The organism is Kumtagia sp. (assembly GCF_059502445.1).
The window spans coordinates 1-110,372 of record NZ_JCACER010000101.1; the positions used below are offsets into that span (position 1 = coordinate 1).

Below are 110,372 nucleotides of genomic sequence, written 5' to 3' on the forward strand. Positions count from 1 at the left end.
ACCCGTAGCTCAGCTGGATAGAGCGCTGCCCTCCGAAGGCAGAGGTCGTGAGTTCGAATCTCGCCGGGTGCGCCATTTTCTCTCATATTTCCGGGCACTTAGCAAGATCGTTTTTTGTTCTCGCCGCGCCCGAATTCGTCGCGGAAGCACCACGGAAGCAGCGTGAGACGTAGTCTGGCGTGCTGCGGCGTAGCGCGCGTGAGACGTGCGAGCGAAACGCGCAAGCTCAGACATTCGCTTCTGTGCGATGCTTGTCTGCTGTCGGCATTCCTTCGCGCGATGGCATGCCGTTCGAGCAAGAGTTAAGCGCGTGATGGTTTTGCGGTGAGAATGGGGATCTCGAGAATGGGGATCTCGGTTGCGCGTGATCGATCGAACTGGGATAATGTCTGGTCTAGTCGATTGACCGACGCGAGGTCGCCGCGTTAGTAGCGCACTTGATGCACCCGTAGCTCAGCTGGATAGAGCGCCACCCTCCGAAGGTGGAGGCCGCACGTTCGAATCGTGCCGGGTGCGCCACCTACGCCAGGCTGCGACCGCTAACCCTACGATGCGATGCCATACGCATGTGCATCCGATCATCCTCCCACGAGGTACCGCCCCAGCGTAGATGAAAGTGATAACTACGTTTCCGCTGGAGCGCTCGCCTAGAGGGGCGGTTTAGTTCGCCAAAAACACCTTTCGCCGCCGTTTCGCTCACCTCTCTGCTACGACCTGGAACGGTCGGCTTTGCTACCTTTGGCCGGCAACCGCTTTGTTCCAGCCATCGACCTATTCGTCTATCGGATCGGCCGGTCGATCGGCTCCCTGGCGGCGGATGGGCGGGCTGGATACTTTGGTTTTCACAGCAGGAATCGGCGAGAACGCTCCGAGGATTCGCCAGCGTGTCTGCCAGGCAGCAGCTGGGCGTCGGCGCCGACCCGCAATGAGCGCGGCGAGATGAATATCGGCTCCGCCGGGTCAGGCGTCGATGTGCTCATGATACCGGCCGATGAAGAACACGCCGTTGCGGAAGGCGCCTTGGCGTGCCTCGAAACGGCCGAAACAGCGCCGCGAAGCCACGCTTGACGTTGCTCGAATCGCCGGCTGCCCGTGCATGGTCCGACGAGACTGCGCGGTGTGCTGAAGTCGTCCTTGAACACACCTCCTGCTGAGCGACCCTCATGTTCAGGTAGCGTATACCGCATTCCTTGCCCGTTTGATGGCGAGGCGGATTTGCTTTTCGGTCTTGAGAAGAGCGAAAACCGCCACGCCCACGCCGACAATCAGCGCACCGTCCAGAAACGATATCGACTCCGTGGTGAAGATGGCTTGCAGTGGCGGCAGGTAGGTGATGGCGAACTGTGCCAAGGTGACAGTGATCACGGTCGCCCACACGACCTTCGTGCCGCGCACGGCTTTCCATGTCAGCGAGGCACCGTAAATATTGCGGATGAAGAAGAGATGGAAAATTTCCATCACCACCAGCGTGTTGAGCGCCATGGTGCGGGCCAGTTCCACCGAGTAGCCGCGATCCACCGCATAAGTGAAGATGCCGAACGTGCCGCAAAGAAACAGCACCGATACCAGCACGATATGCCACACCAGTTCACCACCGATCAGAGATTCGTTTCGGGGGCGCGGCGGGCGGCGCATTGTGTTTTCCTCGGTCGGCTCGAAGGCGAGCGCGAGGCCCAGCGTCACGGCGGTAATCAGGTTAATCCAGAGAATCTGAAGCGGCGTCAACGGCAGCGTCATGCCAAGGAGCAGCGCCACGATAATCGTCATGCTCTCGCCCGCGTTGGTGGGCAGCGTCCAGCTGATGACTTTCTTGATGTTGTCATAGACGGTGCGGCCCTCGCGCACGGCGGCGGCAATGGAAGCGAAATTATCGTCCGACAAGACCAACTCCGATGCTTCCTTGGCCGCTTCGCTTCCTTTTCGGCCCATCGCAATCCCGGCATCGGCGCGTTTCAGCGCGGGCGCGTCGTTCACGCCGTCGCCGGTCATGGCCACAGTCATGCCGTGCGACTGCAACGCCGTGACGAGGCGCAGTTTATGCTCCGGGCTGGTGCGGGCGAAGATGTCGCAATCCAGTACCGCTCCTTTGAGCGCCGCATCGCCCATGCCGTCGAGATCGGCGCCCGTCAGCACCGTATCGGGATTTTGCAGCCCGATCTGTCTCCCGATGGCGGCGGCGGTCTTGGCATGATCGCCTGTGATCATTTTCACGCGGATACCCGCGCCCCGGCACTCCCCAACGGCCGCAATGGCTTCAGGTCTCGGCGGATCGATCATTCCCACCATACCCAGCAAGGTGAGCCTGCCCTCCACATCGCTATGCTCCAGCACCGTGTGCTCCGGCTTCACCGATCTCACGGCGAAGGCGAGCACACGCTGGCCAAGGGCCGCGATCCTGTCGGATTCTTCGTTCCAATAGGCGCCGTTCAGCGGTTCGACGCCGCCCGTAGTCGTGCGTTGATCACTGCACATGGAAATAATCCGCTCGGGCGCGCCTTTCACGAAGACAAAGGCATGGCGTTCATGATCGTGAACCAAGGTCGCCATGAAACGGTGCTGGGAATCGAAGGCGATGGCTTCCGTGCGTGTCCATTCCGCCTGTTGCTTGCGGACGTCCGTTCCGATCTTGCCGGAGAAGGCCAGGAGCGCCCCTTCCATCGGGTCGCCTTCCACCACCCAAACGCCTTCATGTTCCCGCAACGCGGCGTCGTTGCAAAGGGCGCTCGCACGGGCGAGTTCATCCAGAACAGCGTGCTCGTTTGCATCGATTTCCGTATCCTCCAGCCGGATGACGCCCTTCGGCTCATAGCCGGTGCCGTCCAGCGTGAAGAGATGCTGACGCGTCAGGACCGAAGCGACCATCATCTCGTTGCGCGTCAGGGTGCCGGTTTTATCGGTGCAGATGACCGAGACGGCGCCGAGCGTCTCGATCGCCGGCAGGCGGCGCACGATGGCGTGGCGTTTGGCCATGGCCTGCACACCGATGGCGAGCGTAATGGTCAGAACCGCGGGCAGTCCCTCCGGTATGGCCGCCACCGACAGGCCCACCACCACCATGAATATTTCTGAGAATTCGTAATGGCCGACGAAATAGCCGTAGATAAGCAGCAGCGCGGCAATCAGCAGAATGAGGAGAGTCAGCCATTTGGCGAACACGTCCATCTGCTTCACCAGCGGCGTGGTGAGCGTTTCCACCGTCGACAGCAATCCACTGATGCGCCCGATTTCCGTTGCGCCGCCCGTAGCCACGACGACGCCCTTGCCCCGACCGGAGGCCACCAGCGTGCCGCTAAACGCCATGCCGGAGCGGTCACCCAGCGGGGCGGCGGCGGCGACCGGTTCAATGTGCTTTTCCACCGGAACGGATTCGCCGGTCAGGATGGCTTCCTGCACGGACAGGCCATGCGCCGAAAGCAGCCGCAGATCGGCAGGAACCTTATCGCCTGCTTCCAGCAGCACGATATCGCCCGGCACCAGCGCCTCGCCCTCGATGCTACGGCGCTCGCCGTCACGCAGCACATTTGCGCGGGGCGCCAGCATCTGGCGGATGGCGTCCATCGCCTTCTCTGCCTTGCCCTCCTGAATGAAGCCGATGGTGGCATTGGCAAACACCACCGCCAGAATAACCAGCGTATCGACGACATGATTCAGAAGCGCCGTGACGACGGCGGCCCCGATCAAGACGTAAATCAGAATATTATGAAATTGCAGCAGGAAGCGCACGAACACGCTGCGCTTCCTGGTCTCCGGAAGACGGTTCGCGCCGTAAGTCTTGAGCCGCGCCTCGGCTTCCGCCCGACTCAAGCCCGCAGGCGTCGCCTTCAGTCCCTGAAGCGTCGTCTCAACTGACCAGTGGTGCCATGCTGCATGATCGTCAACCATACCTTAATACGCCTTCACCGTCGGACGGCTCCCCTCAGCACTATTTAGCCGCGCACTAGCTTGGCTGACGGCCCGGCGGGTTCGGCGATGCTATCGCGCTCCGCGGGGCCAGTCATCCGGTCGGGTCGGAATGCCGCGAGTGCGACATGCAGACGGAGCACGGGCGCGAAGACGAGCGCCAGAAGACCTAATAGGATGAACGTGACGCTGCGGTCGTGGAGCGGGGTAATGCCCACGCGGGCACGCAGTGAGGACGGATAGAAGGTCATGGCTCACCTCTCTTTCGACTGGCTGCCACGGCCCAATCGTAGGTGAACCGAATCAAGCAATCAGGCGTTCACGCGGACCGACGGTCGCATCCTTACGGAACTTGATGTACGCGATCAAATGGTTACCGTGCCGGGACGATGCTGCCTCTGATAATTACGCGCAATAGGCTCGTAACCGCAAAGTGGCCCCTCAGGTTGTGATTTTGGCAAAGGCGAGCTTGGGATCCCCGATCCAACCACCAAATCTGTATCTTCCTGAGCAGGACAGAAATTGGTGAAGCATAATGGTCCAAGTCGACGCTATTCTTGCGCGCCTGCTCGCGCTCCATCCCAAGCGGATCGATCTCTCGCTCGACCGCATGTGGCGCATTCTCGACAGGCTTGGCCATCCCGAGCGACGCTTGCCGCCGGTGATCCACGTCGCTGGCACCAATGGCAAGGGTTCGACCGTCGCCTTTCTGCGTGCGATCCTGGAAGCGGCCGGGCTCGGCGTTCACGTCTACACCTCGCCCCACCTCGTGCGCTTCAACGAGCGCATCCGTCTTGCGCGACCGGGCGGCGGCGCGCTGGTCGAGGACGACGAGCTCGCGGATGCATTTTCGACCTGCGAGCGGTTGAATGCCGGAGTTCAAATCACGTTCTTTGAAATAACCACCGCTGCAGCGTTCCTGCTGTTCGCGCGCCATCCCGCCGATGTGCTGCTGCTCGAGGTCGGCCTGGGTGGCCGGCTCGATGCTACCAACGTGATCGAACGCTTGCTTGCGAGCGTGATCACTCCAATCTCGCTCGACCATCAAGACTTCCTCGGCAACACCATCGAGCTGATCGCGGCAGAGAGGGCGGGTATCCTCAAGCGCAATGTGCTGGCAGTAACCGCGCCGCAGTCGCGGGAGGCGCTCACGGTGATCGAGCGGCAGGCCGCGCGTATGTGCGCGCCGCTTCGGATTGCTGGCAAGCACTGGGCCGTGACGCCCGAGCGCGGCCGCATGGTTTTCCGGGACGAGCACGGGCTCATCGACCTGCCGGCGCCTCGTCTGTCTGGCCGTCATCAGTTCGACAACGCGGGTGCCGCAATCGCCACCTTGCGCAGCATTCCTGAACTGCAGATTCCGCATGCAGCCTTCAAGCAAGGCGTCGCCAAGGCCGAATGGCCAGCGCGCATGCAGCGTCTCGCTCACGGCCGGCTGGTGGAACTGGCGCCGCAAGGCAGCGAGCTGTGGCTCGATGGCGGACACAATCCAGACTGCGGCCGTGCGGTCGTCAGCGCGGTTGCGGATCTTGAGAAGCGCGATCCGCGGCCGCTCGTGCTCATCGTCGGCATGCTCACGAGCAAGGACTGCGAAGGCTTCCTCATGAACTTCGGCGGGCTCATCTGCCGTGTCATCGCCGTGCCGATCCAGCATGACACGGCTCTGCCATCCGAGAAGATCGCACAGGTCGCCGGCCGCGTCGGCATTCCGGCCGAGACCAGCGACAGCGTCAGCGAAGCGCTTGCCACCATCTCCGCGCTTGGCCTCCATCCGGCCCCCCGAATCCTCATTACCGGCTCGCTATATCTCGCCGGAGAGGTGCTTGCCGCAAACCGTACGCTGCCAACCTAATCTGATACGTGCGGTCCTAATGGCATACCTTACCGACACCCATGAGAATTGGCTGCTTTTCCCGTAAAGCGTGATTTGTTCACGCCGGTTATGAAGAAACGCAGCAACGTAATTCAGATGCGTAACAAGCACGCGGACGGTAAGAGAAAAGTATATGGCACCGTCCGGGCGTGGTTAGAAATGCTCATCACGAATGACCTCGACGTCGGAAACCACCACGATCCCGGCGTAGTTTTCGAGAAGTGGCTGGGATTGTTCCACAATGCGACGCACGATCTCCTCCGCGGCAACCACGATGATCATGACGTTGCGAAACACATCGGAGAGGTGAGCCTCGTCACGTATGCCGCGATTGCCTTTGCCAGAGACATTGGGCACGATGGTGTAGCCCTTGGCGCCTACCGCCTCGATCATCTCAATGATGGCGCGGGCGCGCGCCGCTTCCACGATGATCTCGATCCTCTTCTTCCGATAGAGTTGCGTCACGGGACAGTCCTTTCGATCACAGTGCGACGAGCCATTGCGCGCCAGCGTAATAAAGCGGGATGCCTACAATCAAATTGAACGGGAAGGTGACGGCCAAAGACAAGGGAATGTAGATCGCCGGATTGGCCTGCGGCAGCGACAGGCGCATTGCCGCCGGAACCACGATATAGGAGGCGCTTGCGGCGAGTACGGCGACGAGCGTCATGCCGCCCAAAGACAGGCCGATGGCATGGGCTGCGAGCAGCCCGATCATGGCTCCGCTCAGGGGCATGTAGAGGCCGAACGCCACCACCGGCCAGCCCACCGCTCTGAAGTCGTGCAGGCGGCGGCCGACAAGCAAGCCCATGTCGAGAAGGAAGACGGCAAGCACGGCCTTGAACGGATCGACAATTGCCGGCGCCATTACCGCCATGCCCTTGTCGCCTGTGACCCAGCCAATCGCGAAACTGCCACCGAGCAGCACCACACCGCCGCTCAGGAACACCTCGCGGGCGACTTCTCTCGAAAGGAAAGGCGCGCGCGACGCGGTCGGTCCGGCAGCGTTAGAGCGACGGGCGAGAAGAAGGCCGGTCACGATGGCCGGCGTCTCCATGAGGGCGAGCATCGCCACCACGTAACCTTCATACGGTATGGCTCGGTATCCCAGAAAGCCGGTCGCCGCAACGAAGGTTACGATGCTGACGGAACCGTAGTGCGCCGCTACGGCGGCTGCGTTTGGAATATCGAGCCGTGTGGCCGCGCGGAGTAAGGCATAGGCAAGGAGAGGCAGGCAAAAACTGAGCGCGAGCGCCAGGACCAAGGCGACTGCGACTGCGCCGGCAACGCCGTTCGAGGCGAGCTCGACGCCGCCCTTGAATCCGATCGCCAGCATCAGATAGAGCGACAAACCCTTGCTGATTGCCTCGGGGATGGCGAGATCGGATTTGAGCCAGCCGGCTGTGACGCCCAAGGCAAAGAACAGGACCATCGGTGACAGTAGGTTGCCGATGGCAAGCTGGAGCAGCGTATCCACAAGGAATTGTCCTGCTGTTATGAAAGCTAGGGTTGAGCGAGGAGATCGAAGTGATTAGTTGCGTCGGCGGCCTCCAATGAGGTTCGTCAACGTTCCGGTAGAACTGTCCCACGACATGGGTTCACCGATCAGGCCCGGGAACACCTTTTGCAACTGCTCGGTGTGAAGCAGAATAGAATTGCTGTCGTCATCCGCATCGAAGACGGGATGAAACTGGCGTGCGCTTGGGTATTGGCGTGATGGCTGCTGCTTGATCAGGGCTGATACCAGTGTTTCGCGGAAAGTGATGGGGTCAGACGATGCTCCTCCATGGTCGGCATCGAGCCAGCACAGACACCATATTCCACTCACGCCGACGCTTTCGCGAATCTGGAAGTGGCACAGGCGAGACGCCAAGCCGAAGCCGCATATTTCAGGCGGCGCGTCCACCATCACGGGATCTATCCATATTCCGACGAATCTCCGGTCCTGTTGCGCACGCACTGTCGGGAGCCGCGCGCGCTGAAATGCCAGAAACTCCCCAGCCTCCCGGCAAGTGCGGGGAACATCGTCTCTGGACCGCACTAGGAGTAAAAGGCAGGTGGCTAATTGTGACACTGGCAACACCCCTTCATTAGCCCCAGCCGGGCGAGCTCGTACGCGTCCTGCGCCCCCAAGTTGCCGCGTCCGCGTCTGAACACGGGTGGCCAGCGCACAATCAACCCCGCATCCGCTGTGGATGCGAACTCTATATCACGATATAAGAAACGCGACACTTATTTCGTATTTCCATATAGGAGCTCTCGTTCATGCTGGCAACAGCAAGGTCCCAATCTGACGCGTCACCATCCGCCAGCTGGACGTTCCTGACCAACCACGCCCACGTGCTGTTATGCTTGGTCGAGAACCCGGAGGCGAGAATGCGCGAGGTTGCCGTTCGGGTCGGGATCACGGAGCGCGCCGTGCAGCGCATCGTCGCCGAACTGGAGGAGGCAGGCTATCTCAGCCGCATGCGTGAAGGGCGTGCGAATCGCTACCTCGTCCATGAGGACTTGTTCCTTCGGCATCCCGTCGAAGGTCATTGCACGATCGCCGGACTGATCGGCATGGTGCTCGGAAATCCAAGACGCCCGCAATCCTCCCGCAAAAGCGCTCGTAACGCCTGAGGGCCCTGTCTTACTTTATCTTTATCTGACGGGTTTGGCAGAACCCGCTCAAGTCGAGGCGGATGCTCTTTCCTCGACGAACAGGTCCGTCTTCGCTGCTTCGCTAATCGCCACGACGGCAGGATGGGTCAGTTTGCGTTCCACGGAGATGGCGTAATATTTTGCTGCGACGCTGTCGGCGCGGCCGATGATTTCAGCTTCGTATTGGCTGCGAATCTCGTGGGCCAGTACTGTCGGTGCTGGGAAAATACCAGCGCCCGCCTTGCCAAAAGCCTTCATCAGCGCGGTGTCGTCGAACTCGCCGACAATGCGTGGCTCGATTTCATGTTCGCTGAACCACCGTGTAAGCGCCCCCCGCATGGTTGCGCCATCGCTTGGGATCAGCATGGGGGCTCCGTTCAGGGATCGCGGAAAGCCCTCCTGGTAGCGCGCGGCAAGTCCGGGTACGGCATAGAAGGCGATCGGTGTGCGCCCGAGAGCGTGGCTGTAGCCTTTCACCCCCAATTCAGAAGGCAGCGGACGGTCGGCGATCACGAGATCCATTTTGTGGATGGCGAGTTCTGCGAACAACCGCTCCAGCTTGTCCTCCCGGCAGATCAGGCGTACGCGCCCGCCACTGCCAAGCGCCGGAGCGAGCAGATGGTAAGCGATCGACTTCGGCACGACGTCCGCCACCCCCACCCGAAACAGCATGTCGCTGCGGCCGGGGCGGTTGCGTACCGTCTCCTCTAGCTCTCTTCCAATCTGGAAGATCTCGTCGGCGTAGGAAAGGGTCAGCTGCCCCGCCGCGGTCAGCTCCAGCCGTCGCCCGACGCGGCGGAACAGCTCCGTTCCGAGCGCTTCCTCCAGCGTGCCGATCTGGGCGCTGATGGTCTGCGGCGCGAGACGCAACTGCTCGGCGGCTCGCGCAATGCTGCCGACCTTCGCGACCTTCCAGAAATAGTGCAGCTGCTTGTAATTCAACACGGCCGGCCAATCCAATTAGCAGTTTTTTTCGACTGATGCACACCGGATTATCTGCTTTTTGTGATGACAGATCAAGCCTACATACTGCACGAACTTGGGTGGTGGATGGAGGAATGATGAGAACCGCGATTCAAGTGCGTAACTCGGACCTCACAGATGAGCTGCGTGAGTATGTGGAACATCGGTTAGCATTCGCACTGTCGCAATTTCCAGAGCACATTCGGGGCGTTGTCGTAGTCTTGTCCGATATCAACGGACCGAAGGGCGGCATAGACAAGCGCTGCAGTCTGCGCGTTCGGCTGAACGGGCGGTCAGATATCGTCATCGAGGAAACAGAGGCGGACTTTCATGTCGCGGTGGATCGCGCCGCGGATCGGGCCAAGCGGACTCTGGGCCGCCGTCTGCGTCGCGTGCGCGATACCTTCAGTGAACGGGCTTCGTGAGGCGGTGATGCGCAGCCCCCTCCATGAGCATCGGTTTTCGGCGCTGGCAGTCTCGGCTCTGCGCAAGGTGCGGGCGCGCACCTGGCTGATCCTTGGCGCCGCCGTTGTCGGGATCCTCGGTCTGGTGACTTGGGCCGGGATCGCGCTCCTATCCTGGTTGTGGGGGCAGTTTCCGGTGGCGACCGAGGCGGGCAAGCGCCTTGCCGGCGAGGCCGTGACGCAGATCGAACAGGTGGCGCCCGGCGTGAAAGAACAGGTCGGCCAGTGGGTGCCGGGTCTCGTCGGAGAATCGCCGGCGAGCGACGTGAGTGGCACCGATGTCGGGCCGGTACCGCGCTTTCCCGGTTTGGTGCGCAGCCATTTTGCGCGGGGGGAAAAGACGGTGGAGGTCCGCTACGCGGGGCGCGGGGCGTTCGACTCCGTGCGCGCGCATTACGTTCAAGGCTTCGCTGCGGCGGGATACGCCCAAGAGGTAACGGATGCAACGCTGGAAGCTGAACATCACAGCTTCAGGGCCGGCCAAGAGTCGATCGAGCTCTCGCTGCTGCGCCAAGCGGGAGGGCGCATGGAAGTTCGATTGAAGGTTCTGGCTCAGTAGGAATTTGGCGAGGAGCGCCGGGTGAAACGCACAGCGCTATTCCTAGCAACCAATTTGGCGGTTGTGCTAGTCTTGTCGGTTACCCTGCGCTTGCTGGGCGTCGAACCCTACCTCAATGAACAGGGCCTCAATCTCAACGCTTTGCTCATCTTCGCGGCCGTCTTCGGCTTCGGCGGCGCCTTCGTTTCCCTCGCCCTCTCGAAATGGACCGCCAAGAGGGCGGTCGGCGCCCAAGTCATCGCCCAGCCCAGCACACCGACGGAACAATGGCTGATGCAAACCGTGGCCCGCCAGGCCCAGGCCGCCGGCATCAAGATGCCCGAGGTTGCGGTCTACGATTCGCCGGAGGTCAACGCTTTCGCTACCGGCATGAGCAAGAACTCCTCGCTCATCGCCGTGTCCACCGGGCTGCTGCAGCGGATGAGCCGGGAAGAAGCCGAGGCGGTGCTGGGGCACGAAGTGTCGCACGCCGCCAATGGCGATATGGTGACGATGGCGCTGATCCAGGGCGTGGTGAACACCTTCGTCATGTTCCTGTCCCGGGTCATCGGCCACCTGGTGGACCGGATGGTGTTCAGGACCGAACGTGGCCAGGGACCGGCTTTTTTCGCCACCATGATTGTCGCTGAATTACTGCTTGGCGTCCTCGCATCGATCATCGTCATGTGGTTCTCGCGCCACCGGGAATTCCGCGCTGACCGAGGCGGCGCCGAGCTTGCCGGCCGGCGGCACATGATCGCCGCACTTCATCGCCTGGCGTCGCTGCACACGGCACCCCTTCCCGACAGAATGGCAGCCTTCGGCATCGCAGGCGGCGTAGGCAGCGGGTTGAAGCGCCTGTTCATGACCCACCCGCCATTGGAAGAGCGGATTGCGGCGCTGGAAAACGCAAACAAGGATCCGCATGACGCGGTCTATCTGAAGCACCAGATCAATTGAGGAGATAAGAGAATGGCTTTCAAGGATGTCCTGCTCCAATTGAGCAGTTATCCCGAACCGACCGCGGCTGCGGCGATCGAGCAAGGGGTCGGTTTCGCTGAGACGTTGGGGGCGCACATCTCGGCCCTGACTTTCAAAATAGATATCCCGAGCACCAGCAACGTGCTTGCGAATGCGCTGCTTGACATTCCGGCGATGGTCGCGTCCGAACGGCAAAGGAGTACGGCGAGCGCGCAGAAACTCATCAGTGTTTTCGAAGCCACGGCGAGGAAGCGCGGCGTTCCGCACCAACAGACCGTAGAGTCGTGCGCGACTTCGCAGCTAGCGGCCCTCGTGACCGAGCACGCCAGGATGCACGATATCACCATGATCCCGGTAGGTGAGGAGGTGGGGCTTCAGCAATATGTCGCCGAGAGCGTGATATTTGGCTCCGGTCGACCGACGATTGTCTTCCCCCAGGCGCCGAAACGCAGCGATCCTTTGTCTCTCAACGTCATTGGCGTGGCTTGGGACTTCAGCCGGCCGGCTGCCCGGGCCGTGGCGGATGCGCTGCCGATCCTGGAGCGCGCGAAAACGGTACGGGTGGTGACGATCAGACAGGAGAAGACGATTGAGACGAGGCGCTCGGCCGCTGATCTGGTGAAGCATCTTGCATTTCATGGCATTGAAGCGGTCCTGGAGGAGGAAGACGCCGCCGGACGGACAATCGGGCAGGCTCTTGAAGATTATGTGAGCGCCCGTGAAATCGACCTCCTCGTCATGGGAGCCTACGGACACTCCCGTCTGCGCGACTTCGTCCTGGGTGGCGCTACGAAGACCATCATCGCCCACCCGCCGTTGCCAGTGCTCCTGTCGCATTGAGGTGTTGCATCCACCGCTGCGCGACGGCGGGTGGGCGCTGATGGTGTGCGGGCGCGAGGCGGCGCGCTCGATGCTGGTTCGTGACCGTCCAGAGCAGCGTGACTGCTTGTACTCCGATCCGCAGCTTTTCTCGATCAAAGCACCGCTATTAATCTGCTTTTTTTGACGATCAATCAGGCCCACATTCCGCACATGCTCAGAATCTTGGTGGATGGAGGATTGATGATCGTTGTTCAGACGCCTGGCGGGGACCGACCGATGATGCTCGGGCGCAAACTGCATCACGGTGATCGGCAAGACAATCTCCGTGAATTTGGCAGATCAGTTTCCCGACCGCGGCATCGTTGGCCAAACCGCGCCGGAACCTTCGGCCATTGAAATCGAGCGCAGCGGCTCCATCCCCGCCGTCACCAAGCGGCTCTGCGCTTGGCAAAGGCACAGGCAAACGCACGGGGAGGAACAGGCGCCGTGCGGACTGACGAACAACGACGGCACAAGACGGCGATGCCGTCCCGAACCATCCGGACCAAGCTGGGATTTGAGAGAATGGCTTTCAACGACGCCCTGCTTCACGTGAGCAGCTATCCCGATCCGACCCCGGTTGCGGCGGTCGAGCAAGCGGTCGACTTCTCCGCGGCGTTAGGCGCGCGCATCTCGGCGCTGACTTTCAAAGTCGAAATCCCGCTAACCAGCAACATAGTTGCAGACATGTTGCTCGACATCCCGGGCATGATTGCGGCGGCGCGGCGGAGGAGCGTGGCGCATGCCCAGAATCTGATCGGTGCGTTCGAAAGCATGGCGACGAAGCGTGGCGTCACACACCAGCAGATCATCGTGTCATGCACCACGGTGCAGCTCCCGGACATCGTGACTGAACGCGCCAGGATGCACGATGTCACGATGGTCCCGATCGGCAAGGACGCGGACCTACAGCAGCAAGTCGCCAAGAGCGTGATACTCGGCTCGGGGCGACCGACGATTGTCTTCCCGGAAACGCCCAAAAAGCAGCAGTTCTTTTCCCTCGATATCGTTGGAGTGGCTTGGGACTTCAGCCGGCCCGCGGCACGAGCCGTGGCGGATGCTCTTCCGCTCCTTCAGCGCGCCAAGACCGTGCGGGTGGTGACGATCACACAGAAGAAGGTGCCCGATACGAGAAGCTCGGGAGGGGAACTCGCGGAGCATCTCGCCTGTCATGGCATCGAGGCTGTCCTTGAGGAGGAAGACGCCGCCGGCCGGACAATCGGCCAAGCTCTCGAAGAGTATGCAACCGCGCACGACCTCGACCTGCTCGTAATGGGTGCCTACGGGCACTCCCGCTTGCGCGACTTGATCCTGGGTGGCGCGACGAAGACCATCGTCGCGAACCCGCCGCTGCCAGTGCTCCTCTCACATTGAGATGGAGCACATACGGCTGTGCATCGGCGAGCGACAACCCAACAAGAGCCATTGGCGCTATCGCAATTGGCCCGCTCGCTAACGTCTCAAACGCTCCCGAAGGCCCCCGGGTCCCGCTGGCGGTCGAGCATGGGGCAATGGGGAGCCCGTAACGCATTCAACGGGTGTTCCCAAACACCCGAAAAGTAGGGATTACGCATGGAACTGCTCGCCGAATTACTGACCAGCGAATTCCTCGGCAAGTCGGCCTGGCTCTGGCTTGCCTTCCTAGCCATAGTCGGCGCGTTGCTCGCCTTCGACCTCGGCATTCTTCACAAGAAGGATAAAGAGCTCGGTGTCGCGGAAAGCCTGAAGCTGTCGGTGTTCTACATCGCTGTCGCGCTTGCGTTCGGCGCCTGGTTGTGGTGGTCCATGGGCGCGACCTCGGGCATGGAATACTTCACGGGCTACGCCCTCGAGAAGGCGCTTTCCATCGACAACGTCTTCGTCATCTCGCTCATCTTCGGCTACTTCGCGATTCCCGCCAAGTATCAGTACCGGGCGCTGCTGTGGGGGATAATCGCGGTGCTGGTCTTGCGCGGCATCATGATCGGGCTCGGCGCAGCGCTCGTACAGCAGTACGAGTGGGTGCTCTATATCTTCGCTGTCTTTCTTATCGCCACGGGGATCAAGATCCTCGTCGTCGGCGAGGGCGAGAAAGACGTGTCGAAGAACCCGATCGTGCGCTTCCTATCCAAGCGCATGCGGGTGTCGGCAGAGTTGCACGGTTCGCATTTCTTCGTTCGCAAACCAGACCCGAAGACAGGCAAGCTCGCGCGCTTCGCGACGCCCCTATTCCTGGCGCTGGTCATGATCAACATCGCCGATCTGGTATTCGCGGTCGACTCGGTGCCGGCGATCTTCGCTATCACGACCGACACGTACATCGTGTACACGGCCAATATCATGGCGATCCTCGGGCTTCGCGCCCTCTATTTCGCCCTCGCCGCCATGGTGCACCGCTTCGAGTATCTCAAATACGCGCTCGCCATCGTGCTTGTCTTCATTGGCGCGAAGATCTTCTGGAACCAGATCGTCGGCAAACTGGACCCCGCGATCTCGCTCAGTGTGACCTTGTCCATTATCGCGGGCGGCGTCCTGTTCTCGCTCTGGAAGACCCGTGCGGCCGTGACAGACGAAACCGCGAGCCACGGTCTAACAGCTCCGCTCCCGGATCCCATCGGAAGACGGCCCTCCACCCGCCCCGCCGGAGACGATTGATGACCATTGATGTCCCGTCTGCTCCGTCGCGCACACCATTGCATCCTCCGCCGTCCCCGCCTGATGCATCGATGCCGACACTCGCGAAACGTCATCGCCCGCCGCAGCGCGCTCGACGGTAACCCGCAGGATGCCCATAGCCAGTCCATCACAGGAGAACGATATGATCGATGTGAACAAGCTGTTGACCGCCGTGCTGGCGGGCGGCCCGTCGACAGGTCAAAGCCGTACGGAAGGTGCTCAACCGCTCGATCGCGGCGGACGAGCGGGCCTCGGCGATTTCTTCGGCGCCAATGTGGGTGCGCTCGGCACCGGCGCGCTCGCAGGCGGTTTGGCCGGCACCCTCTTGACCTCGAAGCACGCGCGGAAGTTCGCCGGCGGGGCTATGCAAATCGGCGGCGCTGCCCTGCTCGGTGGGCTCGCCTACAAGGCATATAGCAATTACCGTGCCGGCAAGCGGCTGATACCGCAAAGCGTCAGCGACATGCTTGGTGGCCTCATTCCGGGGCAGGCCGGTGCGTCGCAAGAAGCCTCGGGCGGCTTTCTCTCACCTCCGGATGCGATGCCACGGGATGGCACCGCCACCCTCTTGCTACGCGCGATGATCGCTTCGGCCATGGCCGACGGCCGCTTTGACGAAACCGAGCGTGCCCGCCTGATCGAGCGCGTCGAAGCCAGCGGCCTCTCAAGCGAAGAACGACGTTATCTTGAGTCCCTGATCGCGCGCCCCGACACACCGGACCAGCTTGCGGCGGCTGCGCGAGGTCCAGAGGCGGCCGCGCAAGTCTATCTGGCGGCTTTTATCGCCATCGATGCCGATACCCCGGCCGAGACGGCCTGGCTCGATGATCTCGCCAGCAAGCTTGAACTTGACCCGGCCCTGCGCAGGAACATCGAGGCCGCTGGCCACGGCACCGCGTGATCATGTGAGGCGCGCGATCGGAGTACCAATGACGCTGAATGCGATCCACCGTTCGAGCTCGAAACGTCCTGCTGCGGGCCGCTCCTGCGAGGCAGACCGGAAGGTGTCTGCGGAGCGCCTCCTGTCGAGGATGAATCGCATCCGAGCTGCCGTCATTCAGGAGAGCCAAGCCATTGAGGAGGACTGGACGCCCAAGGTGGCGCGGCGGAGTTTTCTGCCTGGAGCGATCAATCTCGCGCAATATCTGGCGTTCCGGCGGCATGATCTAAGCGCTGTCCAGCATCAACTCTCGGCGCTTGGACTAACTTCGCTCGGACGGAGTGAGGGCCGCGTTATGGCAACACTTGACGCCGCCTGCGCGAGGCTGACCGAAATGGCCGGTCAGCCCGCGGTGTCCCATTCCACCCCCTTAGCCTTCCGGAACGGAAGGCGGATTTTGAGGCGAGAGCAGGCCAGGATCTTTGGGAGCGATCCACACGGGCACGGCACGCGGATCATGGTGACGCTGCCGACCAGAGCCAGTCAAGATCGCGCCCTGGTCGCCGATATCATTCGTGCTGGGGCAGATTGCCTACGCATCAACTGCGCGCATGGGGGACCGGAGACCTGGGCGGCCATGATCGAAAACAGCCGCACCGCGGCGGCCGATCAAAACAAAGCCTGCCGGATTCTCATGGATATCGCCGGCCCGAAATGCCGGATTGCCGAAGTCTTCGCGCCGAAGAAGACGCGGCTCTACCGAGGCGACCTTCTCATGTTGGCTGGTCGCATGCCCGCGCAGGTAGAGGCTGGCGATATCGTCATCCGTGTGACGTTCCCTGCCGTACTTGATCAGCTTGAGGTCGGAGCACGTATCTTCATCGACGATGGCCGCATTGGAGCGAGCGTCGAAAGGATTGAGCCTGACGGCGTGATGCTTCGCGTGGAGCAGGCGCGCAGCAAGGGGGAGAAGCTCAGGCTCAATAAGGGGCTGAACTTCCCGGATACGGCGCTCGATCTTCCGCCTCTGACCGAGAAGGATCTCCGCGATCTCGATTTCGTTGCGGAGAATGCCGACCTCGTCGGGTTCTCCTTCGTTCAGCGTCCGTCGGACATCACGCTTATTCAGCGGGAATTGGCAGCACGACGCGGTGGACGTCCCGTGCAGCCTTTAGTGATCAAGATCGAAACCGCGCTCGCCGTCAGGAACCTTCCCGACCTGATCGTGCATGGCGCCGGGCAACAGCCACTGGCGGTCATGATCGCGCGTGGAGATCTGGCGGTCGAACTTGGTTTCGAACGCATCGGCGAAGTCCAAGAGAACATTTTATGGCTTTGCGAGGCGGCCCATGTGCCGGTCATCTGGGCGACCCAGGTCTTGGCCGGGATGGTGGAAGAAGGAGCACCCAGCAGGGCGGAAGTGACCGACGCGGCCATGGGGCAGCGCGCCGAATGCGTGATGCTCAACAAAGGACCATTCATCGTCGAGGCTGTGCGTTTCCTCGACAACGTGCTCCGGCGCATGGATCGCCACCAGTCGAAGAAGTCGGCGCGGCTCACGCCGCTGGAGCTCTGGATAGAACCGCAAGGTACGCGTCAGGCGCGGGAAGCGGGGCGAACGTGACCCTGGTGGAAAAGATAACCCTCCCTCGACCCGACGACTGGCATGTGCACCTTCGCGATGGCGCCATGCTGCGCATGGCGCTGCCCTGGACGGTGCGCACGTTCGGACGCGCCATCGTCATGCCGAACCTCGATCCGCCGGTGACGACGGCCGCCCAGGCGGCCGCCTATCGCGATCGGATCCGGCGCGTCTTGCCCGACGGCTCCAGGTTCGAGCCGCTGATGACGTGTTTCCTGACCGAAGAGACCGATCCCGAAGACGTCACACAAGGCTTCGTCGAAGGGATTGTCACGGCGGTCAAGATGTACCCGGCCCGCAGCACCACGAACTCCGCCGCCGGCGTGACCGACATTCGCCGGGTCCACCGGGTATTGGAGAGGATGCAGGGCGTCGGCATGCCACTTTTGATTCATGGTGAGGTGGCCGATCAGGAAACGGACGTTTTCGACAGGGAGAAGGCGTTCATAGACCGGGTGCTTGTCCGGCTGCGAGCCGATTTCCCCGCGCTGCGGATCGTCTTGGAGCACATTACGACCGCCGAAGCCGTGGACTACGTGCAGGACGCCGAGGGTCCCATCGGCGCCACCATCACGGCGCACCACCTCATGATCAACCGCAACGCGATGTTCGCGGGCGGTATCCGGCCGCACATGTTTTGCCTGCCCGTAGCCAAGCGAGAGGGGCACCGCCTGGCATTGAGGGGGGCCGCGACCTCCGGCGATCCCCGGTTCTTCCTCGGTACGGATTCGGCGCCGCACCTGATCCAGGACAAGGAATCGGCATGCGGCTGCGCCGGCATCTTCACCGCGCCCCTTGCCCTTGAGCTCTACGCCCAGGTTTTCGAGGAGCAACGAGCTCTCGATCGGCTCGAGGCCTTCGCGTCGCTCAACGGCGCACGGTTTTACGGCCTGCCGCCGAACACCGAGACAGTCACGCTCGTGCAATCGCCGTGGCAACCGCCAGAATTGCTGCCGGTCGGCGAGGCCGATCACGTGCGTGTGTTCTGCCCGGAGGGCAAAGCTCGTTGGCGCCTGCTCCAACCGGCGGACTGAAAGAGCTTGATCCCAGTTCAATGAGAGAACCCGACCCATGACACATCATTTCGACAAATCCAGACTGCCAAGCCGCCACACGACAGTCGGCCCCGAGCGGGCACCGCATCGGTCGTTCCTCTACGCCATGGGATTGACCGATGCCGAGATCGCACAGCCCTTCGTCGGTGTCGCCACGTGCTGGAACGAGGCGGCCCCGTGCAACATCACCCTCAGCCGTCAAGCACAGGCTGTCAAACTGGGCGTCAAGGCAGGTGGCGGCACCCCGCGCGAGTTCACCACCATCACCGTGACCGACGGCATCGCCATGGGCCACCAGGGCATGAAGTCGTCGCTGGTGAGCCGCGAGGTGATCGCCGATTCGGTCGAACTCACCATGCGCGGCCATTGCTACGACGCGCTGGTAGGCCTTGCCGGGTGCGACAAGTCACTGCCCGGCATGATGATGGCCATGGTCCGTCTCAACGTGCCGAGCGTGTTCATATACGGCGGTACGATCCTGCCGGGGCGCTTCCGCGGCAAGGACGTCACCGTGCAGGACGTCTATGAAGCGGTGGGAAGCTACCAGGCCGGCCAAATCTCCGAGGACGAGCTACACGCTCTCGAATGTGTCGCTTGCCCTTCCGCTGGTTCGTGCGGCGGCCAGTTTACCGCCAACACCATGGCTTGCGTCTCCGAGGCGCTCGGCCTCGCACTGCCCGGTTCGACCGGTGCGCCGGCACCCTACGAGAGCCGTGACGCCTTCGCGGAAGCGTCTGGCAAGGCCGTGATGAACCTGTTGGCTCGCGACCTCAGGCCGCGCGACATCGTCACCCGCAAGGCGCTGGAGAACGCCGCCGCCGTGGTGGCGGCCTCCGGCGGGTCGACCAATGTGGCGCTGCATCTGCCGGCGATCGCACACGAGGCGGGCATCGACTTCGACCTGCATGCGGTCGCCGAGATTTTCAAGCGCACACCCTATATCGCCGACCTCAAGCCTGGAGGGCGCTACCTCGCCAAGGATCTGTTCGAGATCGGCGGCGTGTCAGTGATCCTGAAGACGCTACTCGACGGCGGCCACTTGCACGGCGACTGCATCACGGTGACAGGCAAGATGATCGCCGAAAACCTGGCCGACGTGGTCTTCCCGACCAACCAGGACATTGTTCGCCCGATCTCCGACCCGATCACCACCACCGGCGGCGTAGTCGGTCTGCGCGGCACGCTCGCCCCGGAGGGCGCGATCGTCAAAGTGGCCGGCATGACGGACCTCAGGTTCCGCGGGCCGGCCCGGTGCTTCGACTCCGAGGAGGCGGCTTTCGACGCCGTCCAGAAGCGCGAATACCGGCCGGGGGAGGTCATCGTTATTCGCTACGAAGGGCCGAAGGGCGGCCCCGGTATGCGTGAGATGCTGGCGACCACGGCAGCCGTTTACGGCCAGGGCATGGGCGACAAGGTGGCGCTCGTCACCGACGGGCGCTTCTCCGGCGCCACGCGCGGCTTCTGCATTGGGCATGTCGATCCGGAAGCAGCCGTCGGCGGCCCGATCGCATTGCTGAAGGACGGTGACATCATCGCCATCGATGCCGAAGCGGGAGTGCTCGACGTCGAGCTCTCGGCCGAAGAGCTGGAAGTTCGGCGCAAGGACTGGAGACCGCGTCGTCACGACTTCCAGTCGGGGGCGCTCTGGAAATTTGCGCAGACTGTGGGGCCGGCCTCGAAAGGCGCGGTCACCCACCCTGGCGCCGCCGCAGAGACACACACCTATGCCGACATCTGAGGTCCGCCACGACAGAAGGCCAATCTGCCGCCTTTTCGGCTGCGCGCAAATGTCTTGCCGTCTCCGTCAAGCGCGACGCCGCGTGAGGTTCCCACAATGGCGCGCGACGACGTGGGGAAGTCGCAAGCCGCTCCGCGGCCTAACGAATTCAAGTCTCGGAGGTTCTAGTCTGGCATGACACTGGTCGACGCTCACAGCAGAAATGAACTGCACTTCTCGCACATACGCCGGCTCGAGGCCGAGTCGATCGCCATTATCCGAGAGGTTGCCGCCTGTTTTCAGCGGCCCGTGCTGCTCTACTCGATCGGCAAGGACAGCTCGGTCCTGTTGCATCTGGCGCAAAAGGCATTCGCCCCGGCGCCGCTGCCGTTCCCGGTGCTGCATGTCGATACCGGATGGAAGTTCCGGGAAATGATCGCCCACCGCGACAGCACCGCCGCGCGCCTTGGGTTCGAACTCCTGATTCACACGAACGAGGAAGCGGTGCGGGCCGGCATCACGCCGTTCACCGCCTCTTCAGCCGTCTACAACCATGCGACGAAGACCGAGGGCCTGAAGCAGGCGATGCACCGCTGGGGCTTTGATGCCGCGATCGGCGGTGCGCGCCGCGACGAGGAGAAGTCGCGCGCCAAGGAACGCATCTTCTCACACCGCAATCCGGCCCAGCGCTGGGAGCCCAAGGCCCAGCGGCCGGAGTTCTGGCATGCTTGGAACACCCACCTCGCCCCCCGCGAATCGATGCGTGTGTTTCCGCTGTCCAATTGGACCGAGCGCGACGTCTGGACCTATATCTGGATCGAAGGCATTCCCCTCGTCCCCCTTTATTTCGCGAAGCTCCGGCCCGTCGTCCGCCGCCAGGACACCTGGATCACGGTGGACGACGACCGCATGCCTCTTGAGCCCGGCGAACAGCCCGAATTGCGATCGGTCCGCTTCCGCTCCATCGGCTGCTATCCCTATACCGGGGCGATCGATAGCACCGCCGCCACGCTCGCCGACATCCTGCTCGAGATGCGGTCGACGCGCATGAGCGAGCGCCAGGGACGCTTGATCGACCACGATCAGCCCGGATCGATGGAGCGCAAGAAACAGGAAGGATATTTCTGATGCGCGACACGCCCCATCAGATGCCGGAAGAGGAAAGCCCGGACGCCATCATCGCCCGCGTCATCGCCGCCGAGCAAGCCAAGTCGCAGCTTCGGCTGTTGACGTGCGGCAGCGTCGATGACGGCAAATCCACGCTGCTCGGGCGAATCCTCTACGACGCCGACTGCGTCTACGAGGACCAGCTTGCGCGGCTGTTCGATGAGAGCAGAGGCCGCGTGCCGGAGGGCGATCTCGATTTCTCACTCTTGCTCGACGGGCTCATGTCCGAGCGCGAGCAGGGCATCACGATCGACGTCGCCTGGCGCTTCTTCGAAACCGACAAACGCAAGTTCGTCGTCGCCGATTGCCCGGGCCACGAACAGTACACGCGCAACATGGCCACCGGCGCATCGCAAGCCGATGCCGCCCTGCTGCTGGTCGACGCGCGCAAGGGCGTCCTCACCCAGACGCGGCGTCATGCTCATATCCTCGCCTTGATGGGCATCCGCCACGTCGCCGTGGCGGTGAATAAGATGGACCTGGTTGGCTTTGATCGAGCTGCGTTCGAGCGTCATGCGGCAGAGATTGCCGACCTTGCTGCAGCGCTCGGCTTCACCGACGCGGTTGCCGTCCCGGTCTCGGCGCTCAAGGGCGACAATGTGCTGACCTGCTCGGCCGCGATGCCCTGGTTTGACGGCCCCACCGTTATTGGCTGGCTGGAGTCGGTCGCCGTCGCCGCCGTCGTCGAGAGGGGTCCGTTTCGCATGCCGGTGCAATGGGTCAGTCGTGCAGGCCAGGACTTCCGCGGTTTCTCCGGGTGGATTGCGAGCGGTAGTGTTCGCCCGGGAGACTCGGTCATGGTGGCCCGCTCCGGCGCGCGTGCCGTCGTCGCTCGGATCATGCCGGAATATGATTACGGCCAGGCCGTTGCCGGGCAGTCGGTCACGCTGGTGCTTGACCGCGACGTGGACGTAAGCCGCGGCGACGTGCTGGCTGCGGCCGATAAACCGCCCATTATCGCGGATCAGTGTCAGGCGCATCTGCTGTGGTTGGGCGAGGCGCCCATGATCCCCGGCCGCCAGTACCTGATGCGGCTCGGCACCGATGAAGTCCCGGTGACCGTCACTGTGCTGAAGCATCGCATCGACGTGAACACGCGCGCGCATCTCGCTGCCCGGCAGCTCGCAATGAACGAACTCGCGGTCGTGAACCTCGCTGCCGATCGCCCAGTGGCATTCGACCCTTATGCCGAAAACCGCGACATGGGCGGCTTCGTGCTGGTCGACCGCATCACCCATGCCACGGTGGGGGCCGGGATGATCGACTTCGCGCTGCGGCGCGCCGGCAATATCCCGTGGCAAGCCTTCGATACCGCTCCCGATGCGCGTGCCGCGGCGAAGGGGCAGCGCCCGGCGATCCTGTGGTTCACCGGACTGTCGGGGGTTGGCAAGTCGACGATTGCGAACATCGTCGACCTCAAGTTGATGGCGACTGGCTTCCACACGTTTGTGCTGGACGGCGACAATGTCCGGCACGGGCTCAATCGCGATCTGGGCTTCACCGAGGCGGATCGAGTCGAGAACATCCGCCGCATGGCCGAGGTTGCGAAGCTGATGGCCGATGCCGGGCTTGTCGTGCTGGTCTGCGCGATTTCACCCTATGCGCGCGACCGGGCGCTCGCGCGTAAGATCGCCGGCAGTCATCCATTCTATGAGATCTTTGTCGATGCGCCGCTGACGGTGGCGGAAGCGCGCGATCCCAAGGGGCTTTATGCGAAGGCCCGGGCGGGAAAAATCGCAAATGTTCCAGGCATCGATGTGCCCTACGAGGCGCCGGAGGCGCCGGAATTGCGGCTCACCTCCCACGACGCGCCAGCCGAGGCGCTGGCCGATCGAGTTCTCCATCTCTTGCAACTCGGCCGCACCCTCAAAGTAACCGATAACTAGGGAGCCTTCGCCCAAAATGTACAGCACGGCGGATAGCCATTTCCGAATCGACGCGGGGTCGCGCCTCCATGCCGATCTCTGATCCCCGCGACACCCTTTCTCACGCGCTTCCCGATCAGGCCGGCGGCGACCAATTTCATCTGGCGGGCGCAAGGGCCGTGATCGCCACGATGCACGGCAAGGAGCGTGTGATCGCCCCGTTGCTCAGCGAGGCGCTTGGCCTCGATTGCGTTGTGCCCTCGGCCTTCGATACCGACCGCTTCGGGACCTTCAGCCGCGAGATCGAGCGGACCGGTTCGCAGCTCGATGCCGCACGTGCCAAGATCGTCGCGGCGTTCGAACACGTACCGCATGCACGTGTGGCAGTCGCAAGCGAAGGCAGCTTCGGGCCTCATCCCCAAATTCCCTTCGTCCCGCTCGGCCGCGAGCTCGTCGTAATGAGGGATCGCGTCAGCGGTCTCGAATTGATCGGTCATTATGCGGGCCTGTCGACGAATTTTGGCCACGCGGTCGTTACGGACCTGGCCGGCGCCAGTGCGTTCGCCGAACGCGCGCGATTTCCCGGACATGGGGTGATCGTCATGGGCTGCGTCGATCAGCAGCCGGCGCCCAGGCGCGCGCTGATCAAGGACATTGACGCTTGGGCCGAACTGCAAAGAGCGATTGAGGAGGTGATCACGATCTGCGGCGCCGCCTTCGTTGAGACCGATATGCGCGCCCATCGCAACCCCACCCGAATGCGCACCATCAAACGCGCGACGCTGGACCTTGTCCGCCGGTTTCGGAGCCTGTGCCCGATCTGCGCTCGACCCGGATTTGCCATCACCAAACGGCTATCCGGCCTGCCATGCTCATGGTGCGGAGGCCCAACACTCGCGCTGAAGGCTGATGTCTATAGCTGTGAGGGGTGCGGTTACCGGGAAGAGCGCGCGGTGAAGGCGGCGACAGCGGACCCGGGGCAATGCGGGGAGTGCAACCCGTGACCAAGGGAACGAAGGGAGATCAGAATGGCCGCTTCCCAATCGCCCGTTGAGCCTCTCCTAGAGGCCGAAAAGCAGATTGCGTGGGTGCTCGCCCATCCTGGCATGAGCGACTGGCTGAAGGACGCTCTTAGGACCGCAGTCGATCGCGATCCCGAGCACCTTCTGAATGACTTGGAGATACTATGTTTGCTTTTGAGAGCGAAGTCCCAAGCCGCCATAGATGAGCGGCTACGGTAGTCTCCAAGTCCGGTAGGTATCGGGGCGAATATTGAACTGCGTGAGGAGCGTCACAGAGATGATGAAATGCGTAGACGACGTCTACCGAGCGCTTCCGATGTATGCGGAACGCGGTGCGTTCTTCGACAGCGCTGTTTTCGCGCAGCGAAACGAGCGCTCTCGTGTCGATCGAGATTAAACATCTGCGATACGCTGAGGCGGCGGAACGCTGTGGCAGTTTTCGCAAGGCGGCAGATCTGCTCGCCCTCAAGCAGTCTAATCTCAGCCGACGAATCCGACATCTGGAGGAGCAACTCGGCGTAGCGTTGTTCGAACGAACGAATGGCGGCGTCAGGCCGACGGCGGCAGGCCGGGACTTTGTGAACGGCGTTCGCCGGGTTCTCAATGATTTGCAGATTGTCGTCGACGGAGCCAAGGCGGTCGGACGCGGCGAGGCCGGGTACTTGACGATCGGCTTCTACACGTCCCTCTCAGCCGGCAATCTCAGGGCAAGTCTTGTCGAGTACGGCCGTCGCTTTCCCCAGGTTGAGATCAAAACTATCGAAGGATCGCGAACGCGATTGTTCGACGGAATACAGAATAGCATGATCGACATCGCCATTGTCACCGGGGAGCCGGCTTCAGATTGCAATCGCTCGATGGTGCTCTGGAGCGAGCGCATCATCGTCGCTCTGCCCGAGGATCATCCGCTCGCAGCGAACGAAGTCATCTATTGGACAGACTTAAAGCATGAGCGCTTCTTGCTGAGCGAGCGCGATCCGGGACCGGAGATCCAAGACATCCTCGTTGCCAAGCTCAGTTCCCCTGGCGATCTGCCCGACGTCGTCCGGCACGATGTGAGCCCGGAAAACATCAAGAGCCTGGTTGGGGCCAACCGAGGCGTCAGCCTTATGTGTGAGGCCTGCATGGGAGCCAGCTATACCGGCGTCGTCTACCGCGAGGCGCGCGACGGCAACGGCTCGACCCGGATCGGGTATCGCGCCTATTGGCGAGACGGCAACGACAACCCAGCGCTCCGGAACTTCATTCGCCTCTTGGAGGAGCGCTACCCGCCGGTTGCGAACGGGAACGGGCCGCGTGGCGCATCTTCGCGAATCCCCGATCCGTCGCCATAAAACGCTCAATCATTGGTGCGATCAGCTTAGCGGGCTCGACGGCTTGCCCGCTTTCTCGGCCAAGGATTTCTGCATACGCGATGAGATCGCGGTGAAGGGGGGCGGGCAGTTCCACCGAGATCTTCACCGGCTTGTCGTCTTCGAGCGGCCCGAGCTTCAGCTTGGCCATCGGCTAGCCTCCGTAAGGTTCGAGCACCAAATCCCGGGTGACAATCACGCGCACGGGAAAGCCCGGCCGGATCGTCAGCGTCGGCGCGACGTTAAGCTGACGGCGCACGATCTGCTGGCCGGCATCGTTGATAGTGTCCTGCCCGCCGTTGCGGATGGCCTGAATCAAGCGGTCATCGTCGTTGGCGGCGAGTTCGGCGCCGACGCTCAGCAGCGTGGAAAGCCCCGCTGCCTTGGCCAGCTCCCACCAGTGATAATCGACGCCATCCTGAAGGCCGGCATAGCCCTCGGCATCGGCGCCGGGCTGACGCTCGAGAACGATCGAGCGTCCGTTCGGGAAGATCAGGCGATTCCAGACCAAGAGGACGCGGCTTTGGCCGAACTGAACATTGTTGTCATACTGGCCAATGATCCGCGTGCCTTGCGGCACCAGGAGGATACGTCCCGTTGGGCTGTCATAGATATTTTCCGTCACCTGCGCGGTGATCTGGCCGGGTAGGTCGGAGCGGATGCCGGTGATGAGCGCCGCCGCGATCACGGCGCCTGCCTGCAGGATGTAAGGCGACGCCGGTGCAGCGACGCGATCGGGTGCGACGGTGCGCCGATCGGCCGCCGCATTGAGAAATGCGAGCTGCCGATCCTGGGCCGATGGGGTGGCGGGTGGCGGCGCGAGGCCGAGGCCGGTGAGGTCCGGCACCGGCGGCGGCGCGATCGTCGCGGCGCCGGGGGCCGTCGAGGCCATGGACCTGTTTTCGGTGCCGCTGAAGAGCCTGCTGACGCGGGCGGTTTCGATCTCCTGCAGCCGTCGCTGCTCCTCCGCGCTGAGGCCGGGATTGGGCTGGTTCGGCAATGGCTGGCCACGATTTTGCGCGCCCAGGGTGGGGCGCCCGAGGTCGCCCGGGAGTGGTGGACCGAGCTGAGGAATGCCGCTGTAATCGCGCGGCAACCCGGCCAGACCGTCGGCGGTCGAGCGATTGTCGGTCGAATAGAGTTCGTCGGCGGGCTTACCCCCATCGCGAGTCTGGAGCGCATAGATCAACGCACCGCCGATGCCGACGCTCGCCACGAGTCCGATGCCGGCGAGCACCTTTCGCGAGAGCCGCGTGACACGCGGCGCCTCACCACGGAGCCGCATCGGGACGGCCGCGTCGCCGGCCGACCCGGTCAGCGGCGCCTCGTCTTCTTCTTTCCGGGGTTCTGGCTCGCTCACGACGCCGGCCTCCCATCGGTGCGGACGATCCGGACGCGCTTCTGGCGGTCGCCAGCGCCGAAGCGCAGCTCCGCGGCCGCGAACAGCCGGTCCACGATCATGTAGTTGACGCGGACGCGGTAGTTCACGAGCTCAGAGGTGTTGCCTTCCGGACCGACGACGAACAGCGGCGGCATTTCGCCCTGACCGATGCCGCGCGGAAACTCGATGAAGACCTGGCGGCCGTCATCGTAGGCCCGCAGCGGCCGCCACGGCGCACGATCGCCTTCGATCGCATAGCGGAAATTGATGTTGGCGAGGTCGACCCCGGTGGCGACGGGACTGCTGGCCTCGGCCTGCGCGTTCTGGCGCCGCAGCGCGATAAGCTGATCCTGCGGATACTGCCAGGATACCGACGCCATATAGGTGCGCTCGGTCGAGCGCAGCTCCATGTGGTAGGTGCGCAGATTGGTGTTGATGATGAGATTGGTCATCAGGTCGGCGCGGGTCGGCTTCACCAGGATATGAACTTGCTGGGTCGCGCCCGAGCCGCTCACCGTGTCGCCGATGATCCAGCGAACCGTGTCGCCGGCGGCGACCGGGCCGGAGCCGACCAATTGCTCGCCCGGCTGAAGAGCGATGTCGGTGATCTGGCCGACGGCGGTGTAGACCTGATAGAGCGCGCCGCCCGTATAGGGATAGACCTGCATGGCGTTGATGAAGCCATCGCGGACCGGCTGCACGCGCGCGGCGGCGTTGGCCTGATTAACGCGGGCTGTCGGATCGGTAGGCTCAGGTGTGCCGCGGGACGGCTCGACGGGCTTCATCTGACCGGGGAGTGGCAGAGGTCGCGGCAGCTCGACCACGCGCACGGGAGCCGGAGGATTGGCGCTCAGCGCCGCTGGCACGGCGTCATCATAGGAGATCTCTGGCGGCCTGTTCGCCGTGGCGCAGCCGGCGAGCGCCGACGTGCACAGCAGGAGAACCGCAGATGTAGAAGTGCGAGAAGCCGGATTGCCGGCTTTACGGAAAATCGGATTTCTCATTGCCCCAGCTCCCGTGACCAGTTGATGGCGTTGACGTAGATGCCGAGCGGGTTGGCGCGCAGCCGGTCGGCGTTGCGGGGCACCTGCACGACGATGGTGAGGATGGCGGTCCAACGGGTCGTTTCAGCGAGCTGGCCGTTTTCGTACCGGCGCTCGACCCAGGCGACGCGGAAGCTGTCGGGCGACGCCCGGATAACGCTGGAGACGTCGACAGCGATCTGCTGTCGACCGACCTTGGCGAAAGGGTCGTTCGACCGCGCGTAGTCGTTGAGCGCCATCGCGCCGCGATCGGTCGTGAAATCGTATGCGCGTAGCCAATTCTGCCGGACGATGATGGCGTCGGACGGAATCGAGCGGACCTGCTCGATGAAGCGCGCGAGATGAAAGGCGATCTGGGGATCGGTCGGGCGATAATCGGCGACCGCTGGCGCCACGGCCTGCGCCTGGCCGAGCCTGTCGACCTGCACGACCCAGGGCACGATCGTGCCGCGGGCCGATTGCCAGACGAGCGCCGCCGCGAAGCTGGCGGACAGAAGCAGCGAACCGAACGCCATGAAGCGCCAGTTCTTCGCCTGGACGCGCGCGGCGCCGATGCGCTCGTCCCAGACCTGGGCGGCGCGCTGATAAGGTGTCTCGGGTTCTGGCGCTTTGCCGTAGTGAGTAGAAGGTCGTTTGAACATCAGCGGTCGCCTCCGGAGAGATTGATGGAAGAGCCGCCGCCGTGGCTGTCGCCGCTGCGCACGGCATGGGCGGCCGCGGTCACACCGTGGCTCAAGGCCTGAGAGCGCTTCATCCGCTGGGCCCACGCCGGCGGCCCGTCAGCCGCCGCGGACGGCGCAGCCTCGGACGCGCTCGTGCCGACCGAACCCATGGTCGATGTGCCGCCGGTCGCCGCGAACGCGGATTTGGCGCCTTCCGAGAAGCTCGACTTCATGCTGTCTGCTGCCTTGGAGGCCGTGCGGCGCAGCGGTGAGGTGGCGGCCGCGCCAGCGGCGCGAGCAACGCCACCGAGTCCGGACCCGACGGCGGACGCGCCCGACTGGCCGGCAGCGCCGAGGCTGTAGGCCGTCGAGGCGCCACCGGCCAGGGCCGCTCCCCCACGAGCGGCAGCGGCAGTTCCGGAAAGCGCAGCCGCGCCGCCGCGCAGGGCCATTCCACCAGCCGCGCCGGCCGCGACCAGAGCCCCGCCCGCGGCGAGCCCGGTTCCGACCGCCGCGCCGGCGCCGAGTTGCGGACCGCCGGAGACGAGGCCGTTGGCGATGCCAGGGCCGAAGATGCCCAGGCCCAGCAGCGACAACGCGGCGAGCACGATCGCCATGGCTTGGTCAATCGTCGGTGTCTGGTTGCCGAAGCCGGCGGTGAATTGGCCGAACAACGTTGAGCCGATACCGATGATAACGGCGAGCACCAGCACCTTGATGCCCGAGGAGATGACGTTGCCGAGGACTCGCTCGGCCATGAACGCGGACTTGCCGAACAGGCCGAACGGAATGAGGACGAAGCCGGCCAAGGTCGTGAGCTTGAACTCGATCAGCGTGATGAAGAGCTGCACGGCCAGAATGAAGAAGGCGAGCAGGATCAGCGCCCAGGCGAACAGCAAGCAGGCGATCTGGATGAAGTTTTCGAAGAAGGCGATCCATCCCATCAGGTTGGAGATGGAATCGAGCAGCGGCCGGCCGGCATCGAGGCCGGTCTGCGCCACGCGGCCGGGGCGCATGAGATCTTCAACGGTGAACCCGGTACCCGACGCTTTCAGACCCAGCCCCGCGAAGCTCTCGAAGACGATGCGCGCGAGGTTGTTCCAGTTGCCAATGATGTAGGCGAAGACGCCGACGAACAGGGTCTTCTTGACCAGGCGCGCCATGATGTCGTCGTCGGCGCCCCAGCTCCAAAACAACGCTGCCAATGTCACGTCGATGACGATCAGCGTTGTGGCGATGAACGCCACCTCGCCGCCGAGCAGGCCGAAGCCGCCGTCGATATAGCGGGTGAAGACCTCAAGGAACTGGTCGATGACGCCGGTGCCGCCCATGGTTCACCGCCCGTCCTGCGGCTGGGGCGATGCTGGCGCGGGCGTAACGCCAAGGAAGCGGTCGCGGGTTTCGGCCCAGGTGCGCAAACATTCGGCATCCCGCGCGGCGGCCTCGCCGAGCAGTTGGCAGCGCCGTTGCGCCTGTCGCAGTGGATCGGCCGGGGTGACCTCAACTGGCCGCAGCACCTGGCCGGCCGGCTCTTCCTCTTTCCGGGTCATCTCGATCGCCGTCGCGGTGATGGCGACGGCGACGAAGACGATGGCGCCGAGGCGGGCTAAAAGCTTGCCGTCCATGACCTGATTCTCGCGAGGGGCCTTAGTTGCCATTCGGGAACATGCGGGCGTTGCCGGGCTGATAGCCGCTGCCGGGGGCCAAGAAGCGGCGGCGCTGCTCGCGACCCTGTTCGGCAGCCGCAGCGCGCTCCGCTTCGGACAGCGCTTGTGCCCGTCCGTTCGCGGCGACGACGGCCGTAAGATCGGCGAGCTGCTGGGCCTGGAGCGCGAGGAGCTGATTGCCGGCCTGCGACGCCTGCAAGGCGCCGGTTGCGCCTTGGCTTTGGCCGATGAGCGCCGACATCTCGGCGCGGTTGGTCTCGATGTTGCCGACGACGCCGGCCTGCACCCGCATGGCGTCCTGCAGGCCGCCGACGGTGTTCTGCCAGCGCTCGCGCGCTTGCGCGACGAGCTGCTGATCCGATGCTGAGAGCGACGCGTTGCCGTAGGTGGACGTGAACGCCTGGTCGATCTGCTGGACGTCGTAGGCGATGCGCTGCGCCTGGCCGAGGAGTTGTTGCGTCCGCTGCACGGACTGCTGCAGGCGTTGAAGCGAGGAGTAAGGCAGGCTCGCGAGGTTGCGCGCCTGGTTGACGAGCATCGTCGCTTCGTTCTGAAGCGAGGTGATCTGATTGTTGATCTGTTCCAGCGCGCGAGCGGCGGAAAGAACATTCTGCACGTAGTTCGTCGGGTCGTAGACGATCCATTGCGCGGACGCCGGCTGGACCATCAAGGGCGACATTGCCACGGGAACAGAGAGGATCGACGCGGCAAGGAGCGCCGCGCGTGTGCGACGGAAGATCATGACTGGGTCTCCAGGTTGTTGAGGTTGGGGATGAGATCGGCGGCCCAGGCGACGCCGCGCAGATGGAGCCAGGCCGACAGGAACCCTTCTCGGCCGTGCTCCGCCACAACGCGCTCGATCGCGGCCTGATCGGTCTTCGAGGAAGCGGCGCAAAGCGCCAACGCCACTTCGGACAGGCCGAGTTCGAAGAGCCGGTTGCCGCGTCGGGATTGGCAGTAGTAGTCGCGCTTCGGCATTGCGCGGGCGAGAATCTCGATCTGCCGGTCGTTGAGTCCGAAGCGACGGTAGATCGCAGCAATCTGTGGCTCGATCGCGCGTTCGTTCGGCAACAACAGTCGGGTTTGGCAGCTCTCGATGATGGCAGGCGCGATCGCGGAGCTGTCGATGTCGGAAAGCGATTGGGTGGCGAAGACGACGGACGCATTCTTCTTGCGAAGGGTCTTCAGCCACTCGCGGAGCTGGCCGGCGAAATCCTCGTCGTCGAGCGCCAGCCAGCCTTCGTCGATAATGAGCAGGGTGGGGCTGCCATCGAGGCGATCTTCGATGCGGTGGAAGAGATAGGCGAGCACGGCCGGTGCGGCGGCCGTGCCGATCAGGCCTTCGGTCTCGAACGCCTGCACAACGGCTTCGCCAAGATGCTCGCTCTCGGCGTCGAGCAGCCGGCCATAGGCGCCCCCGACACAATAGGGCCGCAGCGCCTGTTTGAGATCGTTCGATTGAAGGAGGACGGCGAGTCCGGTGAGCGTGCGTTCGCCGACGGGCGCGCTCGCCAGCGAGGTCAGCGCCGTCCAGATATATTCCTTCACCTCGGGCGCGATCGTCACGCCCTCGCGCTGCAGGATCGCGATGATCCAATCCGCCGCCCACGCGCGTTCCGGCACATGGTGGATGCCGGCAAGCGGTTGCAGTGAGACGCTGTCGGCGGCGCCTTCGGTCAGGCCGCCGCCGAGATCGTGCCAGTCTCCGCCCATCGCGAGCGCGGCCGCACGGATCGAGCCGCCGAAGTCGAAGGCGAAGACCTGTGAACCGGGATAGCGCCGGAACTGCAGCGCCATCAGCGCCAGGAGCACGGATTTTCCGGCGCCGGTCGGTCCGACGACGAGCGTGTGACCGACATCGCCGACATGAAGGGAAAACCGGAACGGGGTCGAGCCTTCGGTCCTGCCGTAAAGCAAGGGGGGTTGCCCGAAATGCTCGTCCCGTTCCGGCCCCGCCCATACCGCCGACAGCGGAATCATATGGGCGAGATTGAGCGTCGAGATCGGCGGTTGCCGGACGTTGGCGTAGACATGGCCCGGCAGCGAGCCAAGCCAGGCGTCGGCGGCGTTGATGGTCTCGGCCATCGCGGTGAAGTCGCGGCCCTGAACGATCTTCTCCACCAGGCGCAACTTCTCGGCTGCGATGCGTGGATCGGTGTCCCAGACGGCGACCGTTGCGGTGACATAGGCCTGACCGGCATAGTCGGCGCCGAGTTCCTGCAGCGCGAGGTCGGCATCGGCCGCCTTGTTCGCCGCGTCGGTGTCGACGAGCACCGAAGCCTCGTTGGTCATCACCTCCTTGAGGATCGCCATGATGCTCTTGCGCTTGGCGAACCATTGCCGTCGGATCTTGGTCAGCAGCTTGGTGGCGTCGGTCTTGTCGAGAAGGACGGCGCGCGTCGACCAGCGATACGGAAAGGCGAGGCGGTTGAGGTCGTCGAGCAGCCCGGGCGTGGTTGCGGTCGGAAAACCGACAATGGTGAGGATGCGGAGATGCGTGTCGCCCAGGCGCGGCTCCAGGCCGCCCGTGAGCGGCTGATCGGCCAGCAGCGCATCGAGATACATCGGCGTCTCGGGCACGCGCACGCGGTGGCGCTTGGTCGAGACGGTCGAATGCAGATAGGTCAGCGTCTCGCCGTCATCGAGCCATGTGCATTCCGGCATGAAGTTCTCGACGAGTTGAAGCACGCGGTCGGTGCGATCAGCGAAGCCGCGCAGCGCCTCATAAGGATCAAGACCGTTGTCGGCCTTGCCTTCATAGAGCCAGCTCTCGGCTCGGGCGGCGTCCTCGGCCGGCGGCAGGTAGACGAAGGTTAGGAAGTAGCTGGACTCGAAGTGTGAGGCGTCTTCCTCGAAATCCGCCTTGCGTTCGGCGTCGACCAGGGCGGACGCGGCCTCGGGAAAGCGGCTCGCGGGATAGGCCCCGGCGCCATGGCGCTGCGCCTCAACGAAGATCGCCCATCCCGAGCCGAGGCGGCGGAAGGCGTTGTTGAGACGGCCGGCGACGGCGACGAGTTCGGCCGGCACTGCGGAGTCGAGGTCAGGACCGCGAAAGCGAGCGGTGCGTTGGAAACTGCCGTCCTTGTTGAGGACGATGCCCTCGCCCGCGAGCGCGGCCCAGGGCAGGAAGTCCGCGAGACGGGTTGAGGTCCGGCGATATTCGGCGAGGTTCATCATTGGGACCTCACGCGCTCAGGTGGCCGGGGATGCGCAGGTGACGGCGCACCACATCGACGAATTGCGGATCGCGTTTGGCCGCCCACACGGCGGCGAAATGCCCGATCGCCCAGAGTCCGAGACCGACCAGCCATAGGCGCAGGCCGAGGCCGAGCGCCGCCGCCAGCGTGCCGTTGAGAATCGCGATGGAGCGCGGCGCGCCGCCGAGCAGGATGTGCTCGGTGAGTGCCCGATGGACCGGGACGGCGTAGCCCGGCACGTTGCCGGTGCTGTCGATCAAGCTCGCCATCAAACGAGCGCTCCGCCGCCGAAAGAGAAGAACGACAGGAAGAAGCTCGACGCAGCGAAGGCGATCGACAGGCCGAAGACGATCTGGATCAGCTTCCGCGCGCCGCCTGATGTGTCGCCGAAGGCGAGTGTCAGACCTGTGATGATGATGATCATCACGGCGATGATCTTGGCCACCGGTCCCTCGATGGATTCGAGGATGGACTGCAGCGGCGCTTCCCACGGCATCGAGGAACCGGAAGCGTAAGCGGCCGGGGCCAGCATCATGCTGACCACGGTGACGGATACGGCCGTCGCGATATGACGGCGCGTGCGCAGGGCATGGCGGATCATTCGGAATCTCCTGGAGCGGACTGGGTTGCGGGGATGACGCGGTAGTCGCCGTCTGGCTGAAGGCCTTCGACGCGGGCGAGTTCGGCGAGGCGACGGGTCGAGCCGCGGCCGCTGAGCACCGCGACGAGGTCGATGGTCTCAGCAATCAGCGCGCGCGGGACGGTGATGACGGCTTCCTGAATGAGCTGCTCGAGGCGGCGCAGCGCGCCGAGCGCGGTGCCGGCGTGGATCGTGCCGACGCCACCCGGGTGGCCCGTGCCCCAGGCCTTGAGCAAATCCAGCGCCTCGGCGCCGCGCACCTCGCCGATCGGAATGCGATCGGGGCGCAAGCGAAGCGAGGAGCGGACGAGATCGGAGAGCGATGCGACGCCATCCTTCGTCCGCATGGCGACCAGGTTGGGCGCGGCGCATTGCAGCTCGCGCGTGTCCTCGATCAGAACGACGCGGTCGAAGGTCTTCGACACTTCGGCGAGCAAGGCGTTGGTGAGTGTCGTCTTGCCGGTTGAGGTGCCGCCGGCGACGAGAATGTTGCGCCGGTCGGCGACGGCCTGACGAAGGATCTCAGCCTGTTCGGCCGACATGATCTCGGCGGCGACGTAGTCAGCGAGCGTGAAGACAGCGACGGCAGGTTTGCGGATCGCGAACGCCGGCGCGGCGACGACGGGCGGCAGAAGCCCTTCGAACCGCTCCCCCGTCTCGGGCAGTTCGGCCGAAACCCGCGGCGAACCGGAATGAACCTCGGCGCCGACGTGATGCGCGACGAGGCGAACAATGCGTTCGCCGTCGGCGGGCGAGAGCCGTTCTCCGGTGTCGGAGAGCCCCTCGGACAGGCGGTCGATCCAGAGCCGCCCGTCGGGATTGAGCATCACCTCGACGATCGACGGGTCTTCCAGGAATCCGGCGATGGCGGGGCCGAGGGCTGTGCGCAACATGCGTGCGCCTCGCAGGGTCGCCTCTGATTGCTGGTGAGAAACCGCCATGTCGTCCCCGTTCTGTGCGGGACCGCGAACACGCGGCCCTGGATCGGGGATCAGTAGAAGAGGCAGAAATCAGGGCATGACAACAAGCAGAACGGGGTCGTAGTGCTCTGGCGTACAAAGACAGGGACAGGGCGGAACTGCCGGACGCTTGCGACACGTTACGCGATGGCTATTCCGCGCCCGCGATGCCCGTGACGTCTTCGGAAATCTCCTCACGCACCTTCGGTCCCTTCGCGAGTCGCCGCCCAAGTGCGGCAACGAAGGCGTCGTACCGCTCGCCCGCCTGTGCGCGTGCGGCCGCCTGGGCTGGCTCCGGCAACGGCGGGTTGGTGGTGAGCCAGTGGCGGACGAACACCGCGAGCATTTCTACGGAAATGCCGAGGTCGCGTTCCATGCGTGTCATGCGCCGGTCGAGCTGGTCCAATCGCTTGGTGGTCGCGGCTTCCTGGCGCTCGGCGGTGTCGGGTGACAGGAAGGATGCGATCGCCGCTTCCGCGACCAGGGATCGCGATTGATCGCGACGCGCGGCATAAGCGGTGAGCGCCTTCATGATGTCCGGATCGAGATAGACCGAGAGGCGCTGCTTCTTCGGAATCTTCATGATCGCCACGCTCAGAGGTCCATCCCATCGTTGGGATCGAGCGAGACCTGCCGCGCGACGCCCTGCATCACCTGGTTCAGCCGGCATGCGCGCGCGGCGTCGTCATCGGCGTCGTCGGGACCATCGAGGTCGAACTCGTTGTTGATCGGCGCCTTCTTCTCGACGGTCCCGGCCTTGTTCAGCTCGGGCTGGTGGCGGCGTTCCGAGCCGGTCGGATCCTCGTCGTCGCCCTGGCCATCCTTTGCGGCGGCGCCCTCGATCTCCGGCCGCGGCGGCAGCGGCATCTTGCTCCAGTCGTCCGGCTTTGCCGCCGCTGTCTTTGCCAGCGCCGGCGGTGGCAGGATGCGTTCCTGAAACCGACGATCCTCGAAGTAGCGCGCCTTCTTCGCGCGGATCGGCGGCGTTCCGGAAACCATGACGATCTCGTCGGCGGGTGGGAGCTGCATCACCTCGCCCGGCGTCAGCAGCGGGCGCGCGGTCTCCGATCGCGACACCATCAGATGGCCGAGCCACGGGCTGAGCCGGTGTCCGGCATAGTTCCGCATTGCCCGCATCTCGGTCGCGGTGCCAAGCGCATCCGACACGCGCTTGGCCGTCCGCTCGTCATTGGTCGCGAAGCTGACGCGGACATGGCAGTTGTCGAGGATCGAGTTGTTCGGGCCATAGGCTTTCTCGATCTGGTTCAGCGATTGTGCGATGAGGAAGCTCTTCAGCCCATAGCCCGCCATGAACGCCAAGGCACTCTCGAAGAAGTCGAGGCGCCCGAGCGCGGGAAACTCGTCGAGCATGAGCAGCAGCCGATGCCGCCAGCCTTTGGCGTTGAGATCCTCCGTCAATCGGCGTCCGATCTGATTGAGGATCAGGCGGATCAACGGCTTGGTGCGCGCGATGTCGGATGGGGGAACAACGAGATACAGGGTCGATGGCCGCGTCCCGCCGACGATGTCGGTGATGCGCCAATCACAGCGGCGAGTCACCTCGGCCACCACCGGATCGCGATAGAGCCCGAGAAACGACATCGCGGTCGACAAGACGCCCGACCGCTCATTGTCGGATTTGTTCAGCAGCTCTCGCGCCGCCGACGCGATGACCGGGTGCGGTCCAGCTTCGCCGAGATGCGCCGTCTTCATCATGGCGGCGAGCGTCGACTCGATCGGCCGCTTGGGGTCGGACAGGAACGCGGCGACGCCGGCGAGCGTCTTGTCGGTCTCGGCGTATAGAACGTGCAGAATGGCGCCGACCAGCAGCGCGTGGGACGTCTTCTCCCAATGATTGCGGCGTTCCAAACTCCCTTCGGGATCGACCAGAATGTCGGCGATGTTCTGGACGTCGCGGACCTCCCATTCGCCGCGGCGGACCTCGAGCAGCGGGTTGTAGGCAGATGACTTCGCATTGGTGGGATCGAACAGCAGCACCCGGCCGTGTCGGGCGCGGAAGCCGGCGGTGAGCTGCCAGTTCTCGCCCTTGATGTCGTGGACGATTGCGGAGCCGGGCCAGGTCAGCAGCGACGGCACCACCAGGCCAACGCCCTTGCCGGAGCGGGTCGGTGCGAAGCACAGCACATGCTCTGGTCCGTCATGGCGAAGGTAGGCATGGTCGAATTTTCCTAGCATCACCCCGTCGGGTCCGAGCAGCCCGGCGGCTCGCACTTCATCGGGGCGCGCCCAGCGCGCCGAGCCATAGGTCTCGACATTCTTGGCCTCGCGCGCGCGCCAGACCGACATGCCGATGGCGACCGCGATGGCGATAAAGCCGCCCGACGCCGCGATATAGGCGCCCTCGACAAAAACGCGCGGTGCATACGCATCGTAGAAGTACCACCACCAGAAGAAGGCCGGCGGATAGTAGATCGGCCAGCCGAAGAGTTCGAACCATGGCCGGCCAAGCTGCGGCTGGAAGCCGAGCTGCCATGCCGTCCACTGCGTCGCTGCCCAGGTAGTGGCGAGCACAATCAGGGAGACGACAAGGATCTGGCCCCAGAGGATTTTGGTGGCCGACATGACGGAGTCCTTTCTTGATGAGGCGCGCTGTTCACAGGCCGAGCCCCCGCTTGCGGCCGAAGCTCCAATCGATGCCGCCGTCGCTTCTGGCGAGGCCGGAGACATGACGGCCGAGCTGTTTTTCGAGTGAGGGGGACCAGGGCACGAGCTGGAAGCCGAGGCCGTCATCGATCATCGCGAAGCGGCCGGAGGCGAGCGCGATGCGCCGCTGGTAGGCGCCAGCGACGTACTCCCCCGCCACGGGCTTGTTGAATGGGCGGCCGCTCTCTGCCGCGAGCTTGGCGCCCACGGCGTCCAGCTCGCGCCGGCGCAGCGTCTCGATCAGGTTGCGGCTGAAGCTGACACCGCGGTTCTGACGTTCGGCCAGGCCTTCCGCGATCAGGTGCTCGGCGCGCCGGTCCAGGGCTTCGCGCATCTCCGCGCCGAAGCCCCCGCCGCCGAGCGCAACCGGCTCGCGGGCGATCGCCTGCCGATCAAGCCAAGTCGCGCCTTTCGCCGTGATCTGCTGCTCGATGGTGAGGTCTGACCGGACTGCCAACGCGACGCGGCGCTGTCCCTTCGCGTCGTCGAACCTGCGCAGCTCGACGATCGAGCCAGGCGCGCTGTCGCCCGCGGCGTCGAGCTCGGGCAGCTTGATGTGATGGGTGCGGCCGTCCGTGCCGTCGACCACCGCATAGGCCGTACCCTTCAGCTCGTCGTCAAGACCGCGGGCGACCAGTCGGCCGACGACAGGATCGTCCACGCTTTCCCCGGCGAGCACATAGTTGGACGCACCACGCTCGATGCCGTGTTCGGTCAGGCCGCGATGGATGCGCTTGATGATGTCGCCGCGTTCTCCCAGCTCGCGCAGCGTCGTCTCGGCGTTCTCTGCAATCGCCCACTGGCCGGGACCGATCTGATCGGCAAGGCCGAGGGACTCAAGCTTTCGCAGGCGTCCGATCTTGAGCGCATGAAATTCGTCGGGCTGCTGATTGGGATGCGGCGCAAGGTCGATGACGCCCGTGCGATAGCCGTCGCGCGCGAGCTGGCGGTCGAGGTTGGTCCAGCGCTCGGCGTCGATCTGACGTTCAAGGGTGCGACGGATTTCGTTATCCGTGCGCGGCCCCAACTCCTGCGTGATCAGATCCCGTGCCCGATCGCGCATGCCTTCCTTGATATAGTCGCGGGAGATAACAAGGTTCTCGCCATCCTCGCGCACACCGCGCACGATCAGATGGACGTGGGGATGCTCCGTGTTCCAGTGATCGACGGCGACCCAATCGAGCTTGGTGCCGAGGTCTTTCTCCATCTGCCCGACGAGATCGCGCGCGAAGGTCTTGAGGTCTGACATCTCCACGGCGTCGTTCGGCGAGACGATGAACCGGAAATGATGCCTGTCATCCTCGCACCGTTCCGCGAACGCCTTCGGATCAGCATCGTCGCTGCCAGGCCCGAACAGCCGTGCCTTTTCTCCGTCCCGCGTGACGCCCTCGCGGCCCAGATAATTGAGATGGGTGGTGAGCGGCGCGCCCCGTCCGGCGTGACGAACGACGCGCGCCTTGACGACGGCGCCGCGAGAGCGTGACGTGATGAGCCGGTTGGCCTGCACCGACGCGCGCTGACCCTGGCCGAACCGAGAACGGTGGCCCGGGCCGATCGTCCCCTTGCGGGAGACCGATCCGCCAGCACGTTGGGCGGCAGCCAACGCTTGGGCGATGAACGGTCTCGCGCGCTGCGCGCTCGTCGAGCGGATGCGGCCTGGCCGGACGCGGAAATCGTTGTCGTCGCTCATGGCGGCAAGACCGCACATCGCGCGATAGCGCTGATTTGCTTATGAAATCGCCGGAGCCGCAGGCTGCGCCGAACAGGCGCACCTCGCGAATTCGCAGCGTAAGCCATTGAAAAAGCACAACCGAACCGAGGCGCACATCGCGCCCCTTTATCCTGCCATCGTGCGGTCGTGTTGCCCTGCTTCCCCGTCTGCGCCCTCCATGATGCGACGGGGCACGCCAGATTGCGAAAGAGGCCCAGGCTCATCATCGTGGGTTTCCACTGCCGGTTCGCGCGACGAACAGGTTGGCAGACTGCGGCGTGACTGCGGAAGTCTCACGCACCGGATCTGCAGCCGGGGCGTGGTTCGGAGGGTTTTCGGTCTGCGCTCGATCGACGCCAGTCACACCGCCAACGCGCGTGATGAAGAGCGGTGCGCGGGTCCATGTTTGAGGATCGGCTGCGGCGACAGTGATCGCACCGGGCAGTTCACCGCCGCCGAAGGAAGGGATCAAGGCGGCGACATAAGCGCGGGTTTCGGCCGGCAACGGGCGGCCCGCGAGATACTCTTCGTAGCGCCCCGGTCCCGCGTTATAGGCGGCGAGAAAGCCAGGTGAGCCGTAGCGATCATACATCTCGCGCAAGTACGCCGCGCCGGCCAGAATATTGTCCCGCGGATCAAACGGGTCACGCCCGAGCCCATGACGAACGCGCAGCTCCGCCCAGGTGTCTGGCATGAGCTGCATCAAGCCCATCGCGCCGGCAGAGGAGCGTGCGCGCACATCGCCAGCGCTTTCTGCGCGCATGACGGCGCGAATCCACGCAGCCGGGATGCCGAAACGCCGTTGGGCCTCTTCAATGTACGCTGCGAACGGATGTGTGGCCGTCGTGCGCGTGACCGATGCGTTCTGAGCGTTCGCCGTGGCGCTCAGCGGCGCGCCGAGGAGCAGGCCGGAAAGGAGAAGAATGGCTGTCAGTCGGGCGGCGCTTGGCCACCCGACGACAGTTTGTTGGCGCGGGCCGGACATCGTTCAGTCCCGCTCGCCGCGCTTGGGCGGGCGATTCCAGTACAGGTTCCAGGCGGAATTGTCCTCGGTCGATTGGAACAGGTTCGCGCGAATCGGCTGGGCCAGGGTGGGATCGTCGATCTGCAGCGAGACGTAGTCGCCGGCTTTTTCGCCGGTGCGTTTCCATCCGGCGCCGATCTCAGGTCCATCATCGTTGCCGTGGTGAACGCGATAGTCCGGCGCATTCTCGGCGTCGGTGTGCTCAGCGGGGATGAGCACGATCTCGGCGTCCAGCGAAAGCGTGCGGATGTGTCCGGCGTAGCCGTTCTTCGTGCGCTTGAATTCGCCGATCTGCGGCATGGGAAGACTCCTTTGCTATGCGGTGAGGTCGGATAGGCGCGTCGTTCACCGCTTCGCGGCGCGCCATTCAAAGCGGCCGCTGCCGTCTTCATCGGTCCACACGGGCGTTGCGCGGCCGATGATCGAGCGGGTGGAGATCGGACCGAAGTAGCGACCGTCGAGGCTGTCCTTGACGGACCAGTTCATGAGGAAGATCTCGCCGCCGCCGATGCGCCGGCAGCCCTGCCAGACGGGCAGATCGCGGCCGAGACGGTCGCGCGTCAGCGCTGCGCCCATCGCGATGCCGTCGACGGTGACGTGTGCGCCGGTGCGGCAGACCTGCTGCCCAGGAAGAGCGGCGACACGTTTCATGAGGGGGACGCCGCGTGGCACGTAGCCACGCTCGGCGAGGAACGATGCGAGCGGCTCCGGGGCGTCCACGGCGACGAGGTCCGTCACGTCGAGCTGCGGCGGCCGATCGAGTGAATAGAGTCCGATCGGAGTGCTGGCAGACGCGTTCCAGATCAGCCTGGGCGTGATGTGGATGAACGACAGGCCGCCGATCAGCATTATGGTGAAGTACGTCGTCAGGACGTAGCCGAAGCGGGTCATGGTTCGACCCTTCGGCGCAGCAGGATGGCCCGGTGCTGCTCGGCCGTGTAGCTGCGCGGCTCTTGGCCGGCAGCGAGACGATTGTGAACGTGCCGCCAATGATGCGGCGTGACCTCGGCGGGATTGATGCCGATCGCCTCGATGGCATCGACGATCTGAAGGACGCGTTCGACCTTTGGCCAGCTCTCTGCCTTCAGCAGAATGTCGCCGCCCGGGCGCACGAAGGGCAGCGTCTGATAGGGTTCGCCCGGCGAGATCGCGCGCACGATGTCGATGCGTGAGATGATCGTCCCGAAGTCGTTTGCCGCCCAACGGACCAAGGCGAAAACGCTATGCGGTGGGAAGCTGACGACGCGCCGACGGCGGTCGAGAATCTGTTCCTGAACGTCCTGGCCGAACCTGATCCAGTATTCGATCTTCTTCTCGATCCACGTCAGCTCGACGCGGGTCAGACCGTCGAAGAGGAGCGCCGTCGGCACGCGGCGCAAACGAGGAGCGCCGTTCATGGCGTGTCTCCTTCGGTTGGGGGAAACTCGCGGGCGAGCAGCTCGCGCAGCATGTCGGCGACGGTGACGCCGCGCTGAAACGCGGCGATCTTGATCTGGCCACGCATGTCGGGCGTGACGTCGATGGTGAGGCGCGCGGTGAAATTGGCGGTGTCGCCGCCGCGCGGGTGCCGCGGATTGGGAGCTTTCACCCAGCTCTCTGGATCGGCTGGACGTGCAGTGAAGGCGCGTTTGTGGGATCGCTCCGTCATGGTGCGATCCTCCCGACCTCAGTGCAGAGTGCGGTGATCTCGCGCGCAGCGGGGCTGCGCTCGTTGATCTCGGAGACCAGGCGGCCGGAGCGCGCCGCGTCGGCGAAGGTGACGCGCTGGCCGACGGTGCTGGTGATCACCGGCGGATCATGATCGGCGAGCGTCTCGGCCGTCTCGCGCACGATGACGGTTCGCGCTCCGCAGCGATTCAGCACGAAGCGGGCGGCGAGCTGGGGGCGGTAGATCCGCGCTTCGCCGAGCAGCGAGAGCATCTCCGCCGACGCCCAGCCATCGAAAGGCGATGGCTGCACGGGGATCAGCACCAGGTCGGCGGCAAGCAGCGCGGACCGCATCAGGCTGGCGACACGCGGTGGCCCGTCGATCACCACGTGATCGGCGCTTCGCGCCAGTTCCGGCGCTTCGCTATGAAGCGTATCTCGCGCCAGACCGACGACACCAAACAGGCGTGCCAGGCCTTCACGCGCTCGCTGCTGCGACCAGTCGAGCGCCGAGCCTTGGGGGTCGGCGTCGATGAGAACGACGCGCTTTCCTCGCCGAGCCCATTCACCGGCGAGATGCAGCGCGAGCGTCGTCTTGCCGACGCCACCCTTCTGATTGAGAAGCGCGACGATCATGACGCGCCGCCGCGCCGTACGGGCATTCCCCCGGCGGGCGTCGCCTGTCGTTTTGCAGGGTGGACAACACCGTGGCCCGGATCTGATGTCGACTGCCGTGTGCCGCGATCCGCCCAAGCCTGTAGATCGTCGAGGGCATAGACAATGCGGCCACCCAGCTTGCGATAGACCGGTCCCGTGCCATAGGTGCGATGCTTCTCCAGGGTGCGGCCGGACAGACCGAGGAAGCGCGCCGCCTCGGGTGTGCGGAGATAGCGTGGCGGGGGGTCGAGTCGGGCTGCTGACATTGGGGCCTCCGGTGGATCGGCTGCCCCGCCGGCGTGCAGTGGCGAAGCGGTGACCACGATGGCGAACCACCGGCGTCAGGGTGGATGACGGAGTGAGGACCCTTCGATTGCGTACCCCCTTTGAAGATGGTCGAGGCGGTTTGCGCGTAGGTCAGCGGCCGGCGAGCAAGCGGAGATAGCCGCCGTGCATCATTGTCTGCGCATCCTTGACCAAGCGGATCGTCTGGGCGCGGATAGACGACGTTTTCCATTCGGTAGCGGACTGCCAGGGCGTGTCGAAAAGCACTTCGGCGATTTCGCGATAGCTTGCACCCGAGAATCGGCCATCGAGCGCGCGCACCATGCGCACGAGCCTCAGGCGGCGCCGCGGCGTGAGTGTGAGCGCGCGCGGCAGTGGACCGGCAGCACGTCCGAATAGGCGGCGCTGGAATCGCAACGCCGCTTCGGCGCGGATGTGGAAGTTGTCGTCCAGCGGCAGCAGGACGGCGAGCGGCTCGGCGGGGTCGATCGCGCCGACGACCAAATGATGATCGCCGTCCGGATCGGCCAGTACGATTGCAGCTTTGCTATCCCGCGGCGCGTGGAGTGTGGCGTGAGCGAGGTCGAACTGGTCGAGTCGCTGGGCCGTATCAAAGACGGCTGGCGCGGCTTCCAGTATCAGAACGCTGGCGGCAAGCTCGGGCTGCCAGAAGATCGCGGTCTCGTGAGCGGAGCGATCGGGGTCGAGCAGGAAATCGCAACCCCCATTGCGAGGTGGCGCTCGTTGGGGGCAATGAAGCGCCAAGTGCGCTAGTCGGCGTGCTGCGCAGGCGGTCATAGTCGCTGCGATAGTCGGGATTCCGGCGTAGGAATTCCCACGCGAACCCTTGCCGCTCCAGCCGGTTCAGCGCGCGTTCGGTGGTCTGCAATCGCCAATCGGGCGGCTCGGCCATGCGCGTCTCCTCGTCCGCGTTTCTATGGCCCCCTGCACGTCTAAGCCTCGCCACCGAAAGGGCGCGGCGGAAGTCCCCAAAACTGGGCGGCGCGATGCCTTGTACAACCGGGAGGAGTGTCCCGCTCTAGGACACGCGGGGACGGAGGAGTTCGCGATAGCCCCTGGTGGTCATCCAGCGGGCGCGGGCGAGATGGCTGTCATGAACCATCCGAGCGCGGCCGGGATCGCGGTCGGGATCGAGCGCGAAAAGAATCCGGACCGCCTCACGCCAATCGGCGCCTTCGGCGGCGGCGTCGAGGAGCCGAATATAGAGAGCAAGATGGCTTTCATCGTAGCCTGTCAGGCGGTCGCCATCGGGCGGACGGTCCTGGAAGGTAATGACGGTCATCGGCGCGCTCATCTTCTTTGGTTAACTGATCGTATCCGCATCGCAACTGCAAACCAGACCGATAGCTGAAATTTCCCGATGCTTTTCACGCATCGCGTCTGACCACCTGCGGCATCGCGAGCAGGCTTCCCGGCCCGTGTATTATAACACGTAGCGCTATAATGCACGATTGCCTTCTAACCTGCGGATGGACATTCGCAGAATTTTTGGAGCCAACGTCAGGAGGTATCGCGTCGCTGCCGGTCTGAGCCAGGAAGCGGTCGCCGTGAAAATGGGCGTGGACCGCGCCTATGTGAGCGGCATGGAGCGGGGCCAGCAGAACGTCACGCTGTTGACGATGTGGCATTTGTCGGAAGCGTTGGGAGTGAGACCCGCCGATCTCCTGGATGAGACGGTTGAGGACGCTGAAACCTGACTCTACGCCCGTCGCATGACAGTCCGCGTCCTAGGTCCGCACCCGGGTTGTTGGAGAAGCGCAAAGTCGGCCAACTGCCGATCCGTAAAACCGACAAGGTACAAAGCCGAAAGGCCAGCCTCCAGGCGGTTGCGCGTGCGTGCCTTGGCGGCGTCTTGAAGGACTGCCCCGCCCGAGGATCGGGCGGGGCGTCGCTGGCGGTTAGTCGGCGCGGCGGCCGTTGGGGCGGGACCAGATCAGGCTGTATCCCTCGCCGTCCTCGTCGTCGAAGAGGTTGGCGTAGATCGGAGCGGTGAAGCTCGGATCGTCGAGCTTGAGGCCCAGATAATCGCGGCCCTCGTTGGAGCGCTTGGCCCAGGCGGCGCCGATCTCGACGCGGCCCACGAAGACGCGGTGGCTGGGGGCGTTCTCGCCGGAGCGGTTGGCCTCGGGAACGATGCGGACGTTCTTCGCCTGGACACTGAGGGTGACGATTTGGCCGGTGAACTCGTTGCCGGTCTTCTTGAAGGTACCGATGGTCGCCATGGTAGTTCTCCTTGATCTCTGTTTCGAGCCCGCACCATGCGGCCTCGATGGCGATCGGTTGGCCGGAGGCGATCGGCGCCGCACCTGCTTGCAGGCCGAAGCGCAGCGGAGGATGGCAGCCAGGCGACTTTGTTGTTTCGCGAGGAATGCCGGCGCAGCCGGCAGGGGAAGAAAGTCGATCGGCGCCATTGCGGCATAGGCGGTCGAGGCGCAGCCGGCCTTCGGCTAGATCAGCCCATCGAAGAGGTCGCTTGGAGTGCTCGACTAGACAGAGGTGTATCGAGGAGAACGTGGCCGACCCGTCGCCTTCCCCAATGGACCGGCACGTTCAGCACGGCATTTCGTACCCGCGTCCCGGTTGATGAAAAGGGAGCGTCGTCCCGGCCGCGTCGACGAAAGACGTCGCAGGCATTCGCCATTGTGGTGCTGAGTGAGCAGCTTCGCCGGTTGGCTTGCGTTTCCCGAAGGGCTTCGATGTGGGCTCCTCAAGTCTAGTCGAGAGGCGCTCTATGGGATCGTCTCGCCAACAAACGACTAGGGCGGCGTATGCAAGCCTTGCTCGGCCGCCACTTCGGTGCAGCGCGCTTAAGCGCGCGCCATGCCGCCTTGTCCCGAGGGCGCTGTCCCAGCCAACGTCGTCACGCGAACGAACGCGGTGACGCCGACTGCAATGGCGCCGATCACAGAGAAGATGACCTGCCACGTCTCGGACGGCATGGTGTGTTTCACGATGCCGTGGGTGGCGTGGTAGCCGGCGATTGCGGCCGGCGCGACGAAAGCGATGGCGATCGCGAGCCTCAGCCAGAGCGGTTTCACGAACACGAGCAGGAGCTGGCCGACGCCGAGAGTGACCAAGCCCGCGACAAATCCAACGGCAATGGCTCCGAGCCATCCCGCGCCTGTGCCGTAAGCCCATGCGCCGACTGTGACGCCAGCGAACAAGGGCAGCGCATAGGCCGCGAGATAGAACAGCAAGCAGCAGAGAACGCCGATCGCGGCGATGCTGGCGAAGATGCCAATGAAGATCATGGCGATGGTCTCCCGTGAGAAAATGTCTGACGGTCGCGCCTTCCACCACCACCACGGCGCGAGCAGAAGTATAGCTGAAAATAGACGCCAGCGGGAGCGGAAATCCCGCTGGCGTTCTGCGGTGCAGCTTGCGTGGCACTTCGCCCCTTCATGGTTGGAAGGGGTCGAATTCGTGGATGACGGCGCTGGGATCGCCGTCATATTCGGCGGCCAGCATGACGCCGTAGTTGCCAGCGCCAGCATGAAAGACGACGACGCAGACCATGAGGGTGGTGGCGAGGTTCCAGCCGTTTGCGAGTGCGAGGGTTTGAGACATTGATCCGGCTCCTGTGCTGGGGCGGGGCCATCCCCGCGCGACAGGCGCCCGATGTGTCCGGCCGAGGGCCGCAATCACCGCGAAGGCAAAGACAGAGCGGCGGCACGCTTCAGCGTAAGCCGACCCCTTGTGGGTTGATGGCGTCAGGCCTCTCGGGCGGACCAAGGATCAGCCGATAGACGCGGGGTGGCGCCCGCCGGCAGGAGCCGCGACTCAGAGGCCGTCGCCGACAAGGCGTGAAACCTCGCTATCCTCACGGTCTGCTGACCGATCGACTAAGGTGTGCTTACGAGTCGACATGATGGTTGAGGCATGCGGCATGGTGGAATTCACGGGTCGCGACTTGCATCTGGTGAAGAAGGCGCTCTCCATTGCGGTGCTGGCGATCGAGCGGCAGCCGGGGCCGTTCCAATCGGCGTCCGACCAGAGCGATATGAAGGCGCTGCTCGATGGCTTAATCGAGAACGATACGGAGTTGGCGCACTATGCTCGTGCGGCCCGGATCGCCGTGACGGGTGAACCGGACTGAAAGGCGGTTGTGCGGAAAGCCGTTGATCCGCCGTTGCGGTTTCACGTCACTACACGGGAAAGACAAGGCGGCGCTTACGCGCCGCCGAACTTCCAGACCGGGATGCCGAGCTTCTTGGCCTTGTCAGCGAGGTTGTCCTGGATGCCGCTGCCGGGAAAGTGCATCACCCCAATCGGCAGCACTTCGAGTATTGCATCGTTGCGCTTGAAGGGCGCGGCCTTGGCGTACTTGGTCCAGTCCGGCTTGAAGGCGATCTGCGGGACCTTGCGGTTGTCGGCCCATTTGGCGGCAATCAGCTCGGCGCCCTTCGGCGATCCGCCGTGCAGCAACACCATGTCCGAATGCTTGGCGTGGACCTGGTCGAGCTTGGCCCAGATCAGCCGGTGATCGTTGAAGTCGAGCCCGCCGGTCAGAGCCACCTTCGGTCCCGCGGGCAAGAGCACCTGGTTGTCGGCGCGCTTCTTCGCCGCCAGGAAATCGCGGCTGTCGATCATCGCCGAGGTCAGGTTGCGATGGTTGACCTTCGAGCCGTTGCGCGGCCGCCAGGCCGAATGGCTGTGGTGCTCGAACTGGTCGGCGGCCTGGTCACGCATCAGCTCGAAGGCGTTGCGGCGTTCGATCAGCGTCTGGCCCTCCGCCGTCAGGCGTTCCAGCTCGACGGATTTGACCTCGCTGCCGTCCTGTTCCCGCTGCGAGCGCTGCTGGGCCAGCTCGTTGTCGTCGAGTTCGCGCTCGATCCGCTCGATGGCGCGGTGGAAGACGTTCACCGTCGACCAGAGCAGGTCCTCAAGGTCGGGTTCGAGGCGAGTGTCGGCCAGCGCCGCCACGAGGGCGTCGAAGATGTCGGAGATGCTGCCCGCGAGGATTTGCGCCTCGGGGAGTGGCCGAGGATCGGGCTCGTCCTGGAAGGGACGGTAGCCATAGAGCTGGAGTTCGTGGAGGACCTGGTCGGTCGGGGATGAGCTGTGGTGCGGCTCGAAATCGTCGTCGTGGTTGGTGGTCATCGCGGCTTTCCTTCGTCGGATCGGCCGCGCCCATCGCGGCCTTCATGGCGACGAAGGCTCACCGGCGGGACGGACTGGCAGCCCGAGCGCAGCGAGGGCCTTGATGGCTAAGGCCGGCTATTTTGCTTCGCGGTGGAAAGGCGGGCCTCGGCCCGCCGCCGGAAAATAGTCGGCCGCCGCCATTGCCCGGCCGGACCGACTGTGAGCCCGATCGCCCTCTCAGAAGGCCGTGGGCGCGGTCCTCTCCGGCGCTGATGGAAAGCATGACCGCCGGGCGCGCGGTGACGACGCGGACGTACCACCTTTCCCCCCGTTCCGGCTATGCCGCCAGCTCCATGAAGCGGGCGACGTCCTGCGCCGCGATCTGCACCCGACTTGCCGCCCGAAGCGCATGCAGGCCCAGCAGGCGGAGATCCTCATTGAAGTCGCCGAGCCGTGGCGAGATCACGATCGCGTCGATCCCGGCCTCCTGCGCCCGATCGATCAATGTCGCCATTGCGCCGTCGCCGGCCGGATCATCGTCGCGGGCGATGTAGAGTCGCCGCAGCGTGTCCGGGAACAGGATGGCGGAGAGATGCGCCGCCGAGAGGGCTGCGACCATCGGCATGGTCGGCAAGACGCATCGGAGCGACAGCATCGTCTCGATGCCCTCGCCGGCTGCCATGACCTCGTTCCCCACGCCAAAACGCACAGCGTGACCGAGGAGGTCGCCCATCGCCCGTCGCGGCGTGTCGATCGGCGCCTTTCCAAGGGTCGCCTCGGTGAAACCGCCGGGATCGAGCCAGGTGCGATGTGCGCCGGTCAGATGGCCGGAGAGATCGGTGACGGCAGCGATCATCGCCGGCCAGGTCTCGGTCGGGCTATGGTCGTCGGGTCGGTAGTAGCAGCGTGGATGGAAGCGCAGGCTTCCGGTGCCGTGCAAAGCCGAAATGCCGCGATCGCGCAAATACGCTTTTGTGAGAGTGCGTTCGATCGGCTGCGACATGGCGAACAGTCGCTGCGCGGCCCGCGGCGATCCTGCCGGTGCGCTGGGCTTGCGCGAGCGGGCGCGATCAGGCTCGGGCTCGGGATGCGGCAGGCTGAGGAACGAACGTGCCTCATCGGCGACATCCTTGAAGCCGACCAGGCCGCAGCTTTCGCGGATGACATCGAGCAAGTCGCCATGTTCGCCCGTGGCGGCGTCGGTCCATTTGCCGGCAGGCCCTTTCGGCGAGTCCTTGAGCCGGACGAACATCGAGCGGCCCGGAGTATTGCGCACGTCGCCCACCAGCCAGTAGCCGCCTTCGCGGCGGCCGGCGGAGAGGTAGTGACGGCACACCGTCTCGGCGTCGCGCGCGAGACGGTGTGCCAGTTCAGACGCGTCATGGCGGCCCATCACGCGGCCTCCCGTTCGCCGATGCGCTCAACCGGATAGTGGTCGAGGACTTTGGTTAGCACTCCTGCGCCGGCGGCGTCGGTCGGCACGAACATGCGCAGCTTCCACGAGATGATCTCGCCGAAGAGGCCGTAGGCACGCAGGCGGTCGCGCATCGTGTCGGAGAAGCCCGACAGCTCGATGCGGTGAGCGCCCATCACGCGCACGCGGTGGAGCTGCAAGCCCTCGGCGAGGTCGAGAACGGTGCGGCCTTCCATCAGCGCCGCGAAGGCGGCATCCGGCGTCAGGGCGGTGGTCCCGGTCACGGACGCGTTCGCCGCCCAGGCGGGCGAGACTCTGCGGCCGATGATGCGCTCGCCCGCGTCGGTCTGAAGCCGATAAACGCGGGTCGACTCGTTCGGCAGCCGCTTCCAGATCGGCAGCAGCAAGCCGGCAACGATATGGATCGTGCTGTCGGCGAATTTGGGGACCTCGGCCACTTCACGAGTCCAGGCGGCCGCAAAGGCCTCCCGCTCCGCCGCCTGCCAGTGGCTCTCGTCCATCATCTTCAGCGAAGCATGATGGTGCTCCATCGGCCGGATCAGCCGGACGCGGCGTTCGATCTCGCCATCGTCGAGCATCAGGCTCGGCGCCGGGATCTGCACGGCGGCGCGGGCCGAGCGCTCGTTGACGAGTAGCACAGTGCGAGGATCGGCGAGATGGTCCAGCGCCTGATCGAGCGTCACCGGGCGATTGCGCCGGCGCTCGGTGATGGTGAGCAACCGGGTCTCCGCGCCCGTCGCAGGATGCGTGTAGATCGCGCGGCGATCGGTGACGACGAAGCTCTCGGCGCGCAGCGTCTCCAAGCCGACGTCATAGACGCCGCTGGCGATTGCGCCCTCGACTTTGGCGTTCAGCAACTGCTCGAACGCCGCGAACAGCACGCCTTGCAGATCGATGGTGAGAGCGAGCAAGCGGTTGAGGAAGGTCGTGATCGGCGGCAACTCGTCCTTGATGCCGTTGGCGTCCATGAGCTTGAGGCCCGTGGCGGCCTCGAACATCTGCAGCGAGCATCCTTCGATCTTGCCGCGCACGAGCAGCATGTAGAGCTGGCGCAGCGCATCGCGGGCGTAGTGGGATTCGAGGTTGTCCTCCGGCCGGAATAGGCCCTGGCCGCCGGTCTGGCGCTGGCCGCGCGTGATCGCGCCCAGCGTGTCGAGGCGGCGAGCGATGGTCGAGAGGAAGCGCTTCTCGGCCTTCACGTCGGTCGCGATCGGCCGGAAGAGCGGCGGCTGCGCCTGGTTGGTGCGGTTGGTGCGTCCGAGGCCTTGGATCGCGGCGTCGGCCTTCCAGCCAGGTTCGAGAAGATAGTGGACGCGCAGGCGGCGGTTCCGCGCCGACAGTTCGGCGTGGTAACTGCGGCCCGTCCCACCCGCCTCCGAGAACACCAGGATGCGCTTCAGGTCATCCATGAAGGCAGCGGTCTCGGCGAGATTGGCGGAGGCCGCGCGGTTCTCCACGGCGAGGCGGTCGCCCTTGCGCACGACGCGGCGCGAGCGCCCGGTCACTTCGGCGACGAGATCCGTGCCGAAGCGCTGGACGATCTGGTCGAGGGCGCCGGGCACCGGCGGGAGCGAAGCCAGCCGCTCGATCAGCTCATTGCGGCGGGTGACGGCCTCATGACTCTCGACGGGCTGGCCGTCCCGAAAGACGGGCCGCGACGAGAGATTGCCCTCGCTGTCGGTGAACGGCTCGTAGAGCTGCACCGGGAAGGAATGGGCGAGGTAGTCGAGAACATATTCGCGCGGCGTGATGTCGACGCGGACGTCGTTCCAGTCCTCCGTGGGAATCTCCGCGAGCCGTCGCTCCATCAGCGCCTCGCCGGTCGAGACGATCTGGATAACTGCCGCATGGCCGTCGGCCAGGTCCTGGTCGATCCGGTGGATCAAGGTCGGCGTCTTCATCGACGTGAGCAGATGGCCGAAGAAGCGCTGCTTGGCGGATTCGAAGGCCGAGCGGGCGGCCGACTTCGCCTGGGCGTTGAGCGTGCCGGTTTCGCCGGTGATGTTGGCGGCCTGCATCGCCGCGTCGAGGTGATTGTGGATGATCGAGAACGCACCGGCGTAGGCGTCGTAAATGCGCCGCTGCTCGTCGGTGAGCGCGTGCTCGACCAGCTCGTATTCGACGCCGTCATAGGAGAGCGAGCGGGCGGTGTAGAGTCCGAGCGAACGTAGGTCGCGGGCCAGCACCTCCATGGCGGCGACACCGCCATCCTCGATCGCTTCGACGAATTCGGGGCGCGTAGCGAAGGGGAAGTCCTCGCCGCCCCAGAGGCCGAGGCGCTGGGCGTAAGCGAGATTGTGGACCGTGGTGGCGCCGGTCGCCGAGACATAGACCACGCGCGCATTCGGCAGGGCGTGCTGCAGGCGCAAGCCCGCACGGCCTTGCTGCGAGGGCGCAACATCGCCCCGTTCTCCCTTGCCGCCACCGGCGTTTTGCATCGCGTGGCTCTCGTCGAATATGATCACTCCGTCGAAGTCGGAGCCCAACCATTCGACGATCTGCCGGACGCGCGAAAGCTTCTCGCCGCGGTCGTCGGACCGCAGCGTGGCGTAGGTTAAAAATAGGACCCCTTCGGCCAGCCAGATCGGCTTGCCCTGCGCGAAGCGCGAGAGCGGCGTGATGAGCAGGCGCTCCATGCCGAGGGCGGACCAGTCGCGCTGGGCGTCCTCCAGCAGCTTGTCGGACTTGGAGATCCAGACCGCCTTGCGCCGGCCCTTCAGCCAGTTGTCGAGGATGATGCCCGCAGACTGGCGGCCCTTGCCCGCGCCGGTGCCGTCGCCCAGCATGAAGCCGCGGCGAAAACGGACGGCGCTCGGCGCATCGTCGCGGGCGGCGGTGACGAGATCGAAGGTCTCGTCCACCGTCCAGGCGCCGGCGAGATAGTCGCCATGCGCTTCGCCGGCATAGATCACCGTCTCGAGCTGGGCGTCGGACAGGAGGCTGTCGCTGACGAAGTCGACCGGCAACCGCGGCCGATAGCTCGGCTTCGGCGGCGCGACCGAGGCCATGGCGGCGGACTGCACCAGCTTGGTCGGGTGCGCCTGGGCTCCGGGAATCCGGATCGATTGGAGCCGGTACTCCTCATAGATCGCATCGCTGAGACGCGCGCCCTCGGGCGGCGTCCAGTCGATCGCCCGGTAGTCGAGATCGACCGCCTCCGGATCGACGACGGACGGCTTGGCCGGCTGCGCCATGGCAGCGCGGGCGAGATAGCCGCGTACAGTCCGCGGTGCAGCGGTGGCCGACACGGGGATGGCGAGGCTCGGCGCGAGCGCCAGACGCGCCGGGACATGCTCCTCAATCCAGCCCAGCAAGGTCGCGACGTCGGGGGCCACGCCCTGGGATTGCGGCAGCGCAGCCGGGTCCTCGGCGGGCGCCTTGTCGATGACGATCAGCCGGGTGTCGATAGTCGTGCCGTGCTTGGCATAAACCGCGCCATTGATAGCGGCGGTGAACACGATGCGGCCACGCTCCTGCAGCCGGACGAAGGCGTCGCGCCAGGCCGGGGTGTCCGGCCCGAAGTTCGCGCCAGTGATCGCCACCAGCCGCCCGCCGTCGGCGAGGCGCGCGAGCGCCGAGGCGATGTGGCGGTAGGCGGTGTCGGCCATGCGGCCGGCGACGTTCGCCATCGCCGAGAAGGGCGGATTCATCAGCACGACGCTCGGGAGCACGGCCGGATCGAGGTGATCGTCGATCTGGGCGGCGTCGAAGCGCGTGACGGGGATGGCCGGAAAGAGGGAGGCGAGCAGCGCCGTCCGGGTCTCGGCCAGCTCGTTCAATACAAGCGCGCTGCCTGCAATCTCGGCCAGGATAGCGAGCAGGCCGGTTCCGGCTGAAGGCTCCAGCACGCGATCCGTCGACACGATGTCGGCGGCGGTCAACGCCGCCAGGCCCAACGGGGTCGGCGTGGAGAACTGCTGGAGGGCCTCGCTCTCGGAGGAGCGGCGGGTATGGGTGGGGAGAAGGCCGGCGATCTTGGCCAAGGCTGAAAGCCGGGAAGCCGGAGAGTCGGCTTTGCGGAACAGCGCCTTTCCGTATTTGCGCAGAAAGAGGACGGTCGCGGCCTCGCCGGCGTCATAGGCCGTCTTCCAGTCCCAGGCGCCCGTGGCGTCGGAAGAGCCGAAAGCCACTTCCATGGCGGCGCGCAGGATCGCAGCGTCGACCCGCTGGCCGCGCTCGAGATGCGGGAGGAGTTGCTGGGCGGCGACGACGATCGCGCCGGCGGCGTCAAGATGAGGGACAGGCGACAGCGGCGCGGCCTGGTCGGCCGTGATCGGAGAAAGGTCGTTCATGAAGGGAGCCTCGGGAGAGCGGAAACGGGCGAGCCGGCCGGCGCTCTCTCTCGGACCGCACCGGCTCAAACCCGTTCCGGCAGCCCTCTCCCTCTCTTCACGCCGCCGCCTTCACAGCCCGCCACCACGCAACCCGCTCGTCGCGGGTCGCGTTCGCCAATCGACGCAGGAGATCGCCATGGCAGGGAAGCGGCGCGCAGAAGCAGACGAGATCGCGGCCGCGCAGCTCGTCGAGCGCGCGCAGCAGATTGTGCTGATTCGCCAGCCAGCGTTCGTGCTTCGCGATGACGGCGGCCCGATCACCGTCAGGGCCGATCCGGAACGGATTGCCCCATTTGCTGCCGCGGCCGATATAGACGGCGTCGGCTGAGACGCCAGTCACGCGCTTGTTGAGAACCTTGCACATCTGCGCTGCCTCCGATCCGTTGGGCGGTTTCGGCCACGGACGGCGTGAAGCGGCGACAGTCACGCGCCTTGCGCGGAAACGGCTTGCCCATTGACCGGCGTCGCGCGTCGTCCAGGCAAGACACGCCCGAGGATCGCAAGCGGCATCGCAAGGTTCGGAAAGCGAGGTGTTGGCCGTCAGCCGAACCGGCGGCCTGCGGCGGCGAAGGTATATGCGTTGGCGGCGATGGCCTCGTCGACGACGTCGTCCGAGGTCAGATAGCCATATTCGCGTTCAAGCTGGCGATAGAGCCAGCGCGCGAGATCGCGCAGCGCCTCGATGACGGTCTCCTCGGCGTCGGCGGTCATGTCCTGATATGTCGGGCTGTCGCGATCGACCGAGATCGCCATGCAGTATTCGTGGTAGTAGCGATCGCGGTGGGTCGCGGTCGCGCAGAGCTGATAGAAGTTCCGGCGCTGGATCGCCTGCAGGGCGTCGGCGATGCGGTGAAGCTCGCCGTCCTTCGGCGCATGGTCGCGGATCTTCCGAGGCGCGTCCTTCACGTAGCGGTAGCGCCCTTCGAAGCAAGCGCCGTCGCCCTGGCTCCAGAACCCAGAAAACCAGATACAGGGCTTCTGCTGTGTGCCGCCGCCATAAAGGCGAACCGGCACGGTCTTGAGGTCAACGCCGATGATCGCGCAAATACGCTCGAAGTCGTCATAGACGAACTCGAACCAGTCATGGTCGAAGCCGGTCTGGCGATACCAGGCACGGGCCTTCTCCTTGGCCGTGTCGGAGAGTTCGTCGAGGCGATAGACCGTGGTTTCGATGATCTCAGGCATCGGGATCATCTCCTTCCAAGGCGCGGCACAGCCATTCGTTGGTGCTGGTCCAGCCGACGCTCTTGCGCGCGCCGAGGTCGATCACATGCGCGCCGCCGCCGAAGGCATCTAGGCGCGGCTTCGAGCAGGTGTTGGCGTATTCGAAACCCCAAAGGCCTTTGAGGTCGAATTCCTCCGCGCAGAGCAGGACAAACGCGATCACGCGCTCAGGGTCTCCTGAACAGTCGTCGTGAATCCACAGTTCTGATCCGCCTTCCGTCTGGATTGAAAGGTCGAATCCGTCCGAGAGGCGAAGACCATCTTCGTCCTCGGGCGTGTTGGCATAGAGGTCGAGGGCGCGCGCAGCGTTCTCGACCGTGCCGAGGTCGAGCAGGCATGAAAAGTGGGTGAAGTAGTCGGCCATGTCAGTCTCCTTAAAATGCGAAAGCCCGGCGCGCGGCCGGGCTTCGGGTGGGTTTGGGTGTGGTTGGGATCAGGCGGCGGGCGGACCGTGGATGCGGTCGTCGTCGAACTCGACGTCCTCGATGACGGGCTCACAGCCCTCCGACGTGGTGCGGTCGATGTAGGCGATGACGCCTTCTCGCCGCTCGTCAGTGTCGATGTGTTCCGGGAACGCCGTCGATTCCATTGCGGCGGTGGCTGCTACTTTCGCCTTCTCGATCGCTTCCGCGTCAGACGCAACTTCGATGGTCACGCTGTCGAAGGCCCGCAGCCAGAAGGCAATCTTGACGACATATTCGGTCATGACACGCCTCCTTCGTCATCGGGATCGCGTGCGCCCGCGAGGATCGCCTCGGCCTTCGCGATCGCGGCGTGCGCCCGCTGGCACCAGAACGGTTCGTCAGCCAGGCCGCCATCGGGCGGCAGCGCGAAGACTTTGAGCAGGCCAAGCAGAACCTCGAAGTGCTCGGCCTTGCGCTGAAGGGCCTCGCCGAAATGCGATGGGATCGGAAGCGCCGCGACGCTGTAGGGCGGGACGTCGCCTGGCCAGGCGCCGGTCACATAAGTTTCGCCCGCGGATTCGTAGTCCTCTTTCTGCCCCTCCCAGCCATCGTCTTCGATGGCGAGGCGGCAGGCTTCGGCCAGCGTGTCGGCCTGGTAGCTGCGCTGGCGTCTAAAAGAGGTGGTGCGGCGCGCGCGTCGTCGGTGCTCGCGCCGGACGTCACGGCGAAGGGATCGACCAGTTTGTGGATCGGCTGCGCGCGACCCATCCAGGGCTGGGGGCGAATGCAGCTCACCCAGTCGGCGAAGCTCGGGATGAAGCCGAGATCCTCGACCACATGCTGTTCGCCGATCAGGCGCACAGGAACGACGCGGCCTGTCGAGATGGTGATGGTCGGGCCGAAGAAGCGCTCCAGCATGAAGATGCCTTCAGCGTGATGTCTGAGCGCCCGATGCCGGAAGTCGGCGGTGATCGCCTTCGACTCGTCGAACCACTGGTGCAGTGGCAGATAGTCTTCCGCGACGCCGCCCCATTTCCTGACCGAGGAGAGGGCGTGATGATAGCAATGTCCCATGGCTGCCTCCTCAGAAGGTGTGGGTATAGTTTTCGGAGGTGGTGTAGCGCTCGTTGTAATCGAGCGTGATCACCCCATCCGCGACATCAAAGATGATGTCGCCGTATGCGCCGTCGTTGTTTTCCCAGCCGCAATGGGTCTTTTCGAGAACATCATAGGCCAGGCTCTCGACAGCGGCCGCGATGCTGACGGACAAACGGTTCGGTTCGGCTTGGTCCCAGACGGCCTCGGCGATTTCAATGGCCGCGGCAGGCATGGCGACCGGATCGTCGCCGGCCTGAGCTTCGACATTCTCGATCTGGCCGGAATCGCCATAGCCGTCGAAGCTGACGACAACGCGGGTGACGCCGGCGAGCGTCAGTGCGTTGAGCAGCGCGGCCTTGTTGAGGGTGAAAAGCTCGGCCTCAAGCTTGGCTTGGGCAGCCGCCTTCATCTCCCAATCTGAAATCGGCGCGGCGGGCTGCGGCGTGGTGGCGGATGTGTCGGTCATGACGGTCTCCTGAAACGACAAAGCCCGGCGCGAAGGCCGGGCTGTCGGGTCGGTTGAAGGGAAAGAGACGCGGGACGGCCGAAGCCGCCCCGCGCGCGAGCTATTCGGCCGCGATCACCTGCGGCGCCTCGGCCTCGGCCTCCGTTTCCTCGTCGTCGCCGGCGAGGAATTCGGGCAGCGCTTCACCGTCGTCTTCGGCTTCGCTGGCTTCGACGCGCGCGTCGTCCGCGGCGGCGATCCGCAGCGGCTCGGGCAGCCAGCCGGTGTCGGCCAGGAGCCGTTCGGCCTCCTTGGCCATGTCGCCCTTCTTCAGGTGGTCGATGAGCTGCGCCGCCCGCTCGCCGGCGCCTTCCTGCACCGCCTCGAGGATGCGGCGCTTGGGCACCCGGCCGAGATAGTTCTCGACGGTCGGACGCCAGCCGGCCTGCACCATGTCGAGATCGACGGCCTGGGCCAGGCGATCGGCCTCGGCGATGCGCTGCTCGACGGTGTGGGACGAGGCGCCCGCGCCGTAGCGGTCGCCCTTCTCGTAGAGCGCATTGACGCCGAAGGAGGCGCAATGGGCGAAGAGCGTCGCCTGCTCGTCGCCGGTGAGGGTGGTGAGCCAGTCCCAGAGATCGGCCTTGTCCTTGGGCAGCCGCTCTTCCCAAGCCTTGTGGCGCGCATCGATCGCCTTCGCCGCGGGCGTGTCCTTCAGTCCCTGCGCCTGCACCGGGAAGCTGGCGCTGCGCACCGACACCTCCATCGCCGTCCCGTAGGACAAATAGCGGGAGAAGACGTCGAGGCAGAACTTGTGCAGCACGGCCTGGAACGCGACGGCGGGCGTGGACGCCAGCTTGTCGCGGAGCGCCAGCGTCCGCTCCGCGGTCAGTTCGGTCACGAGGCGGTCCGGGAGCGGCTTCAGGTCCTCGTCGTCCTCGTCCTCCGGTCCGGCGACCTGCCCGCCGATGGTGATGACGGCGCGCTGAACCACGGGCGCGTCGGGATCGGCGCCGTGCGCTCCGGCCATCGCAGGATCGGTCTCGCCGTCCTGCTCCGGTTCGCCCACGGGCGCTTCGTCCTGCGGCCGGACGTAGCCGCGGTCGATCGACAGGGCGCCTTCGGCGTCGAGGCTCACGAAGACGCCAGCGCGGGCGATGTCCGCCGGATCATAGGCGACGGGCCGATCGTCGAAGGCGGCGAGTGCCACCTCGATCTCGCCGAGCCGTTCGTCCACCTCGTCCGGCAGCTCGTCGGCGCCGTCATACTCCGCCTCCAGCTTGGCGTATTCGGCGTTGAGCGCGTCGATCGTCGCCTGCTCCTCGCTGGTGAGGTCGACCGCGACGCCCTCCAGCGCACGCAGCCCGTGGGTGTGGCCATAGGGGAAGTCGATGGCGACCTCGATCCACTTCCAGCCTTCGGCGGCGATCGTCTCCGCCTCGGCCTTCAGCTTCTCGGCGACCAAGCCGTCCAGCAGCGTGATGTCTTCGAGCCAGCCGCCATCATCGGACTGGAACAGGTCGCGCAGCACCACGCCGCCTGCGGCCTCATAGGCGTCGAGGCTGACGAACACCGCCCGCCGGTCGGAAGCGCGCACTGTCTTCTCCGTCAGCATGCGACGGATTTGATAGGGCTCGTTCTGCCAGGAGCCGGAGATTGCCTGCCAGACCTGCTCCTGGCGGGCATGGTCGGCGGTGACGGTGAAGGCCATGAGCTGCTCGAGCGACATGCCGTCCTCGGCGTAGACGTCGAGCAAGGCCGGCGCGACCGACGCCAGGCGCAGGCGCTGCTTCACCACGTTCACACCGACGAAGAACGCCGCGGCGATGTCCTCCTCGGAGCGCCCCTTCTCGCGCAGAGCCAGGAAGGCGCGGAACTGGTCGAGCGGATGCAGCGGCGCACGCTGGATGTTCTCGGCCAGCGAATCGTCCTCACCGAGAATGTCGGTGCCCGGATCGCGGACCACGCACGGAACCGGCGCGGCCTTGGCCAGGCGCTTCTGCTTCACCAGCAGCTCGAGCGCGCGATAGCGCCGGCCGCCGGCCGGGATCTCGAACATGCCGGTCTCGGCGCCCTCGGCGTCGAGGACCGGGCGGACGTTCAAGCTCTGGAGTAGCGTGCGCCGGGCGATGTCCTCGGCCAGCTCCTCGATCGAGACGCCGGCCTTCACGCGCCGCACGTTAGACTGGCTCAGCACCAGCTTGTTGAAGGGAATGTCGCGCGAGGACGACAGGGTGATCTTCTGAATGGCAGTAGCCATGGGGTAGTCTCCGCGGCGGGCGGCCGAGAGCCTCTCTCTCGACCTCCAACCCGCCGTGAAAACCGGCGCAGCCCTCTTCCTCTCGGAGGACCGCGCCGCAAAGCCGACGAACCAGAAAGACATCAAGCCGGAAGTCCGCCGTCCCGCTTTTCCGGATTTCCGGGCCTTCAGACCCCGCACATGCCCTCGCACTCGTTGGGCCAGAGATCGAGCTAGTCGCGATCGCTGGCGTTGGAGAGGTCGGCCTGGTCGAGCGGTACGGCGGAGCGATGGACGCCCAGCGCGCACCCTGCGTTCCGGCGATCAGATCGTCGCGGATGTTGCCGGCCGAGACGATGTGGATGGGGAACGGCAGCACATTGGGCGACATGAGCCAGGCCAAGTGCGCATAGACGGCCCTCGGCTCCCAGCCGGTGTCGGAGAAGATGGCGCAGTCGGGCATGGGCCCGACCTCGCCGTGGCGGCCATCGGCGCCAGCGTGGTCGACTGCACGCCGGCGCCGAGGCTGAGAACGCGAAGCCGGATCGATTCCGACGCAGGCGCGTCGCTGACGGCCGCAGATGTGAGGAGGCCCAGCATCATGCCGCCTCCTGCGCTGTGGTGTTGGCGCTCTCGGTGTCGGGCAGGAAGCCGAGGATCCAGTCCGCCGCCTTGCTGGCCTGTGAGGCGGCGCGCACGACGGCGCGGTTGTCCTCGCGCAGGACCTCGAGCCAGGAGCCGATATAGTCCGCGTGGCGCACGGTCGGAACGATGCCGAGCGACGCGCAGCAGAAGGCGGCGTTCATTTCCGCCACCAGCTCCTCGAACGCGTACTTCTTGCTGCCGAACACGCCGCCGAGATCGCGGCCGAGACGGGACGGATGACCGCTGGCGTGCCCCAGCTCGTGCAGGGCTGTGCGGTGCCAGTTGATTGGCTCGAAATAAGCCTGCGGCGGCGGGACCATCACGAAGTCCGGACCCGGCGCGTAGAAGGCGCGGTTGCCGCCGATGCGGAAGTCGACGCCGGTCGCGCGGATCAGCGTCTCGACTCTGGGCTCGATCAGGCCCGGCGGCGGCGGTGGCGCGACGGCCGCGACGTCGGCCGGCAGGTTTTCGCATTGGGCGGCGTTGAAGACGGTGAACCGCTTCAGGAACGGAATTGCGACCGCCTCCTCGCCGGTCTCGCGAGCGCGTCGCTTCTCGTCATCCGGCACAAAGCGGTCGGCATAGACGACGGTGGTGCCGTGCTCACCCTTGCGCACATTGCCGTCGAGCGAGAGCGCCTGGCGAAAGGTCAGCCAGCTCTGGGCGGGGAAGCCGTGCTCGATCACGGCGCCCCAGAGGATCAGGACGTTGATCCCCGAATACTGCCGGCCGGTGGCGGCGTTCTTTGGCATGGCGAGCGGCGCCTTCGCCGCAGCCGTCCCCCAGGGCTGGACCCAGGGTACGCGGTCGGCCTCCAGCTCGGCGATGATCTTGCCGGTGATTTCGTCATAGAGGCTCGCCCGGTCGTGGCCGGGGCGAGCCGAAGCGGTCTTGGTGGACATCGCGGTTCTCCGCGACGGGCGCCGGAGGCCTCTCCTCCAGCCCTCAACCCGTCACGGCAAACCCGGTCCGCACTCTCACTCTAAAGGGGGCGTTGCGGGGGTCTCCCCGCAGAAGGGGATCGGCCGAGACCCCGGCTCGGCCGAAGGGGAAGGCTTTCCCCTCCCGGCTTTCCAGATAGCGGCCTTCCGTCTCCCAATTAGCGGGACGTTGACTCCCAATCAGCCGATACCGATAATCCCGATCGGCCGAGATTCGGAGAAGGCATGTTCGAGCGGTTTGTGGAGCGACGGGCGGAAGAAGCCCTTTTGGATACCCCGGTGGTCCTGATCGTGGGGCCGCGACGGGCGGGCAAGACCACGCTCGTCCGAAAGATGGGAGAAGCCGGTCGGACTTATATCACGCTCGATGATCAGACCGTCCTCGAAGCCGCCCAATCCGATCCCGCCGGTTTCATCCGAGGCCTGGATCGGGCCATCATCGACGAGATCCAGCGCGTGCCCGACCTGCTGCTCGCGATCAAGAAGACGGTCGACGAGGATTACCGTCCGGGTCGGTTCCTACTCACCGGCTCGGCGAATGTACTGACCTTGCCGCGGATCGCCGACAGCTTGGCCGGCCGGATGGAGACCATCCGGATGCTGCCGCTGGCGAGAGCCGAGATTGCAGGCCGGACCCCGACCTTTCTCGAACGCCTCTTCGAAGGGAAGCTCCAGGGACAGCGGAGTGCGATCGTCGGCGACGATCTCGTCAAACTCGTCCTGGTCGGCGGCTTCCCCGAAGCGATCAGCCGCGACAGCGAGCGGCGGCGGCAGGACTGGCTGCGATCTTATCTCACTTCGATCCTGACCCGCGACATGCGGGACATCGCTGAGGTGGAAAAGCTGACCGAGCTTCCCAAATTCGTGCGGCTGCTGGCCGAGCACTCCGGCCAGCTGGTCAACTATTCGCAGTTCGGGAGCGGCATCAACGTCAATCACAAGACGAGTCAGCGCTATGTGGGGCTGCTCGAACAGGTGTTCCTGATCGCGACCGTGCAGCCCTGGTTCACCAATGCACTGAAGCGGATCGTCAAGACGCCCAAGCTCCATTTTCTCGATTCAGGCCTGTTGGCGGGTGTGCGCGGGCTCACATTTGATCGGGTGAAGGCGGATCGTGGGACGTTCGGCGCGCTGCTGGAGAGCTTCGTGTTCTCGGAAGTGCTGAAGCTCATGACGGCTTCGGACCTGCGGTTGACGCCGCATCATTTCCGGGATCGGGACATGCGCGAGGTGGACATCGTGCTGGAGCGTGACGACGGGACGATCGCAGGTATCGAAGTGAAGGCGAGCGCCACGGTCAAGGCTGGCGACTTCGCCGGCCTGCGGGCATTGGCCGAGGCTTGCGGGGACCGTTTTGCATTCGGCGTCGTCCTCTACGACAGCACGGACTTCGTGCCGTTCGGCGACAAGCTGGCGGCGGCGCCGCTGTCGAGCCTTTGGGATGGAGAGGCGCCGGCGAACAAGGCAGGCAGGGGAGCGCCGCGTGGGGCTGTATAAGAAGTGGTGCGAAGCCACGAAAGAAAAGGACAAGCGGAAACGCTACTGGACGTATGTCGAAAGGGACGGCGGACGGGAGGAGGTTCGTGACGACCTCGCCGAGACCATGCGCTCCCACTATGATCGACTTGAGCGTATAGCCGATGACGTCCAGCGCCTCGGCTATAAGGTTGCCGCGGAAATTCTGCGCGCGCAGCTTCCCCAAACTGACAGGGGCCGCTCGGGCGATCTCGGTGAGATATTGGCGACCGAGTTGGTCGAGGAGGAAATCGGTCTGCGCGTTCCCGTGCGCCGCCTGCGCTACAAGGATGGGCGCAACATGGCGATGCGGGGCGACGACTTCATCGGGGCGGGCTATGGAGGCGATGACTCCAAGCTTTGGCTGTTGAAAGGTGAAGCCAAGAGCAACAAGGCTCTAGGCAAAGCCACCGTCACGAGCGCGCGTAAGGTCCTCAACCGGGACAACGGAAGATGCACGCCGGACTCGTTGGCGTTTGTCGCGAACCGTTTGCTTGAGAGCAAAGAAGACGACGATGTGCAACTCGGCCGCGACCTTCGCGACGAAATCGGCCTGAAGGCTCTGCGTGCTGATCGCATCGACCACATGCTCTTCACGGTGTCGGGCAACGGTCCTCACGCGTCTTTGAAGGACGATCTCGAAGGCGCGGGGACCAACCGGGATCAGTATGTCGTGAATCTCCACATCGAAGACCACCAGGACTTCATCAAGGAGATGTACCAGAAAGCGGAAGACCTTGGAGACGACTGACGAACTGCAAGCATTTTTGACGCGCGCGACGCAGGACGGCGTGCAAGGGCGGCTGCTGTATCGAGGGGCGGCATGGTCGCTAATGCGAAGCGGTGGCGTTCTGCCTGAAAATGCCCCGCCGGTCGGCGCGACCATCGATACCGACCTTGCAGAACATGGGTTTGCGCTGCTCCGTGCGGCAATGGCCCTTCGCACCCAGGCCGGCTCCTCCGAGTTGACGAGCAAGGCGTTCGAGCGCGCCGGCAACGCGTTTGAAGCTTTGGTGCGGAATGCCGATCCCGAAGCCGCCGATCGCGGTTTCCGCAGGACGATCGCCGCCACGGCCTACCACCTGGCCGGGTTCTCGGCCGTCGCCTATTCGCTCTTCAACGAGGCGGTGGACGACCTGAATTTGACGCCGGGCGAAACGGCGGTGATGCAGTTGGTGCTCCGCGACCTTGATGGGCTTCGAGCCTTCGTGCGCGGTTGGCTGAACGACGCGGCGCATGGTGACGACCGGATTGCTGCGGGGCTGTCCGGTGAGGATGCCGATGTCGACGAGATCCTGGCGATCGTTCTCAACACCACGATCTGTCGGGCGTTGGCCTTCTTCGATTTCGCGTTGGAGACGGGCGAAGAGGAACCGCTCGACGCGGCGCGCTCGCTTCTCACAACGGCCGTCAGCCTGGCCGACAATGCGGAGAACGTACCGCTGTGGTGGATCACCAATCTGTGCCGGCATCTGATCGACGACCTATGGCAACATTCGTTGCACCAGAACCTGCCGACGGAGCCACCTGAGGGCGCCGCCGAGAAGTATCCCGATCTGCGACGATTGTTTATTGGGTCTCTCTACGCTCGGAAGAATTCCGAGGTCGAGTTGTGGCCCTCGCAGCGTGAGGCGGCGCGCCGCTCGACGGATGTCAAGGATGACCTGGTCGTCGCCCTACCCACCAGCGCCGGGAAAACGCGCGTCGCTGAGATCGCCGCGCTCATGACGCTGTCTTCGGCGCGGCGAGTTCTCATCGTGACGCCGCTGCGAGCGCTCTCGGCTCAGACAGAACGATCGTTTCGTAAGACCTTCGCGCCGCTCGGATTCAGCGTGTCGTCGCTCTACGGCGCCAGCGGCCTCTCGGCTGGTGACGAGGACGCGCTCCGATCGCGGGAGATCATCATAGCGACGCCGGAGAAACTCGACTTCGCGCTGAGAAGCGATCCGAGCCTGATCGACGACGTCGGGCTGATCGTGCTCGATGAAGGCCACATGATCGGGCCGAGCGAGCGTGAGATCCGCTACGAGACGCTTGTGCAGCGCTTGTTGCGACGCGCGGACTCGACCGACCGCCGTATTGTCTGCCTCTCGGCGATTCTCCCGAGTGGGGATGAGCTCGACGATCTGACTGCGTGGATACGGGCGGACGAGCCAGGCGATGCCGTGAGGTCTGACTGGCGGCCAACACGCCAGCGTTTCGGAATGCTGGCGTGGCGTGCGCGTGATGCGCGCCTGACCCTGGATCTGACCAACAACGGCCCGTTCCTGGATCATTTCGTGGTTCAAAAGCCGCCCCGCGGCCGTGAGAAGAAGCCCTATCCCCGAAAAACGTCACATCTGGCCCTGTTTGCGGCCTGGGAGTTCGCGGCGCAGGGCAAGCGGACACTCATCTTCTCGACGCAAGCGAACTGGGTTGAGGGGTACGGAAAGCAAATCGTCGACCTCTGCAAACGCGGCTATCTGGACTCGCTTCTGGATGACGAAGTATCGATCGCTCGCGCACTCGAGGTCGGCAAAGAATGGCTCGGCGAAGATCATCCGGCGGTGGCAAGCCTTAAGGCGGGCGTCGCCATTCACCACGGCCGCCTGCCGAGCCCGTTTCTCCGCGAGTTGGAAGTCCTGCTGTCGGAGGGCGTCCTCAAGGTCATCGTTGCATCGCCGACGCTGTCGCAGGGGCTCAATCTCAACGCCGCAGTCTTGCTCGTCCCGGCGCTGTACCGAGCAGGCAAACCGATCACCGGCGAGGAGTTCGCCAATGTCGCCGGCCGCGCCGGCCGCGCTTTCGTCGATGTGGAAGGGCTCATCGTCCACGTCATGTTCGATCGAGTCGATTGGCGGAGCGGAGAATGGCGGGGATTGGTGGCCTCTTCCAAGGCCCGGACGCTGAAGAGCGGACTGATTCAGATCGTCGCGGAGATTCTTGATCGCCTGGCTCAAGAGGGCGTGCTGGGACGCGCCGACGCGTGGGAATATCTCGCCAACGCCCGCGAGGCCTGGAAGTCGCCGGCAGAAGAAGCGGCGATCGCCGCTCAGCTTGCGGTGCCTCCAGACGGAAGTGATCCGGATGACGAGGACGAGGATGACGAGGCGGGAGGAGATGAAGAGGAAAGCATCGACGAGGAGCCGCTCTCGGAACTCGTCGAGCGCCTTGATGCAACGGTCTTTGGCTTGGTGGAGGCGCTCGATGCCGACCGCACCGACCTGCCCAAGCTTCTCGACGAAGCGCTCAAGGGATCGCTCTGGGCGCGTCAAATAGCGCGCGAGGGTGAAGGCATGGAGGCGCAACACCGCAAGGTGTTCGAGGCGCGTGCCAATCTCATCTGGTCGGTGACAACGCCCCAGGCCCGTCGCGGGCATTTCGCGATGGGCGTCGGCTTGGAAGCCGGGCTGACGATCGACGCGATGGCGGAAGAGTTGGGCGCCCTCATCGATCAAGCCGACGCCGCGTCCCTGCCAGGAGACGTCGACGAACTGGCCGATGCCTTGGCGGGCCTCGGGGAGCGACTGCTGGCGATGCGGCCGTTCATTCCCGACAAGAAGAATGCGCTGCCTGGCAATTGGAAAGCGATCCTGAAGCAATGGGTGTCGGGCGCGGAGGTCTCGCAGATCGGACCCCACAACATGCGCATGGTGGAAGAGGCCTTCACCTATCGGCTGGTTTGGGCATTGGAAGCTATCAGAACCCGGCGTCTGACTTTGGGCTGGTCCCCGGACATCATTCCGGGTGGCGCAGCCGCATCTCTGGAAACAGGGGTTCCGCAGTTCATGATGTCGATGTTGATACGGGCGGGCCTTCCGTCCAGGCGGGCGGCTATCGCGGCGATCCAGACCACCAACCCCGTCTTCGTAACGCCGGCCGAGATGCGTGCATGGCTGGAATCCGATGAAATCACGGCGTTTACCGACGCCGGCGACTGGCCAACGCCTGATACCGCCGCGCTCTGGGCGCGTTTCAGGACCGAGGCCCTCAGCGGCGGAATCCAGAAGTGGTCGATCGAACGCTACAAGAGGTTGCTCGACGTTCCTGCGCACTCGGCGCCGCCGGCTGGGCTTTATCGGGTCATCACGGACGAGGGCGATGGCCGCACATGGCTGGCGACACCGGACTATCGACGTGTGGTCCCCTTCAAAAAGCCGGCGGTAGATCCGAAGCCCAGCCTGTTCTCGGGAAGGTTGCCCGGGGCGACGGCGGTCGTGGATGCGCTGAGGGTAGGACGGGGCAAGTTGAGATGGCCTCGCGCTGACGCTTGAGAGCGCGAGAGCTTTCGCCGTGGCTGGAGGGCGCTGTCTAAAACTTACGCCGCCAACTGCTCCAAAGCTTCTCCTGGCTGCATCGCTTGCGCGAACAGGCGGTTCATCGCTGCTTGGCGCGATTCGCGATCGAGTGCGTAGGAGCTGCGCTTGAATCGCACGCCATCGAGCAGGCCCTGGATATAACCAGCGACCGCATCTGCGGCCATGATCAAAGCCGTATCAACCGTGTGGATGTAGCGGCTGGTGACGGTGCCTTGCGCGTGCCCAAGCAACGCCGCGACTGTCGATTCGGTGAAGCCGAGATCGTTCGCCATGCTGGCGTAGCTGTGGCGCAGGACGTGCGGGGTAATCCCGGCAAGCGGTGTGTTCTCCAGCATCTTGTGCCAGTGCTTCGGAAACCCGACCAGCGGCTTGCCTTCGATGGTGCCGCCAAAGACCGGGCCGGCTGCATGCTCTGGCCGGCGCGCATTGAGAAGGTCGACCACCGGGAGTCCGATCGGTCGAACCGAAGCACCTTCCTTGCTGTCGGTGAGCCGCAGGCAGCTATTGTCGCTGTCCACTTCGGGCCAGATGAGATTGATGATCTCGCCACGCCGGCACCCCGTGAGCGCGATGGCCTTCCCCATCTCCGCAGCGGTTGCGAGCTGATCGTCTTGAGACGCCTTCTTGAGGAGCTTTCCTAGCAAGCGATACTCGTCCTCCGAAAGACGCCGGGTGCGCTTCTGGTCGGCAGCCTTACGGATGCCGTGAGCCGGATTAGCGTCGATGATCCCACTCTCGCGGGCGTAGGTCAGGATGGCGCCGAGCAGGCCGACCGTGCGCGTGCCCGTGCCGATGCCGCCACGCACGATCGAGCGGCCGCGCTTCTTGGTCTTCTGATCGGCTTTGGTTTTCCCGGATGCGACGTCGCGCATGAAGCGCGTCACGTCTGCGGCGGTGATGTCTTTCACGCGCCGCGTGCCGAGCAGCGGAATAATGTGACGCCGGATGCGTCCCTCATCGGTGTAGATGGTGGACGCCTTTTTCGGGCGGCGCTTCTTGCCGAGGATCAATCCGTTCTTCGCGTCCTCGAGATAGCGCTCGCACAGCTCCTTGATGGTGACCGCCTTATGGTCGAGCTCGCGCTCTTCGGCCGGGTTGTCGCCTTGCGCGATGCGGCCGAGCAAGATGCGCGCCTGCACGCGCGCAGTGTCCGGCGTCCAGACTCCGTGCATGCCGATGGTGAAGCGTCGTGTGCGACCCTTGGCGCGATACTGCACCAGGTAGCTGCGCTTCCCCGATTTGAAGACGCGCAGCCCGAAGCCGGGCAGCTCGTCGTCCCAGATGAAATAGTCTTTCTCGCCGGCTTCGGCCTGATCGACACTACGTTTGCTTAGCTTCGCCATGTGACATACTCCGGCGGCTGCGCCGCTTCCGTTGGACCGCTTCCGCGGAAGCACCGCGGAAGCACCCAGGCGGAAATTCGGGGTCATCACAGGATACTGGCTTCGGAGTTGATCGCCAGAAAAGATCAATGCCTACAGTAGGTTAGAGTGGTCTAGCGTACGAATAGAAACTGTGGCGTATATTGTCTTTTCGGGCTCCGAAGGCTGGCGTCAAGGGGGAACGGGTCGGATGCGTGTCGGAAAGAGTGGTTAAAAACAGGAAGTTAGAGACCTTACTATTCTCGTCCGGGATGTCGGAATTCTCCACGTAAGCACCGCGTAAGCAGCTTGTCTCTGGAGAACGGCGGGAAATGGATAGGAACGGCGCGCTTAGGCGGGCGCAGTTCAGTCCGATGGTGAGGTAGGTTGAAGACGGCCGAATCCGTTGACCTTCAGAGGTCGGTTGGGCTAGGCCAACATAGAGCTGCACCCGTAGCTCAGCTGGATAGAGTGACGGCCTCCGAAGCCGTAGGTCACAGGTTCGAATCCTGTCGGGTGCGCCATTTCAGAACAGAACTATGAACGCCGAACGCGGCCGTTTCCTCGCTCGAAGAGGCGATCAGCGTTCGGAACAATGCCGACTTCGATCCCATGATGTGAACCTCGTCGTCGGCAACCTCGACGCGCTGCGCAAAAGCTCGAAGATGAGCGCGGCGGTAGCCGCCATCGTCAAGCCGTATCCGCTCGAGAGAATGGGCACTTCAGATTCTCGGTAAGCAGTATGCCATCGGCTCGTGGACAAGAATCCTGAACGAGGTGCGGAGAAAAGCAGCCTGCTAGGTATGGCGATGGTGCCCCAGAGCAGAGCTTAATGTGGTCTCAGGTGGCATTTTTGCTACCGAATACCTCCGCCAAATATTCAAGAAATACCCTGACTTTACGAGGGGTTTGACGCCGTTGAGCGTGGAAGGCGAAGATCGGTTGCTCGACGGGCTCATAATCCGGCAGCAGCCGCACGAGGCGGTTCTCCGCTATATCCTGGGCGACCATGAAGTCGGCCAAGAGCGAATAGCCCCCTCCCGCTAGGCAGGCGTTTCTCACCGCTCGCGCTGAGTTCAATGTCAGATGCTGCGGCACTTCGAAGTCGATGACCTTTCCCTTATACGAAAACCTATGTAAGCGCCCCCATTCCCCACTGACCTGAGTAACCGATGGGCAAGCTCTGATCTCGTCTAAGGTCTGGGGTGTCCCATATTGCTCGCAGAACTGAGGCGTAGTGACGAACACGATCCTCTGCGTGAAAATCCTCTGCGCAATCAGGGATGAATCGTTCAGCGGTCCTACCCGGATGGCGACATCGAAGTGCTCCCCAATGAGATCGACCAACCGATTGCCAAGGTCGATTGAGAGGTCGAGCCGTGGGAAGCGTCGCCTGAACTCGGGAACCGCTGGCGCAAGGCGCTCATTGCCAAAGGCCGTTACGCAGGAGACGCGGAGCTGGCCGCGAGGGGTCTCGTGGCGTTCGCGCACCGCGCTCCGCATCAGATCAAGCTCCTCCAGGAGGCCGGTGCTCTTTTGCACGAACTCCATCCCGGCATCCGTCAGATTGATCTGCCTCGTGGTGCGATTGAAGAGCCGTACGCCGAGATCTGCCTCCAGGTCCGCCACGATGCGGCTCACGGAGGCAGGCGAAAGGCGCAAATCCCGGCTCGCAGAAGAGAAGCTGTTATGCCTGGCAACGGCCACTGCGACCTTCATGGCCTCGATCATATCCATGCGCCATTCTTCCGAAATTCAAGACAATGTCTCTCGCCTGCCTCCCATTAACACGGAAATCGAATTCATGCATCAATGCTGCGAACGCTCAATTTGAGGAGATGAACATGTCCACGAATCCTAGCTGGATACTTCGGAGCTACCCTACCGCAATGCCCTCCGTCGAGAACTGGACGTTGGAGGACGGTCCAATTCCCGAGGCTGCGGATGGCGAACTGCTGGTGAAAACCATGTGGCTCTCCGTCGATCCCTATATGCGGGGGCGCATCAGTCCAGCGAAGAATTACGCGACTGGTTTTAAGCTTGGCGATCTGATGCGCGGGGGCGGAATCGGCGAGGTCGTTGCGTCTCAGTCTCCAGACTTCAAGCCAGGGGACGTCGTGATGAGCGACTATTTTGGTTGGCAACCGTTTAGCGTTATCCCGGCCGCGTCAGCCAAGCCAGTGACAACTACGGGCGCTCCGATTCAGTCCGCGCTGAGCTATCTCGGCATGCCTGGTCTCACCGCCTACTTTGCCCTCCTCAAGACCGCAACTCCGAAGGTGGGGGATACGGTGTTGATCTCTGCCGCTTCAGGAGCGGTGGGACAGATTGCGGGCCAGATCGCGCGGATCAAGGGGTTCGACCCGGTCGCTGTCGTAGGTTCGGACGAGAAGCTGGAGTGGTGCAGGGAGCTTGGATACCGGACCGGCGTCAATCATCGGAACTCGGCTGATCTCGTGGCAGATGTCGCCACCGCATGCCCTAACGGCGTCGATGTCTTTATCGACAACACCGCCGGGCCGATTCACGACGCAGCCATGTTGAACCTCAACACCTTTGGCAGGGTAGTGGTCGTCGGGACTATTGCCCTGGCCGACCGATTTGACCAGCCCGACATCGGTCTCAGGCATCTCAGAAGGACGCTGATCACCCGTGCGCGGATCGAAGGGTTCTTGCTCGACGACCACGAGGGAGAATACGAAACCGCGATTGCCGATCTGCTGTCATGGTACAAGCAAGGACTGCTTCAGACACGGGAAGATGTTGCGGAAGGGATTGAGACCGTGCCCCATGCGTTCGTTCGGATGTTGAAGGGGGAGAACTTCGGCAAGCAACTGGTCAAGCTATGATGCTCTGCACGACAATCTGTCCGCTTCGGCCCAACTGTTTTGTCAAACGTTACTGAAGCGGATAATTCCAAGGCAGTAGTTCGCCGGTCCGGCTCCGCCTGTGGCCATTGACGATGGCGGTCAGGTGGGTCTGCGGGTCAACAGCATTGAGTTGCCAGGTCTCGACCGAGAAGGCGCCCGTGTTCGATAGCGCCCCGACCGAGGACGGAGCGCTATGTCAGCGAAGTCAGTTCATGGTGATCCTGCCAGCGTCGCGGGCGTGTATCTCATAGAGGCCGAGCGGATAAGATCGCCGTCTTATCGCAACCGTCCTCGACGCAGGACAAGCTGCCTTTATCGCTGCATTTTCTGGAAGACGTCGGCGATGCGGTGGAACGCTTCCTTAGGCTCCCACGGCGGCATGCGCTGACCTTTCGGGTGGTCATCAGGGTAGGTTTTCACGAGCGAGAAGCTCATCATGTCGAGATCACGCGCACCCTCTCTATGACGAAAGGCTGGGAACGAGAAGACGAAGATGAAGACACCCTCCACTCCCGCCGTTTCCAGAAGTCCAAGCTGTTCCGCCGCATAGTCAGCCTGTTCGCGCTCGCTCCGGGTGGGCACGATACCGTCCGTGAAGATGCCGGTGCCATCGGGATTGGTTCCCTGAAGGCGCATGAAGCCGCCAGCCCCAAGAACGCCAGCACCCTCATAGGCGCAAGACCCCACCTCCATCACGATGATCGGCTTACCGACCCGATAGCGATCCAGCGCGGCAACATATTCTTCGGAGGTTTCGCCGGCGCGGTAGTGGTCCAATCCGACGATGTCGAACAGACTCCAGTCCACCATTTCCCACATGCCTGCCGAATAGGTCACCTGCCCGTTGAACGCCTTGCGGACCCCGGCAACGATGCCGCGCAGCGCATCATTGAGCATCGCCGACTTTTCCTTGAGGAGCGCTGCCGTCTTCTCGGATTGCATATCCTGAAAGAGGGCGGCAAGGCCGGTCACCCGCTCAATCACGGTCGAGCCGTCGAGAATACCCAGATTAAACAGGGTCGCCTCGCAACCGGCGACAAAGATGATGTCGGCGCCTTCCTTGCGCAGTTCCTCAGCAGCGTGCGCTGCCTGAGCGTAGTAATCCGCCAACTCAGTGACAGGCACATTCATCTTCCAGGGATTGAAGAAGATCGTCAGGCCCTCAGCATGGGCGCTGCGCGATGCCGCAACCAGCCGGTCAATTTCCTCACCCTCGATGCGGATCGCATTCGCATGCATATCTTTTGCGATCGCCCTGATGTCATGGGCCGCAAGTGCGGGGTCGAACGGCTCGACCGAGTAAGGCTGGCCGATATTGAACCTGAGGCCAACATCGTAAACAATTCCACGGTATTTCATATTATCTTCTCTTCCTGCTGCGAGGGCTGGGACCCTTGGCAGCGTTGCGACCGCGACCGCACCGGCGGCCATGGACAAAACGGTTCTTCGCTTCATCTTGTTTGCTATTCCGGCTTTTCCGTTCTGCTTCCGCCATGTGAATAGTTGGCAGCCTCAAGCTTGGTTCGCTCCAAGAGACCTTCAAGGAGCAAACTCAGGACACGCGCCCCGCGCTTTGCCCTCATTTCCGATCGCTCTTTGCCGGTTCCGCCCAACAGCATGCCGATGACGATCGACAGGTCGTCATCGGTCAAATCACGACGGAGAACGCCGTGCTGTTGCGAAACTAGCAAGAGGGGACGAGCTATCGCGATGACGCGTCGGCTAATGTCCGATAGCTTCTCAAGTCCAGACGCGCTTTGGACCAATATCTCCGAAAGCGCCAGACTGCGGGCACAGTCATCGCCCACAGCCCTTAGAAACTGCAGACAGGCATCCGGTTGCTCCATCCATTTGGCCGCAACCTCGTGCAGCCGCTGGATATCGGTTTCAAAAATCGCGAGCGCTAGCTCCTGGCGGTCCGCGAAATGACGTGACAGCGTCATGCGACTAACACCCGCAAGGTGGGCGATACGTTCGAGCGGAACGTCCACCCCGTTCTCGTCGAACTCGGCCCTGGCGACCCGCACGATCTCGTCGCGGTTGCGACTTGCATCCGCGCGCTGGGCGCGGGCAGGAACGGGCGGCTGTTCTCCTTGCATATTCACTACCTCAACACTCCAATTGCCGGCAAAGGTGCATCGATGCACCTTTAATGTCAAGCTATATGTGCATTGATGCACGTTTGTTCTGCGGGGCCTGCGGAAAAATCGAAAGGATCGTCAGAATGCCTCCGATCTGGGGCGCGGCCGCGCGCCTGGCAGGTATCAGCCGATGCTGCGCGCCCTGCGCAGAACTCCAGAAAACTCCGAACGCTTCACGCAAGATGTGCTGGAGCTGCAGGCTATTCTTGCCTCCGCTGGTCCTGATCAGAGTATCGCGGCTGTCGATGGCTCCCTGAAAACCCCGGCGTTGGCTTGTCGAACGAGTTCGTCAACCACAATACGGACTCTCGGAAGAATGGTGCGGGTTGCTGGCCAGACTGCGCTGAATGGTGATCTTACCTGGGAGTGGTCCGTCAGCACCGCGCAAAGTTCGTTTCGTTCGAGATGGAGGCGAACCAATGATTCCGGCACCTGGCAGAGACCGAAACCGGCAACGGCCATGTCGATCACGACTTCGCCGTCACTCAGCAGATGCGTTGCCGGCGGACTGATCGCGCGAACTCGACCACCTCCGTCGAGGAAGCGCCATGACGCCGGTCGATCAGGCCGACTTCCCAGAATGCAAGCGTGCTTCTGCAGGTCGTCGATGCTGACCGGTGATCCCGCTTCTTCCAAATAGGCCGGCGCCGCACAGAGGACCAGCCGCTGGGAACCGAGCGTCCTGGCGACGATATCGCTGCGATCTGGCAGTTCACCGAACCGCAGGCATAGATCCACGCCCTCATCCACGGGATCGATGATACGATCGGAGAAGCTGGCCGCAAGGCGGAGATCGGGGTGGTTTTTGAGAATCTCCAGCAGGATCGGCATGGCGACACGTCGGCCGAAAGCCGCCGGCATGTCGACGCGCAGCACGCCACGAACGGTGCTGGCCCGTGATTGCGCGGCATCTTCTGCAGCGCGGAGCTGTTCAAGTGCCCCTTCCGCCTGTTCGAAGAAGGCGGCACCCTCCGGAGTCAGGGAAAGGCGGCGCGTTGTCCGATGCAACAGCTTGGTGCCAAGCCGGGCCTCTAACTGTGCCACGGACTTGGCGACTGCCGACTTGGTTATACCAAGGTGAGCTGCGGCTGCGGTGAACGAGCTGGATTTCACCGCGCTGATAAAGATGTCCACACCCACGAAGGAGTTTAGTGAAGACATTGGTAGACCTCCATTGTCGACTCAAACTCTACAATTGGTCGAACAATCTGGCAATTGTTGCTGAGCGCGGCAGGAGCCATATCTGGACCCAGTCAAAAGGAGTTTGCTGTTGTCCCGATTGTTCGATCCCTTGCAGGTCGGCGCCCTCATGCTGCCGAACCGCATCATCATGGCCCCCCTTACCCGCAAGCGCGCCGGCCTCGAGCGGGTGCCCAATGAGATGATGGCCGAGTACTACCGACAACGTGCCGGTGCCGGGCTGATCCTGAGTGAAGCTACGTCCGTGTCTCCGCAGGGCGTCGGTTATTGGAGCACGCCGGGCATATGGAACGATGCCCAGGTCGAGGGCTGGAAACAGGTCACCCACGCCGTTCACCAAGCAGGCGGCCGCATCTTCCTGCAGCTCTGGCATGTGGGCCGTATCTCGGATCCGGAATTGCTCAATGACCAGCTTCCGGTTGCGCCAAGCGCGATTGCCGCTGCCGGCCATGTTTCCGCATTGCGACCGAAACGGCCCCATCCGGTGCCCAGGGCATTGGAGACTCATGAGATCCCCGGCATTGTCGAAGACTTCCGCAGGGGGGCGGAGAGAGCGAAGGCAGCAGGCTTCGACGGTGTCGAGCTGCATGCGGCCAACGGCTATCTCATCGACCAATTCTTGCAAGACAAGACCAATAAGCGCACCAATCGCTATGGTGGCTCGGTGGAGAACCGCGCCCGGTTTCTGCTCGAAATTGTCGATGCTGTTATCGAGGTCTGGGGCGCCGACCGCGTGGGCGTGCATCTACGCCCGCGGGGTGAGGAGCACGACATGGGTGACAGCAATCCCAAGGCCATTTTCGGCTACGCGGCCGACGAGCTCGCCAAGCGCAAGATCGCCTTCATCTTTGTTCGTGAGATCGAAGCGGAGGATAGCTTGCTCGGCGAGATCAAACGGCGGTTTGGGGGAGTCGTTATTGCCAATGAACTGATGTCGAAGGAAGACGGCGAACGCTTCATTGAGGCCGGTATAGCCGACGGGCTCGCCTATGGTCGGAACTACATCGCCAACCCGGATCTCGCTGAGCGGCTGCAAAGAGGCCTGCCTCTCAACGCGCCGAACAAGGACACGTTCTATGGAGAAGGTCCTGAGGGCTATACCGACTATCCACGGCTGGTGCCGATGAGGTGAGGCCGCCGTGGTGCGCGCCGTTCGGACCTAAGATACAGAGGGATATGTCGCGGGTTTCGGAAATTTTGCAACGACGCGACAGAGGGATGACCCAGCTGAATGAAATTCAACGTATCGCATCGGCCGCGAGATTATTTATCAAACCAGTATGGCACCGCTGGCATCAGTCACCGTGCATCCCCCGTCCAGACAAACGTGCGGTAGAACCAGCTTGTTTCTACGGGATGTGCTGAGACATGAGGGGCATCCTGCCGAATGGATGAACGGGACGCCATATGCCGGAAAAAGCGGGGCACCTGATGCAGCGTGCGGATTTTACTCTGGAGCGCAATGGGAAGGCCACGCCTGGGTCGTTTCCGGAAATATCATAGTTGACATAACGGCTGATCAATTCGGCTGCGATCCTATCGTCATCACATCGATTTCCGACACACGCTATGTTGGGTCCGTAGATTTGGCGGAACCCGCTGCCATAAAGGCACGTCATTACCCCCGACAGTTCTGTGAGAGCGACGGCCTTGTCGCGCTCGCTTGCAGCGTTCTCAAACGCGCTCACTGCTCTGGACACTGGTAGATTGCCATCCAAGATCAGGATGCACGGACACTTCAGAGGATGGACAAATAGGAAGTTGATTTTGGAGGCCGCCGGCGCTGCTTCAGCATGCTCAGCAGAGAGAGCTTGCGTGCATATATGTCTTTGGTTGCGCGGCAGAATCTAGACAAGGAAGGTCAACTCGCCCGCATTTTTGGAGATTTTGGGAGGTGAGGCGAGTATGTCGAATGAGAGTTTTCCCCGACGAGGACCTTTTTCTAAACATATTGGTGTAGCGAAGGATTTTGATCTTAGGCCGTTGAGATATGTTCTGGCCGCAGCAGAAGCCATGAGCATTCGAGGTGCTGCCGAGGCGCTGGATGTGGAGCCGTCGACCGTCAGCAAGGCCATTCGAGATTTCGAAGATCGGATAGGCGTTGGAATTTTCGAGCGCGGCCAGTTTGGCGTTCGGCTGACCAATGCGGGGCGACATTTGCTTGAGCAGACCGTTCCGGCGCTCCAGCAGATCAACCACGCCATTCAGCATGCCGGCGCCGCAGGGCGCGTCGAGAGCGGCACATTAAAAGTCGGGGTCGTCACCACTCTCGCGGGCGGGTTTCTGCGCGAGCTTGTATCCAGATATGAAGTCGCCCATCCCGGCGTGCGGGTGGACATTCACGACGGAGGAAGACCGGACCACATTCGTAGCATTCGCACCCGCAAACTGGATGTAGGCTTCTTCACCGGCAACGGCGAAGTGGAAGGATGCGAAACAGTAGAGCTTTGGGACGAGCGAGTTCACATGGCGATGCCGCGATCGCATCCATTGTCCGGCGAGAAGAGGATCGATTGGCGGCAGTTGCGCGATGAGATGTTCATCGTATCCCGGTTTGGGCCTGGGCCGGAGATCCGTGACTATATCGTGCGAAGAATCTGCGACTACAGCACCTATCCCATGATCGAGTATCGCGATGTGCAGCAGGAAACGCTGATGCACATGGTGGCCATGGGCAAGGGCATAACCCCGGTCGTGGAAGCCTGGAGGTGTGTGCCCATACCCGAGATCAGGCTCGTTCCTTTAAGCGCCGACGCGGATATTGTACCCTTTAGCGCCGTATGGTCTCCCAGGAATGACAATCCGAGCTTGCGCCGGCTGATCAAATTCGCGGAGAAGCTGGCGGAAGGATCAGCCGGGCGAAACTAGCGCTCGAAAAATCGCCGCGTATCCGGTCTGCTCAGGCATTGGACGAAGATGGATCGCGGGGCTGGTGAGATTCCGATGATTTGCGGCGGGCTTTCGCAAAACCCCGGTCCGTCGCAATGAAGCGCTCCAGCATGGGCACGATGAGCTTCTTCGGATCGGCAGCGGCCTGGCCGGTTTCCCGGCCAAGTGCCTCGGCATAGGCGACCAGATTACGATGCAGCGCACCGGGCAGGTCCAGTGTCACCTTCACCGGCTTGTCCTCGGCAATCGGGCCGAGCTTCAGTTTTGTCATTGCACTGCTCCATAGGGTTCGAGCACGAGATCGCGGGTGACGATTACACGGACCGGGAAGCCCGGCCGGATCGTCAGCGTGGGCGCGACCTGCAACTGGCGGCGGATGATCTGCTGGCCGGCATCGTTGATCGTGTCCTGTGCGCCATCGCGAATGGCGCGGATCAGGCGGTCGTCGTCATCGACTGCGAGCTCCGTGCCCATGGCGAGCAGGGTCGAGAGTCCCGCCGCCTTGGCGAGATCCCACCAGTGATAATCGACGCCGTCTTCCAGACCGGCAAACCCTCTAGTGTCGGCGCCAGGCTGACGCTCCAGAACGATCGAGCGGCCGTTCGGAAGGATCAGGCGACTCCACACCAACAGCACGCGGCGCTGTCCGAAGCCGACATCGTTGCTGTATTCACCGATGATGCGCGTGCCCTGCGGCACCAGAAGAAAGCGGCCCGTGGGGCTGTCGTATATGTTCTCGGTGACCTGCGCGGTGATCTGTCCGGGGAGGTCCGAGCGGATGCCGGTGATGAGGGCGGCGGAAATTACTGCGCCTGCCTGAAGGACATAGGGCGAGTCCGGAGCCATGACGCGATCGGCAACGACGGTGCGCCGATCGACAGGAGCATTGAGAAATGCGTTCTGCCGATGCTGGGCGGTTGGAGCGCCTTGCGTGCCAGGGAGACCGAGACCGGCAAGATTCGGATTGGCCATGCCGCCAGCCATTCCCGTACCGGCCCCTGAACCGGGCGCGGTCTGGAAAAATACCCGGCTTGTGCGGGCGGCTTCCTCCTCGGCAAGGCGACGCTGTTCTTCAGGATCGACCTGGGGCGTCGCTATGGCAGGCGGCACGACGGGCTGGCCGCGGTTCTGGGCGTCCAGGATGGGACCGCCAAGATCTCCGGGCAGCGGCGGGCCGAGGACTGGACCCGTGTAGTCGCGTGGCAAACCAGCGAGGCCATCGGCCGTTGCACGGTTGTCCGTGGAATAGAGTTCTTCGTTTCCTGGGCCGCCGTCGCGGGTCTGGAGCGCATAGATCAATGCGCCGCCGATGCCGATGCTAACGACGAGGCTGACCCCAGCCAGCACCTTGCGCGACAGGCGGGTGACGCGCGGCGCATCGGCGCGCAGTCGCATCGTTGGAGGGGTTTCGTTCGATGATCCTGTCAGCGGGACGGCGTTTTCTTCATCCGGCGGCGACGCTTCTTCCTTCCGGACATTTTCGGGGTTGTTCATGATGCGGGCCTTCCATCGGTGCGCACAATCCTGACGGTCTGCTGGCGGTCGCCACCGCCGAGGCGAAGCTCGGCCGCGCCGAACAGGCGATCGACGATCAGGATGTTCTGGTGGATGCGGCTGTTGACGATCTGCGCTTCGCCCTCGGAGCCGATGACGAAGATCGGCGGCATCTCGCCCTGGACGATGCCGCGCGGGAACTCGACATAGACTCGGCGTCCGTCGTCATAGACCGAGACCGGCCGCCAGGGCGGTGTGTCACCGGTTAGGCCGTAGCGGTAGTTACGCGCCGACGCGACAGGGATGATCGGCGTGGCCGGAACGCTCTGCCGCTGACTGGCGGACGGCTGCGGATAGGCCCAGGCCACGGCGGGCATATAGGGCTTCTCGCCCGAGCGAAGCTCGATCATGTAAACGCGACGGTCGGTCGTGACTACGAGATTTGTCGTGATGTCGGCGCGAGACGGTTTAACGAGGATATGCACGCGGCGTGTGAGACCGCTTCCGCTCTCGGTGTCGCCAATGATCCAGCGCGCCGTGTCGCCGGCAGCGATCGGTCCGGCGCCGGTCAGGCTCTCGCCAGGTTCGAGCGCGATATTGGTGATCTGTCCGGGCGCGGCATAGACCTGATAGAGCGCGCCTTCGCTCCAGGGATAGATCTGGATCGAATTGAAATAGCCCTCCCGGCGCGGCTGGACGCGGGCGGCGGCATTGGCGTTCTGAACGCGGCCTTCCGGTGTAGTGGCGGCGGTGCCACCACGTGCCGGCGTCCAGGCCGGAGGGACATGCAAGGGCCTGGGGCGCTGGTCAGTAACGACAGCCGGCACGGCCGGCAGCGGAGGCACGTCGGAATCGTAGCTGATCTGGGGCGGCCGATTGGTCGCGCAACCGGCCAGTACGGTTGCGGAAAGAAGGACAAGTGCCAAAGCGGATTTACGCAAATCCGGAATTGCGGGTTTACGGGCTGTTGAGCGGGTCATTGGCTCATCTCCCGCGACCAGTTGATGGCGTTGACATAGATCCCCAGAGGATTAGCGCGCAGGCGCTCGGCGTCGCGCGGCGTCTGGATCACGATCGTCAGGATCGCGGTCCATCGCTCTGTGGTGGAGAGCTGCCCGTTCTCATAGTGACGCTCGGTCCAGGCGACGCGGAAGCTGTCAGGCGATGCCCGGATGACGCTTGAGACCTCGACGGCGATCTGCTGGCGGCCGACGCGGGTGAACGGATCATTGGCGCGTGCGTAGTCGTTGAGCGCCGCCGCGCCACGATCAGTGGTCCATTCATAGGCACGCAGCCAGTTCTGCCGCACGATGATGGCGTCGGACGGGATCGAGCGCGTCTGCTCGATGAAGCGCGCCAGATGGAAGGCAATCTGCGGGTCGTTCGGACGATAGTCCGCCGATGCCGGCGCTACGGTCTGAGCCTGGCCGAGATTGTCGACCTGCACCACCCAGGGCACAACCGTTCCGCTGGCCGACTGCCAGACCAGGGCCGCGGCAAAGCCGGCGGACATGACCAAGCTGCCGAAGGCCATGTATCGCCAGTTCTTGGCTTGCACACGGGCCGAGCCGATGCGCTCGTCCCAAACTTGTGCGGCCTTCTGATAGGGCGTTTCGGGTTCCGGCGTCTTGCCATAATGGGTTGCGGGACGCTTGAAGAGGCTCATGAGCGGTCACTTTCAGAAAGGTTGACGGAGGAGCCGCCGCCGTGGCTGTCGCCGGAGCGCACGGCATGGCCGGCGGCGGAGACACCATGGCTGAGGGCCTGGCTGCGTTTCATGCGCGTTGCCCAGTCAGGCGCACCGTCGCGCGGCGCGCTGGCAGAAGCGGCAGCGGCATCACCGCCGCCGATCGTTCCCATGGTCGAGGAGCCGCCGGTGACACCGAAGCCGGCCTTTGCTCCATCGGAGAAGCTGGACTTGACGCTTTCGCTGGCTTTCGATGTGGCGCGCTTGAGCGGCGAGACGGCGGCCGAGCCTGTGGCGCGCGCAATGCCGCCGAGACCGGAAGCGACACCCGCGGCGCCAGACTGTCCCAGCGAGCCGAGGCTGTAGGCCGACGACGAAGCACCCGCCGCGGCCGCACCGCCGCGAACGGCAGCAGCGCCGCCCGAGAACGCTGCACCTCCACCCTTGACCGCAAGGCCCGCGGCACCACCAGCGGCAAGCGCTGCCCCGCCGACGGCAAGGCCCGTGCCGACAGCAGCGCCGGCGCCCAGTTGTGGGCCGCCAGACACAAGACCATTGGCGATGCCAGGACCGAAGATACCGAGACCGAGCAGTGAGAGCGCCGCCAGCACTACGGCCATGGCATCGTCGATTGATGGCGTCTCATCTCCAAAGCCGGCGGTGAATTGCGAAAACAAGGTAGAGCCAATGCCGATGATGACGGCGAGCACCAGGACCTTGATGCCAGACGAGACGACGTTGCCCAGCACGCGCTCGGCCATGAACGCGGTCTTGCCGAACAGGCCGAAGGGTATCAGCACGAAGCCGGCGAGTGTGGTCAGCTTGAACTCGATGAGCGTCACGAAGAGCTGTACGGCCAGGATGAAAAAGGCCATCAGCACCAGCGCCCAGGCAAAGAGCAGGCAGGCGATCTGAATGAAGTTCTCGAAGAAGGCGATCCAGCCCATGAGGTCGGAGATGGAATCGAGCAGCGGCCGCGCAGCGTCGAGGCCGGTCTGCGCGACCTTGCCTGGGCGCAGAAGGTCCTTGGCCGTGAAGCTGGTGCCGGAGCCCTTGAGGCCGAGACCGGCGAAGCTGTCGAAGATGATATTCGCCAGACTGTTCCAGTTGCCGATGATGTAGGCGAAGACGCCGACGAACAGGGTCTTTTTCACCAGGCGCGCGATGATGTCGTCGTCGGCACCCCAGGACCAGAAGAGAGCAGCCAGCGTCACGTCAATGACGATGAGCGTGGTGGCGATGAACGCCACTTCACCGCCGAGCAGGCCGAAGCCGGAGTCGATGTAGCGAGTGAAGACCCCGAGAAAATTATCGATGACGCCTGCGCCGCCCATGATTTATTGCCCCTCGCTGGGAACAGAGGGAGCGGTCTGTGGCGCGCGCCCGAGAAAGCGATCGCGGGTTTCGGCCCAGACGCGCAGGCAGTCGGGATTGTTGGCCGCGGCCTCGCCAAGCTGCTGGCACCGGCGTTGTCCCTCGCGCAGCAGATCGCGCGAAGGTTCGATAAGGCGCACCGGCTCCGCTGCGGGAGCTTCCTCTTTCCGGGTGATCTCGATCGCCGTCGCGGTAATCGCGATGGCGACGAAGACGACGGCGCCCAGCCGGGCCAGCATCTTGCCGTCCATGGCATTCCCTCTCCTGACCTCAGTTGCCGTTGTTGAACATCTGCGTATTGCCCGGCTGATAGCCGGAGCCGGGCGTCAGGAAGCGACGGCGTTGTTCACGACCCTGTTCGGCCGCCGCGGCGCGTTCTGCCTCAGTCAGCGCGTTAGCGCGGCCGTTCGCAGCGAGCAGTGCGACGAGGTCGGAGAGCTGCTGCGACTGGAGCGCGAGAAGTTGGTTGCCGGCCTGGGTCGCCTGGAGCGCGCCCGTGGCCCCCTGACTCTGGCCCACCAGCGTCGACATTTCGGTGCGGTTCGTATCGATGTTGCCGACCACGCCGGCTTGCACGCGCATGGCGTCCTGCAATCCGCCCACCGTGTTTTGCCAGCGCGAGCGGGCATCAGTGACAAGCTGCTGGTCCGTCGTCGACAGCGAGACGTTGCCGTATTGCTGCTGAAACATCTGATCGATGTTCTGGACGTCGAAGGCGATGTTCTGCGCTTGGGCGAGAAGTTGCTGCGTGCGCTGAACACTCTGTTGAAGCTGCTGGAGCGAGGAATGCGGCAGGCTCGCGAGATTGCGCGCCTGGTTGATCAGCATCTGCGCTTCGTTCTGAAGCTGAGTGATCTGATTGTTGATCTGCTCAAGCGTACGCGCGGCCGTGAGTACGTTTTCGGCATAGTTGGAGGGGTCGAAAACGATGCGGCCGAAGCCGAATTGTGCGTGCGCCGGCGCGGTGAGCATCGACGACAGCGCCATCGGCGCTGCCAACATGGTCGCAGCAAGCAATACGGCACGCGAGCGGGAACGATCGGTAGTCATGACTTTGCCTCCTCTGGGGCTTGGGGGATGAGATTGGAGAGATCCGGGATGAGGTCGGCGGCCCAATCGACGCCGCGCAGGCGCAGCCAGGCGGAAAGGAAGCCGACCGGGCCATGTTCGGCGAAGATGCGGGCGATGGCCGCCTGATCGGTTTTCGAGGATGCGGCCGTGAGCGCCAATCCCACTTCGGACAGGCCCAGATCGAACAGGCGATTGCCGCGCCGCGATTGGCAGTAATAGTCGCGCTTGGGCGTGGCACGGGCGAGGACCTCGATCTGGCGGTCGTTAAGGCCGAAGCGGCGATAGATCGCCGTGATCTGCGGCTCGATCGCGCGTTCGTTTGGCAACAGCAGCCGCGTCGGACAGCTATCGATGATCGCTGGCGCGATCGCCGAGCCGTCAATGTCGCTGAGTGACTGGGTGGCGAAGATGACGCTGGCGTTCTTCTTGCGCAGCGTTTTCAGCCATTCGCGGAGCTGTCCGGCGAAGCCCTCGTCGTCGAGCGCCAGCCAGCCCTCGTCGATGATGAGCAAGGTTGGTGAGCCGTCGAGCCGGTCGCCAATGCGATGGAAGAGATAAGCGAGCACGGCTGGCGCGGAGCCGGTGCCGACGAGGCCCTCGATCTCGAAGGCCTGCACCGAGCCGTGACCGAGATGCTCGGTTTCGGCGTCGAGCAGCCGGCCATAGGGACCGCCAACGCAATAGGACCGCAGCGCCTGTTTCAGGTCGTTCGATTGCAGGAGAACGCAAAGACCAGTGATGGTCCTTTCCCCGACCGGTGCGGAGGCCAGCGAGGTCAGTGCCGACCACAGATGCTCCTTGACCTCTGGCGTGATCGCGATGCCCTCGCGCATCAGGATGGCGACGAGCCAGTCGGCGGCCCAGGCCCGCTCGGGCACGTCATGGATTCGGGCGAGCGGCTGGAGCGAAACGGAGAAATCCGAACCCTCGGTCAGGTCTCCGCCGAGGTCGTGCCAGTCGCCACCCATGGCAAGCGCGGCCGCACGGATGGAGCCGCCAAAATCGAACGCGAAGACCTGAGAGTTTGCATAGCGGCGGAATTGGAGCGCCATGAGCGCCAACAGCACGGATTTGCCCGCGCCGGTCGGACCGACGACCAGCGTATGGCCGACATCGCCGACATGAAGGGAAAACCGGAACGGGGTGCTTCCCTCGGTCTTGCCGAACAGCAAGGGGGGCGACCCGAAGTGTTCATCCCGTTCCGGCCCCGCCCACACTGCGCTTAGGGGGATCATGTGGGCGAGATTGAGCGTCGAGATCGGCGGCTGACGCACATTGGCGTAGACATGGCCGGGCAGTGAGCCGAGCCAGGCGTCCACCGCATTGATGGTTTCGGCCATGGCGGTGAAGTCGCGGCCCTGGATCACCTTCTCGACCAGCCGCAGCTTCTCGTCGGCGATGTTCGGATCGGTATCCCAGACGGTGATGGTCGCCGTCACATAGGCCTGGCCAGCATAGTCGGCGCCGAGCTCCTGAAGTGCGAGATCGGCATCGACGGCCTTGTTGGCGGCGTCGGTGTCGACGAGCGCGGAGGCCTCGTTGGTCATCACCTCTTTCAGGATGGCGCCGATCGACTTGCGCTTGGCGAACCATTGCCGCCTGATCTTCGTCAGCAGCTTGGTCGCATCGGTCTTGTCGAGCAGGACTGCCCGCGTCGACCAGCGATAGGGGAATGCGAGACGGTTGAGCTCGTCGAGGATGCCGGGCGTGGTAGCGGTGGGAAAGCCGACGATGGTGAGGATGCGAAGATGCGAGTTGCCGAGACGCGGCTCCAGACCGCCGGTGAGCGGTTGATCGGCGAGCAGCGCGTCCAGATACATCGGCGTTTCCGGGACACGGACCCGATGTCGATTGGTCGAAACACAGGAATGCAGATAGGTCAGCGTCTCGGCGTCATCGAGCCAGCCGCATTCCGGCATGAAGCCGTCGAGTAGCGCCAGCACCCTGTCGGTGCGGTCAATGAAGCCCCGGAGGATTTCGTGAGGATCGACGCCGGTCCGATCTCGCCCTTCGTAGAGCCAGGATTCCGTGCGGGCTGCGTCTTCGGCAGGCGGCAGATAGGTAAAGGTCAGGAAATAGCTGGAGATGAAATGCGTGCCGGATTCCTCGAAATCAGCCTTGCGCTCGGCGTCGATCAGCGCCGAGGCGGGATCGGGAAAGCGGCTTTCGGGATAGGTCGAGGCTTCATGGCGTTGCGCCTCGACGAAGATGGCCCAGCCGGAACCGAGACGGCGGAAGGCGTTGTTGAGACGTCCAGCGATGGCAACGAGCTCGGCCGCGACGGCGCTGTCGAGGTCCGGGCCACGAAAGTGCGCCGTGCGCTGGAATGAACCGTCCTTGTTGAGGACAGCGCCCTGTCCCACCAGTGCGACCCAGGGCAGATAGTCGGCAAGCCGGCTGGCGGTGCGGCGATATTCGGCAAGGTTCATCATGGGTGTTGCTCCCTCAGACCGCTAGAAAAGCCGGGATGCGCAGATGCCTGCGGCCGACCTCGACGAAGAGCGGGTCGCGCTTTGCGGCCCAGACGGCGGCAAAATGGCCGATTGCCCAGATGGCCAGACCGACCAACCAGAGCCGCAGTCCAAGACCGACGGCCCCGGCAAGCGTCCCGTTCATGATGGCTATGGAGCGCGGGGCGCCGCCGAGCAGGATGTGCTCGGTCAGCGCCCTGTGGACCTGAACGGTGAAGCCTGGCACAGCGTCGAGCTGTTCGAAGCTTCCCGCCATCAGACGAGCGCCCCGCCGCCGAAGGAGAAGAAGGACAGGAAGAAGCTCGATGCGGCGAATGCGATCGACAGGCCGAAGACGATCTGGATGAGCCGGCGAAAGCCGCCAGAGCTGTCGCCGAAGGCCAGTGTCAGACCGGTGACGATAATGATGATCACCGCGACAATCTTGGCGACCGGTCCCTCGATCGACTGAAGGATCGACTGAAGGGGGGCCTCCCAGGGCATGGACGAGCCGGAGGCGTGAGCGGCGGGCGCGAGGATCAGACTGGTATAAGTGACGGCGACGGCCGTCGCGACGTGACGGCGGATGCGCCGAGCGTGGCGGATCATGAGGGCTCTCCTGTTTGGCTGGGGGCTTGGGTTGCGGGGGTGATGCGGTAATCGCCGTCGGGGCCAAGACCCTCGACGCGGGCAAGCTCCACCAGCCGGCGCTGCGATCCACGCCCGGCGAGCACGGCGACGAGATTGATGGTCTCGGCGATAAGCGCGCGCGGGACGGTGACGACGGCTTCCTGAATGAGCTGTTCGAGACGGCGCAGCGCGCCGATGCCGGTGCCGGCATGAATCGTTCCGATGCCTCCAGGGTGACCGGTGCCCCAGGCCTTGAGGAGGTCGAGCGCTTCGGAGCCTCGCACCTCGCCAATAGGTATGCGATCAGGGCGCAGGCGCAGCGAAGAGCGGACCAGATCGGAGAGCGTGGCGACGCCATCCTTGGTGCGCATCGCGACGAGATTCGGAGCTGTGCATTGCAGCTCGCGCGTGTCCTCGATGATGACGACGCGGTCCGTGGTCTTCGAGACCTCGGCGAGCAGCGCATTGGTGAGTGTGGTCTTGCCGGTCGAGGTGCCGCCGGCAACGAGAATGTTGGCGCGCGAGGAGACCGCTGCTCGTAGGGCCTCGGCTTGGTCCGCTGCCATAATGCCGGCAGCCACATAGTCGTCGAGCGTGAACACTGCCACAGCAGGTTTGCGGATGGCGAAGGCAGGCGCCGCGACAACAGGCGGCAGCAGTCCTTCGAACCGCTCCCCCGTCTCGGGGAGTTCGGCTGAGACGCGCGGGCTGCCGGGGTGGACTTCGGCGCCGACATGGTGGGCGACCAAACGGACGATGCGTTCGCCATCGGCGGGCGCCAATCGCTCACCCGTGTCGGACAGACCTTCGGAAAGCCGGTCGATCCAGAGCCGGCCGTCGGGATTGAGCATCACCTCGACGATCGACGGGTCCTCCAAAAACCGTGCGATGGCCGGTCCAAGGGCTGTGCGCAGCATGCGCGCGCCGCGCGTGATCGCCTCCGATTTCTGGTGAGATGCCGCCATGTCGTCCCCTTGCGTTCAGGGACCGTTCGGCCGGCCCTGGATCGGGGACGATTAAGAGAGCCCGAAATCGGGCTGATTCAACAAGTCTTTGTCGTAGTAGGGCTGCAGCGTGCAAATACAGGAAAACGGCGGCTCGGCTTTGTTGCCGGGCGTTACGCAAAGCGTCGTAGAGGGGGCCGAACTGAGAGCTACACGTCGATTCGCGCATGGACAGGCCCCGGATGCATCGGTCCACAACGATGGAAGCGGGTTATGCCGAGCGCACGAGAGCGTCCCGGGATATCTCACACCATGCGAATTACCGCATAGAGCCTTCTATGACTTCTAACAGGGTAGTCATTGAATAGGTGATTTGGTCGCTCGACGGCGTGCTGCTCGTGAAGTTCACCAGGATCGGTCACGGCTTGGCGCACTGTCCTGCTGCGGTCGCGCTGAACATCCTGTTCCGTCCGAGCGCCTTCGCTTCATAGAGCGCGGCATCCGCACGCATCAGCAGTTCGCGAAGATCCTTCGCATTCACCGGATAGGTAGCGATACCGATGCTGATGGTGACCGGTCGGTCGAGGCCGGGATGCAAAACGGCTGCCACGGCCGCGCGAATGCGCTCGGCGAGCACCATCGCGCCCGGCGGCGTTTCCGGACATAACAGCGCGAACTCCTCGCCACCGTAACGGAACAGCTTGTCTGCCTCCCGCTTGGTTTGCGTGATCGTGTCAGCTACGCCCTGGATTACCCTGTCGCCCATAGGATGTCCGTGCTGGTCGTTGATCGACTTGAAATGGTCGATGTCGATCATCATCAGACTGACCGACTGCTTCGACCGCGAGGCCGCCTGCAACATGGCCGGCCCTCTGCTATCGAATTGTCCCCGGTCTTTCAGTCCGGTTAGGGCGTCCCTGCCGATCCGCTCGACCAGCTTCTCATAGCGGTGACGATAGGTCAGGCGATCGAACACGTCGACAGCGCCGTGTGAGCGAGCACGAATGGCGGTTGTGTCTACGAAGCGCAAATAGAGCGTCAGCATGAGGCTGAAGAAGCCGGCGGCCCCGACCTTGGCGATCCAGCCACCGTAGAAAGCCGAAAGCGGGACGCCGGACAGGAGATGCAGGCCTGCATAGAAGAGGGCCTGATCGAAGCTCAGTACGATCGCCAGGCTCATGAAGATCCGGCCCGGAATCGTGTTGGTCACCAGCGTGCCGAGCCGCTCGTAGATGACCACAAGGGCGATCAGGTCGATGAAGAGCAGGACGGTGCCCCAGACCATGAGGAAGCCGATCTGGTCGAGGAACCGAAGGTCCGGATTGTATCCCGGTACGCTTGCCGGATCGCTGTAGGCGCGCAGGATCATCGCCAGCGCCACCATCAGGATGTTGCCGATCAGGAGCCCGTAAACGGGCTGGCGCATGCTCTCGGCATCTTCCTTGATGTAAAGCAGCAGAAAGAAGGCGAGCTTGCCCGCGAACATCACCGTCGAGCCCGGCGAGATCAGGCCGAAGGGCAACTCGATGAAGAAGACGGCCGCGAGGTAGGTCTCGAGGAAGTGCATCGCGCCGAGGACGGCATAAAAGACCCCGACCCCGATCGCCGTTCTGTAGTGAAAGATGACCGCCATCGCGGTGAAATAAATGACTGCCTGCGCCAGCAGGACAAGAAAACCCATCATATCGTCAATCGACCCCCGACCTTAACCCCGTTTGTGTTCCCTCCCGCTGTTGCCCTTGTCTTCTCGTTCCGCCTACCACGCCTTCATCCTCGGAATCCTCCATCGCGCAGGAAGGTCGCCTCCTCCCGGGTCGTCTCGCGGCCCAGCATGGCGTTGCGGTGCGGGAAGCGCCCGAAGCGGCGAATGATGTCGCGATGACCCTCGGCATGGGAGAGCCACGGTTGGCCAAGCCTGCCATTCAGCATCACCGAAATGTCCTGATCGGCCATCTCTTCCGAATGGGCGAAGGGCAGGCAGAAGAACAGGCGGAGATCGGGCTCGACGCGCTCGCGATGCCCTGCCGCCTGCGCTTGCCGGGCATAAGACCGAGCGAGCGGATCGGTCGCGTACATGTGGCTGGTGCCGCGAAAGGCGTTGCGCGGGAACTGGTCCACCAGGATCAGAAGGGCCAGCGCGCCGTTTGCCGTCTCCATCCAATCATCGTGCTGGCGCGCCGCGACTTCGATATGCAGATCGAGGAATCCATCGCGAAACCGCCTGTCGAACGCCTTGTCCTTGGCAAACCACCGGCCTTTCGCTCCGGCGTCCTTCCAGAAGCGGATAACGCCATCGATCCGCCCGGCATTGTCAGCCCCGTCATCGGCCCTGCGTAGAGTCCGCATCATGGCGACAGCTTCGGCCAAGGCGAGTTGCCGTGGATGAGGTCGGGAGCGGTTTGGATGAAGCCGGCAATCTCGGCAGGCATGGGAAGCGTTCCGGTCGGTTCGGGGTTAGTGGGCGGGGATGCGGAATTCCGCGATCAGGCCGTCACTCAGCGTGACATAGGCTTGGCTTCGGCCGTTGAAGACCCGGCTCTGCCAGTCGAAGACGATATGCGTCGTGTCGCCGGTCGTCGTCGCATCGAGCACGCTCATCTTCGCCTGCGCGCCAATCGCATCGGAGTGCGCCCACGAGCGCACCCCGTCACGCCCCTTCAGGATGCGGCCCCAATCATCGACGAGGCCGTTGGGACTGAATGCGGCAACGAAGCCCTTGGTATCGCCTGTGTTGATGGCGTCGACGGCCGCTTGAAGCGCGGGAGGCAGAGAGCTCGTCATGGACTTATTCCTTCCGATTTCGAACGGTTCGCGCTGCGCGGCAATCAGGTCTTTGCCAGTTGCCACACGGCGACCGCCGCCACGGCAGCGGGAACGGCGAACACCGCAAACAGGATCGGTAGTTCCTGCGTCACGGTGTATCCGGCCCTGGTGACGCCGACCCACATGTTGACGAGCGCCACGAGGAGCCACGCCGGGACGAAAATCTTCGCCGCGACGGCGACACCGGAGAGATCGTCGCCCCAGAGCTTGCCGAAGAGCATGAAGACCGCGAGCAGCAGGAGCCCTGCGGTGATGACGAGCAACATGTGCATGGAGCACCTTTCCGATCCCGGTCGCATTTCATAGGAGCCGCCGCCGAGTGCCAGCGGCAGGCCCGTCGCGATCCATCCTTGCCTTGTCTATTTGGTGGTGTAGCCGCCATTGACGAGGATGGTCTGTCCGGTCATCCACCAGCCGTCGGAGACCAGGAAGCGGATATAGGGGACGATGTCCTCGATATCGGTGAGGCCGGTCTTGGAGAACTTCGACAGCGCTGCCGCCGTCTTGTGGTAGGCGACCGCATCCTCGCCTTCCGCCGGATAGAAGAAGGGCGTGTCCATCGGTCCGGGGCCGATCGCCGTCACCGAGATGCCGCGCTCGCCGAACTCCTTCGAGGCCGCCCGGGTGAAATGCTCGACCGGCGCCTTGGTACCAGCATAGGCCGCGTAGAAAGGCGTGTAGGCGCCAAGCAACGAGGTCACCAGCGTACAGATCTTGCCGTTGTCGTTGAGGTGTTTGCCGGCTTCCTTGAGAAAGAAGAAGGCGCTCTTCGAATTCACGGATGTCATCTCGTCGTATTCGGCTTCGGAAATTTCGACGATCGGCTTCTTCAGCACCTTGCCGACGGTGTTGATGGCGATGTCGGGCTTGCCGACCGCCGCGACGGCATCAGCGAACAGCTTCTCCACCGCGCCGGCGGTCGTCAGGTCAGCCTGGATCGCGACGGCCTCGGCGCCAGCAGCCTTCACTGCAGCGACGGTCGCGTCCGCGTCAGCCTTGGTCGCGGCACTGTTGTAGTGGATCGCGACCGCCTCCGCGCCGGCTTTGGCGAGATCGCGCGCAATCAGGCCGCCGAGATTCTTCGCGCCGCCGGCGATGATGACGGTCTTCCCCTTGATGCTGTGGTCGGTCATGGCGTTGTGCCTCCTTGTGCTGGCGCGACCGCGCAATGCAGCCGCTTTCGAGGATGCAGGATATCGTCTAGGATTATCCTATAAAGATGATCATTCTGACATCACCTGTCGCCAATCCTGGATAATAAAGGCCTTCCCCGCTTGGACCGCATTGACCTTTTCCGTATCTTTGCCCGCGTCGTCGAATGCTCGAGCTTCACCCGCGCGGCGGATACACTCGGCGTGCCGCGCTCGTCGGTGTCGGCTGCGGTGCAGGAACTGGAAGGCCGTGTCGGGGCAAGGCTCCTGCACCGGACAACGCGAGTGGTCTCGCCGACGCAGGACGGCTCGGCCTTCTATGAGCGCTGCCTGCGGCTGATCGCGGATGTCGAGGAGGCCGAGAACATCTTCCGCCAATCCGCCGCTCCCTCGGGCAGGCTACGGATCGACGTTCCGGGCCGCATCGGACGCCTGATCATCGCGCCGGCATTGCCGACGTTTCTCGACGCCTATCCGGAGATCGATATCGATCTCGGTGTCACCGACCGCGCCGTGAACCTCGTCGAGGAAAGCGTCGATTGTGTCCTACGGGTCGGGCCGTTGGCCGATTCCGGCATGATTGCGCGTTCAATCGGCGACCTTCCGCTGATCAATGTCGCCAGCCCCGCTTATCTGGAGCGCCATGGTGTTCCCCAATTGCCGGACGATCTGCACGACCATCTGGTGGTCAACTATGCCTCGCCATCGAGCGGGCGAGTCGAGGCGTGGGAATGGGTCGAGGGCGGCGTACTGCGATCCATGCAGATGCGTGGCCGCATCGCTGTCAACAGCGCCGAAGCCTATATCGCCTGCTGCCTGGCCGGCCTCGGTCTGATCCAGATCCCGGCCTATGACGTCAGGCGCCATCTCAAAGCTGGCGAGCTCGTTGAGGTGATGCCCTCGGACCGCGCGGAGCCGATGCCGATGACGCTGCTCTACCCGCATCGTCAGCACCTCTCTCGCCGCCTTCATGTCTTCGCCGATTGGCTCGAGAGCCTTCTGAAGCGTGAGGTGCTTTGATTCCTGTATCCGATGGGAAGGCTGTGGAGGGCAATTGAGTGGATACATGGGAGCATGGGGCAGGATCAATCGAAGTTTGCTTTGCGTGAAGCCGAGTGCGAAACGCGGCCCGAAGATGGGAGAATCGACGCTGCCCCCATGCTGCCGTTGATGGCGTCCGATATCAGCTTCGAGGAAAGCCAGATGCACAGAAGCTCATCACCACCATGGTCAGTCGCCCCTTACAGCCGCCGCAATGAGCGTATCCGGTTCGCAGAAATCCCGAAACTTGCAACGCAACGGGCTTTAGGATTTCAGCGACAGTTATTTGTGAACCACTCGCCTACGATTGGAAAAGAGATAGGCTCTCGGCAGAGGTCGGAGAGCATACCAGCCGGCGATGAAGACAATCAGCATCATCGCAATGTTGTGGGCATATTTGGCTGACGGCTCCACCTGTCCAGCTAGCGGGAAGTAGGTGAACGCCAACGCACCTCTGCTGACAAGGAAGGCCAAAGCCACAGCGGCCGAGTGGTGGACGCCCCAACCCGGCTGTCGTGCTCGCCACCAGACAAACGCGCCGATGACCACAATGGTGGTGGCATTGAAGGCGAGCCCGCCCCAGCTCTCACCAAAAATATCGCTTGCCACCGCGAGGGCTGGAATGAGCGTCGCTATGAAGATTAGACCCGAGCCGGCTGATGAGTTGCCGGGGTTTACTCTTGGTGTGGACCGCAATGCTCTCCCCAAAAGCCAAGCCGCCAGAATGCACACAATAACGAGAACGACGGAAGCCGCGAACTGCGGTGCGGTCGCGTTTTGGGAAGTTGGATCAAACGCAATGAGCAACGCCGCGCCGGCGTATGCGACGGTGGCGATCACGATGCCGACAGGCCCGAGCCAAGGCAGCAATGCTCGATGGGGTCGCCACGCTTCCGCTATGGCGATAGGCGCACCGAAGCTAAAAATGACATGGCCAATAATGAAGTTAAAAGCCTGATTTGCGCCGATGGACAGTATAGGGATGAAAGCCGCCTGTCGGGATTCATGCCAACCTTCATATCCGAAATAATTCTCACTAAAGAGCGACTGATCGATTAGGCACGCTTGCGCGATCCCCAGGGCCAAGGTGAGCAACAGCAATGACGGCCAACCCCATTCGGCCCGGCGGGCCACCTCACGCGCGAGCAGCGCCGGGGCGCCATAAAGTGCTGCGAAGAAGAAGAGAGCGAACAAGACGGAGGGGACATTGCCGGTGCTGTCGGTATAGGCCGAGAGCAGTTCGGCACAAACAGCGCACAACGCCGCCAGAAACAGCACTTGGATCGATCCGAAAAAGTCCTTTCGCTGTCGATTGCCATTGATTGTCGGGCGGCTTTCCGTGTTCAAAAAATTGTCCACTTGGGTGATGATCCAACTAACTGGAAACAAGAAGTTGGGTTAGCGTGTCACGATTCCGGTTTCTTGTGTCGCGAAATTCCCGCAGACCGTCTGAAAACTCACATCAGGTCTGATGGTTGTGGGACGGTCTGCGGGATTTTAGCGATGCGTGTTTTGATGTCGGGCAATGACTATGGCCGCTGCCCGACATCATTTACTGCATCACGCGACCGCGCTGCGCCGGCGAAGTGATCCCAACGCAGCGAGAACCGATAAGGCCATGATCGAGGAGTAGGTCACAAGTGGCCAAGCGGTGTCGCCCTGCAAACCGACAACCATCAGTGTCCCTACGAGGCCGACAAACAGGCTCTGGACACAAAAATAGAGCGCCACGGCCGAGCCCGCCATATCGTCGAATTCTTCGAGAGCGCCATTGGCTGTGACCGACACGGTGAAAACGATGCCCATCGCCATCACCCACATCGGAAGGATGAATGTCAGGAACGACGGCGAGCCGAAGATTTGTCCGGCGCTCAGGAGAGCGGCTCCTAGCAACAGAGCTACCATGCCTCTCGCGAGGCTGCCGGCGATTCCCCAATTCGCGACGAACCGCTTGGCGAAGCGCGTGGTGATGATCATCACGACCGCCGCTGTCGCGAACGCTAGGCTGAACTCCAGTTCGGAAAAGCCCGCACTATCAATCAGTACGCGGGGAGCGGTCGAGAAGAACACGAAGAACGTTCCCATGGCGGTGCTGAACCCAAGCGTATAGGTCCAGAAGGCATGGCTGCGAAACATGGGTAGGAACGACCGCCTGGCGGGAGCCGCTGTCGCTGGCCGTGTTTCATGCCACCGGAACAGGGCGTTGAGGACCGCCAGAACGGTGACCGCGCCCAGCGTGATGAAAATGGCCTGCCATCCGAAACCATCTGCGATCACTGCCCCGGCGATCGGACCAAGGGCGGGCACGAAGGCGAGCATGGAACTAAAAAGGCCGTAGATGGTCACGCTTTCCGGGCGATCGGCATAGACGTCGCGCACCGCTGCGAAGGTGGCCACGAGCGCAGCCGATGCACCAATTGCCTGGAGAAGTCGGAATGCGATGAATGCCGGAGCGGTCAAGGATGCGGCAAGGCCGAACGACGCGGCCGCGAACAGCAAGGCTCCCCCAATCAGGACAGGTCGCCGGCCTATACGATCGGAGATCGGCCCGAAGATGATCTGCCCCACACCGAGCGTCACCATGTAGAGGCTCAGCGTGAGTTGGATGACAGTGGGGCTGGTGTTGAGAATTCCAGGCATGGCTGGAACGACGGGCAGGTAGATATCCATCGCCAGTGAGGCGAGGATATCGAATGGGGCCATCAGCAGCAGGGCCGCCGGAAGGGAGTAGGTCCAAACAGGGGACTTCGTAGGCATGGGAAAGCACCCGCACAAAAGAGAGATTTGGCGGCGTTTGCCTGTCAGCATGGCTGGGATCGGCTCGACAGAACGCCGCAACAACAAAGAACAGTTGTTGCGGCCTACTTATCTGACGACTTTGCGGCTCCCATGCCAATGCTCCACGGTTGGAATTCTGATGAAGCCGTGCCTCTACCAGATTTGACCTGGACGAACAAGGATGCAGTAAATTCTGTCAGCAAACTTAGGATGTTGATAGTCACGGAAGAGGTAATGGCGCTGGACGTTGAAACCATGCAGGGGCGAAGGCCGCGCCCATACTTCCTCGAATTTCAAGCAGAACGGCGGCATGTCGCAGGAGGCATGCTTTTCGCTCGTCGCGGGCGTGCTCCCGCATGGGCGCCTTTTGGCAAGTTGGGTCGCAAAATCGAATAGAAAGTCCAGATCGTTGCCGTGGGGATGGCAGCTATCCGGAGTGGCTCTACCTTGTTCTCGGATTTCGATTCGGTTAGACCTTGGTGGAAAGGTAGTCCTCATGCAACTGCATCCGTAAGCGCCAAAGAACGAAGATCGCTTCGCCAGCCTGCCACGCAGGATGGTTCTTTGTGCTTGATGGATTGTTCAAATGAAGATTTTCGATACTTTCGAACGCCTGGATGGATGGGCGTCGGCGGCAGATGCGTTCCGGGATGACTTTGCTGCGGGGCATCGTGTGCAAGCTGCGCCATGGGGCGGCCTCGCCATCCTGGGGCATGGCGAACTGCTGGCACTCGCCCGCAACCCGCTGTCGGACGGCATGGCCCCTGACGCGGTGGTCATGGCGGAGACACCGCGCCTTTACGGCCTGCTGAGCCGCGCATTGTTCACCAAATCGGGTCCGGCGCATCGCACCGAGCGTGCCGCCGTGATCGAGGCATTCAACGCGGTGCCGCTTACCGAGATCATTGAGGAGTCAGTGGGGCAGATCGCTCCGGCTGGTCCCGCGGAACTTGATCTGCGATCAGGACTGATCTCGCCGGTTGCACGCTCCATCTGGGCGACGATCGTCGGTTATGATGCGGAAGCCACCACACGGCTTGAAGCCGCCCTTTTCGATCTTGGTTATCTCTTGTCGCCAAACCCCGATCCAACGAAGGCACGCCTCGCCGATGCCGCGGCGGAAGAGATTCGTGAACTCTCGCTTGCAGCGCTTGATTCAGAGACGCCCTTTGCAAGAAGCCTGCGATCCCGTGTCGGAGATGATCTTGCAGCTGACCTCATTGCCGGTATGGCTTTTGACGCGGTCGATACGGCGTCCATAGGCATTGATGCCGCATTGAGGATTGCCATTGCGCATCGCAATGAAGTGGTGCCGACCGGTCAATGCGTGAATGAATGCCTGCGGCTTGCTAGTTCGACGCCCATGACGATGCGTCTGGCAACAGGTGAGATCAACCTGGGCGACCTGACCATTGAGGCGGGAACGGTGCTGTCAATGATCTGGTCGGCGGGGAACCATGATCCGCGGGTGTTCCCCGAGCCGGAAAAATTCCGTCCTGGCCGAAGTTCGGCGCGGCCCCTCATGTTCGGTATGGGGCAGCACTCCTGCCTTGGACATGCCATCGTCCGCGTCACACTGTTGCAACTCCTCAACTTCATAATAGAGCGCGGTCCTGTCTTTGAAGGCGATGTGGAAGGGTGGAATCCGCTTGGGCCGAACGACTTGCCTCCACTCAGAGTTCTGCTTTGACGGCGAGGGATTTCGACCGTCGCATCTAACATTTGCGTCAGAATTTTCCCTGATTTTCGGTGAGCGCTATGGATTCGTAAACTCAGGTTTCCTGACCAAAGTGGTCATCCGACGACGCCGGCGGCTGGTCATCACCAGCAATATCATCCGGAATTTCGCGCAGGAAGCTCTGGCCCTTCTGCAGACGTCGGCCAAGAGTCTCGATGAACCCATCATACCGCTCGCGGCCCTTGGCCTGGGCCGCAGCCTGCGCCTCGCCAGTCAGCGGCGGCGTAACGGACAGCCAGAAGCGGACGAATAAGGCAAGCGTCTCGGCTGTAATGCCGAGGTCGCGTTCAATCCGCTGGATCTGCCGTGTCATCCGGTCGAGACGGCGGGTCAGCGCGGCCTCCCTTTTGTCGGCGCCGTCGGGTGACAGGAAGGAGGCGACGGCTGCCTCGACGATAGCCGAACGCGAGATTTTCTTGCGATCAGCCAGGTCGGCGATCTGGCGCAGCATGTCAGGCGGGAAATACACATTCATGCGGTCGCGCATGGCTTAGAGCTCCATATTGTCATTGGGGTCCATGGCGACCTGTCGCGCGATGCCGGTCATCTGGCGGCGCAGAACTTGTCGCTGCCGCGCGGTATCCTCGGGTTCGTCATCGAGCAGGACCGCGAATTCCTCGGACGGATTTTGGTCGGTCGTTTCCTTGACGATGGCGACGTGGTCGGGGAGTTCCGGCTCCCGGCGCAGCCCGCTATTGGCGGCGTCCTGTTCCGCCTTCTGGATCTCGGCAAGCAAGGCGGCGTCCGGCGCCTGTGGCTTCAGTTCAGTCCAGGCATCCTTCCGCGTAGTTCTCTTGGTCTTCGCCGGGTCCGGCGGTGGCAGCACGCGCTCGTTGAAGCGCTTGTCCTCGAAATAGCGTGCCTTATTGGCACGGATTGGCGGGGTGGCGGCGAGCATGACGAGCTCGTCGTTGGGGGGCAGTTGCATAATCTCGCCTGGGGTCAGCAATGGCCGGGCCGTTTCCGAACGCGAGACCATCAGGTGTCCGAGCCAGGGCGAGAGACGATGACCGGCATAGTTCTTCATCGCCTTCATCTCGGTGGCGGTGCCGAGCGCATCTGAGACACGTTTGGCGGTACGCTCGTCGTTAGTGGCGAACGAGACGCGCACATGGCAGTTGTCGAGGATCGAGTTGTTTGCGCCGTAGGCCTTCTCGATCTGGTTCAAGGACTGCGCGATCAAGAAGGCTTTCAGGCCGTATCCTGCCATGAAGGCGAGCGCGCTCTCGAAGAAGTCGAGACGGCCCAGCGCAGGAAACTCGTCCAGCATCATCAACACGCGATGCCGACGCGCTTCGGTGTGAAGGTCCTCGGTCAGCCGGCGGCCGATCTGGTTGAGCACCAGGCGGATCAGCGGCTTGGTGCGCGATATGTCGGAAGGCGGTACCACAAGGTAGAGGGTGGCGGGACTTGTGTCCTCGATCAGGTCGGCGATGCGCCAGTCGCAGCGGCTCGTTACCTCTGCAACGACAGGATCACGATAGAGACCGAGAAATGACATGGCGGTCGACAACACGCCGGAGCGTTCGTTGTCGGATTTGTTCAGGAGTTCGCGCGCGGTGGAGGCGATGACCGGATGCGGGCCGGCCTCGCCCAGATGCGGCGTGGTCATCATCGCCGCCAGCGTCGTCTCGATCGGGCGCTTTGGATCCGACAGGAAACCGGCAACGCCGGCCAGGGTCTTGTCCTTCTCTGCATAAAGAACATGGAGGATCGCGCCGACCAGCAACGAGTGGCTGGTTTTTTCCCAGTGATTGCGCTTTTCCAGCGAGCCTTCGGGATCGACCAGCACGTCGGCAACGTTCTGGACGTCGCGCACTTCCCATTCGCCGCGCCGCACCTCGAGCAGGGGATTATAGGCTGCTGATTTCGGATTGGTCGGATCGAAGAGCAGCACGCGGCCGTGCTTTGACCGGAAGCCGGCAGTGAGCTGCCAGTTTTCGCCCTTGATGTCGTGAACGACGGCGGAGCCGGGCCAGGTGAGCAGTGTAGGGACGACGAGGCCGACGCCCTTGCCGGATCGGGTTGGCGCGAAGCACAGGACATGCTCGGGACCATCGTGGCGAAGATAATCGCGGTTGAGTTTGCCGAGGACAACGCCATCAGCACTGAGGAGGCCTGCGGCCTTGATCTCCTGTGGCTTCGCCCAGCGGGCCGAGCCATAGGTCTCAATGTTCTTCTGTTCGCGCGCGCGCCAGACCGACATGCCGATTGCGACGGCGATAGCGATGAAGCCGCCTGATGCGGCGATGATCCCGCCCTTGGCGAAAATCTCAGGCGCATAGGCGTCAAAGAAATACCACCACCAGAAGATGGCAGGGGGGTAATAGACCGGCATCCCTCCGAGCACGAACCAGGGATTGCCGAGCTGCGCCTGGTAGCCGAGCTGCCACGCGACAAACTGCGTCGCGCCCCATGTCGTGATGAGGACGATCAGAAAGACAGTGAGGATTTGGCCCCAAAGGATCTTGGTGGCGGACATAGGCGTCGTTCCTGCCAAATACCCAGGAGATCGAGAGGCGACTGTCCGATGGCAAGCGAAATGATGTGGGTGTCGAAGTTCTGGATAGTATAGCGTGCATATCGGAAAAGACGCGGGTCTCGGATCAAGCGGAAGAACATGCTATCGAGGCTCGGAGCCGCTGGCATGTGCGAGTCTTGAAGCGTCAGCGTCCAGATCGGCCCTGCTGCTGAGCTTTTGTCCTGTTTTGCGGAAACTTCTGAAGCGCATCATCCCTTCGTGCGTATTGCCTGCCGGCTTCGCACGCAGAACCTCGCTCGCGTCCTGGCGCAGCCCTGATCGCTTTTGGCCTGATGGCGTTGGTGAGCGTTTTTGTCAGCGTCGTTTGATCCGTAACATGAAACGTCACGGGCAATATGGCAATTGCCGAAGAAATCACCCGGCTTGCCGCCAACTCGGCTGCGCCGCTTGCGGGCGGCTTTGAGAAGCTTCCTGACAAAAGTAACCTTCCATAAAGCACCTCGTTAAGTCTTCCCTCAACCCCTCTCCTATAAACTGATGGAGATTTGCTTTGGCGGAGCGGAGGGAAATCAAAGAAGAGAGTTGAGAACGGAGGATTTGAGCCTCCATTTGTTTGAAATATTCTGAGGCTACCAAAGGCGGGGGGGGCAAAGCATGCACAGACAGAACGGCGTGTGTCATCGGAAGGACAGAGAACCGGATGCTCTGATCGTTCGGTTATGAGCTATGACAGCGTCGTCGCGCTGCTGAACCCTGCCATGTCGGCAATATATTGCGCGTCTTTGCTCGTACTTTGGCAGCACCAGCGTCACTTGACCTACATCGCAATCTTCGCTCTCTCCTATGCGGTAAGGGGCCTTTGTTTCGGCACGCTCTATTTCGCGTTTATTCAGGAAGCGCCGGCACTGCGGACCGCCGCCAACTCGCTGGTCCTTCTGGCCATGATATTGCTGTCGGTCGCGCTGTCCCGCCGATATGATCAGCGACCTCGGTATGGCCTCTTGTTCACCATTGGCGCGGTGTCGCTGGCTGCGCTCTATTTCTACCAGTTTGTGGAACCGAGTTTGTTGGTGCGAGCCGTCGTTTTGAATTGGGCGCTGGCAGCAGTCTGTCTGGTGATGCTGGTCGACATCCTGCAGCGTCCCTACCGCAACGCGGTTGAACAACTGTTCTTCGGGCTCGTTGTCCTCGCTTGCATAGGTTTCCTCCTGCGTCCCCTCACGTTCCAGATTCCCGGTGTCGCAGCAGATCAAATCGAAGCAGCCTATTGGCTGGTCGTATCAATTACGGACGCGCTCATTTGCTCGACGCTCGGGGTAGCGATCTTTGCGATCATCGCCGTAGATGTCACGGCCGGCTTCAAGGCCGAGGCACAGATCGATGCCCTGTCGGGCTTGTACAACCGCCGGGGTTTCGATTTGCGCGGGCGCGATGTGCTCGCGCGGCAAGTTCCCGGTACGTCGGTTACGGCGATCCTCGCCGATCTCGATCACTTCAAGTCAATCAATGATCGCTTCGGTCACAATAACGGCGACAGGATCATCCAGAAGTTCGCCAGAATCCTCAAGGAGAACGCTCCCGATGATGCGATCATCGCTCGTCAGGGCGGCGAGGAATTCGCGGTATTGCTGCCATCAGGCCACGGTGCTGCTGCGTACCGTCTCGCCGAAGCTGTCCGGTCTGCTTTCAAGGAACGAGCACTCAATGTGCTTTCGGACGACTGCAGCCCAACGGCGAGCTTTGGGATCGCCGTTGCAGGCCAAGGCGATGACCTCTCTGCTTTGATCAGCCGTGCCGACCGCGCACTTTATCAGGCAAAGAGCGAAGGGCGCGATTGTGTCCGGGCGGTCGAATCTTCATTGACATGAACAGTTGCCGTTTCTGGCACTGAGCAATTTTTAGCATGGCAGATATCATCGAGCTCATCTTGAGGTGGCCCGAAGTAGTTATGCTGACGTGGTAGGGTAGATATGGCGAACACGATCACTCTGAGTCTCAAACAAGGACTGCGTCTTTGCGAGGATGCCGCGCGCCGCGCTGGCGCCTGCCCGAAAACAGCTGCCTCGCTAGCACGATCGGTGATCGAAGCCGAGGCCGAAGGACAGCAGTCTGTCGGCCTTTCTCACTTTGTCGACTATCTGGATGCGCTGGAGGCGGGACGAATCGATGGGCTGGCGCAGCCCGAAATCACCCGGCCTGCTGGCGCGATCATCGCTTTGGATGCCAAGGGCGGTTTGGCGCATCTCGGCTTCGATATTGCCTTTGATGAGCTCGTAAAAACAGCGCGCAGTTTTGGGGTCGCAATCTTCTCGCAGAAGAACGCCTTTACCGCCGGTGCGCTCGGCTATTTTGTCGGGCGTTTGGCCGCGAACGGCCTGCTGGGACTCGCCGCGACCAATGGCCCGGCATTGCTGGCAGGCTCGGGTTCCATCAAACCGGTCTACGGCACTAATCCGCTGGCCTTTGCCGCTCCGGTCGAAAGCGGCCCGCCCCTGATCATCGACCAGGCATCCAGTGCCACCGCCTTCGTCAACATCCGTAAGGCGGCGCACGAGGGTAGATCCATAGCAGAAGGTTGGGCAGTCGATGCTGAAGGTCAACCTACCACGGATGCGAAGGCGGCTGTGACTGGCGCGTTGCTTGCTTATGGTGGCCAGCGCGGCGCCAACATCGCGCTGATGGTCGAGATGCTTTCGGCGGGACTTTCGGGCGCGAATTGGTCGCTCGACGCCCCGCATTTCACCTCCGGCTCGCAAAGCCCTGGCGCGGGGCTTTTCGTATTGGCGATTGAGCCGATGCTCGTCGATCCGCAATTTTCGCAGCGCGCGGCCAACCAGATGGACAGGCTTTGCAGCGAGTATGGCGTTCACATTCCCGGGCCGGCTAAAAGCGCCGCACGCGGGAAGGCCGAGCGCGACGGCATTGCCATTCCTAGATCGCTCTATGACCGCATTGCCGGCTGATCTGCAAACGGTCGCTTGCGGCCAAAATGCGCTGCGAGTGAAAGGACGTCAGTCGCGACCAATAGTCAGGGCGAAGGAATTCCCAATAACCGCCCAACGGCACGTGCCATGCGGGAGCTAGAGGCCGAGGCCTCGCTGTCGGCCGAGGCTCCATTCGATGCCACCGCCGGATTTGGCGACGCCGGCAATGTGCTGGCCGAGTTTCTTTTCCAGCGGTGGGGTCCAGGGCACGAGTTGGAAGCCGAGGCCCCCATCTGACCCCATGCCTTGGATCATGGCGAAGCGGCCTGAGGTGAGCGTGACGCGCTGGCGATAGACGCCGGCGACGTGCTCACCGGCCTGAGCCTTCTGGAATGGGGTACCGGTTTCGGCCTGGAGCTTCGCGCCGACGGCATCGAGCTCGCGCTGCCGCAGCGTGTTTAGAAGATTGCGCTGAAGGATGATGCGCTGGCCCTGGCGCCGCGCCAGACCCTCCTCGGCCAGATGCTCGGCGCGGGCCTTCATGGCGTCGCGAATTTCCGCCCCGAAGCCGCCCGTCGACATCGGCATCGGCTCACGCTCGACCAGGCGATGATCGAGCCAGGTCGCGCCCGGCGCAGTGATCTGCCGGTTGAGATCGAAGTCGGATCGGTTGGCGAGCACGAGCGTCGGTCGGCGGTCGTCTTCGCCGCCGAAGCGGCGCACTTCGACGATGCCGCCTATGGGCGGGGAATGCTCGAAGGCTTCGATGCCGCGGAAGCGGACATGGTGGGCGCGGCCGTCCGTTCCGTCGATCACCGCGTAGGCTTCGCCGGTCAGCTCGTCGTGCAGCCCACGATCGACCAGGCGGCCAATGATGGGAGAGCCGACGCCACCCCCGTCGATCACATAATCGGTGAAGCCGCGGTCCTGGCCGCGCTCGGTGAAGGCGCGGTGCATGGTCTTGATGATATCGCCACGCATGCCGAGATCCCGCAGGGTGCGTTCGGCCTGAAGCCCGACGGTCCATTCGCCGGGGGAGCCTTGTTCCGCCAGCCCCATCTTTTCGAGATGCTGAAGCCTGCCGATCATCAGGCGGCGCAGCGACGGATCGGTCTTACTATTGGTCTCGGGACGCAGGTCGATGAAGCCGGTTTCGTCGGCGGCGATGCGGATTTCGACATCGAGCCGGGTCCAGCGTTCGGCCGTGACTTCCTTCTCCAGTGCGTTGCGGATTTCGTGTTCGGGCTTGGGGCCGAGTTCAAGCGAGACAAGATCCTCGGCGCGCGAGCGCAGGCCGCGGCTGATATAGTCGCGCGAGATCACCAGATCGGCGCCGCTCTGGTCGACGCCGCGCACCAACAGATGCACATGGGGATTGTCGGTGTTCCAGTGATCCACGGCGACCCAATCGAGTTTCGTGCCGAGATCGGATTCCATCTGGCTGACAAGATCGCGGGTGAACTCGCGCAGGTCGGTCATCTCGCCGGCGTCTTCGGGCGAGACGATGAAGCGGAAGTGGTGCCGATCGTCCTTACAGCGATCGGAGAAGGCGAGATCGTCGGCGCGTTCCTTCGCCGCGTCGAACATGACGCCGTTCTGCCCATCGCGGCTGACGCCTTCGCGTTTGAGATAGGAGAGATGCGCCGACAGCGGCGCCGAACGAAACGACTTGCCCTGGTGGCGGACGACGCGTGCCTTGACGACGACGCGGCGCGAGGCGCTGAAGATACGCGAGCGGCTGAAGCTGGTCCGGCCACGGCCGAAGGTCGAGTGTCCGCGACTTGCCCCGCGCTTGGCTGTTCGCACTTCGCCTGAACTGTGCCCGGCCTTCTTTGAGGCCTTCAGCACCTGGTTGATGAAGCTCTTGGGCTTGCCCGCGCGGGTGGATCTGATGCGGCCAGGGCGGATGCGGAAGTCGCTGTCTCCCTCGCTCATGAGAACGCCCCTTCAGAGAGGGGATTCCGGCATAGTGCCGGAAACAGCATTGAAATCGCTGAGCAAATCAGCAATCGCGGCACGCGACCCGACCGACCGGCACGCCAAAAGCCAAGCCATGTCAATGGTTTGCGCGAATTTGGCGAGGCCCTTTTATCTCGCCGTCCTTCTGTCGTTGCTCTCTGCTCCTCCCTCCTTCCCGCACATCCCTCTCCAGACCACGCCACGCTGCGCCATCGTGCGAATGCCCTCATTGCCGGTCTCCTTCACCGGCACGGGCGACGAAGAGGCCGCCTGATTGCGGAGCAATGGCCGGATCATCGCCGGTTGACGGTGCAGTCGAAGCGTCGCCGGATTGCCGTTCGGATGTCGGTTGATCGGCATTCAGTGTGTGCGCGGATGGCGTTACGAAGAGCGGCGCGCGACGCCATGCGTGCGGATCGGCGGCGGCAACGGCGACGGTTCCGGGGGTTGTAGGCGACACGTTCCCGACGCCGATCATCGGCGCGAGCGTGGCGACATAGGCGCGGGTTTCTGCCGGGAGGGGACGGCCCGCGAGATATTCCTCATAGCGTCCGGGACCGGCATTGTAGGCCGCAAGGAAGCCCGGCGCACCGTAGCGGTCGTACATCTCGCGGAGATAGGCCGTTCCCGCGATGATGTTGTCGCGCGGGTCGAAGGGATCGCGGCCGAGACCATAACGGACGCGCAGTTCCGTCCAGGTGCCGGGCATGACCTGCATCAGGCCCATGGCGCCTGCCAAGGAAACCGCGCGCACGTCGTCGGCGCTTTCGACGCGCCGCACTGACCTGATCCAGTGCTCGGGAATGCCGAAGCGTTGCGAGGCTTCCGTCACGAAGGCGGCATGCGGATCGCGCGATGGCTGCTCTGCCGATGGCGAGCTTTGCGCCAGAACGGCGAGCGGCGGTGCGGCGGCGAGGGTCAGGCCGGAAAGGAGAAGGGAGGCAATGCGCCGGGCAGCATGAGGCCGCCCGGCTGACATCGGTGATGCGGGGTTTTTGCAAACGATCCGCATGGCCTATTCCCGGTCACCGCGCTTCTGAGGGCGGCTCCAGTGCAGCGACCATGAGGTCGCGTCCGCGCCGTTCTGGAACAGGCGCGCGCGGATCGGCTGCGGGAAGCTGGGGTCGTCGATCAGTAGCGAGAGATACTCGCCGGCCTTCTCGCTGGTTTCGGTCCAGGCCGCGCCGATCTCCGGTCCGTTGTCGTCCACGCCGAGATGCACGCGATAGTTCGGCGCGTTCTCGACGTCCGAAGGTTCGACGGGAACGATGCTGATGTCGTGCTCGAGCGCGAGCGTTTGAATGTGGCCCGTAAAGCCGGAATCCTCGCGGGTGAATTCGCCGATCTGCGGCATGGTGTTTTCCTTTCAATGTGCGGTGGAGAGGGATGCGGCGAGCAGCGGGCCCGCCGAAGACAGGGCGCTCACCGCGTTGGCGCCCGCCATTCGAAGCGGCCTTCGCCGTCCTCGTCGGTCCATAAGGGGACCGCGCGGCCGATAACCAAACTGGCTGGGATCGGACCGAAATAGCGCCCGTCGAGACTGTCGGGCACGTCCCAGTTCATCAGGAAGATGTCACCGTCGGTGATGACGCGGCAGCCCTGCCATTCGGGCAGCGAGCGGCCAAGGCGGTCGCGCTCGACCGCTGTTCCCATCTCGACACCATCGACCGTGATGACAATCCCGATACGGCAGACGGTCTGTCCGGGAAGGCCGAGCACGCGCTTCAGAAGCGGCGTGTCGCGCGGCAGATACCCGCCATCGGCGAGGAAGCTGGCGATGGGTTCGGGCGCATCGACCGCGACCAGATCGGTGACTTCCAGGCGGCCTGCCGGCTCGACCGAGTAGAAGCCGATCGGCGTGCTGGTCGAGGCGTTCCAGATGAGTTTGGTCGGCGCGTCGATCCACGTCGAAACCGCGATGGCGCTGGTCGCGACGAAGGTCGCCATGGCCCATTTGAGATCGGTCATGGCGCGATCCTCCGGCGCTTCAGCCACGCCTGATGCTGCTCGCGTGTGTAGGCGCGCGGCTCTTGTCCGGCAGTCAGCCGATTGTGGACGTGTCGCCAGTAGTCGGGCGCTGCGTCGGCCGGATCGAGCTTCAGCGCTTCGATGGTGTCGACGAGCTGCAGCACATGTTCGACCTTGGGCCAGCTCTCGGTCTTGAGCAGAATGTCGCCGCCGGGGCGCACGAAGGGCAGCGTCTGGTAGGCTTCACCTGGCTCGACTGCACGCACGATATCTATGCGTGAGATGATGGTGCCGTAGTCGTTGGAGGCCCAGCGGACGAAGGCGAAGATCGTGTTCGGCCGGAAAGAAAGCATGCGGCGACGACGGTCGAGGATCGTTTCCTTTGCGTGCTCGCCGAACCTGATCCAGTATTCAATCTGCTTCTCCACCCAGGTCAGTTCGACATGGGTGAGACGGTCGGATGGCGCGGGTGGCGGCATCGGGCCGCCGCGCATGCGGGGTGCCGCGATGCCGGTCATGAAGGGTCTCCTGGTGGTTGGGGGAATTCACGCGTGAGCAGTTCGCGCAGCATGTCGGCGACAGTGATGCCGCGCTGAAAGGCGGCTATCTTGATGCGGCCGCGCAGATCCGGGGTGACGTCGATGGTCAGCCGGGCGGTGTAGCCGCTGCTCGATGATGGCGCGGACGATGGGGCCGACGGGGATCGATCGGCGGCCTTGATCCAGTTTTCGGGGTCTGTCGGACGGGCGGCGAAACCGCTCTTTTGCGGCGGCTTCGTCATGGCCTGTCCCCCTGCGAGAGCGGCAGGAGCGAGGCGATGCGGTCAGCGGCCTTGCGCGCCATGGCGAGCGGAAGCCGGCCATCGACGCGGCGATCCCAGGCGAGCGAGGTGTCGCCATAGGGCGGATCGGCGAAGATCATGTCGAAGGGACCGTGCACCGGCATGCGGACACGGCAGTCGCCCGTCAGGATGGAATGTGCGGCGAGCGTCATAGCGCCAGCCTCCCCACTTCCGCGGCGAAGGCAGCGATCTCGCGGGCGGCCATGCTGTCGTGCTCGGCCTCGAACACGAGGCGGCCGGATTGCGCGAGGTCAGCGAAGGCGACGCGCTGGCCGATGGTCGCAGAGAGTAAAGGAGGGTCGTGGTCGGCGAGCGTCTCGGCCGTGTCACGGGCGATGACGGTGCGGGCGACGCAACGGTTCAGCACGAAGCGGGCGACGAGCTGCGGGCGGTAGATGCGCGCTTCAGCGAGCAGCGCCAGCATCTCGGCCGACGCCCAACCGTCGAACGGCGACGGTTGCACCGGGATCAGGGCGAGATCGGCGGCAAGCAGCGCCGAGCGCATCAGCCCGGCCACACGCGGCGGCCCGTCGATGACGACATGATCGGCATCGCGGGCGAGCTCCGGCGCCTCGCGATGCAGTGTATCGCGCGCCAGGCCGACGACGCCGAAGAGGCGCGGCAGGCCTTCGCGGCTGCGCTGCTGTGACCAGTCCAGAGCCGAGCCTTGCGGGTCGGCGTCGATCAGGGTGACGCGCTTGCCCTCACGCGCCCATTGGCCGGCCAGATGCAGGGCGAGCGTCGTCTTTCCGACGCCTCCCTTCTGGTTGAGGAGCGCGACGATCATTGCCCGCCTCCCGGCTCATCGCCGAAAGACAGTTGCCGAGCATCGGAAGATAAAGTGGAGCCCTTTACGGATTTACGGAAAGACGTAAGGGGCGTATCGTCGCTGTTGGATGATGATTTGCGGTCCTTATCGGACCTCTCGGCGATGTTTTCCACATCGCGCGCGCTCTCTTCAAAGTTAGACTCTTTGTTAGACTCTAAGTTAAGGGCGCGATTTCGTCTTTTCTTTCCAGAGCTTAGGCCCTGTTTGGGTTCCTGATAGCACGAGCCTCCGGTTCCCGATAGCACGATAGGTCGGGTTCCTGATAGCACGAGGCCGTCCACAGGTTTTCCACAGGCGCCGGACGGTTCGAAAGCAAGCAGCAGACGGCCGCCGATCTCGACCTCAAGAAACAGCGTGTAGCCGGGCAGCGGCTGGCGCTGGATGATGTTGCGCAGCTCGAAGGCGAAGCGCTTGAACGGCGACAGACTGCCGGATTTCTGGTGCAGATGCTGGAAGTCGAAGCGCCAGCCGTTGCGCTGTTTTCCGCCATGCTTGCGCACCAGACGGTAAAGCCAGCGATCGAGCCCGCCGGTCAGGTCGAAATAGGCTCGGTCGATAGTCAGAACGAGCGCATCGTCGAGGACGGCACGATAGAACCAGTCCGGGATAATCAGCTCGAGCCCGGCGGGCCTGCCCTTATGATCGGTGCGCTCCTGCCATTCATTGATCCAGGAGAAGCGATGCCGCCGGCCTTCGGCAGGTTGCCGGATCGAGGTGGCGACTGTGGTTGATTGGAGGCGATCAAGCGCCGCCTTCAGGCGCAGGTAGTCACGTACTGAGACACCCCGACCGACAAAGTTCAGGATCTCATAGGGCGTGGCGGCCATCAGGCGCGAGGTGCGCAGACCCTTGTCGCGCGCCTCGACGATCTGACTTGCCACCCAGATCAGGATGTCGGCGTCCCAGATCGTGGCCATGCCATGATTGGGCACGGCCTCGACGCGGATCGACACGTCGCCGGCGACAAAATCTATCGGCGCGGTACGGTGGGATTTGGAGAGGGAGAAGAACGGATAGGACATGAGATCCTGCGCGTCGCGTGGCGCTAAGTCGCCGGGGAGCGCGTGGAACAGATCGAGTTGTCCGCGTTCCAGGGATGGGCGATGCGGCGCCGACATTGAAGAAAACCGCAGGGATCAGCGGACGTGGCGGCCGGCGTGAGACGCCGGTGCGGGCTCATGCCGTTTGGCGGGCAGGACGCTGCCACGCGGGTCGGAGGTTGAGGTGACGGCGCCGCGATCGGCCCAGGCCTCAAGGTCATCGATCGCGTAGACGACGCGGCCGCCGAGCTTGCGATAGGCCGGCCCGGTGCCATAGGTGCGGTGCTTTTCGAGGGTGCGGGCTGACAGGCTGAGGAACTCGGCGGCTTCCTTGGTGCGCAGGAAGCGCGGCGGTATTGTCGCAAGATTGGTGGTCATGGTGGCCTCCGTGGCTTTCGCTGGAACCGCTGGCGGTCAGCGGCGAACGAGGGCCACGATGGCGAAGGAAAATTGCGAGGGGGGAGTGCGAACTTAGGGTAGCTAAAATCGCACACCCTTGATCGTATCTGCGGCTATTTACGGCGGCGGTGGCGAAGCAGCTTGAGGTAGCCGCCATCGATCATGGCATAGCCGTCCTTGACCAGATCGAGCACGGCGTCGCGCAGCGCGGAGGTCTTCCAGGGATCGGCAGCGACTCGCTCGACGCCGAAGATCACTTCCGCGATCTGGCGATAATCGGCATCATTCATGTGGCCGTCGACGGCGCGCAGCATATTCTTGAGACGACGACGTTGTTGAGCCGTCATGCGCGTATCCTGCGGAACTGAAAATCCGTGAAGGCTGCGCCACAGGCGCGTAAAAGCCTGGATGCGATCAAGTCCCTGGGCGTCGAGCGATACAAAAGCGCCGATTGGCTCGTCCGGCTTCAGGCCGGGGAGCACGATCAATCGGAGACGGCCGCTCGCGGTAAGGTAGGCAATATGCGTGCCTTCGATTGAAGTCTGCTCGTGCTCGGATTGGATATCCGCAAGGAAGCGAGGATCGGTCGGTGTCAGAGTTGGAGCAGGCCCAATGTGCAATGCGCTGGTATCAGCCTCAGGCGTCCAGAAAACTGCCTGTTCCAGTCCGCTGAGGCTTGGTCGGGCAGGGAAATCGCAGGCCCCAGCGATTTCCGATCGCTTCGGTCTCTTTGTCTATGTTTGAACCAGCTTTGGTGATTTTTGCAAAGTCGCTCTGGTATTCGCGATTTCGGCGCAGGCATTCCCATGCGAGAGCGTCTACATCGGCCACATCCATGTAATCATATGTAATCGATGACTGCCATTTTTCTATATCGGGCGTCATGATGATCCTCCCTGTGCAGCGATTAGGCGTACAGAGCGAATTGATTCCGGGGATTCGATTGCTTGGGAAGGCCGCGAGGGGCAATGGGTGTTGCTCGCGGAACAACACCCGGCCTCAGTGCGGAAGTCCTCGTCTGAGTTGCCGGTATCCGTACTCAGTCATCCAGTGAGCGCGAGCCAGATGGCTGTCATGGATGCGGCGCGCGCGTTCGGGATGGGTTTTTGGACAGATACCGAAAAGAATCTCGACGGCTTGCTGCCAGTCGGCGCCGTCGGCCTCTGCATCGAGCAAGCGCATGTAGAGTTTGATGTGCTGGCGGTCGTACTCAGTGAGCGCCAGACCCGTGGGAGCTTCGTCAAGGTAGTCAATCATCGTCATAAAAAAACACGCGGTGTCCTTCAATAAGGCACCTTCATTCGACTTCTACAGTACGAAGATGACAGCGAAGAGGCAGTCGGGCGGCCGGATAGGCAATATCATCTGTGTTCCGCGACTTCTTGTACATCGACCAACATAACTCCTTCGTTGCGTCCCGATCTAATGAAGGCGATGCCTGCTGCTTCCAGAGCTCTGCGCACTTGATCGCTGGTGCTTTCAAACACACGAA

112 protein-coding genes, 2 tRNA genes and 4 pseudogenes (1 of these 118 running past the window's edge) are annotated in these 110,372 nt (G+C 63.4%); 32 read left to right on the forward strand and 86 right to left on the reverse strand.

All coding sequences use genetic code 11. The annotated features are described in order from the left end of the window. The first annotated feature begins 442 nt into the window (after positions 1-442). Together AC5JDC_RS25910 and AC5JDC_RS25915 are read left to right on the forward strand one after the other, a co-directional pair. Positions 443-519: transfer RNA gene (locus tag AC5JDC_RS25910), tRNA-Arg, on the forward strand. 298 nt (positions 520-817) lie between these two features. After that, positions 818-943 carry a hypothetical protein gene (locus AC5JDC_RS25915; RefSeq protein WP_495845924.1) on the forward strand — a complete coding sequence of 42 codons (126 nt, stop codon included), beginning with the start codon at positions 818-820 and terminating at the stop codon, positions 941-943. A gap of 224 nt (positions 944-1,167) precedes the next feature. Here AC5JDC_RS25915 and AC5JDC_RS25920 read toward each other — a convergent pair whose 3' ends face one another. Together AC5JDC_RS25920 and AC5JDC_RS25925 are read right to left on the reverse strand one after the other, a co-directional pair. Beyond that, entirely contained in the window at positions 1,168-3,882 is a 2,715-nt protein-coding gene (locus AC5JDC_RS25920) for a cation-transporting P-type ATPase (RefSeq protein WP_495845926.1), read from the reverse strand. Between the two features lie 44 nt (positions 3,883-3,926). After that, positions 3,927-4,151 carry a DUF1634 domain-containing protein gene (locus AC5JDC_RS25925; RefSeq protein ID WP_495845928.1) on the reverse strand — a complete coding sequence of 75 codons (225 nt, stop codon included), beginning with the start codon at positions 4,149-4,151 and terminating at the stop codon, positions 3,927-3,929. Between the two features lie 284 nt (positions 4,152-4,435). Between AC5JDC_RS25925 and AC5JDC_RS25930 the strand changes: the two genes are divergently transcribed. Continuing rightward, entirely contained in the window at positions 4,436-5,752 is a 1,317-nt protein-coding gene (locus tag AC5JDC_RS25930; protein WP_495845930.1) for a bifunctional folylpolyglutamate synthase/dihydrofolate synthase, read from the forward strand. 174 nt (positions 5,753-5,926) lie between these two features. Here AC5JDC_RS25930 and AC5JDC_RS25935 read toward each other — a convergent pair whose 3' ends face one another. Genes AC5JDC_RS25935 through AC5JDC_RS25945 form a run of 3 tightly spaced genes read right to left on the reverse strand, consistent with a single transcriptional unit; the run spans position 5,927 to position 7,685 of the window. Next, on the reverse strand, positions 5,927-6,238 hold the full coding sequence (locus tag AC5JDC_RS25935) for a DUF190 domain-containing protein (protein WP_210183956.1): 312 nt from the start codon (positions 6,236-6,238) through the stop codon (positions 5,927-5,929). 16 nt (positions 6,239-6,254) lie between these two features. Beyond that, a complete protein-coding gene (locus tag AC5JDC_RS25940) occupies positions 6,255-7,250 on the reverse strand; it encodes a sodium-dependent bicarbonate transport family permease (RefSeq protein WP_495845933.1) in 996 nt (331 codons plus the stop codon). A 54-nt stretch (positions 7,251-7,304) separates the two neighbouring features. Continuing rightward, positions 7,305-7,685: a hypothetical protein gene (locus AC5JDC_RS25945; protein ID WP_495845935.1), complete on the reverse strand. Its 381-nt coding sequence runs from the start codon at positions 7,683-7,685 to the stop codon at positions 7,305-7,307. A gap of 353 nt (positions 7,686-8,038) precedes the next feature. Between AC5JDC_RS25945 and AC5JDC_RS25950 the strand changes: the two genes are divergently transcribed. Beyond that, positions 8,039-8,395, forward strand: a complete 357-nt coding sequence (locus AC5JDC_RS25950) for a helix-turn-helix transcriptional regulator (RefSeq protein WP_495845937.1) — start codon at positions 8,039-8,041, stop codon at positions 8,393-8,395. Between the two features lie 48 nt (positions 8,396-8,443). Here AC5JDC_RS25950 and nhaR read toward each other — a convergent pair whose 3' ends face one another. After that, positions 8,444-9,361: a transcriptional activator NhaR gene (gene nhaR / locus AC5JDC_RS25955; protein WP_495845939.1), complete on the reverse strand. Its 918-nt coding sequence runs from the start codon at positions 9,359-9,361 to the stop codon at positions 8,444-8,446. 113 nt (positions 9,362-9,474) lie between these two features. Between nhaR and AC5JDC_RS25960 the strand changes: the two genes are divergently transcribed. From AC5JDC_RS25960 to AC5JDC_RS26025, 14 genes are all read left to right on the forward strand, one after another. Continuing rightward, positions 9,475-9,804 carry an HPF/RaiA family ribosome-associated protein gene (locus AC5JDC_RS25960; protein WP_495845941.1) on the forward strand — a complete coding sequence of 110 codons (330 nt, stop codon included), beginning with the start codon at positions 9,475-9,477 and terminating at the stop codon, positions 9,802-9,804. Positions 9,805-9,811: 7 nt separating this feature from the next. After that, the gene (locus AC5JDC_RS25965; RefSeq protein ID WP_495845943.1) at positions 9,812-10,402 is read left to right on the forward strand and encodes a hypothetical protein; all 591 of its coding nucleotides are present in this window, start codon (positions 9,812-9,814) and stop codon (positions 10,400-10,402) included. Between the two features lie 21 nt (positions 10,403-10,423). Next, positions 10,424-11,341, forward strand: coding sequence for a protease HtpX (htpX, locus tag AC5JDC_RS25970; RefSeq protein WP_495845945.1), 918 nt, complete (start codon positions 10,424-10,426; stop codon positions 11,339-11,341). A 12-nt stretch (positions 11,342-11,353) separates the two neighbouring features. After that, the gene (locus AC5JDC_RS25975) at positions 11,354-12,202 is read left to right on the forward strand and encodes a universal stress protein (protein WP_495845947.1); all 849 of its coding nucleotides are present in this window, start codon (positions 11,354-11,356) and stop codon (positions 12,200-12,202) included. Positions 12,203-12,748: 546 nt separating this feature from the next. Further along, positions 12,749-13,597 carry a universal stress protein gene (locus AC5JDC_RS25980; protein ID WP_495845949.1) on the forward strand — a complete coding sequence of 283 codons (849 nt, stop codon included), beginning with the start codon at positions 12,749-12,751 and terminating at the stop codon, positions 13,595-13,597. A 198-nt stretch (positions 13,598-13,795) separates the two neighbouring features. Beyond that, the gene (locus tag AC5JDC_RS25985; RefSeq protein WP_495845951.1) at positions 13,796-14,857 is read left to right on the forward strand and encodes a TerC family protein; all 1,062 of its coding nucleotides are present in this window, start codon (positions 13,796-13,798) and stop codon (positions 14,855-14,857) included. A gap of 163 nt (positions 14,858-15,020) precedes the next feature. Continuing rightward, positions 15,021-15,779: a tellurite resistance TerB family protein gene (locus AC5JDC_RS25990; RefSeq protein WP_495845953.1), complete on the forward strand. Its 759-nt coding sequence runs from the start codon at positions 15,021-15,023 to the stop codon at positions 15,777-15,779. A gap of 28 nt (positions 15,780-15,807) precedes the next feature. Next, positions 15,808-17,382, forward strand: coding sequence for a pyruvate kinase (locus tag AC5JDC_RS25995; protein WP_495845955.1), 1,575 nt, complete (start codon positions 15,808-15,810; stop codon positions 17,380-17,382). A 5-nt stretch (positions 17,383-17,387) separates the two neighbouring features. Further along, positions 17,388-18,434, forward strand: coding sequence for a dihydroorotase (pyrC, locus tag AC5JDC_RS26000; protein ID WP_495846394.1), 1,047 nt, complete (start codon positions 17,388-17,390; stop codon positions 18,432-18,434). A gap of 37 nt (positions 18,435-18,471) precedes the next feature. Then, positions 18,472-20,193, forward strand: coding sequence for a dihydroxy-acid dehydratase (gene ilvD, locus AC5JDC_RS26005; protein WP_495845957.1), 1,722 nt, complete (start codon positions 18,472-18,474; stop codon positions 20,191-20,193). A 174-nt stretch (positions 20,194-20,367) separates the two neighbouring features. After that, entirely contained in the window at positions 20,368-21,300 is a 933-nt protein-coding gene (cysD, locus tag AC5JDC_RS26010) for a sulfate adenylyltransferase subunit CysD (protein WP_495845959.1), read from the forward strand. Beyond that, positions 21,300-23,225 carry an adenylyl-sulfate kinase gene (cysC, locus tag AC5JDC_RS26015; RefSeq protein WP_495845961.1) on the forward strand — a complete coding sequence of 642 codons (1,926 nt, stop codon included), beginning with the start codon at positions 21,300-21,302 and terminating at the stop codon, positions 23,223-23,225. Before cysD ends, cysC begins: the two co-directional genes overlap by 1 nt. A 68-nt stretch (positions 23,226-23,293) precedes the next feature. Next, the gene (locus tag AC5JDC_RS26020; protein ID WP_495845963.1) at positions 23,294-24,208 is read left to right on the forward strand and encodes a DUF6671 family protein; all 915 of its coding nucleotides are present in this window, start codon (positions 23,294-23,296) and stop codon (positions 24,206-24,208) included. Between the two features lie 398 nt (positions 24,209-24,606). After that, positions 24,607-25,560 (forward strand): LysR family transcriptional regulator, encoded by a 954-nt coding sequence (locus tag AC5JDC_RS26025; protein ID WP_495845965.1) that lies wholly within the window; start codon positions 24,607-24,609, stop codon positions 25,558-25,560. Here AC5JDC_RS26025 and AC5JDC_RS26030 read toward each other — a convergent pair. The 24 genes from AC5JDC_RS26030 to AC5JDC_RS26145 form a co-directional block, all read right to left on the reverse strand. Then, complete coding sequence (locus AC5JDC_RS26030; protein WP_495845967.1) at positions 25,469-25,729, reverse strand: DUF2274 domain-containing protein; 261 nt, start codon at positions 25,727-25,729, stop codon at positions 25,469-25,471. The two genes, AC5JDC_RS26025 and AC5JDC_RS26030, sit on opposite strands and share 92 nt — an antisense overlap. 3 nt (positions 25,730-25,732) lie before the next feature. After that, positions 25,733-26,938: a TraB/TrbI/VirB10 family type IV secretion system protein gene (locus AC5JDC_RS26035; protein WP_495845969.1), complete on the reverse strand. Its 1,206-nt coding sequence runs from the start codon at positions 26,936-26,938 to the stop codon at positions 25,733-25,735. Then, positions 26,935-27,963, reverse strand: coding sequence for a P-type conjugative transfer protein TrbG (trbG, locus tag AC5JDC_RS26040; protein WP_495845971.1), 1,029 nt, complete (start codon positions 27,961-27,963; stop codon positions 26,935-26,937). Before trbG (AC5JDC_RS26040) ends, AC5JDC_RS26035 begins: the two co-directional genes overlap by 4 nt. After that, the gene (trbF, locus tag AC5JDC_RS26045) at positions 27,960-28,643 is read right to left on the reverse strand and encodes a conjugal transfer protein TrbF (RefSeq protein WP_495845973.1); all 684 of its coding nucleotides are present in this window, start codon (positions 28,641-28,643) and stop codon (positions 27,960-27,962) included. The genes trbG (AC5JDC_RS26040) and trbF (AC5JDC_RS26045) overlap by 4 nt, the downstream gene beginning before the upstream one ends. Further along, positions 28,643-29,995 carry a P-type conjugative transfer protein TrbL gene (gene trbL, locus AC5JDC_RS26050; RefSeq protein ID WP_495845975.1) on the reverse strand — a complete coding sequence of 451 codons (1,353 nt, stop codon included), beginning with the start codon at positions 29,993-29,995 and terminating at the stop codon, positions 28,643-28,645. The genes trbF (AC5JDC_RS26045) and trbL (AC5JDC_RS26050) overlap by 1 nt, the downstream gene beginning before the upstream one ends. Before the next feature lie 3 nt (positions 29,996-29,998). Then, positions 29,999-30,289 (reverse strand): putative entry exclusion protein TrbK-alt, encoded by a 291-nt coding sequence (gene trbK-alt / locus AC5JDC_RS26055; protein ID WP_495845977.1) that lies wholly within the window; start codon positions 30,287-30,289, stop codon positions 29,999-30,001. A 22-nt stretch (positions 30,290-30,311) separates the two neighbouring features. Beyond that, the gene (gene trbJ, locus AC5JDC_RS26060) at positions 30,312-31,073 is read right to left on the reverse strand and encodes a P-type conjugative transfer protein TrbJ (RefSeq protein ID WP_495845979.1); all 762 of its coding nucleotides are present in this window, start codon (positions 31,071-31,073) and stop codon (positions 30,312-30,314) included. After that, entirely contained in the window at positions 31,070-33,508 is a 2,439-nt protein-coding gene (gene trbE / locus AC5JDC_RS26065) for a conjugal transfer protein TrbE (protein WP_495845981.1), read from the reverse strand. The genes trbJ (AC5JDC_RS26060) and trbE (AC5JDC_RS26065) overlap by 4 nt, the downstream gene beginning before the upstream one ends. 7 nt (positions 33,509-33,515) lie before the next feature. Beyond that, on the reverse strand, positions 33,516-33,797 hold the full coding sequence (locus AC5JDC_RS26070) for a VirB3 family type IV secretion system protein (protein WP_495845983.1): 282 nt from the start codon (positions 33,795-33,797) through the stop codon (positions 33,516-33,518). Further along, positions 33,797-34,129, reverse strand: coding sequence for a TrbC/VirB2 family type IV secretion system protein (locus tag AC5JDC_RS26075; protein WP_394060980.1), 333 nt, complete (start codon positions 34,127-34,129; stop codon positions 33,797-33,799). Before AC5JDC_RS26075 ends, AC5JDC_RS26070 begins: the two co-directional genes overlap by 1 nt. Continuing rightward, complete coding sequence (gene trbB / locus AC5JDC_RS26080) at positions 34,126-35,109, reverse strand: P-type conjugative transfer ATPase TrbB (RefSeq protein ID WP_495845985.1); 984 nt, start codon at positions 35,107-35,109, stop codon at positions 34,126-34,128. Before trbB (AC5JDC_RS26080) ends, AC5JDC_RS26075 begins: the two co-directional genes overlap by 4 nt. Before the next feature lie 169 nt (positions 35,110-35,278). Continuing rightward, positions 35,279-35,713, reverse strand: a complete 435-nt coding sequence (locus AC5JDC_RS26085; protein WP_047558828.1) for a ribbon-helix-helix protein, CopG family — start codon at positions 35,711-35,713, stop codon at positions 35,279-35,281. Between the two features lie 8 nt (positions 35,714-35,721). Further along, positions 35,722-37,710 (reverse strand): conjugal transfer protein TraG, encoded by a 1,989-nt coding sequence (locus tag AC5JDC_RS26090; protein WP_495845987.1) that lies wholly within the window; start codon positions 37,708-37,710, stop codon positions 35,722-35,724. A 31-nt stretch (positions 37,711-37,741) separates the two neighbouring features. Beyond that, positions 37,742-39,481, reverse strand: coding sequence for a relaxase/mobilization nuclease domain-containing protein (locus AC5JDC_RS26095; protein ID WP_495845989.1), 1,740 nt, complete (start codon positions 39,479-39,481; stop codon positions 37,742-37,744). Positions 39,482-39,725: 244 nt separating this feature from the next. Continuing rightward, positions 39,726-40,487 carry a lytic transglycosylase domain-containing protein gene (locus AC5JDC_RS26100; protein WP_495845991.1) on the reverse strand — a complete coding sequence of 254 codons (762 nt, stop codon included), beginning with the start codon at positions 40,485-40,487 and terminating at the stop codon, positions 39,726-39,728. A gap of 3 nt (positions 40,488-40,490) precedes the next feature. Beyond that, complete coding sequence (locus tag AC5JDC_RS26105) at positions 40,491-40,826, reverse strand: DUF736 domain-containing protein (protein WP_495845993.1); 336 nt, start codon at positions 40,824-40,826, stop codon at positions 40,491-40,493. A 45-nt stretch (positions 40,827-40,871) separates the two neighbouring features. Next, complete coding sequence (locus AC5JDC_RS26110; protein ID WP_495845995.1) at positions 40,872-41,417, reverse strand: S26 family signal peptidase; 546 nt, start codon at positions 41,415-41,417, stop codon at positions 40,872-40,874. Beyond that, complete coding sequence (locus tag AC5JDC_RS26115; RefSeq protein ID WP_495845997.1) at positions 41,414-41,923, reverse strand: DUF2840 domain-containing protein; 510 nt, start codon at positions 41,921-41,923, stop codon at positions 41,414-41,416. The genes AC5JDC_RS26110 and AC5JDC_RS26115 overlap by 4 nt, the downstream gene beginning before the upstream one ends. Then, a complete protein-coding gene (locus tag AC5JDC_RS26120; protein ID WP_495845999.1) occupies positions 41,920-42,174 on the reverse strand; it encodes a hypothetical protein in 255 nt (84 codons plus the stop codon). The genes AC5JDC_RS26115 and AC5JDC_RS26120 overlap by 4 nt, the downstream gene beginning before the upstream one ends. Beyond that, entirely contained in the window at positions 42,171-42,809 is a 639-nt protein-coding gene (gene parA, locus AC5JDC_RS26125) for a ParA family partition ATPase (protein WP_495846001.1), read from the reverse strand. Before parA (AC5JDC_RS26125) ends, AC5JDC_RS26120 begins: the two co-directional genes overlap by 4 nt. Next, positions 42,806-43,096, reverse strand: coding sequence for a helix-turn-helix transcriptional regulator (locus tag AC5JDC_RS26130; RefSeq protein WP_184064166.1), 291 nt, complete (start codon positions 43,094-43,096; stop codon positions 42,806-42,808). The genes parA (AC5JDC_RS26125) and AC5JDC_RS26130 overlap by 4 nt, the downstream gene beginning before the upstream one ends. Before the next feature lie 151 nt (positions 43,097-43,247). After that, entirely contained in the window at positions 43,248-43,619 is a 372-nt protein-coding gene (locus AC5JDC_RS26135; protein ID WP_495846003.1) for a DUF2285 domain-containing protein, read from the reverse strand. A gap of 106 nt (positions 43,620-43,725) precedes the next feature. After that, a complete protein-coding gene (locus tag AC5JDC_RS26140) occupies positions 43,726-44,028 on the reverse strand; it encodes a transcriptional regulator domain-containing protein (RefSeq protein WP_495846005.1) in 303 nt (100 codons plus the stop codon). A 126-nt stretch (positions 44,029-44,154) separates the two neighbouring features. Next, complete coding sequence (locus AC5JDC_RS26145; protein WP_495846007.1) at positions 44,155-44,418, reverse strand: DNA -binding domain-containing protein; 264 nt, start codon at positions 44,416-44,418, stop codon at positions 44,155-44,157. Positions 44,419-44,605: 187 nt separating this feature from the next. Here AC5JDC_RS26145 and AC5JDC_RS26150 point away from each other — a divergent pair, with 187 nt between their 5' ends. Next, the gene (locus AC5JDC_RS26150; protein WP_495846009.1) at positions 44,606-44,833 is read left to right on the forward strand and encodes a helix-turn-helix domain-containing protein; all 228 of its coding nucleotides are present in this window, start codon (positions 44,606-44,608) and stop codon (positions 44,831-44,833) included. 201 nt (positions 44,834-45,034) lie between these two features. Here the strand turns inward: AC5JDC_RS26150 and AC5JDC_RS26155 are convergent, their stop codons facing one another. From AC5JDC_RS26155 to AC5JDC_RS26165, 3 genes are all read right to left on the reverse strand, one after another. Then, a complete protein-coding gene (locus AC5JDC_RS26155; RefSeq protein WP_439496125.1) occupies positions 45,035-45,358 on the reverse strand; it encodes a DUF736 domain-containing protein in 324 nt (107 codons plus the stop codon). Between the two features lie 585 nt (positions 45,359-45,943). Further along, entirely contained in the window at positions 45,944-46,387 is a 444-nt protein-coding gene (locus AC5JDC_RS26160) for a hypothetical protein (RefSeq protein WP_495846011.1), read from the reverse strand. A 148-nt stretch (positions 46,388-46,535) separates the two neighbouring features. Further along, on the reverse strand, positions 46,536-46,703 hold the full coding sequence (locus AC5JDC_RS26165) for a hypothetical protein (protein WP_495846013.1): 168 nt from the start codon (positions 46,701-46,703) through the stop codon (positions 46,536-46,538). A 298-nt stretch (positions 46,704-47,001) separates the two neighbouring features. Between AC5JDC_RS26165 and AC5JDC_RS26170 the strand changes: the two genes are divergently transcribed. Then, positions 47,002-47,232, forward strand: a complete 231-nt coding sequence (locus AC5JDC_RS26170) for a hypothetical protein (RefSeq protein ID WP_495846015.1) — start codon at positions 47,002-47,004, stop codon at positions 47,230-47,232. A gap of 74 nt (positions 47,233-47,306) precedes the next feature. Here AC5JDC_RS26170 and AC5JDC_RS26175 read toward each other — a convergent pair whose 3' ends face one another. From AC5JDC_RS26175 to AC5JDC_RS26235, 13 genes and pseudogenes are all read right to left on the reverse strand, one after another. Next, the gene (locus AC5JDC_RS26175) at positions 47,307-48,236 is read right to left on the reverse strand and encodes a DUF2493 domain-containing protein (RefSeq protein ID WP_495846017.1); all 930 of its coding nucleotides are present in this window, start codon (positions 48,234-48,236) and stop codon (positions 47,307-47,309) included. A gap of 319 nt (positions 48,237-48,555) precedes the next feature. After that, on the reverse strand, positions 48,556-49,611 hold the full coding sequence (locus AC5JDC_RS26180) for a DUF7146 domain-containing protein (RefSeq protein ID WP_495846019.1): 1,056 nt from the start codon (positions 49,609-49,611) through the stop codon (positions 48,556-48,558). Beyond that, a complete protein-coding gene (locus tag AC5JDC_RS26185) occupies positions 49,611-53,945 on the reverse strand; it encodes a strawberry notch-like NTP hydrolase domain-containing protein (protein WP_495846021.1) in 4,335 nt (1,444 codons plus the stop codon). Before AC5JDC_RS26185 ends, AC5JDC_RS26180 begins: the two co-directional genes overlap by 1 nt. Before the next feature lie 97 nt (positions 53,946-54,042). Further along, entirely contained in the window at positions 54,043-54,351 is a 309-nt protein-coding gene (locus AC5JDC_RS26190; protein WP_495846023.1) for a DUF4326 domain-containing protein, read from the reverse strand. A 176-nt stretch (positions 54,352-54,527) separates the two neighbouring features. Next, positions 54,528-55,172 (reverse strand): DUF8835 domain-containing pootine, encoded by a 645-nt coding sequence (locus AC5JDC_RS26195; RefSeq protein ID WP_495846025.1) that lies wholly within the window; start codon positions 55,170-55,172, stop codon positions 54,528-54,530. Then, positions 55,165-55,575 carry a hypothetical protein gene (locus AC5JDC_RS26200; RefSeq protein WP_495846027.1) on the reverse strand — a complete coding sequence of 137 codons (411 nt, stop codon included), beginning with the start codon at positions 55,573-55,575 and terminating at the stop codon, positions 55,165-55,167. Before AC5JDC_RS26200 ends, AC5JDC_RS26195 begins: the two co-directional genes overlap by 8 nt. 69 nt (positions 55,576-55,644) lie before the next feature. Continuing rightward, positions 55,645-55,917, reverse strand: coding sequence for a hypothetical protein (locus AC5JDC_RS26205; protein WP_495846029.1), 273 nt, complete (start codon positions 55,915-55,917; stop codon positions 55,645-55,647). Then, entirely contained in the window at positions 55,914-56,174 is a 261-nt protein-coding gene (locus AC5JDC_RS26210; protein ID WP_495846031.1) for a hypothetical protein, read from the reverse strand. Before AC5JDC_RS26210 ends, AC5JDC_RS26205 begins: the two co-directional genes overlap by 4 nt. A gap of 146 nt (positions 56,175-56,320) precedes the next feature. Then, positions 56,321-56,689: pseudogene (locus tag AC5JDC_RS26215) on the reverse strand (DUF6915 family protein); the annotation flags it as partial. 10 nt (positions 56,690-56,699) lie between these two features. Beyond that, positions 56,700-57,179 carry a DUF6878 family protein gene (locus AC5JDC_RS26220; RefSeq protein ID WP_495846033.1) on the reverse strand — a complete coding sequence of 160 codons (480 nt, stop codon included), beginning with the start codon at positions 57,177-57,179 and terminating at the stop codon, positions 56,700-56,702. A 100-nt stretch (positions 57,180-57,279) separates the two neighbouring features. Next, positions 57,280-59,418, reverse strand: a complete 2,139-nt coding sequence (locus AC5JDC_RS26225) for a ParB/RepB/Spo0J family partition protein (protein ID WP_495846035.1) — start codon at positions 59,416-59,418, stop codon at positions 57,280-57,282. 261 nt (positions 59,419-59,679) lie between these two features. Further along, positions 59,680-59,997, reverse strand: a pseudogene (locus AC5JDC_RS26230) (hypothetical protein); the annotation flags it as partial. Further along, a complete protein-coding gene (locus AC5JDC_RS26235; protein ID WP_495846037.1) occupies positions 59,997-60,944 on the reverse strand; it encodes an ArdC family protein in 948 nt (315 codons plus the stop codon). The pseudogene AC5JDC_RS26230 and the gene AC5JDC_RS26235, both read right to left, overlap by 1 nt. A gap of 264 nt (positions 60,945-61,208) precedes the next feature. Here AC5JDC_RS26235 and AC5JDC_RS26240 point away from each other — a divergent pair, with 264 nt between their 5' ends. Genes AC5JDC_RS26240 through AC5JDC_RS26250 form a run of 3 tightly spaced genes read left to right on the forward strand, consistent with a single transcriptional unit; the run spans position 61,209 to position 66,751 of the window. Next, on the forward strand, positions 61,209-62,480 hold the full coding sequence (locus AC5JDC_RS26240) for an ATP-binding protein (protein WP_495846039.1): 1,272 nt from the start codon (positions 61,209-61,211) through the stop codon (positions 62,478-62,480). Beyond that, a complete protein-coding gene (locus AC5JDC_RS26245; protein WP_495846041.1) occupies positions 62,467-63,249 on the forward strand; it encodes a HamA C-terminal domain-containing protein in 783 nt (260 codons plus the stop codon). Before AC5JDC_RS26240 ends, AC5JDC_RS26245 begins: the two co-directional genes overlap by 14 nt. Further along, positions 63,236-66,751: a DEAD/DEAH box helicase gene (locus AC5JDC_RS26250; protein ID WP_495846043.1), complete on the forward strand. Its 3,516-nt coding sequence runs from the start codon at positions 63,236-63,238 to the stop codon at positions 66,749-66,751. Before AC5JDC_RS26245 ends, AC5JDC_RS26250 begins: the two co-directional genes overlap by 14 nt. A 44-nt stretch (positions 66,752-66,795) precedes the next feature. On the opposite strand, the gene AC5JDC_RS26255 is transcribed toward AC5JDC_RS26250, so the two are convergent. Continuing rightward, positions 66,796-68,139 (reverse strand): tyrosine-type recombinase/integrase, encoded by a 1,344-nt coding sequence (locus AC5JDC_RS26255; protein WP_495846045.1) that lies wholly within the window; start codon positions 68,137-68,139, stop codon positions 66,796-66,798. 465 nt (positions 68,140-68,604) lie between these two features. Between AC5JDC_RS26255 and AC5JDC_RS26260 the strand changes: the two genes are divergently transcribed. Then, positions 68,605-68,681, forward strand: a tRNA-Arg gene (locus AC5JDC_RS26260). Positions 68,682-68,696: 15 nt separating this feature from the next. Then, on the forward strand, positions 68,697-68,894 hold the full coding sequence (locus AC5JDC_RS26265) for a hypothetical protein (protein WP_495846047.1): 198 nt from the start codon (positions 68,697-68,699) through the stop codon (positions 68,892-68,894). Between the two features lie 103 nt (positions 68,895-68,997). Here AC5JDC_RS26265 and AC5JDC_RS26270 read toward each other — a convergent pair whose 3' ends face one another. After that, positions 68,998-69,894 carry a LysR family transcriptional regulator gene (locus AC5JDC_RS26270; protein ID WP_495846049.1) on the reverse strand — a complete coding sequence of 299 codons (897 nt, stop codon included), beginning with the start codon at positions 69,892-69,894 and terminating at the stop codon, positions 68,998-69,000. Between the two features lie 107 nt (positions 69,895-70,001). Here AC5JDC_RS26270 and AC5JDC_RS26275 point away from each other — a divergent pair, with 107 nt between their 5' ends. Beyond that, the gene (locus AC5JDC_RS26275) at positions 70,002-71,006 is read left to right on the forward strand and encodes an NADP-dependent oxidoreductase (RefSeq protein ID WP_495846051.1); all 1,005 of its coding nucleotides are present in this window, start codon (positions 70,002-70,004) and stop codon (positions 71,004-71,006) included. A 49-nt stretch (positions 71,007-71,055) separates the two neighbouring features. Here AC5JDC_RS26275 and AC5JDC_RS26280 read toward each other — a convergent pair. From AC5JDC_RS26280 to AC5JDC_RS26295, 4 genes and pseudogenes are all read right to left on the reverse strand, one after another. Next, a pseudogene (locus tag AC5JDC_RS26280) lies at positions 71,056-71,187 on the reverse strand (transposase domain-containing protein); the annotation flags it as partial. 152 nt (positions 71,188-71,339) lie between these two features. Then, positions 71,340-72,386 carry a glycoside hydrolase family 113 protein gene (locus AC5JDC_RS26285; RefSeq protein WP_495846053.1) on the reverse strand — a complete coding sequence of 349 codons (1,047 nt, stop codon included), beginning with the start codon at positions 72,384-72,386 and terminating at the stop codon, positions 71,340-71,342. A gap of 104 nt (positions 72,387-72,490) precedes the next feature. Beyond that, the gene (locus tag AC5JDC_RS26290) at positions 72,491-73,186 is read right to left on the reverse strand and encodes a TetR/AcrR family transcriptional regulator (protein WP_495846055.1); all 696 of its coding nucleotides are present in this window, start codon (positions 73,184-73,186) and stop codon (positions 72,491-72,493) included. Between the two features lie 207 nt (positions 73,187-73,393). After that, positions 73,394-74,329, reverse strand: coding sequence for a LysR family transcriptional regulator (locus AC5JDC_RS26295; protein ID WP_495846057.1), 936 nt, complete (start codon positions 74,327-74,329; stop codon positions 73,394-73,396). 109 nt (positions 74,330-74,438) lie between these two features. Here AC5JDC_RS26295 and AC5JDC_RS26300 point away from each other — a divergent pair, with 109 nt between their 5' ends. Both AC5JDC_RS26300 and AC5JDC_RS26305 read left to right on the forward strand, forming a co-directional pair. Further along, a complete protein-coding gene (locus AC5JDC_RS26300; RefSeq protein WP_495846059.1) occupies positions 74,439-75,500 on the forward strand; it encodes an alkene reductase in 1,062 nt (353 codons plus the stop codon). A gap of 773 nt (positions 75,501-76,273) precedes the next feature. Next, positions 76,274-77,236 carry a LysR family transcriptional regulator gene (locus AC5JDC_RS26305; protein WP_495846061.1) on the forward strand — a complete coding sequence of 321 codons (963 nt, stop codon included), beginning with the start codon at positions 76,274-76,276 and terminating at the stop codon, positions 77,234-77,236. Between the two features lie 31 nt (positions 77,237-77,267). Here the strand turns inward: AC5JDC_RS26305 and AC5JDC_RS26310 are convergent, their stop codons facing one another. The 16 genes from AC5JDC_RS26310 to AC5JDC_RS26385 form a co-directional block, all read right to left on the reverse strand. After that, positions 77,268-77,528: a DUF2274 domain-containing protein gene (locus AC5JDC_RS26310; protein WP_495846063.1), complete on the reverse strand. Its 261-nt coding sequence runs from the start codon at positions 77,526-77,528 to the stop codon at positions 77,268-77,270. Next, the gene (locus AC5JDC_RS26315) at positions 77,525-78,751 is read right to left on the reverse strand and encodes a TraB/TrbI/VirB10 family type IV secretion system protein (protein WP_495846065.1); all 1,227 of its coding nucleotides are present in this window, start codon (positions 78,749-78,751) and stop codon (positions 77,525-77,527) included. The genes AC5JDC_RS26310 and AC5JDC_RS26315 overlap by 4 nt, the downstream gene beginning before the upstream one ends. Beyond that, a complete protein-coding gene (gene trbG / locus AC5JDC_RS26320) occupies positions 78,748-79,731 on the reverse strand; it encodes a P-type conjugative transfer protein TrbG (protein ID WP_495846067.1) in 984 nt (327 codons plus the stop codon). The genes AC5JDC_RS26315 and trbG (AC5JDC_RS26320) overlap by 4 nt, the downstream gene beginning before the upstream one ends. Then, complete coding sequence (gene trbF / locus AC5JDC_RS26325) at positions 79,728-80,417, reverse strand: conjugal transfer protein TrbF (protein ID WP_495846069.1); 690 nt, start codon at positions 80,415-80,417, stop codon at positions 79,728-79,730. Before trbF (AC5JDC_RS26325) ends, trbG (AC5JDC_RS26320) begins: the two co-directional genes overlap by 4 nt. Further along, positions 80,414-81,772 (reverse strand): P-type conjugative transfer protein TrbL, encoded by a 1,359-nt coding sequence (gene trbL, locus AC5JDC_RS26330; protein ID WP_495846071.1) that lies wholly within the window; start codon positions 81,770-81,772, stop codon positions 80,414-80,416. Before trbL (AC5JDC_RS26330) ends, trbF (AC5JDC_RS26325) begins: the two co-directional genes overlap by 4 nt. A gap of 3 nt (positions 81,773-81,775) precedes the next feature. Continuing rightward, positions 81,776-82,063: a putative entry exclusion protein TrbK-alt gene (trbK-alt, locus tag AC5JDC_RS26335; protein WP_495846073.1), complete on the reverse strand. Its 288-nt coding sequence runs from the start codon at positions 82,061-82,063 to the stop codon at positions 81,776-81,778. A gap of 19 nt (positions 82,064-82,082) precedes the next feature. Further along, the gene (gene trbJ / locus AC5JDC_RS26340) at positions 82,083-82,862 is read right to left on the reverse strand and encodes a P-type conjugative transfer protein TrbJ (RefSeq protein ID WP_495846075.1); all 780 of its coding nucleotides are present in this window, start codon (positions 82,860-82,862) and stop codon (positions 82,083-82,085) included. Beyond that, complete coding sequence (trbE, locus tag AC5JDC_RS26345) at positions 82,859-85,315, reverse strand: conjugal transfer protein TrbE (RefSeq protein WP_495846077.1); 2,457 nt, start codon at positions 85,313-85,315, stop codon at positions 82,859-82,861. Before trbE (AC5JDC_RS26345) ends, trbJ (AC5JDC_RS26340) begins: the two co-directional genes overlap by 4 nt. 13 nt (positions 85,316-85,328) lie before the next feature. Continuing rightward, positions 85,329-85,610 (reverse strand): VirB3 family type IV secretion system protein, encoded by a 282-nt coding sequence (locus tag AC5JDC_RS26350; RefSeq protein WP_495846079.1) that lies wholly within the window; start codon positions 85,608-85,610, stop codon positions 85,329-85,331. Next, positions 85,610-85,942, reverse strand: coding sequence for a TrbC/VirB2 family type IV secretion system protein (locus tag AC5JDC_RS26355; protein ID WP_495846081.1), 333 nt, complete (start codon positions 85,940-85,942; stop codon positions 85,610-85,612). The genes AC5JDC_RS26350 and AC5JDC_RS26355 overlap by 1 nt, the downstream gene beginning before the upstream one ends. Beyond that, a complete protein-coding gene (gene trbB / locus AC5JDC_RS26360; protein WP_495846083.1) occupies positions 85,939-86,928 on the reverse strand; it encodes a P-type conjugative transfer ATPase TrbB in 990 nt (329 codons plus the stop codon). The genes AC5JDC_RS26355 and trbB (AC5JDC_RS26360) overlap by 4 nt, the downstream gene beginning before the upstream one ends. A gap of 397 nt (positions 86,929-87,325) precedes the next feature. After that, a complete protein-coding gene (locus tag AC5JDC_RS26365) occupies positions 87,326-88,588 on the reverse strand; it encodes a GGDEF domain-containing protein (protein WP_495846085.1) in 1,263 nt (420 codons plus the stop codon). An 86-nt stretch (positions 88,589-88,674) separates the two neighbouring features. Continuing rightward, positions 88,675-89,253 carry a DUF924 family protein gene (locus tag AC5JDC_RS26370; protein WP_495846397.1) on the reverse strand — a complete coding sequence of 193 codons (579 nt, stop codon included), beginning with the start codon at positions 89,251-89,253 and terminating at the stop codon, positions 88,675-88,677. Between the two features lie 108 nt (positions 89,254-89,361). Next, positions 89,362-89,754 (reverse strand): nuclear transport factor 2 family protein, encoded by a 393-nt coding sequence (locus tag AC5JDC_RS26375; RefSeq protein WP_495846087.1) that lies wholly within the window; start codon positions 89,752-89,754, stop codon positions 89,362-89,364. Further along, positions 89,733-89,996: a hypothetical protein gene (locus tag AC5JDC_RS26380; RefSeq protein WP_495846089.1), complete on the reverse strand. Its 264-nt coding sequence runs from the start codon at positions 89,994-89,996 to the stop codon at positions 89,733-89,735. The genes AC5JDC_RS26375 and AC5JDC_RS26380 overlap by 22 nt, the downstream gene beginning before the upstream one ends. A gap of 93 nt (positions 89,997-90,089) precedes the next feature. Continuing rightward, complete coding sequence (locus tag AC5JDC_RS26385; protein ID WP_495846091.1) at positions 90,090-90,863, reverse strand: SDR family oxidoreductase; 774 nt, start codon at positions 90,861-90,863, stop codon at positions 90,090-90,092. 141 nt (positions 90,864-91,004) lie between these two features. On the opposite strand from AC5JDC_RS26385, the gene AC5JDC_RS26390 reads away from it, so the two are divergent. Next, positions 91,005-91,901: a LysR family transcriptional regulator gene (locus AC5JDC_RS26390; RefSeq protein ID WP_495846093.1), complete on the forward strand. Its 897-nt coding sequence runs from the start codon at positions 91,005-91,007 to the stop codon at positions 91,899-91,901. Positions 91,902-92,204: 303 nt separating this feature from the next. Here AC5JDC_RS26390 and AC5JDC_RS26395 read toward each other — a convergent pair whose 3' ends face one another. Both AC5JDC_RS26395 and cml read right to left on the reverse strand, forming a co-directional pair. Continuing rightward, complete coding sequence (locus AC5JDC_RS26395; RefSeq protein WP_495846095.1) at positions 92,205-93,281, reverse strand: hypothetical protein; 1,077 nt, start codon at positions 93,279-93,281, stop codon at positions 92,205-92,207. 201 nt (positions 93,282-93,482) lie between these two features. After that, positions 93,483-94,679: a CmlA/FloR family chloramphenicol efflux MFS transporter gene (gene cml / locus AC5JDC_RS26400; RefSeq protein WP_495846097.1), complete on the reverse strand. Its 1,197-nt coding sequence runs from the start codon at positions 94,677-94,679 to the stop codon at positions 93,483-93,485. A 607-nt stretch (positions 94,680-95,286) separates the two neighbouring features. On the opposite strand from cml, the gene AC5JDC_RS26405 reads away from it, so the two are divergent. Beyond that, the gene (locus tag AC5JDC_RS26405; protein WP_495846099.1) at positions 95,287-96,390 is read left to right on the forward strand and encodes a cytochrome P450; all 1,104 of its coding nucleotides are present in this window, start codon (positions 95,287-95,289) and stop codon (positions 96,388-96,390) included. Positions 96,391-96,472: 82 nt separating this feature from the next. On the opposite strand, the gene AC5JDC_RS26410 is transcribed toward AC5JDC_RS26405, so the two are convergent. Together AC5JDC_RS26410 and AC5JDC_RS26415 are read right to left on the reverse strand one after the other, a co-directional pair. After that, positions 96,473-96,925 carry a CopG family transcriptional regulator gene (locus AC5JDC_RS26410; protein WP_495846101.1) on the reverse strand — a complete coding sequence of 151 codons (453 nt, stop codon included), beginning with the start codon at positions 96,923-96,925 and terminating at the stop codon, positions 96,473-96,475. 3 nt (positions 96,926-96,928) lie between these two features. Further along, on the reverse strand, positions 96,929-98,920 hold the full coding sequence (locus tag AC5JDC_RS26415) for a conjugal transfer protein TraG (RefSeq protein WP_495846102.1): 1,992 nt from the start codon (positions 98,918-98,920) through the stop codon (positions 96,929-96,931). Positions 98,921-99,639: 719 nt separating this feature from the next. On the opposite strand from AC5JDC_RS26415, the gene AC5JDC_RS26420 reads away from it, so the two are divergent. Both AC5JDC_RS26420 and AC5JDC_RS26425 read left to right on the forward strand, forming a co-directional pair. Then, on the forward strand, positions 99,640-100,788 hold the full coding sequence (locus AC5JDC_RS26420; protein ID WP_495846104.1) for a GGDEF domain-containing protein: 1,149 nt from the start codon (positions 99,640-99,642) through the stop codon (positions 100,786-100,788). Between the two features lie 102 nt (positions 100,789-100,890). Continuing rightward, the gene (locus AC5JDC_RS26425) at positions 100,891-101,883 is read left to right on the forward strand and encodes an Ldh family oxidoreductase (RefSeq protein ID WP_495846106.1); all 993 of its coding nucleotides are present in this window, start codon (positions 100,891-100,893) and stop codon (positions 101,881-101,883) included. A gap of 117 nt (positions 101,884-102,000) precedes the next feature. Here AC5JDC_RS26425 and AC5JDC_RS26430 read toward each other — a convergent pair whose 3' ends face one another. From AC5JDC_RS26430 to AC5JDC_RS26495, 14 genes and pseudogenes are all read right to left on the reverse strand, one after another. Next, complete coding sequence (locus tag AC5JDC_RS26430; protein WP_495846108.1) at positions 102,001-103,779, reverse strand: relaxase/mobilization nuclease domain-containing protein; 1,779 nt, start codon at positions 103,777-103,779, stop codon at positions 102,001-102,003. 250 nt (positions 103,780-104,029) lie between these two features. Beyond that, entirely contained in the window at positions 104,030-104,815 is a 786-nt protein-coding gene (locus AC5JDC_RS26435) for a lytic transglycosylase domain-containing protein (RefSeq protein WP_495846110.1), read from the reverse strand. A gap of 3 nt (positions 104,816-104,818) precedes the next feature. Next, a complete protein-coding gene (locus AC5JDC_RS26440) occupies positions 104,819-105,157 on the reverse strand; it encodes a DUF736 domain-containing protein (protein WP_495846112.1) in 339 nt (112 codons plus the stop codon). 68 nt (positions 105,158-105,225) lie between these two features. Beyond that, entirely contained in the window at positions 105,226-105,750 is a 525-nt protein-coding gene (locus tag AC5JDC_RS26445) for a S26 family signal peptidase (protein ID WP_495846399.1), read from the reverse strand. 17 nt (positions 105,751-105,767) lie between these two features. Further along, positions 105,768-106,289, reverse strand: coding sequence for a DUF2840 domain-containing protein (locus AC5JDC_RS26450; protein WP_495846114.1), 522 nt, complete (start codon positions 106,287-106,289; stop codon positions 105,768-105,770). Continuing rightward, entirely contained in the window at positions 106,286-106,552 is a 267-nt protein-coding gene (locus AC5JDC_RS26455) for a ribbon-helix-helix protein (protein ID WP_495846116.1), read from the reverse strand. The genes AC5JDC_RS26450 and AC5JDC_RS26455 overlap by 4 nt, the downstream gene beginning before the upstream one ends. 56 nt (positions 106,553-106,608) lie before the next feature. Further along, a pseudogene (locus AC5JDC_RS26460) lies at positions 106,609-106,764 on the reverse strand (site-specific DNA-methyltransferase); the annotation flags it as partial. Continuing rightward, the gene (parA, locus tag AC5JDC_RS26465; RefSeq protein ID WP_495846118.1) at positions 106,761-107,399 is read right to left on the reverse strand and encodes a ParA family partition ATPase; all 639 of its coding nucleotides are present in this window, start codon (positions 107,397-107,399) and stop codon (positions 106,761-106,763) included. The pseudogene AC5JDC_RS26460 and the gene parA (AC5JDC_RS26465), both read right to left, overlap by 4 nt. Beyond that, complete coding sequence (locus AC5JDC_RS26470) at positions 107,396-108,559, reverse strand: replication initiator protein A (protein ID WP_495846120.1); 1,164 nt, start codon at positions 108,557-108,559, stop codon at positions 107,396-107,398. The genes parA (AC5JDC_RS26465) and AC5JDC_RS26470 overlap by 4 nt, the downstream gene beginning before the upstream one ends. Before the next feature lie 18 nt (positions 108,560-108,577). Continuing rightward, positions 108,578-108,859: a helix-turn-helix transcriptional regulator gene (locus AC5JDC_RS26475; protein ID WP_495846122.1), complete on the reverse strand. Its 282-nt coding sequence runs from the start codon at positions 108,857-108,859 to the stop codon at positions 108,578-108,580. Positions 108,860-108,993: 134 nt separating this feature from the next. Further along, entirely contained in the window at positions 108,994-109,362 is a 369-nt protein-coding gene (locus AC5JDC_RS26480; RefSeq protein ID WP_495846401.1) for a DUF2285 domain-containing protein, read from the reverse strand. A gap of 154 nt (positions 109,363-109,516) precedes the next feature. Next, positions 109,517-109,765: a transcriptional regulator domain-containing protein gene (locus AC5JDC_RS26485; RefSeq protein ID WP_495846124.1), complete on the reverse strand. Its 249-nt coding sequence runs from the start codon at positions 109,763-109,765 to the stop codon at positions 109,517-109,519. A 114-nt stretch (positions 109,766-109,879) separates the two neighbouring features. Next, positions 109,880-110,143: a DUF2285 domain-containing protein gene (locus AC5JDC_RS26490; protein WP_495846403.1), complete on the reverse strand. Its 264-nt coding sequence runs from the start codon at positions 110,141-110,143 to the stop codon at positions 109,880-109,882. Between the two features lie 98 nt (positions 110,144-110,241). Then, positions 110,242-110,372 carry the 3' portion of a helix-turn-helix domain-containing protein gene (locus AC5JDC_RS26495; protein WP_495846126.1) on the reverse strand. Its footprint extends 121 nt past the window's final position, so the window shows 131 of its 252 coding nt (coding positions 122-252); its start codon lies off the right edge, out of view — the gene reads right to left on this strand; it ends in the stop codon at positions 110,242-110,244.

What these genes read in the sequence shown, in the direction of transcription:
- AC5JDC_RS26255 (WP_495846045.1), bottom strand. Translation starts at nt 68,139, where the DNA reads ATGGCGAAGCTAAGCAAACGTAGTGTCGATCAGGCCGAAGCCGGCGAG.
- AC5JDC_RS26185 (WP_495846021.1), bottom strand. Translation starts at nt 53,945, where the DNA reads ATGAACGACCTTTCTCCGATCACGGCCGACCAGGCCGCGCCGCTGTCG.
- trbJ (WP_495846075.1), bottom strand. Translation starts at nt 82,862, where the DNA reads ATGACTACCGATCGTTCCCGCTCGCGTGCCGTATTGCTTGCTGCGACC.
- cml (WP_495846097.1), bottom strand. Translation starts at nt 94,679, where the DNA reads ATGCCTACGAAGTCCCCTGTTTGGACCTACTCCCTTCCGGCGGCCCTG.
- AC5JDC_RS26195 (WP_495846025.1), bottom strand. Translation starts at nt 55,172, where the DNA reads ATGCCTGAGATCATCGAAACCACGGTCTATCGCCTCGACGAACTCTCC.
- AC5JDC_RS26130 (WP_184064166.1), bottom strand. Translation starts at nt 43,096, where the DNA reads ATGTCAGCAGCCCGACTCGACCCCCCGCCACGCTATCTCCGCACACCC.
- AC5JDC_RS26220 (WP_495846033.1), bottom strand. Translation starts at nt 57,179, where the DNA reads ATGACCGACACATCCGCCACCACGCCGCAGCCCGCCGCGCCGATTTCA.
- AC5JDC_RS26150 (WP_495846009.1), top strand. Translation starts at nt 44,606, where the DNA reads ATGGACATTCGCAGAATTTTTGGAGCCAACGTCAGGAGGTATCGCGTC.
- AC5JDC_RS26285 (WP_495846053.1), bottom strand. Translation starts at nt 72,386, where the DNA reads ATGAAATACCGTGGAATTGTTTACGATGTTGGCCTCAGGTTCAATATC.
- AC5JDC_RS26225 (WP_495846035.1), bottom strand. Translation starts at nt 59,418, where the DNA reads ATGGCTACTGCCATTCAGAAGATCACCCTGTCGTCCTCGCGCGACATT.
- trbF (WP_495845973.1), bottom strand. Translation starts at nt 28,643, where the DNA reads ATGTTCAAACGACCTTCTACTCACTACGGCAAAGCGCCAGAACCCGAG.
- AC5JDC_RS26120 (WP_495845999.1), bottom strand. Translation starts at nt 42,174, where the DNA reads ATGACGGAGCGATCCCACAAACGCGCCTTCACTGCACGTCCAGCCGAT.
- trbL (WP_495845975.1), bottom strand. Translation starts at nt 29,995, where the DNA reads ATGGGCGGCACCGGCGTCATCGACCAGTTCCTTGAGGTCTTCACCCGC.
- trbJ (WP_495845979.1), bottom strand. Translation starts at nt 31,073, where the DNA reads ATGATCTTCCGTCGCACACGCGCGGCGCTCCTTGCCGCGTCGATCCTC.
- AC5JDC_RS26425 (WP_495846106.1), top strand. Translation starts at nt 100,891, where the DNA reads ATGGCGAACACGATCACTCTGAGTCTCAAACAAGGACTGCGTCTTTGC.
- AC5JDC_RS25930 (WP_495845930.1), top strand. Translation starts at nt 4,436, where the DNA reads ATGGTCCAAGTCGACGCTATTCTTGCGCGCCTGCTCGCGCTCCATCCC.
- AC5JDC_RS26430 (WP_495846108.1), bottom strand. Translation starts at nt 103,779, where the DNA reads ATGAGCGAGGGAGACAGCGACTTCCGCATCCGCCCTGGCCGCATCAGA.
- AC5JDC_RS26155 (WP_439496125.1), bottom strand. Translation starts at nt 45,358, where the DNA reads ATGGCGACCATCGGTACCTTCAAGAAGACCGGCAACGAGTTCACCGGC.
- AC5JDC_RS26240 (WP_495846039.1), top strand. Translation starts at nt 61,209, where the DNA reads ATGTTCGAGCGGTTTGTGGAGCGACGGGCGGAAGAAGCCCTTTTGGAT.
- AC5JDC_RS26485 (WP_495846124.1), bottom strand. Translation starts at nt 109,765, where the DNA reads ATGACGCCCGATATAGAAAAATGGCAGTCATCGATTACATATGATTAC.
- AC5JDC_RS26100 (WP_495845991.1), bottom strand. Translation starts at nt 40,487, where the DNA reads ATGTCCGGCCCGCGCCAACAAACTGTCGTCGGGTGGCCAAGCGCCGCC.
- trbG (WP_495845971.1), bottom strand. Translation starts at nt 27,963, where the DNA reads ATGAGAAATCCGATTTTCCGTAAAGCCGGCAATCCGGCTTCTCGCACT.
- AC5JDC_RS26265 (WP_495846047.1), top strand. Translation starts at nt 68,697, where the DNA reads ATGAACGCCGAACGCGGCCGTTTCCTCGCTCGAAGAGGCGATCAGCGT.
- AC5JDC_RS26420 (WP_495846104.1), top strand. Translation starts at nt 99,640, where the DNA reads ATGAGCTATGACAGCGTCGTCGCGCTGCTGAACCCTGCCATGTCGGCA.
- AC5JDC_RS26405 (WP_495846099.1), top strand. Translation starts at nt 95,287, where the DNA reads ATGAAGATTTTCGATACTTTCGAACGCCTGGATGGATGGGCGTCGGCG.
- trbE (WP_495846077.1), bottom strand. Translation starts at nt 85,315, where the DNA reads ATGATGAACCTTGCCGAATATCGCCGCACCGCCAGCCGGCTTGCCGAC.
- AC5JDC_RS26315 (WP_495846065.1), bottom strand. Translation starts at nt 78,751, where the DNA reads ATGAACAACCCCGAAAATGTCCGGAAGGAAGAAGCGTCGCCGCCGGAT.
- AC5JDC_RS26165 (WP_495846013.1), bottom strand. Translation starts at nt 46,703, where the DNA reads ATGTCTCAAACCCTCGCACTCGCAAACGGCTGGAACCTCGCCACCACC.
- AC5JDC_RS26490 (WP_495846403.1), bottom strand. Translation starts at nt 110,143, where the DNA reads ATGACGATGATTGACTACCTTGACGAAGCTCCCACGGGTCTGGCGCTC.
- AC5JDC_RS26110 (WP_495845995.1), bottom strand. Translation starts at nt 41,417, where the DNA reads ATGACCCGCTTCGGCTACGTCCTGACGACGTACTTCACCATAATGCTG.
- AC5JDC_RS26440 (WP_495846112.1), bottom strand. Translation starts at nt 105,157, where the DNA reads ATGCCGCAGATCGGCGAATTCACCCGCGAGGATTCCGGCTTTACGGGC.
- AC5JDC_RS26450 (WP_495846114.1), bottom strand. Translation starts at nt 106,289, where the DNA reads ATGACCGGCATCGCGGCACCCCGCATGCGCGGCGGCCCGATGCCGCCA.
- cysC (WP_495845961.1), top strand. Translation starts at nt 21,300, where the DNA reads ATGCGCGACACGCCCCATCAGATGCCGGAAGAGGAAAGCCCGGACGCC.
- AC5JDC_RS26415 (WP_495846102.1), bottom strand. Translation starts at nt 98,920, where the DNA reads ATGTCCGCCACCAAGATCCTTTGGGGCCAAATCCTCACTGTCTTTCTG.
- AC5JDC_RS25995 (WP_495845955.1), top strand. Translation starts at nt 15,808, where the DNA reads ATGACGCTGAATGCGATCCACCGTTCGAGCTCGAAACGTCCTGCTGCG.
- AC5JDC_RS26180 (WP_495846019.1), bottom strand. Translation starts at nt 49,611, where the DNA reads ATGGGCCGCCATGACGCGTCTGAACTGGCACACCGTCTCGCGCGCGAC.
- AC5JDC_RS26075 (WP_394060980.1), bottom strand. Translation starts at nt 34,129, where the DNA reads ATGATCCGCCATGCCCTGCGCACGCGCCGTCATATCGCGACGGCCGTA.
- AC5JDC_RS25980 (WP_495845949.1), top strand. Translation starts at nt 12,749, where the DNA reads ATGGCTTTCAACGACGCCCTGCTTCACGTGAGCAGCTATCCCGATCCG.
- AC5JDC_RS25925 (WP_495845928.1), bottom strand. Translation starts at nt 4,151, where the DNA reads ATGACCTTCTATCCGTCCTCACTGCGTGCCCGCGTGGGCATTACCCCG.
- AC5JDC_RS26190 (WP_495846023.1), bottom strand. Translation starts at nt 54,351, where the DNA reads ATGTGCAAGGTTCTCAACAAGCGCGTGACTGGCGTCTCAGCCGACGCC.
- trbK-alt (WP_495846073.1), bottom strand. Translation starts at nt 82,063, where the DNA reads ATGGACGGCAAGATGCTGGCCCGGCTGGGCGCCGTCGTCTTCGTCGCC.
- parA (WP_495846001.1), bottom strand. Translation starts at nt 42,809, where the DNA reads ATGATCGTCGCGCTTCTCAATCAGAAGGGTGGCGTCGGCAAGACGACG.
- AC5JDC_RS26385 (WP_495846091.1), bottom strand. Translation starts at nt 90,863, where the DNA reads ATGACCGACCACAGCATCAAGGGGAAGACCGTCATCATCGCCGGCGGC.
- AC5JDC_RS26410 (WP_495846101.1), bottom strand. Translation starts at nt 96,925, where the DNA reads ATGCGCGACCGCATGAATGTGTATTTCCCGCCTGACATGCTGCGCCAG.
- AC5JDC_RS26445 (WP_495846399.1), bottom strand. Translation starts at nt 105,750, where the DNA reads ATGGCGACCTTCGTCGCGACCAGCGCCATCGCGGTTTCGACGTGGATC.
- AC5JDC_RS26310 (WP_495846063.1), bottom strand. Translation starts at nt 77,528, where the DNA reads ATGACAAAACTGAAGCTCGGCCCGATTGCCGAGGACAAGCCGGTGAAG.
- trbL (WP_495846071.1), bottom strand. Translation starts at nt 81,772, where the DNA reads ATGGGCGGCGCAGGCGTCATCGATAATTTTCTCGGGGTCTTCACTCGC.
- AC5JDC_RS26160 (WP_495846011.1), bottom strand. Translation starts at nt 46,387, where the DNA reads ATGATCTTCATTGGCATCTTCGCCAGCATCGCCGCGATCGGCGTTCTC.
- AC5JDC_RS26350 (WP_495846079.1), bottom strand. Translation starts at nt 85,610, where the DNA reads ATGGCGGGAAGCTTCGAACAGCTCGACGCTGTGCCAGGCTTCACCGTT.
- AC5JDC_RS26020 (WP_495845963.1), top strand. Translation starts at nt 23,294, where the DNA reads ATGCCGATCTCTGATCCCCGCGACACCCTTTCTCACGCGCTTCCCGAT.
- cysD (WP_495845959.1), top strand. Translation starts at nt 20,368, where the DNA reads ATGACACTGGTCGACGCTCACAGCAGAAATGAACTGCACTTCTCGCAC.
- AC5JDC_RS25975 (WP_495845947.1), top strand. Translation starts at nt 11,354, where the DNA reads ATGGCTTTCAAGGATGTCCTGCTCCAATTGAGCAGTTATCCCGAACCG.
- AC5JDC_RS26365 (WP_495846085.1), bottom strand. Translation starts at nt 88,588, where the DNA reads ATGGGTTTTCTTGTCCTGCTGGCGCAGGCAGTCATTTATTTCACCGCG.
- AC5JDC_RS26145 (WP_495846007.1), bottom strand. Translation starts at nt 44,418, where the DNA reads ATGACCGTCATTACCTTCCAGGACCGTCCGCCCGATGGCGACCGCCTG.
- trbB (WP_495846083.1), bottom strand. Translation starts at nt 86,928, where the DNA reads ATGGCGGCATCTCACCAGAAATCGGAGGCGATCACGCGCGGCGCGCGC.
- AC5JDC_RS26435 (WP_495846110.1), bottom strand. Translation starts at nt 104,815, where the DNA reads ATGCGGATCGTTTGCAAAAACCCCGCATCACCGATGTCAGCCGGGCGG.
- AC5JDC_RS26115 (WP_495845997.1), bottom strand. Translation starts at nt 41,923, where the DNA reads ATGAACGGCGCTCCTCGTTTGCGCCGCGTGCCGACGGCGCTCCTCTTC.
- AC5JDC_RS26030 (WP_495845967.1), bottom strand. Translation starts at nt 25,729, where the DNA reads ATGGCCAAGCTGAAGCTCGGGCCGCTCGAAGACGACAAGCCGGTGAAG.
- AC5JDC_RS26235 (WP_495846037.1), bottom strand. Translation starts at nt 60,944, where the DNA reads ATGTCCACCAAGACCGCTTCGGCTCGCCCCGGCCACGACCGGGCGAGC.
- parA (WP_495846118.1), bottom strand. Translation starts at nt 107,399, where the DNA reads ATGATCGTCGCGCTCCTCAACCAGAAGGGAGGCGTCGGAAAGACGACG.
- AC5JDC_RS26175 (WP_495846017.1), bottom strand. Translation starts at nt 48,236, where the DNA reads ATGACCACCAACCACGACGACGATTTCGAGCCGCACCACAGCTCATCC.
- AC5JDC_RS25960 (WP_495845941.1), top strand. Translation starts at nt 9,475, where the DNA reads ATGATGAGAACCGCGATTCAAGTGCGTAACTCGGACCTCACAGATGAG.
- trbB (WP_495845985.1), bottom strand. Translation starts at nt 35,109, where the DNA reads ATGGCGGTTTCTCACCAGCAATCAGAGGCGACCCTGCGAGGCGCACGC.
- trbE (WP_495845981.1), bottom strand. Translation starts at nt 33,508, where the DNA reads ATGATGAACCTCGCCGAATATCGCCGGACCTCAACCCGTCTCGCGGAC.
- AC5JDC_RS26470 (WP_495846120.1), bottom strand. Translation starts at nt 108,559, where the DNA reads ATGTCGGCGCCGCATCGCCCATCCCTGGAACGCGGACAACTCGATCTG.
- AC5JDC_RS26095 (WP_495845989.1), bottom strand. Translation starts at nt 39,481, where the DNA reads ATGAGCGACGACAACGATTTCCGCGTCCGGCCAGGCCGCATCCGCTCG.
- ilvD (WP_495845957.1), top strand. Translation starts at nt 18,472, where the DNA reads ATGACACATCATTTCGACAAATCCAGACTGCCAAGCCGCCACACGACA.
- AC5JDC_RS25965 (WP_495845943.1), top strand. Translation starts at nt 9,812, where the DNA reads ATGCGCAGCCCCCTCCATGAGCATCGGTTTTCGGCGCTGGCAGTCTCG.
- trbG (WP_495846067.1), bottom strand. Translation starts at nt 79,731, where the DNA reads ATGACCCGCTCAACAGCCCGTAAACCCGCAATTCCGGATTTGCGTAAA.
- AC5JDC_RS26355 (WP_495846081.1), bottom strand. Translation starts at nt 85,942, where the DNA reads ATGATCCGCCACGCTCGGCGCATCCGCCGTCACGTCGCGACGGCCGTC.
- AC5JDC_RS25920 (WP_495845926.1), bottom strand. Translation starts at nt 3,882, where the DNA reads ATGGTTGACGATCATGCAGCATGGCACCACTGGTCAGTTGAGACGACG.
- AC5JDC_RS26295 (WP_495846057.1), bottom strand. Translation starts at nt 74,329, where the DNA reads ATGTCTTCACTAAACTCCTTCGTGGGTGTGGACATCTTTATCAGCGCG.
- AC5JDC_RS26475 (WP_495846122.1), bottom strand. Translation starts at nt 108,859, where the DNA reads ATGACCACCAATCTTGCGACAATACCGCCGCGCTTCCTGCGCACCAAG.
- trbF (WP_495846069.1), bottom strand. Translation starts at nt 80,417, where the DNA reads ATGAGCCTCTTCAAGCGTCCCGCAACCCATTATGGCAAGACGCCGGAA.
- trbK-alt (WP_495845977.1), bottom strand. Translation starts at nt 30,289, where the DNA reads ATGGACGGCAAGCTTTTAGCCCGCCTCGGCGCCATCGTCTTCGTCGCC.
- AC5JDC_RS25985 (WP_495845951.1), top strand. Translation starts at nt 13,796, where the DNA reads ATGGAACTGCTCGCCGAATTACTGACCAGCGAATTCCTCGGCAAGTCG.
- AC5JDC_RS26370 (WP_495846397.1), bottom strand. Translation starts at nt 89,253, where the DNA reads ATGCGGACTCTACGCAGGGCCGATGACGGGGCTGACAATGCCGGGCGG.
- AC5JDC_RS26205 (WP_495846029.1), bottom strand. Translation starts at nt 55,917, where the DNA reads ATGACCGAATATGTCGTCAAGATTGCCTTCTGGCTGCGGGCCTTCGAC.
- AC5JDC_RS26275 (WP_495846051.1), top strand. Translation starts at nt 70,002, where the DNA reads ATGTCCACGAATCCTAGCTGGATACTTCGGAGCTACCCTACCGCAATG.
- AC5JDC_RS26070 (WP_495845983.1), bottom strand. Translation starts at nt 33,797, where the DNA reads ATGGCGAGCTTGATCGACAGCACCGGCAACGTGCCGGGCTACGCCGTC.
- AC5JDC_RS26090 (WP_495845987.1), bottom strand. Translation starts at nt 37,710, where the DNA reads ATGTCGGCCACCAAAATCCTCTGGGGCCAGATCCTTGTCGTCTCCCTG.
- AC5JDC_RS25915 (WP_495845924.1), top strand. Translation starts at nt 818, where the DNA reads ATGGGCGGGCTGGATACTTTGGTTTTCACAGCAGGAATCGGCGAGAAC.
- AC5JDC_RS26170 (WP_495846015.1), top strand. Translation starts at nt 47,002, where the DNA reads ATGATGGTTGAGGCATGCGGCATGGTGGAATTCACGGGTCGCGACTTG.
- AC5JDC_RS26270 (WP_495846049.1), bottom strand. Translation starts at nt 69,894, where the DNA reads ATGGATATGATCGAGGCCATGAAGGTCGCAGTGGCCGTTGCCAGGCAT.
- AC5JDC_RS26200 (WP_495846027.1), bottom strand. Translation starts at nt 55,575, where the DNA reads ATGGCCGACTACTTCACCCACTTTTCATGCCTGCTCGACCTCGGCACG.
- AC5JDC_RS26455 (WP_495846116.1), bottom strand. Translation starts at nt 106,552, where the DNA reads ATGACGAAGCCGCCGCAAAAGAGCGGTTTCGCCGCCCGTCCGACAGAC.
- AC5JDC_RS26380 (WP_495846089.1), bottom strand. Translation starts at nt 89,996, where the DNA reads ATGTTGCTCGTCATCACCGCAGGGCTCCTGCTGCTCGCGGTCTTCATG.
- AC5JDC_RS26305 (WP_495846061.1), top strand. Translation starts at nt 76,274, where the DNA reads ATGTCGAATGAGAGTTTTCCCCGACGAGGACCTTTTTCTAAACATATT.
- AC5JDC_RS25950 (WP_495845937.1), top strand. Translation starts at nt 8,039, where the DNA reads ATGCTGGCAACAGCAAGGTCCCAATCTGACGCGTCACCATCCGCCAGC.
- AC5JDC_RS26105 (WP_495845993.1), bottom strand. Translation starts at nt 40,826, where the DNA reads ATGCCGCAGATCGGCGAATTCAAGCGCACGAAGAACGGCTACGCCGGA.
- AC5JDC_RS25990 (WP_495845953.1), top strand. Translation starts at nt 15,021, where the DNA reads ATGATCGATGTGAACAAGCTGTTGACCGCCGTGCTGGCGGGCGGCCCG.
- AC5JDC_RS26140 (WP_495846005.1), bottom strand. Translation starts at nt 44,028, where the DNA reads ATGGCCGAGCCGCCCGATTGGCGATTGCAGACCACCGAACGCGCGCTG.